Raw genomic sequence first — 115,343 nt, 5'->3', positions numbered from 1 at the left:
TTCAAAGCGATGCTGGTTCCGACAGGCCTTTTTTACACGCATCCAGTGGCGATCAATATCGTTGAAAACGACAAGATCGAACCCCTGGCGTTCAGCAAATCCAACTTTACCTACCCGACCACGGAAGTGGAGCAGCAGGTGCCAGCCGATTTGGGCTATGCCGGCTTCAAACTGACCTTTCCGTTAGCCGGAGAAGACATTCAGAACCAGTTTCTGGTGTTCGCCGGTGCCAGTTACTACCGTGCCGTCAGCCGAGATACGAATTTCGGTCTATCCGGCCGAGGTCTGGCTCTCAACACCGGGCTTCCGGGAGGCGAGGAATTTCCAGCCTTTACCGAATACTGGCTGGAGACGCCCAAGCCGGGTGACACCAGTTTCAGTTTTCATGCGCTACTGGATACCCGCAGCATGACCGGAGCCTATCGCTTCACGGTTACGCCCGGCGACGAGACCGAGCTCAAGGTCGAGTCAGTGGTGTTTCCCCGCAGCGAGGTTCAGTTGATGGGCGTGGCGCCCTTGACCAGCATGTTTTACTTCGGCCAGAACACCTTCAAGCCGCATGGCGAGTGGCGGCCGGAAGTGCATGATTCCGATGGTCTGCTGATCCACAACGGCGGCTCCGAAGAGTGGCTGTGGCGTCCGCTGCTCAATCCCACTTCACTGACCATGGACTATTTTGCCACCGAGAACATCCGCGGTTTTGGCCTGATCCAGCGCGATAACGAGTTCACGCATTATATGGACAAGGAGGCGCGCTACGATACGCGCCCAAGTGCCTGGATCAAGCCCGAGGGCGACTGGGGCAAGGGTGATGTGGTTCTGGTGCAACTGCCCACGCCGAATGAGACCAACGACAACATTGTGGCCTTCTGGCGTCCCCAGGCTGCCGTGACGCCGGGTGAACCCCAGTACTTTTCCTACAGCGCCATTTTTGGTGATCAACATGTCGCCAAAGAGCCGTTGGCACGCAGCATGGACACCTACGTCGGAGATGGTAACCGCGTGGGGGGTGGCTACCAGGAAGGGGCCGTCAGGGTGATCGTCGATTTCGCCGGTGGGCCGCTGGATGAACTGGCTGCCGATGCGCCAGTAGTGGCCTCGGTCACTGGACTGGAGGAGGGCGAGGTATTGGGCCATTACGTCGAATATATCGAGCCACTCAAACGCTGGAGATTGTCCATACTTGTCCGGCCCGCCACCGACAAGTCGCTCGCGCTGCGTGGGTATCTGCAACTGGAAGACACGCCGCTGACCGAAACCTGGACTTATCAATTGCCCAGTGACACCGGCGTCCTGAGTCCGCAGAAGTGATCATGCGCACGCCACAAAGCCAACTGGCATTGCAGCGTGTTCTCGATTACCTGCGATTGGCAGGGGTAGAGTTGACACCGGAGGTAGAGCAGCGCGCGTTGCTCCTGGTATCGGCGGCACTGGAGCGCGCACCTGAGGACCTGTTGGCCGAGTGCATGCGGCGCCTGCCCGAGGTCTTCGAGCTGCCTGGATACAAGCCAATACTGCAGGCGCCGGAGATTCACCGCGGTAGTCTCGTCTACGGTGCCTACTGATGGCCACGCCTGCTCATCGGGTCCAGGCCAGCGTGCCTCCTGCCCTTGCTGATACAGGGAAAATAGCATGGCGCCGTGCTGCTTATGCACGCCGCGCCCTGTTATTGCTGGCCGTGTTGCTGCAGACGGCAACCGCCACCTATTTCATGCTCTCGGTTCTACCTTACAACGGCGGCAACTGGATTGAGGTGGGGATGGCCGCGCTGTTCGCCATCCTGTTCTGTTGGATTTCAGTCGGATTCTGGATCGGCGTATTTGGCTATCTGATCAGACATACCGGCGGCGATCCGCACTCGCTGATGCGTCAGCAGGATGCTGCAACGCTGGCGGCCACACCCATGGCGCGCACGGCGATTATCATGCCCATTTATAATGAGCAGATAGGCGAATGCCTGGGTCGGCTCAAGGCGGTTTACCTTAGCCTGCAGGCCACCGGGCAACTCGAGCATTTTGATTTCTATATCCTCTCCGATACCCGCGAAGCGGACATCTGGCTTGACGAGCAGGCCGCCTGGGCGGCACTAGCGCGCGAACTGGGCGCCGAGGGGCGTTTGTATTACCGGCGCCGGCCGCTCAATCAGAATTACAAGAGCGGCAATGTGGGTGATTTCCTGCGCCGCTGGGGGAAGGATTACCCCTATATGGTGGTACTGGACGCCGACAGTTTGATGAGTGGCACCGCGCTGGTCATGATGGTCCAGCTGATGCAGCGCCACCCCAGGGTTGGCATTCTGCAAAGTAGCCCGAGTCTGTTGAACGGACAGTCGGTTTTTGCCCGGGTGCAGCAGTTTTCCAACCAATTATATGGTCCATTGTTTACCACCGGATTGGCAGCATTCCAGCTCGGTGAGGCAGCGTTCTGGGGGCACAATGCCATTCTGCGTACCCAGCCGTTCATGCGCTATTGCGGCCTGCGCAAGCTCCCCGGTTGGGGGCTGTTCCGCGGGCCGATCCTTAGCCACGACTTCGTTGAAGCGGCCTATATTGGCCGCGCCGGTCATGAGGTCTGGCTGGAGCCCGAACTGCCGCACAGTTATGAAGAATCGCCCCCGACGCTGGTTGAAGAGCTGACCCGAGACAAACGCTGGGCCAAAGGTAACCTGCAGCACCTGTGGTTGATGTTGCGCAGCCGGCGGCTGCGCCTGGCGCACCGCATGGCGTTTCTCAACGGCATCATGTCGTATGCAGCATCACCCTTGTGGCTCGCGTTTTTAATACTGGCGACGATTGCCGCGGCGCGCATGGTCATCTGGCCGATCGACTATTTCCCCAATCCTTACCAGTTACATCCGGTATGGCCAGAGTGGGAACCCTTGCGTGCGCTGGCGCTGATCCTGGTGACCTTTTCGCTGCTGTTTATTCCCAAATTCCTTGCCGTATTCGATACGATTTCGCATAACCGCTCGCGCTCCTTCGGTGGCTTGCTGCGCTTGCCTGTGAGCATGCTGTTGGAGATGCTGATTTCTGCGTTGCTTGCGCCTATCCGCATGCTTTCGCATAGCCGGTTTGTACTGGAAGCGTTATTCAATGTGCAATTGAAATGGGCCGGACAGAATCGCAGTGGTGAGAGCGGGTGGCTGGAAGCGATCATCAACCAGGCGTTTGGCACGCTGCTGGCGCTCAGCTGGATAGCCTTCGCCTACTGGATCGACCCGATGTTCTTTCTCTGGTCTTTGCCGGTCGCCATCCCGCTGATATTTGCTGCGCCGGTGTTCGTCATCTTGAGCCGGATTCAGGCTGGGCAAAGGCTCAGGCGCTGGGGCCTGCTGACGATTCCGGAAGAGGTTGACGGCTCTCAGTTGCTGCACGACGTCAATCACAATCCCATCCAGCATCGGCCGCATGACAAGCTCTCGGCGTTTGAAACAGCGATTATTGATCCTCGCCTTAATGCGCTGCATAGAGCTCAAGCTCGTCACCTGGCTGGCGACTTGCGGCGTCAGCGTTTGCAGGTGTTGGCCGAGCAGTGCTGGGCCAAGGGCGCGCAATCCCTGAGTGTCGGCGAGCGCAGTCTGTTGGCTAAAGATGCGCCTTCGCTGGCCTGGTTGCACCAGCAGGTGTGGCAGGCTTCGGCGGACTCACATTGGGGGCGCTTGCTGCGTCGGGCGTGACCGCCAGCGCCTCGCTACGGAACTATCGGGCCTTCAATTACTCCATTTTACTGTGCATTTCAGAGGGGAGCGTCTGCAATCTTGCCGACATCCCATCAGTAAAAAGGAGAATTACATGCAAAAAATTCAATTGATTCCTGCGTGTCTTGCGCTGGCCTGCAGCTTGGCTGCCGGAACGGTATTCGCGCAGGAAACCGGTTCCATGGGCGAGGAAAGAACTCAGACTACCGGACCCACTGGGACCCCAGGTACTACCGGGCAGGGTGGCAGCGCTGACCCTACCGGTGAGAGTCTTGAGCCCAGCCATGTGACAGGTATACCTGCAGAGCGTTTTGTAAACGAAGCGTCCGCCAAGAGCTATGCGCTGATCGAAATGAGCGAAGCGGCGCTGGAGCAGGGCACGGCGGAAGTGCAGCAATTCGCTCAGCGGGTGATTGATCAGCAGCGGGTAATCAACCAGCAACTGCGTTCCCTGGCCGAGGCTGATGAGCTGGATATCGCCGAAGACGCCAACCTGGTTGATCAGGGTAGAACAATGGTATTACAGCTGCGCGATGGCGAATCCTTCGACCAGGCGTATGCCGACAATCTGGCAGGTGTTGCCCGTGAGTTGGCCGACCTTTTCGAAAGCGCACAAGCCTCGAATCATGGTGAATTGAGCGAGTACGCAAAAGCGACGTTGCCTCAGCTACAATCCCAGCGTGATGCGGCGGTACAGATGGCTGCAGCAGACGCTGAGTGAATGAGGCTCAGAGCCGCTACCTGTGCAAACTCGACAACGTGTTAAAACAAGAGATGTTTATGAAATCCATACTGCAGTGTTTTTGTCTGTCGTCCGCAGTGTTGTTGCTGGCAGCCTGTGAAACCACTAAGCCTGGGCCAGCGCAGCTGACCTACACGCAGGTATATGCCAACACCGGCGCCGTGCAGTGTGAAGGGGGCGGCGCCAGCGTTCCGGATATGGCGCAGCAGATGCGTGACGAAGGAATAGCTGTAGAGATGGCGTCGTGTGGTGATGATGGCCTGGCCCGCACCGCCGTATGTGGTGCCCCCGACGGTAGTATCGGCGTGTTCGTGATACCCCAGGCGGACTACCAGGAAGCACTGCAGTTAGGTTACGAGTCCTTTGAGCGCCTGCCAGATGCCAGCGTGCATCCCTGTAAGGAGCAGCTGGAAAGAGAAGTAGGCCGCCCAGACCCCGCTGCCCAAAACTGATTTTCACCAGCTCCATTATTAATACAATCCAGGCCCCCGTCTTCCGCAAAGGAATCGGGGGTTTTTTATGTGTGGTATGTCCCTGAGCCACTCATCGCCTATCGTGGCGACCCAAGAAATACTTGCAATCTGCACTGAACGAATTTAGCTTCTTATTCAGAAGCTAAATTCCCGGTCTGGTACCGGGCATCAACACCCACAAGAGGCTATTGATTGTGAAAACGCGCATAACAGAACTGTTCGGCATTCAGCACCCGATTATCCAGGGCGGCATGCACTATGTTGGTTTTGCCGAGCTGGCAGCCGCAGTATCCAACGCGGGCGGGCTGGGGACCATTACCGGTCTGACGCAAAAGACCGCAGCGGACCTGGCTAACGAAATCGCCCGATGCCGGGATATGACCGACAAGCCTTTCGCAGTCAATCTGACTTTTCTGCCCACCGTCAGTTCGCCTGATTACCCAGGCTACATCAAAGCCATCATCGAAGGTGGGGTGAAGATCGTCGAAACCGCCGGTCGTAGTCCAGAGCAATACATGCCGTACCTGAAAGATGCCGGTATCAAGGTGATTCACAAGTGCACCTCGGTACGTCATTCGCTGAAGGCCCAATCCATCGGTTGTGACGCGGTATCCGTCGACGGCTTCGAGTGTGGTGGCCACCCGGGCGAAGATGATATTCCCAACATGATTCTGCTGCCGCGTGCTGCCGATGAACTGGAAATTCCTTTCGTCGCTTCCGGTGGTATGGCTGACGCTCGTTCACTGGTGGCCGCGATGGCCTTGGGCGCTGAAGGCATGAATATGGGCACGCGTTTTATCGCCACCCAGGAAGCGCCGGTGCACGAGAACGTCAAGAAGGCGATCGTTGCTGCGTCAGAACTGGACACCCGACTGGTCATGCGTCCGCTGCGCAATACCGAGCGCGTGCTGAACAATGCCGCCGTTGAGCGGATCATGGAGAAAGAGCAGCGCCTGGGCAAGGATCTGCAGTTCTCCGATATCGTTGATGAAGTGGCAGGGGTTTACCCGCGCATCATGAAGGAAGGCGATATGGAAATTGGCGCCTGGTCCTGCGGTATGGTCGCTGGCCTGATCAACGACATCCCCACCTGCCAGGATTTGATCGAGCGGATCATGCGCGAAGCTGACCAGTTGATTCGTCAACGTCTCAACGCCATGCTCTGATGACTGCGGCTCTGTCCGCCAAGGGCAGGGCCGTTTTGCTGTGAGGTTGCCATGTTGCGCGCTACGCCACACCACGACGACTGCAGTGTCACCAAAGCCCTGGATATCATCGGCGATTGGTGGGCGTTGCTGATCCTGCGCAATGCGTTTCACGGTATGCGTACGTTTGACGCTTTGCAGAAGCAGCTGGGTATCTCCACCAGCGTGCTGAGCAGTCGGCTGAAAACCATGACCGAAGCCGGTGTGCTGAAAAAGGTGCCGGCAACCGGTGATGGGCGCTCTTTTGAGTACCGTCTGACCCCATCGGGGCATGATCTTTACCCGGTGCTTGTAGCCCTTATGCAGTGGGGCGAGAAATGGCGGCCGAACGAGAAGGGCCAGCGCTTGCTGTTGATCGAAAAGGCGACAGGCTTGCCCGTGCAAGGGGTAGAGGTGTTGTCGGCTGCCGGTTTGCCGCTTAAACCCTGGGATGTGGTGCCGGTAGCGGGGCCGGGTGCCGATGAGCGGGTCCGCGAGTTGATAGGTTCCGCCGGATAGGCTCGGCCGGACGGCTTCGCCAGATTGGAAAAGCTGAGTCGGGACGTTCCAGTTATTTCGTTGTCATAGCGATGACTTGAGTGCGCAAGTATTTTTACCTGTGCAAAATTCCTCCGACAGCGGACTGCCATGAGCGAAGATGAAGATCACCCACAGAATCTCCAGCAACTGTTCGATTGTATAGATCAGGCGGCGGAGGAAAATGGCCGGGTATCCTGGTCGGCGATTATGGATGAAGTAGGGCGGCGCTCCTTTGGTCCGCTATTGTTACTTGCCGGGCTCACAGTGCTGGCGCCGATCATTGGTGATCTGCCGGGTGTACCCACGCTGATCGGTATGGTCGTGCTGCTGATAGCGGTTCAGTTGTTGCTCGGGCGGCATAATTTCTGGTTGCCGGGCTTTATGCTCAACCGCTCAGTACCCAAAGACAAGCTGCACAAGGCACTGACCTGGCTGAAGAAGCCGGCCCGGTTTATCGACAAACTGCTGAGTCCTAGACTCGCGGTGCTGACTCGAGGCCCGATGGTCAGGGTTATCGCCGTCGTTTGTCTGGGCATCGCACTGGCGATGCCGGTCATGGAAATTGTACCCTTCAGTGCCAATCTTGCAGGGATCGCGCTTACTGCCTTCGGGTTGGCATTGATTGCGCGGGATGGGTTACTGGCTTTGATCGCACTGGTGTTCACCGGGCTGATGATGGGCGTGGTGGTTTATAACCTGGTGTAGCTGGTCACCTGACGCCTTTGCAGTTACCGTTTGCCACTCTGACATCTGAATAACGGAAAAGACTTATGTACGAATGGCTGGACACCCTGCCTGCCAGCGTTGTGATTTCCGACTCTGTTGTCCGCCTGCTGCTGAGCACGGCGATTCTGATGGTCGTGACCCTGGTACTGCGTGCGCTGGTGTCGCGGCTTATTCGTCAGAAGGTCAATTCGGTCGAGCTGCGCCGCAAGTGGTTGATCAATTCTCGGAACGGCTTCCTGCTGTTGATGCTGCTTGGCCTGGTGATGATCTGGGGCGAGGAATTACGCACGCTGGCACTGTCGATCGTCGCGATTGCCGTAGCCTTTGTAGTGGCGACAAAGGAGCTGATCCTCTGCGTTATCGGCTCGATCATCAAGACCGGCTCGCGCTCGTTCAATCTGGGTGATCGCATCCAGGTGAAGGACTTTCGCGGTGATGTGATTGACCAGAGTCTGCTGACTACCACCATCCTTGAAGTCGGCCCCGGCAAGCACGTACATCAGCGTTCAGGCCGAGTGGTGGTGATCCCCAACGCCCTGTTTGTTTCCGAACCGGTCATCAACGAAAGCTTTACCCACGAATATGACTTCCACGTGTTCACCGTGCCTTTCAAACGCAGGGACGATTGGCGCGCAGCCCAGGCGGCGTTTCTGGAATCGGCCAATCGCCACTGTGCTCCCTATCTCGAAGCGGTGCGCCAGTACATGACGCGCATCGGTCGTAATCGTGGATTGGAGACACCGTCGGTCAATCCTCGGGTAACCATTCAAACACCGGTGTCGGACGAGATCCATCTGGTCATTCGCTTTCCGACCAAAGCCGGGCAGCGCGGTTATATGGAGCAAACGATTCTGACCGAGGTATTCGCGAATAACGATTTTCTTGCCGCGCATCCCGAGCCCGCCGCAGAAGTCCCCGCGCCTACCGAAACATCGCTCAGCTAAAGCTGGCCACGGTCCTGCTGCCGGATGCGCCGATATTGTTTGCGCAGCCATTTGGCCAGTGCGTGTATCAGCTCTGTGGGCGGCATCGCCGGCATGTAGAAATCATGCAGGGGTGGTTGAGTCGGAACTTCAGATTTTCTGATCCGTTTTTCGGTTGTGGTTTTCATCTCATCGGCCTCCTTGAGTGAACAGGCGACTAGACTCGCGCGTTGCTGTTGTTCAATCCAGCGAATTTAAATAACATGCCAGTTCAATTTTATTGAACTGGTTGTCGTGACGAACATTACCAACTCTCCCGCGGCACTGCCTCTGCTTGAGCTGGATGTATTGCGCAGTTTTATCGCCATCGCCGAGACCGGCAGCTTTACGCGAGCAGCGGCCCAGGTGCATCGCACTCCCTCCGCCATCAGCATGCAGATCAAGCGGTTGGAAGAGATGCTGGGCTACAGTCTGTTGCTCCGAGAGCCAAAGCGCGCGAGCGTCACGGCGGAAGGCGAAATGTTATTGGGCTTTGCCCGGCGCATGCTGGCCCTCAACGAAGAAGCCCTGAGCCGCTTCTACAGTCCGGCGCTGTCCGGTTATGTGCGGCTGGGAACCTCTGATGATGTAGGCACGCGCATATTGCCAGCGGTATTGAGCAGCTTCGCCCGCGCTTATCCGGGGGTGCAGGTAGATGTGGTGGTAGGCCGCAGCGCCGATATGTTCGCGCAGGTGGATAGTGCTGAGCTGGATCTGGCGCTGGTCACCTCCGGAAGCCAGGTGCCCAGAGGCGAGGTGGTGTATACAGAGCAACTGGTATGGGCGGAATGTGCAGGTGGTCATGCCTCGGCTCGCCGGCCCTTGCCTTTATCGCTGGCGGGATCGGGGTGCGTATGGCGGGAGGCGGCATTAGCGGCACTTGATCGCGCCGGCATTACCTATCGCGTCGCTTACGTCAGTGAACACTGCACTGGTCAGCGAGCGGCGATGCTGGCCGATCTTGCGATAGCGCCTTTCCCCCGAGGTCTGGTGCAAAAGCCGTTGAAAATGGTTGATGCTGAAGCCGGCCTGCCGTCATTGGGAAGCTACCAGATAATGCTGTTGCAGGGCAGCAACCGTGGACCGCTGATTGATGCCCTGCGCAGCTATGTGGTGCAGACGTTTGCAGCACTGTGAGCTATGCCCGACGCGGATGCGCCGGGCCTGGTAGCTCAGCGCAGGCTGATAACGCGATCCAGGGACAATCGACCTGCACCACTGATCAGCAGCGATACTGAAATGGCCAGCAGCGCCAACGCGAACTCGTAGCCGTTATTGCTCATGAACAGGCCGTTAGCCAGATGCACAGTGACGATGGCCACCAGCATGGTTAGCGCCAGCACCGCAGCGGCGGGGCGCACTAATAAGCCCAGCAGCAACGCCAGTCCGCCGAGAAACTCGGCCCCGCCCGCGCCAAGGGCCATAAGATACCCAGGTGCCAAACCAATCGACTCCATCCACTGGCCGGTGCCTTCCAGACCATAACCGCCGAACCAGCCAAACAGCTTCTGAGCGCCATGGGCGATAAAAATGATACCGGCGGGGATGCGCAGCGCGAGCGTGGCGTAACTGGCGTTTGTCTGGGTAATGCGGGTGATGTAGCTGCGGTTCATATTGATTCTCCAAAGGGTGGGTTGTGCTGATGGAGCTATAATAGTCCTGATAATTAAATTGAATAGCGCAAAAATACGGAAATTAATATCAGTAAATACGATAAGTTATTATTTCGCAATATATCCATGGAGCCAGCGGCTGAACCGACCCGAGCCAGGTCGCTCCAATTTGCATGGTTATCTTAGTCAAGTAGAGGTTTGATTGAATTTTTCCAGAGTAGGGTTTCTGAAGTGGGTATTGGTGATCCTGCTTGGCGTGGCGGCGGTGGTTTATAAGCCTTGGACGTATCTGCCGCCAGAGTGGAATCCCTGGGCCCCCTTGTCGATCACCGACGAAATGACCCAGGTCACCCGCTGGAAGCTCTCTCAATTGCAGCAGGCGCCGCAAAGCTGTGTCGCGGTGTTGGAGGAGGCACCAGAAGGCTGGGTAGATTATCTCGATCTGGAAGACTACACCCCGGTACAAGGCTGCCCGTTGACCAATGTTGTGCGGGTGCGAAGCAGCGGGCTCGACTTCAACTCGCCCTTTACCGTGACCTGCCCGATGTTGGTGGCCTGGGTCATGTTCGAGCGTCAGCAGTTACAGCCGCTGGCTTTGGAGCATCTGGATTCTGAGGTCAGCAGAGTTGATCATTTCGGCAGTTTCGCCTGCCGCAATATCTACAACCGTGAAAATGCCCGCCGCAGTCAGCATGCTTCGGCCAATGCCTTTGATGTGGCTGGGTTCCGCTTGAAGGACGGGGGCCAGGTCAGTGTGCTGCGCGATTGGGACAATACCCAGGCTCCGGAAAAAAGTACCTTCCTGAAGGCCGTACATGACTCTGCCTGCGCTTATTTCGGTACGGTGTTGGGGCCTGATTACAATCAGCCGCATGAAAACCACTTCCACCTCGACGCCAATGGCTTCGGTTTTTGCCGCTAGGCGCGCTTGCGCTTCTCTATCGCTGGGGCTATATACAATCTCGATACCAGCGGCATAGTGCTGCGCAGGATCATTCTGGAGCAGCCCTGATTGACAGTTGAACTCTATATCGCCAACAAGAATTACTCCTCCTGGTCGCTGCGCCCCTGGGTATTGATGCGCCAGCTGGGGATACCCTTCACCGAGCACCTGATGCCCTTTGCCGGAGCAGATACCGCGGCGTCTTTTCGCGCTTTTTCTCCCAGCGGCAAAGTGCCCTGTCTGGTAGACGGCGAAACCCGTGTATGGGATTCGCTGGCAATTGCCGAGTATCTGGCTGAAACCCATTCCGGCATCTGGCCGGAAGATCTGGCCGCGCGCACATGGGCGCGCTGCGCCGCGGCGGAAATGCATTCGGGATTCACTCAGTTACGCAATATCTGCACGATGAACTGCGGCTTGCGTATTCAGCTGCATGAAGTCACCCCGGCTCTGCAAGCCGAACTCACTCGCCTGGATGAACTCTGGTGCGAAGGCATAAGCCGTTTTGGTGGGCATTATCTGGCGGGTACAACCTTTACAGCCGTGGATGCTTTTTTCGCGCCGGTGGCTTTTCGCCTGCAGACCTACAATCTGCAGCTATCCGTTACAGCGATGGAATATGTGGCGCGCCTGCTGATGCTGGAGCCGATGCGCGAATGGTATGACGCGGCACTGAAGGAATCCTGGCGTGATGATCTGCACGAACAGGACGCCGGCCGCGTGGGCACCTGGCTGGACGATCTGCGCGGCTAGTCGTCGCGCTCTTCTGGGTTGGCCTTTGCCTCGAGAATGGTTTCCCGGGCATATTCCTTGTCGCCCTCTTCACGCTCGGGTTGGTCATTTTCGTCCGCGCGGGAGGGTCGGTAACAGAGGGTAGCGATTATCGGGAAATGATCCGATCCAATGTGCTTGAGACGCTGCATCCCGCCCAGGGTGAAATGTTCACTGGTAAATATGTGATCCAGCGGCCAGCGCAGAAACCAGTGGTCGGCATTGAAGGTACTGAACATGCCACGGCCGCGCCGCAGGTCGAGCATGCCGCTGACCCTGCAGAACATGCGCGTTGTGCGCGACCAGGCGACGTCATTCAGGTCGCCAAAAAGCAGGGTAGGGCCATCGTGTTCCGCTATCTGCCTGGAGACCAGGAGCAGCTCAGCGTCGCGCCATAGCGTTGACTCGCTTTCGTTCGGCGCGGGCGGCCGTGGATGAACAGCGTGGAAGCGGATCTTCTTGCCGTTCTTCAATTCAAAGCGTCCGTGAATTGACGGAATATCATCCTGGATCAGCCGTTTGACCTTGACATCATGCAGCGGCAGGCGCGAATAAAGATGCATGCCGTAGAGATTGTCCTGCGGGATCTTGACGGTGTTTGGCCAGTCCGCTTCCAGCGCCGCGTCCAGTTTTTCCTGCCACCAGTCATCGGACTCCAGCGTCAGTATCACATCGGGCTGATGTTCCAGAATCTGGCTGATCAGCGACTCTGACTGGTGGTTGGGAGTGAGCACATTGGAGATCAGCAGGGTAATGCAGTGATCTCCGTCATCCTGTTCCGCCTTTTGCATCTGCACAGGATAGAGCGGAGTCCAGGGCACGATGTGGCACCCCTGCACCAGGATGACTATCAGACAGATTCCCAGGGTAATGAGTTGCCAGGTTTCGTTGCTGAACGCTGTCAGTACCGCGCACAACAGCGCGAGACTGAGAATCTGAACGCGTGGAAACTCGCAGGCCCGTACCCACCAGTCGTGCAACGGCACCTTGCCCAGTATGGTGGCCGCCAGCAGGAGCAGGCTTAAGCCAAAGAGCACCACACTAAAGATCATGTATTCCCCTTCTGAAACCCGATTCGCGTCTGTTCAGAGCTCGGCGTTGTGATAAATATTCTGCACGTCGTCCAGCTCGTTAAGCATGTCGATAAATTTGTCAAACAGGGCTACGTCGTCACCTTCGATGGGTGTGCTGGTTTGCGGCAGGAACTGGATCTCGTCAACGATAAAATCGATCTCGCCAAAACTGTCAGTCAGCGCTTGCTTGGCCTTGAAGTATTCATTGTTGGGCGTAAATACCGTGATCTGGCCGTCTTCGTTCTCGATGTCGGTAACATCGACATCGGCCATCATCAAGGCTTCAAGCACCGCCTCTTCGTCGTCAGCCTTGAACGCCAAAATCGCACAATGGTCGAACATGTGGCTGACGCTGCCGGGCGTGCCCATCTTGCATTTGGTTTTGGTAAAACAATTGCGCACGTCGGAAATGGTGCGATTGGGGTTGTCGGTCAGGCAATCGACAATAACGATGCAGTTGCCAGGGCCGAAGCCTTCGTAGCGGGCAACGGAAAAATCTTCGCCACCACCACCCTTGGCTTTATCGATGGCCTTGTCGATCACGTGCCCGGGAACCTGGTCCTTCTTGGCCCGTTCGATCAGGCCACGCAGCGCCAGGTTACCAGTCGGGTCAACGCCGCCGGACTTGGCGGTAACGTATATCTCACGGGCGTACTTGCTGTACACCTTGGTTTTTGCGTCAGCCGTTTTGGCCATTGATTCTTTGCGGTTTTGATACGCGCGACCCATGTTGCCGTCCCATTAATTGTCGGAAGGTAATTGTCGTAAGCCGCCGATTTTACCCACAGAAACGGGACAGAGCCACGTTCTATTTCTTCGCTTTGGCCTTCTCTGCCTTGACCGCACGCTTTTCCAGCAGACTAAGCGCTGGCTTTTTCTTCGCGGCTTTCTTGCTATCCATTCCCTTACTCATGACGGGGTTTCCTCATCTGTTGGTGCGCTGGGTTCACCGGAGTCCTTGCGCGCAAGCTTTTCCTGGCGTTTTTCTTCCTGTTGCTTGCTTTTTTTCAGCTCGCGCTGACGCTTCTCGAAGGTGTAATTGGGTTTGGCCATGAAGGCTCCATTGGAAAAAGGGAGGAGGTGGTCGGAGTTAACGCCAGCCTTTAAGCAGTGTAGTGGAATTACGAACTCAGCAGTGAAAACCGGGTCAGTTTCTATGCAATGGTCGCAAGATATCCACGACCTATCGGGCCTTGTTCAGTCTTGTTTGCATCGGACGGCAAAGGCGCCTACCTTGAAAATGATGGGAATTTCCGCTCATGCAAACGAATAGGAGGACGAATGTCCCTGTCTCGATTGAAAACCCAGCGTCTGTTTCGTCAGCAATGTTATGTCAATGGCCAGTGGATCGACGCTGGCAACGGCAATACCGTAGACGTTGATAATCCCGCGGACGGCAAGGTATTCGGCACTGTCCCCTCGCTGAGTGAAGAGGAAATTCTTGGCGCGATAGACGCGGCGGAGCAAGGCTTTCAGGTCTGGCGCAAGAAGACGGCGCAGGAACGCGCCGACTTGTTGATGCGCTGGTATGACCTGATGCTGGAACACAAGGAAGATATCGCTACGCTGATGACCCTGGAGCAGGGTAAGCCGTTGGTGGAATCCCGGGGCGAGGTGGATTACGCCGCCTCCTTCATTCGCTGGTTTGCCGAAGAGGCGCGCCGGGTCTATGGCGAAACCATTCCGGGCGCCAAACCCGGGCAGCATATTGTGGTAACCCGTCAGCCGATTGGTGTAACTGCCGCGATTACGCCCTGGAATTTCCCGGCCGCGATGATTACCCGCAAGGCTGGCGCTGCGCTGGCGGCGGGCTGCTCGATGATCGTCAAACCCGCTAACGCGACGCCTTATACGGCGCTGGCGCTGGCCGAGCTGGCTGACGAAGCGGGTATTCCCGCCGGCGTGTTCAACGTAGTCACCGGTAAGTCGAGCATGATCGGTGAGACGCTTACCGGCAGTGCGATCGTGCGCAAGATGAGCTTTACTGGCTCGACCGAGGTCGGCAGCAAGTTGATGGCCCAATGCGCCGAGCATATCCAGAAGGTATCACTGGAATTGGGTGGCAACGCGCCTTTCATTGTATTTGACGACGCCGACGTGGAGCGTGCAGTTGAAGGCGCGATGATCTGCAAGTTTCGCAACACCGGCCAGACCTGTGTTTGCGCCAACCGCTTCCTGGTGCAATCCGGCATTCATGACAAGTTCATTTCACGCTTGGCCGAAGCCATGGGCAAACTCAAGGTCGGCGATGGCTTTGAAGAGGGCGTTACCCAATCGGCGTTGATCAACCATGCCGCTGTGGAAAAGGTGAAGCGCCATTACGACGATGCGATCGACAAGGGCGCTCGTCATGTAGCCGGGCCAGCACCTGACGGCAAACAGGGCAATTACGTCACGCCGGTACTGGTCACCGACGTCACTGCCGATATGGAAGTCTGTGCGGATGAGACTTTTGGTCCGCTGGCTGCCGTGATCAAGTTCGACACGGAAGAGCAGGCGCTGAAGATCGCCAACGACACCCCCTACGGACTGGCCGCGTATTTTTACAGCCGCGATATCCACCGGGTATGGCGCGTAGCCGATGCGTTGGAGGCCGGCATTATTGGCGTCAACGAGGGTGCGGTATCCAACCCCACGGCACCGTTTGGTGGCGTCAAGGCCTCGGGCCTGGGGCGGGAAGGTTCGCGCCATGGGCTGGATGAATACACCGAGCTGAAATACCTGTGCATGGGAGCGGAATAACCCATGGCCGAGCCTAACAAGCAGGCGAACATTGCGTTGATGCCGGGTGATGGGATCGGCGTTGAAGTCATGGCCGAGGCTGAGCGGGTGCTGACTTTCCTGCGCGACCAGGATGACCTGCCGCTGAGCTGGGAGGTGCTGGATTGGCCGAGCACAGCCTGGCATCAGCAGCACGGACAAATGATGCCGGATGATGCGATGGATCAGGTGCGCCGATATGACGCCCTGTTGCTTGGTGCCCTGGGTGATCCGGGGCCGCTGAGTGAGCCTGATCGCTACTGTCTACCCGACGGCATCTCGCTGGCACCCCTGCTGCGTTTTCGCAAAGGCCTGGATTTGTGGGCCTGCGAACGGCCGGCGCGATTGCTGCCGGGTGCACCACGGTACCTGGCCGACCCGCGCGCGGCCGACATCGACATGCTGGTGATCCGCGAGAATAGCGAAGGCGAATACGTCAATCAGGGCGGGCGCCTGGGCCAGGGTACGCCCCATGAAGTGGCAACGCAGCTGGAAGTCTTCACCCGGCGGGGCACCGAACGGCTGATTCGCCACGCCTTTCGGGCTGCGCGATTACGCCTGGAACACCATGATGAGAAACGCTCCTTTTACTGTTCCGAAAAAGGCCAGGCCCCGGCTCAGGTGTGTCTGATCACCAAGCGCAATGCCCAGCCGGCCTGGGGTGAGCTTTACACCGAGGTGTTCGCCGAGGTGGCCAAGGAATTTCCCGAAATAGGACTGCGGCATGAGTTGGTAGATGCTGCCTGCATGAAGTTCGTCCAGTGCCCGTGGGAGTTCGACGTAGTGGTGGCGAGCAACTTGCATGGCGATATTCTGACGGATCTGGCGGCGGTCTTGTCCGGTGGCCTGGGTCTGGCGCCCTCATGCAACATCAATCCGGATAGCCGCGAGTCGCCTGCGCTGTTCGAGCCGACCCACGGCAGTGCGCCGGATATCGCCGGCCAGGGCAAGGCCAATCCGGCAGCTATGCTGTTGACCGCGGCGATGATGCTGACCTATCTGGGTCATTCGTCTTCCGCTGAGCGGCTGCGTAACGCGGTTGCGGCGGATTTGCTGGCAAGTGAAGGGCAGGTGCGCAGTTGCCGAGAGGTAACAGCGGGAATATTGGAGCACATGCAGAATCAGGCATGAAGTTGTAGAAGAGTTTTAGCGTCGGTACCTGTACGTAGTGCTTGATGGTCCTCTGGACTAACGTTGTATGTTCGGGCGCGCCGGCCGGTTGTTAGGCTGGCGAAGCTTGATATCCCTAAAGCGCGCTGGAGCTTGCCTCCAGCCGAGTCACCTGCGGGACGCAGAGCCCGCCCAACAGTATGGGAGTTGCTTGTATGAGCCACCATCTATCTCCGCTTTTGAAGCAAGCCAGTCGTGTCTGTGTGGATCATGGCAAAGGCAGTTGGCTGTTTGATGTCGAGGGCAAGGCCTATCTGGATTTTACCTCTGGCATCGGCGTCACCAGCACTGGCCACTGTCATCCGCGAGTGGTCGCAGCCGCGCAGGAGCAGGCGGGCAAGGTGATTCACGCCCAATACACCACCGTCAGCCACGAACCGATGCTGCAACTCAGTGATCGGTTGGCCGGGCGGATGCCCGAAGGCCTCGATTCAGTCGCTTTCAGCAATTCCGGTTCTGAAGCGGTCGAAACCGCCATGCGTCTGGCTCGGCATGCGACGGGCCGCGCCAATATTGTCGTCTTCAATGGTGGCTTTCATGGTCGGACTTTGGGCGCAGCGTCACTGACGACCTCGGGCACCAAGGTACGCACTGGCTTTCACCCATTGATGGCTGGCGTCGTGGTGGCGCCTTTCCCTCATGCCTGGCGTTACGGCTGGAGCGAAGAGCAGACCACCGAATTCTGTCTTAACGAACTTGACCATATCCTCAAGACCCAATCCGCACCCAGCGATACCGCTGCGCTGCTCATTGAGCCGGTGCAGGGCGAGTATGGCTACTATCCGGCCAATGCTGCCTTTATGCGCGGGCTGGCCGAGCGTTGCCAGAAGCATGGCATTTTGCTGATCGCCGATGAAGTGCAGGCAGGCTACGGGCGTACCGGAAAATTCTGGAGCCTGGAGCATTTTGGCGTGCGACCCGATGTGGTGATCACCGCCAAGGGCCTGGCCAGCGGCTTTCCGCTGTCGGCCATCGGCGCCTCGGCCGAGCTGATGGCCAAGGGCATGCCCGGTTCCCAGGGCGGGACTTATGGCGCGAATGCGGTCGCGTGCGCCGCCGCGCTGGCCACCCTGGACGTGATCGAGCAGGAAAAACTGGTAGAGAACGCCGCTGTACGCGGTCAGCAGATGCTGGAGCAGTTGCAGGCAGTGCAGCGCGATTACGCCTGGATCGCCGACATCCGCGGCAAAGGCTTGATGTTGGGTATGGAGATAGCCGACTCGCCCACCCGTCCGCTGCCGGACCTGGCCGCGAAGATCACCGCGGCCTGTGAAGCCGAAGGCCTGTTGCTACTGCGGTGCGGCATCGATGGGCAGACAGTGCGCTTTCTCCCGCCGCTGGTGGTCAATGAAGCGGAGATCAACGATGCCATGTCCCGCTTGAGTCGGGCGTTGCAGAAGGTGGCAGCATGACACGAGTATTGGTGCTGGTAGCGCCAGGCGAAAGCGAGCTCGCAGGGTTGGATGGCCTGCCGGGGGAGGTCGAAGTGCAGACCGTCAGTGCCGAGGCCGATCTGCGCGAAGCGCTGCCGCACGCCGATGTGCTGGTGGTAACCGATTTTCGCACCGGTTTGCTCGAACGCTGCTGGCCGGCCAACCCGAAAATTAAATGGGTCCACGCTACCAGTGCTGGCGTGGATGCACTGCTGTTTCCAGCGCTGGCCGAGAGCGATATTCCGATCACCAACGCCAAAGGCATCTTCGATCGAGGTATTGCTGAGTATGTGCTCGGTGCGGTGTTGCTGTTTGCCAAGGACACCATGGGTAATCTGGCGCTGCAGAGCGAGCATCGCTGGCAGCATCGTGACACCGAAATGATCGACCAGCGCCGTGCACTGATTGTCGGCGCTGGATCGATTGGCGGTGAGGTGGCGCGTTTGCTCAAGGCGGTTGGCATGCAAGTGACCGGTATTGCCCGGCGCGCCCGCGAAGACGTCAATTTTGATGTGGTGTTGGGCAATGATTGCCTGTTCGACTGCCTCAGCGTGGCTGACTATGTGGTGATCACCGCGCCGCTGACCGAGGACACCCAGGGTCTGTTCGATGATCGCGCGTTTGCCGCGATGAAGTCAGGTGCACGTTTGATCAATGTCGGCCGGGGCCCCATCGTCCAGACCGAGGCCCTGCTGGCGGCGCTGCAGAGTGGACACCTGGCAGGTGCGGCACTGGATGTATTCGAGCAGGAACCTGTGCCCGAAGATCATCCGTTGTGGGAGCAACCCAACGTGATGATGTCCGCGCATATGGCGGGTGACTTTATCGGTTGGCAAACCGCGCTCGGCGAGCAGTTCGTCGCTAACTTCAAGGGCTGGCAACAAGGCCAGGCCCTATTCAATCAGGTGAAGAAGTAATTTCATCACCTTGTCGCTGGCCGGCCGTGTTCGACGGCCGTCGGGGTTGTCGAGCTAGTGCTCGGCATCAATAGCAAGACAGGAGAAAGCCATGTCCCAAGACATCCTCAAGATGACCGCTGTTGAACTGCTCGAGCATTATCGTGACAAGCGCCTGTCGCCAGTCGAGGTGGCCGGCGCCATGCTCGATCAGATTGAGCGGCTGGATAGCCACACTAACGGTTTCTGCCTGGTTGATCGTGATACCACGCTGAGTCTTGCGGCTGAGTCCGAGCAACGCTACCAGCGCGGCGAAGCCCACGGGCGCGTCGACGGCGTGCCGGTGGCGGTCAAGGATGTTTTTCTCACGCCGATGTGGCCGACGCTGCGCGGCTCGCATACGGTGGATCCAGCCAGCACGCTGAATAAATCGGCGCCGGCGACAGCTGCGCTGGCGCGCCACGGCTACGTGCCCATCGGCAAAACCACTACCCCCGAGCTGGGCTGGAAAGGCGTGACCGATAACCCGGTGAACGGGGTGACCAACAACCCCTGGAATCCGGACAAGACCGCTGGCGGCTCCAGCGGCGGCAGCGGTGTGGCGGTAGCCTTGGGCATGGCTCCGCTGGCGCTAGGTACCGATGCGGGTGGCTCGATCCGCATTCCGGCTGCGTTCTGCGGCATCGTCGGCCTCAAACCGTCCTTTGGTGAAATTCCCCATTGGCCCGCCAGCCCCTTCGGCACGCTGGCACACGCTGGCCCGATGACCTGGACGGTGGAAGATGCAGCGCTGATGATGAATGTGCTGACCGAAGCCGATCATCGCGACACCAACGCCGTACCCCGGCGCGGCATCGATTATCTTGCCAATCTGAAGAAGGGCGTCAAGGGCTTGAAGATTGCCTATAGCCCGAATCTGGGTTACGTCGACGTCAATCCGGAAGTGGATGCGGCGGTCGCCGAGGCGGCCCGATTGTTCGAAAGTCTGGGCGCTGAAGTGGTGCGCGTGGATCCAGGTTTCAGCGATCCGCTGGCGGCGTTTGGTCACCTGTTTTACGGCGGCGCAGCGAATGCCATGCGCGATCTAGGACCTAAGAAACGTGCGCTGATGGACCCCGAACTGGTCAAGGTCTCGGAGAAAGCCGCGCGGCTGAGCATGCTTGAATATATGGGTGCAGTGAATGAGTCCATGGCTCTGCGCGAGCGCATGGCCAACTTCCACCAGAAATACGATCTGCTCCTGACACCGAGCATTCCGATTACCGCATTCAAAACCGGACGTGAGGTGCCCGAGGATTGGCCCAGCACGCGCTGGCCGACCTGGACGCCCTTTACCTACCCCTTCAACATGACCGGCCAGCCGGGCCTCTCGGTGCCCTGCGGCTTTGATCAGGCCGGCTTGCCCATTAGCCTGCAATTGGTCGGCGCCCGTTTCAATGATGCGCTGGTGTTGCAGGCGGGCTATGCCTACCAGCAGGCTGCCCCGCTCACAGATCGCCGCCCGCCGCTGTTCACATCCTGAGGAGGGTAACTTATGTCATTGAGCACGTTGGATATCGATCTGTATGAATCGGAAGATCCGATCTGGAACCCGGCGATGATGGCCATACCGGTGCCGGGCATCCGCAAGATGGTCAACATGGCGGCGAGCATGCAGGATGTGATTCACCTGTCCATCGGCCAGCCTGATCTGCCTGCCCCGGAAAATGTGGTCAACGCCACTATTGAAGCGTTGCGCGCTGGCCAGACCGGCTACACCATGGATGCCGGTTTGCCTGAGCTACTGGAGTCACTGGCGGTGTATTACAGCGGACGCTCCCAGCGCAAACTGACCGCAGACAACATCATGATTACCACCGGCGCCACCGAGGCGATCTACCTGGCATTGACTGCGGTATCCGCGCCCGGGCGGCATTTTATTGTGCCGGATCCGGCATTCATGCTTTATGCACCGATGATCCGCATGAACGGCGGCGAGATCACCGAGATCACTACCCGCGCGGAGAAAAATCACCAGCTCGATCCCCAGGAAGTCATCGATGCCATCCAGCCCAATACCCATGCCATTGTGCTCAACTCGCCAAGTAATCCGACGGGCACCGTGTACCCTCGGGAAACCATCGAGGCGATCCTCCAGGAGGCCGCCTATCGCGGCATTCAGGTGATCAGCGACGAGGTATATGACCACCTCATTTATGACGGTAAAGAATATCCTTCTGCATTATCCTGCGGCACGGATATGGATAACCTGATGGTCGTCAGCAGCTTCTCCAAGACCTACAGCATGGCCGGCATGCGTATCGGCTGGATCATCGCCAGTCAGGCGGCGATCAAGCGGTTGCGGCGTTACCACATGTTCACTACTACCGTGGCCAATACACCTTGCCAGTGGGCCGGCGTGGCAGCGCTGCACGGCAGCAACGATTTTATTCAGAATATGTTGGTGGAATACACCAAGCGACGCGACCGGCTGGTCGAGTTGGTCGAGCAGACACCGCATTTGACCGGTTATAAACCGGAGGGGGCCTTCTATCTGTTTCCCGCTCTGCCGGAAGGCGTGAACGGGACTAACGTGGCGCTGCGCCTGCTCAAGGAAACTGGCGTGTGCACCATTCCGGGAGAGACCTTCGGCAACAGCTGTAGCAATGCCATTCGCCTCAGCTATTCCACTTCGCTGGGGAATATCGAGCGGGCGTTTGAGCGAATTATTCCGTGGATGGAGAAGCAGGATTTTGGGTAATAGCTCGATCTATATACTTTTTTGTGCGGATTATTTTAATAAATTCACACATAAAATCTAATCTTTTGCAGATTAGGCTGTCTTACGAGTGAGGCCGCAATTTGTAACAGGAATGCGGTGATTTCATCCACAGGAGGAAACCTGATGAACAATATCGTTTATATAGTTGGTGCCGTTGTTATCGTTCTAGCCATTCTTTCGTTTCTCGGCTTCCGGTAAGCTATTGTCTTGGCGGGCATTGCCCGCCCGGCGATATATGAGACGGGCGGTACGTCGTGGCTTCGCGACGTTACCTGCTTAATTTTATTTGCCAAGCCTGCTCGCCAAACAAGTTGGGCGTAAAGCTTTTTGGCCCAATACATTCACGTCGCTTCCTACTTCTTATCTATCCTCGCATTTACCTGAAATCAGCTATTCGACGTCCGTGTCAGATTGCTCCCTCTGCCCGCAAGCGCGCCAGTTCCTCGGTGTTATATCCCAGTTGCTTCAGCAGCTCATCGGTATGCTCTCCCAACGCAGGCCCTGTCCACTCGGTGGAACCAGGTGAAGCAGACAGTTTGGGCACAATGCCGGGCATCTTGAACTCCTTTCCATCGGGTAATTGCCCGGTGACAAACATATCCCGTGCGAGAAACTGCGGATCAGTAAACATGTCGGCGACCGAATAAATTCGGCTCGCAGGTACATCTGCCTGGCTGAGCGCGGCGAGCACCTGCTCCTGAGTCATTGTTCCCGTCCAGGCATCAATCAGCGCATAGATTTCATCACGCCGGGCATCACGACCCGCGTTGTCAGCCAGCTCGGGGTCTTCCGCCAGCTGTTCATGCCCCATGCTGCGCATCAGCCGTTGAAAGATGGCGTCGCCATTGGCGCCAATTTGCACCGCCTTTCCGTCCGCACAGGTATGGATGGAGGAGGGTGTAATCCCCGGCATGATATTGCCACTGCGTTCACGCACGAAGCCCATTACGTCGAATTCCGGCACCATGCTTTCCATCATTGCGAAGACGGCCTCATACAGCGCTACGTCGACTACCTGGCCAGGGCCATTACCCACTTCACGGTGCCGCAACGCCATCAGCGCGCCAATCACGCCCCATAGCGCGGCGATCGAATCACCGATGGAGATGCCGGTGCGCACCGGCGGGCGGTCCTCAAATCCGGTGATATAGCGCAAGCCGCCGACAGACTCACCCACCGCGCCAAACCCCGGCTGGTTTTTCAGCGGGCCGGTTTGACCAAAACCGGACAAGCGCACCATGATCAGTTTGGGATTGAGTTCATGCAGAACGTCCCAGCCCAGCCCGAGTTTTTCCAGGGTCCCGGGGCGAAAGTTCTCGATCAGAATGTCCGCGTCTGCCAATAGCTCTTTGAGAATACGCAGGCCGTCCGGATGTTTCAGGTTCAGCGTCAGTGAGCGTTTATTGCGCGCCTGCACAAACCACCAAAGTGATGTGCCCTCATACAGCTTGCGCCACTTGCGCAGCGGGTCACCGCCATCGGGAGACTCGATCTTGATTACTTCGGCGCCGAATTCGGCGCAAATACGGGCAGCGAAGGGCCCGGCAATAAGGGTGCCGAGCTCAATGACTTTCAGGCCAGAGAGGGGTTTGTTGCTCATGAGCGCTCCATCAGGAAATGGTGCGCCTAGTCTATTGCATTGGATCCGCCGCCCGGTAGCGCTGGGGTGGCTAACGGGCGGGAAGGACCTGTATTCAACCTGAGCGAGGCTTACTCGACATAGTCTTTGGCTGCCCGCGGCTCGCTCAATATTGCCGAGTTTTCGCGAGTGTCGCCGCCGATAGTCTGGGGCGTTGCACGGTTAGTCAGTACCGGCGGCTCGTTAAAGCGCTGCGCATTTTTATGTGCGCGGTAAGCTTTCGCGCCGCGGTAAATGGCTGCAGCGCCCAATACCAGGCTGACCGCGCCGATGACGCCTGGCCGGGTAATGCCTTTGCGCAACATCAACAAACCGCCGCCGAGCGATAACAGCTGATCGCGCGAGGTCAGATTCTGGTTCTTTGAGACGTTCATTAAATCTTTCAACATGACTGTTTACCTTGTTTTCAATGGATTTTAAGAGGCCTTTTTCAAGGCCTGGATCAACTCTTGCTTGCGCATGGTTGACCGTCCGGGAATATTGCGTGAGCGGGCTTTTTTCATAAGCTCATCCTTGGTTTCGCGCTCCAGCGAATCGGAGCGCGGTATACCTTGCCGGCTCGCGGCAGCGCGCTTGGCAGAACTGCTGCGAGATTGCGCTTTGGCCTGCTTCGATTTCTCCTGACCGGAACCACCTGAACGATTGCCACCGCCCGACTGCTTGTTCACCGTAGCCCAGGCTCGTGCTTCAGCCTCACTTTGCGGAACGCCCTTGCGTTCGTAGCTTCGCTCTATGCTTTCGGCTTGGTCTTTTTGCTTTTCGGTATATTTAGCTTTGCTTCCACGTGGCATGGGGCACCTACCTGTCGTTGTCAGCAGTTTGTTTCGCTTACCGCCTCTACTTGAGACTGACCTCTATCTCTGACTCGCGTTGAGCTTCCTGGTTCAGCTTTATTTGGTGCTCTGCCCATAGGCTGCTTGGTCTCGGTGGCTCTGCGCCTGTGCGTGGCGATAGCGAAAATATAGTTAGAACCATCTGCTCAGGGACTCGCTCACATATTCAGGCCCACAGAGGAGATACAACATGTCCAGCAAGCAGAAGCAGAGCGAATTGGCGGGTACTGACGCGCCAGATCGCCAGAACAACAGCAAGAAAATCGAGCAGCTTGAGGTCGCCCGTGAGGATGCTACCGGCGAAGCGCTGACTACCAACACCGGCACCCGGATTGCCGACAATCAAAACACCTTGAAAGCCGGCGAGCGCGGGCCGTCTTTGTTGGAAGACTTCATCATGCGCGAGAAAATCACGCATTTTGACCACGAGCGCATTCCCGAGCGGGTAGTGCACGCCCGCGGCGCGGCGGCCCATGGCTATTTCCAGGTTTATGAGCCACTCAGTGATCTGACCAAGGCCGATTTTCTGAATGATCCGGCGAAGAAAACACCCGTATTTGTGCGCTTTTCCACCGTCCAGGGCCCCAGAGGTTCTGCGGACACCGTGCGCGATGTACGCGGCTTTGCGGTCAAGCTCTATACCGATGAAGGCAACTTCGATCTGGTCGGCAACAATATGCCGGTGTTCTTCATTCAGGACGCGATCAAGTTTCCGGACTTCGTGCATGCGGTGAAACCTGAGCCGCATAACGAAATCCCCACTGGTCAATCGGCGCACGACACCTTCTGGGACTTCGTCTCTCTGACGCCCGAGTCTGCGCATATGGTGCTCTGGACCATGTCGGACCGCGCCATTCCTGTGCAATACCGCGCGATGCAAGGGTTCGGCGTACATACCTTTCGCATGATCAATGCCGAGGGTAAATCGGTATTCGTCAAATTCCATTGGCGTCCCGTTTCTGGGGTGTTTTCACTGGTATGGGACGAGGCGCAGAAGCTAGCGGGCAAGGACCCGGACTTCAATCGCAAAAACCTGTGGGAAGACATCGAGAACGGCGATTATCCGGAATGGGAACTGGGCTTACAGGTGATCCCGGAAGAGGACGAGCACAAATTCGATTTCGATCTGCTCGACCCGACCAAGCTTGTTCCAGAAGAGCTGGTGCCGGTGAAGATCGTCGGCAAGATGACGCTGAACCGCAACCCGGACAACTATTTTGCCGAAACCGAGCAGGCAGCTTTCCATATCGGCCATATCGTGCCGGGGATCGATTTCAGCAATGATCCGCTGCTGCAGGGTCGACTGTTTTCCTATACCGATACCCAGCTGTTGCGTTTGGGTGGTCCCAACTTTAACGAGCTGCCGATCAACCGCCCAGTGTGCCCGTTCCACAATAACCAGCGCGATGCGCTGCATCGGCAAACGATCAATAAGGGTCGAGCGTCCTACGAGCCCAACTCCATAGACGGTGGCTGGCCGAAGGAGACGCCTCCGGGTCCGAGCGGTGGTGGTTTCGAAAGCTATCCGGAAGCGATCTCTGCAACCAAGATTCGCAAACGTAGCGAATCCTTTGGTGATCATTTCTCCCAGGCGACTCTGTTCTGGAACAGCATGAGCGCTCCAGAGAAGGCGCATATTATCGCTGCGTATAGTTTCGAATTGGGCAAAGTTGACCGCATGTTCATTCGCGAGCGTGAGGTGAACGAGATTCTGGCCAATATCGATATGCAGTTGGCTACGGAGGTGGCGGCCAATATTGGCGTTAAACCGCCTTCGGCGCCAGTGAAGCCGGATGTGAAAGCCGCTGACGGAAAATCTCCGGACGCCAAAGCGCCTGATACGAAAGCAAGCGTCAAGCAGTCCCCGGCCTTGAGTCAGATGAACTTGCTTGCGGGCAATATCAAGTCACGCAAGGTTGCGATTCTGATTGCGCCTGGGGTCAAGGGTGCTGACGTTGATGCAATGAACGCGGCGCTGAAGCAAGAGGGTGCCATGGCGAAATTGATCGCACCTTCTGCAGCGCCGGTCAAAACCGCTGAAGGCAATATGTTGGAGCCCGATGGCTCTATGGAAGGGTTGCCTTCAATTGCTTTCGATGCCGTATTTGTGCCAGGTGATGAGGCCATGCTCAAGGCGTTTGAGGGTAATGGCGTAGCGCTGCATTATCTGCTCGAGGCTTATAAGCACCTGAAAGCCATAGCCCTGTGCGGCAAAGCGGCCGATCTGGCAGACAAGCTGTCTTTACAGCCGGATGAAGGCCTGCTCAAGGGCGCAGACGCAGGAGCCGTCACCAAGGGCTTCTTTGCCGCCATTGCCGATCACCGGGTATGGGCTCGAGAAGAAAAGGCCAAGGCTATTCCCGCCTGATCTGGTTACTTATGCTTTATTTCTCTCCCCTTTCACCCGTTGATCTTCGGATCAACGGGTGTTTTTTTATTCGCCATTGACCTGTACGTAAAACCTTTTATGCTCCGTTTGATCGCAACAGAATAATAATCGACCTGGAGCAGCGGTATGTCCACATGGGAGGTGATACTCGCTACCCTCACTAGCGAATTTTCCGATTTGTCCGATATAGAGCAAGCCACCCGAGTCACGCTTCGGCTTGTGCTCGCGGCATTTCTCGGCGGGCTTTTGGGCTATGAGCGCGAAAGCCAAGGTCATGCAGCCGGTATTCGTACCCATATGCTGGTTTCGTTGGGGGCGGCGCTTTTTGTCATGTCGCCGGATCAGGCCGGTGCCATGGACGATGCCATGAGTCGGGTGATTCAGGGCGTAGTGGCAGGCGTAGGCTTCCTCTGTGCTGGTACCATTCTCAAAAGCGACAACCTTACCGAGGTTAAGGGGCTGACGACAGCCGCTGGTATCTGGCTCACCGCGGCCATGGGCGTTTCGGTAGGATTAGGCCACGAGGCGACAGCCGTGTTGGCAACAATTCTCTCGCTGTTCATTTTACATGTGGTGCCGCTAGTGCTCGAAAGAGACAAGAAGCGCAGCAAGAGCTGACCGTTAACCAGGGCTTTTTGCGTTACACTGCGGCCATTCAGTATCAGGACAACACCCATGGCTCAGCAAGCAACACCCTACAAAGTCCATCTGAATCTCACTGATACCGACCGCAGTATCTATGAGAGTCTGCGCATGACCGTCGCCCGTCACCCCTCGGAGACAGGGCAACGCATGATCAGCCGCGTGCTGGCCTACGCTTTGTGGTATCAGGAGCGTCTGGCGTTTGGTCGCGGGCTATCAGATGTAGATGAACCTGCACTGTGGCACAAGAGCCTGGATGACCGCATCGAGCACTGGATCGAAGTCGGCCAGCCGGATTCTGACCGGCTGATCTGGTGTTCGCGCCGCGCCGAACGCGTCTCGTTACTGGCCTACGGCAATACCCGGGTCTGGGCCAGCCGGGTGTTGCCGGCGGTCGCCGGGTTGAAAAATCTGCACATCGCGGCACTGCCGCAGGAACCCCTGGACGCGCTGGCCGAGGCATTGCCGCGCAGCATCGACTGGGGAGTGATGATTACTGATGGGGTGATCTATGTCAGCGACGCCGACGTGCAGCAAGAGTTGCCGCTGGAGTGGCTGATGGGCGAGCGCTGAGCTGCTGATGCGTATTGAATCCCGTCCCGTCCCGTCCACATTGCCCGCGCTGGGCGATGTGCCGCCGCTGTTGACCCGTCTGTATGCCGCGCGCGGAGTCAGCTCCGCGGCTGAGCTGGACAAGCGGCTGCAGGCGCTGCTGCCGTTCGAGCTGTTCAAGGGCATGCCCGAAGCCGTCGCGGTACTGATTGAAGCCCTGGAAAAGCGCGAATCCATTCTGGTCGTGGGTGATTTCGATTGCGATGGAGCTACCGCCAGTAGTGTTGCGGTGCTGGCGCTGCGCGCGCTGGGCGCCGCTGCTGTTGATTATCTGGTACCCAACCGATTTGAATATGGCTATGGCCTGACCCCGGAAATTGTCGAAGTGGCGCTGACCCGCGCTCCCCAGGTCCTGGTCACCGTCGATAACGGTATTTCCAGCATCGAAGGCGTGGCCGCTGCCAAGGCCGCTGGCCTCAAGGTGGTAGTAACCGATCACCACCTGCCCGCCAACCAGTTGCCAGCCGCCGACGCCATCGTCAATCCAAGCCAGCCCGGCTGCCAGTTCCCGAGCAAGGCGGTCGCGGGCGTTGGGGTGATTTTTTACGTGATGCTGGCGCTGCGCGCGGCGTTACGCGAAAAAGGCTGGTTTACCGCGCAGCGCCCAGAGCCCAATCTGGGAGAGTTGTTGGATCTGGTAGCACTGGGTACCGTCGCGGACGTTGTGCCGCTGGACGCCAATAATCGCATTTTTGTTCATCAGGGCCTGGCGCGCATTCGCGCGGGGCGCTGCCGTCCAGGCATTCGCGCCTTGCTGGAAGTGGCTGGTCGGCCGGCCCAACGGCTGGTGTCGACCGATCTGGGCTTTATCGTGGGGCCGCGGTTGAATGCGGCCGGGCGCCTGGATGACATGAGTCTGGGCATTGAATGCCTGCTGACCGACAACGAAGATCTGGCGCGTGATATTGCCCGCGAGCTGGACAGCCTGAATCGCGACCGCAAATCCATCGAACGCGACATGCAGCAGCAGGCGTTGGCCACTCTGGCGGCGATGGACATGCAGGAGGGCGATCTACCCTTTGGCCTGTGCCTGTTCGACGCCGAATGGCATCAGGGGGTAATCGGTATTCTTGCCTCGCGTCTCAAGGACAAATACCACCGCCCGGTGATCGCCTTTGCCGACGCAGGCAATGGCGACATCAAAGGCTCTGCGCGCTCGGTGGTGGGCCTGCATATACGCGATGCGCTGGACGCGGTCGCGGCGCGGCAGCCGGGCTTGATTAGCAAGTTCGGTGGCCATGCCATGGCTGCGGGACTGTCTTTGCCCGCTACGCATTTCGAGGCTTTCAAGGCGGCCTTCGATGTTGAAGTCCGGCGCCAGTTGAATGCTGATGATCTGACCGGGCGGCTGCTCTCGGATGGCGAGTTGGTACAGTCCGAATTCAATCTGGAACTGGCCGGCCAACTGCGTGAAGCCGGGCCTTGGGGCCAGCATTTTCCCGAGCCGGGATTCCATGGCGAGTTCCATCTGATCCAGCAACGGCTGGTCGGTGAGCGGCATCTGAAAATGGTCCTGCAATTGCCCGGTAGCCCGGATGTGCTGGATGCCATTGCGTTTAATATCGATCCAAAAGTCTGGCCCAATCCGACCGTAGAGCGGGTATTGCTTGCTTATACCTTGGACATCAACGAGTTTCGCGGCCGCCAGACGCTGCAACTGATGGTCAAACATTTGCAGGCGCAATAGACCGCTCTAAAGCTAGCGGCAGCGCATCTCGACCTGTTGTCCCGGCAATTGATATGGCACCATCGACTCAAACAACAAGAGTACAGATGGATGCCCAAGCTGCTGTCCGAATACGATTACATCATCGTCGGTGCTGGTCCGGCTGGCTGTCTGTTGGCCAATCGATTATCTGCGGATCCAGAAGTCAGCGTGCTGCTGCTGGAAGCCGGCGGGCGCGACAATCATCTGTGGATTCATATTCCAGTTGGCTACCTGTTCTGTATTGGCAACCCGCGCACTGACTGGTGCTATAAAACCGAACCCGAACCCGGCCTGAATGGACGCTCGCTTGGCTATCCGCGGGGTAAGGTGCTGGGCGGCAGCTCTTCGATCAACGGCATGATCTATATGCGCGGCCAGGCCAGCGATTACGATGCCTGGGCCGCAGCGGGCAACCAAGGCTGGGCCTGGAAGGACGTGCTGCCGTTGTTTATCAAATCGGAAAATCACCATGGTGGTGCCAGTGAATACCACGGCCATCAGGGTGAATGGCGGGTGGAAACCCAGCGACTGCACTGGCCGCTGCTGGACGATTTTCGGCAGGCGGCGGCGCAGGCCGGCATCCCCACGGTCGATGATTTCAATACCGGTGATAACGAAGGCTGCAGCTACTTTCAGGTCAATCAGAAACGCGGCGTGCGCTGGAATGCGTCCAAAGCGTTCCTCGCACCGATTCGCAAACGTCCCAATCTCACCGTGCTGACCGGCGCCGAGGTGCAGACGCTGAATCTGCAGGAGCACAGGGTCACCGGTGTATGCCTGCGCTACAAAGGCGAGGTGCTGGATATTGCCGCGCGCCGTGAGGTGATTCTGTGCGCCGGTGCGATCGGCTCGCCGGCGTTACTGCAACGCTCCGGCATCGGACCGCGTGAACTGCTGGAATCCCACGGCGTGCCAGTGCGGCATGAACTCCCGGGAGTGGGTGAGAACCTTCAGGATCATCTGCAGTTGCGCTTGGTTTATCGGGTCAGCGGTGTCGAAACGCTGAACCAGATGGCCTCGACGCTGATGGGCAAGGCGCGCATGGCCTGGCGTTATGCATTGGACCGATCCGGCCCGCTGGCGATGGCGCCGAGTCAGCTCGGGGCCTTTGCCAAGTCCGATCCAAGTCAGACTTCAGCCAACCTGCAATACCACGTCCAGCCCCTGTCGTTGGAGCGCTTTGGTGAGCCCTTGCACGCCTTTCCGGCGTTTACCGCATCTGTGTGCAACCTGCGACCCAAGAGCCGTGGCCGTGTGCAGATCGCCAGCGATGATCCGCGCCAGCCACCGCTGATTCAGCCGAGCTATCTTAGTCATCCAGAGGATCTGGCCGTGGCAGCGGATGCGATCCGGCTGACCCGGCGCATAGCGGCTTCGCCGGCGTTGGCACAATACCAACCCGAGGAGTATCTACCCGGCGCAGCACTCACCAGCGAAGCGGATCTGGCCCAGGCTGCTGCGCAGATTGGCACTACCATCTTTCATCCGGTCGGTACCTGCGCGATGGGGCAGGGGCCGGACGCGGTGGTGGATGAGCAGTTGCGCGTGCACGGTTTGAGCGGTATCCGCGTGGCGGATGCGTCGATCATGCCGAGCATTACCTCGGGCAACACCTGCTCGCCGACACTGATGATTGCCGAAAAGCTCGCCAGTTTGCTGACTCAGTAGCGGTTAACTCGGCGCCTCATTTTCAGTGCCTGGACAGCCGTTCCAGGCACTGCCTGCCAATCTGGTTCTGGCCCCCCACAGCCCAGTCCTGAGCCTTGTCTACACCTTACCTAACCCGCGACTCGCCTCTTCAGCTATCAAACCGCCAACTGAACAAAATTTGATCTATGTCATCTGCCTCCTGCTGCACGTGGTGCAAGCTGCTGGCTGAGACTGGGGTCAGATCGTTCACTACCGCGGCCAATGCCTAGCTGCGACTACAAAGAGAAGCGCAAAATGAATGCACCGGAACCGTCTTTGAAGACTGAGCACAAGGATCTGGCCAGCCGCTTTCCTACGGCTTATACCATTTTGTTTTTATTGATCATTTTCGTCGCCGCGCTGACCTGGGTTATTCCAGCGGGCAAGTACGAGCGGGTCATGAACGAAAGCGTCGGCCGCGAAGTGGCGGTGCCCGGCACCTATCAGCAAGTGGAAGCCAACCCACAGGGTTTTGTTGACGTCATGCTGGCGCCCACCGCCGGCTTTTACGATCCTGACAGCTACGCCGCCAACGCCATTGACGTTGCCCTGTTCGTGCTTTTCCTTGGTGGTTTTCTCGGCGTAATGAATGCGACCGGGGCCATCGACACCGGCATCCGCAGCGCCATGCGTCACCTCAAGGGCCATGAAATCTGGATGATCCCCATTCTGATGACGCTGTTTGCGCTGGGGGGCACCACCTATGGCATGGCCGAGGAGACCCTGGCCTTTTACGCGATTCTGATTCCAGTGATGATCGCCGCCGGATATGACGCGATCACCGGTGTGGCGATCATCCTGATTGGCGCGGGCATTGGTGTTATCGGTTCGACCATCAACCCGTTCGCTACCGTCATCGCCGCCAATGCGGCGGATATTCCCTTTACCGACGGCCTGATGCTGCGCTTGGTGATGCTGGTTGGTGGGCTGATCATCTGCGCGGCCTATGTCATGCGCTATGCCAAGCGCGTACAGGCTGACCCCAGCCGTTCGGTCGTGGCCAAACAGCGCGAAGCCCATCGCCAGGTTTTTTTGCAAGGCCACGAAGACGACTTCAAGGATACGCGCCTGACCCGCACCCAGATGCTGGTGCTGGTGATCTTCGCTCTGACTTTTATCGTGATGATCTGGGGCGTCTCGTCCCAGGGTTGGTGGATGGCCAGCATGGGCGCGCTGTTTCTAGGTTCGGCGATTGTCATCGGCATTCTTGCCCGGCTGGGTGAAAAGCAGTTGACCGGCAGCTTTGTCGACGGCGCTCGCGATCTGCTAGGCGTGGCGTTGGTAGTCGGGCTGGCGCGTGGGATTGTGGTGATCATGGAGCAGGGGATGATTGCCGACACTATTTTGCACAGTGCGGAGAGTTCCCTCGGTGGCTTGCCGCAGCTGGCGTTTATTCATGTGATGTTCTGGATCGAGGCGGGCATGAGCCTGTTCGTGCCATCGTCTTCAGGGCTGGCGGTGCTGTCCATGCCGATCCTCGCACCGCTGGGCGATTTTGCCAGCGTCGGGCGTGATCTGGTGGTGACCGCTTACCAGGCAGCTAACGGACTGGTCAATCTGATCAACCCTACCTTTGCCGTAGTGATTGGCGGGCTGGCGATAGGGCGGGTGTCCTACGACCGCTGGCTGGTGTTCATCTGGCCCTTGCTGTTGATCCTCACCCTGTTCGTTTCCCTGATTCTCAGCATTGGCGTGTTCCTTTGAAGGCGCGCACACCCAGCATAAAAGGAATCATGTATGTCTAACGGCACCTTAGGTGTTCATTCCGAAACCGGTGTTCTGCGTCAGGTTATCGTTTGCCGACCCGGCCTGGCCCACCGGCGTCTGACTCCATCCAACTGCGACGCTCTGCTGTTTGACGACGTATTCTGGGTCAAACAGGCGCAGAAGGATCATGATGTTTTTACCAGTCTGATGCGCGGCCGTGGCATCGAGGTATTGGATGTCAACGATCTGCTGGCCGAGACCATGGATATTCCCGCAGCCCGCAAGTGGCTGCTGGACCTGCGCATCACCCGCAACGATATTGGCTTGGGCATGCTCTCCGATCTGCGCCAGTGGATGGATGAATTGCCCGGCGCGACCCTGGCGCAATATCTGATTGGCGGCCTTGAGGTGGGTGACTTGCCCTTTGATCCGGTGGGCTTGTTCGGCAGCCACCTGGGCCGCTTCGGCTTTATTCTGCCGCCGCTGCCGAACATGTTGTTTACCCGCGACAACAGCGCGTGGATTTATGGCGGGGTCACGTTGAATCCCATGTATTGGCCAGCAAGGCGGCCGGAAACACTGCTGATGGCAGCGGTGTATCAATTTCATCCGGTTTTCACCGGCAAGGTGTCGGTGCTCTGGGGAGATCCGAGCAAGGATCACGGTCTGGCGACCCTGGAGGGTGGCGACATCATGCCGGTGGGCAACGGCACGGTGTTGGTCGGCATGGGGGAGCGCTCTTCGCCCCAGGCTATTGGCCAACTGGCTGACGCATTGTTCAAACAGGGCGTGGCACAGCGGGTAATTGCCTGCCAGCTTCCCAAGTCCCGCGCTGCCATGCACCTGGATACGGTGTTCACTTTGTGCGGCGGCAATATCGTTACTACCTTCAAGGAAGTCGCGGACGAAGTGGTCTGCTACGACCTGCGCCCAGGTGAGGGCGGCAAGCACTTGAGCTTTCGTCGCGACCCACGGCCCTTGTTCGATGTGGTCGCCGAGGTGCTGGGCTATCCATCGCTGGAGCTGGTAACCACCGGCGGTGAAAACCCGGCCGAACGTGAACGCGAGCAGTGGAACGACGGCAACAACGTATTAGCGCTGAGCCCCGGCGTGGTGATTGGCTATGACCGCAACGATGACACCAATGCCAAGCTGGAAGCCGCCGGCATCGAGGTGCTGGCAATACCCGGTGCCGAGCTGGGGCGGGGTCGCGGTGGCGGCCATTGCATGAGCTGCCCAACCATCCGCGACGCGGTTTAATCTGACAGGACAACGACCATGGCTTTCAATCTGAAAAACCGGCACTTCCTTACCCTGCGCGACTTTACCCCACAGGAAATCAGCTTTTTGCTCAAGCTCTCCGCTGATCTGAAAACCGCCAAATATGCCGGCACCGAAGTGCCCCAGCTGCGCGGTAAGGATATTGCGCTGATCTTCGAAAAGGACTCGACCCGCACCCGTGTCGGCTTTGAGGTTGCGGCCTACGATCAGGGCGCCAGAGTCACCTATCTAGGGCCGACCGGCACGCATATCGGCCACAAGGAGTCGGTCAAGGATACGGCGCGGGTGCTGGGCCGGATCTATGACGCCATCGAGTATCGCGGCTTTGGCCAGAGCATTGTCGAAGAGCTGGCAGAGTACGCTGGGGTGCCGGTATATAACGGCCTGACCAACGAGTTTCACCCGACGCAGATACTCGCGGACTTTCTAACCATGCAGGAGCATGTGGAAAAACCGCTGCATGAGGTGGCCTTCGTGTTTATTGGCGATGCGGCGAACAATATGGGCGACAGCTTGCTGATCGGTGGCGCCAAGATGGGCATGGACGTGCGTCTCTGCGCGCCACGCGCCTGTTGGCCGGCGCAGGCAATCAAGGATGAGGCGCGCGCGATCGCCCAGGAAACCGGCGCGCGTATCGTGATTACCGAGCAGGTTGATGAAGCGGTCAAGGGCGTCGATTTCATCTATACCGATGTCTGGGTGTCGATGGGCGAAGCCAAGGAAAAGTGGGCCGAACGCATTGAGTTATTGATGCCCTATCAGGTTAACACGGCGCTGATGGAGAAGTCCGGGAATCCGCGGGTGAAGTTTATGCACTGCCTGCCTGCATTTCATAATACCGAGACGGTCGTGGGCAAAGATATTCAGGCGCAGTTCGGGATTGATGCGATGGAAGTAACCGACGAGGTGTTCGAGAGTTCCGCGTCCATTGTCTTCGACCAGGCGGAAAACCGTTTGCACACCATAAAGGCGGTGCTGGTCGCCACGTTGGGGTCCTGAGATGCTGGTAGTCGCGGCTTTAGGGGGTAATGCGCTGTTGATGCGTGGTCAGCCGTTGACGGCCGAAGCGCAGCGCAACAATGTGCAGATTGCTGCGCAGTCACTGGCGGCTCTCGTACGTGCTGGGCACAGCCTGGTGATCACCCATGGCAATGGACCTCAGGTGGGTTTGCTGGCGTTACAAGGCGCCGCCTACAACGCTGATGAAGCCTTTCCGCTGGATGTACTGGGGGCGCAGACCGAGGGGATGATCGGCTACATCATCGAGCAGGAGTTGGAAAACGCACTGGAGCACGATCGTCCGGTAGCGACCTTACTGACCCAGGTATTGGTAGAGCTGAACGATCCGGCTTTTCTCAAACCGGATAAATTTGTTGGGCCGGTTTATACCCAGGCTGAAGCTGAATCCCGCGCCGCCGCCGCTGGTTGGCATATCGCCGCTGATGGTCCGCATTGGCGCCGCGTAGTGCCGTCCCCACGACCTGTCGAAATCCCTGATCTGCGGGTACTCAAGCTGTTGCTGGATCGTGGCGTGGTGGTCATATGCGCCGGTGGCGGGGGCATACCCGTGGTGCGCCTGGAAGACGGCAGCTTGATGGGGGTGGAAGCAGTTATCGACAAGGACGCCTCTAGCGCTTTACTGGCCGCCCAGCTCGGTGCGGATGCTCTGCTGATGTTGACCGATGTCGAGGCTGTTTACGAAGATTTTGATAAGCCTTCCGCCCGGCCGCTGGCGGATATCAGTGTGGCTCAAGCGCGGCAGTTGGTCATGCCCGCCGGCTCCATGGGGCCAAAGGTAAAAGTGGCATGCGATTTCGCCGAGTCCGGCGGCTTTAGTGCCATTGGCCGGTTGCAGGACGCGCTGGCCATGCTCGAAAGGCAGGCGGGCACTCGCATTACTCTAGCCTGACGCTTTACTTCTAATACATCCCTCGACTACAGGATAGGCGCATGACTGAGCAACGGACGCAGTCTTCACATTGGCATGCACAAACCACTGAACAGGTACGCCTGACGCTGGAGGTGCCGACGAAGGGGCTGAATGCTGAACAGGTCAGCCTGCGGTTGAAGGAATATGGCCCCAATGTACTGACAGGTAGCAAACCGCGGCCGATCTGGTTGAGGTTGTTGGCTCAGTTCAACAATGTGCTGATCTATGTGTTGATGGTGGCCGTGCTGGTCACGGCGATACTGGGGCACTGGCTGGATTCAGGTGTCATTTTCGCCGTCGTCCTGTTTCAGGGAGTCATCGGCTTTGTTCAGGAAGGTCGAGCAGAGCAGGCACTGGTCGCGATTCGGCATTTGCTCGCGCCACGGGCGATGGTACTGCGTGAGGGTGAGCGCAAACATATCGATGCCAGCGAACTGGTGCCGGGCGATGTTCTTCTGCTCGAGCCGGGTGACCGAATTGCAGCCGATGTGCGGCTGGATCAGTTGCATGGCCTGATGGTCGACGAATCGATGCTGACCGGCGAATCGGTGCCGGTAGAAAAAAGTCTGGATCCGCAGGCGGCGAATGCGGCGCTGGGGGACCGATTCTGCCTCGCCTATTCGGGCACCCTGGTGAGCGCTGGAACTGGTCGGGGTGTGGTCGTAGCTACCGGTGAGCGCAGTGAAATAGGGCGTATATCCGGGCTACTTGAAACCGTCAATGTGTTGCAAACACCCTTGACGTTGCAAATGAACAAGTTTGCCCGCTTCCTATCATTGATCATCGTGCTGGCCGGGGCGCTAGTATTCCTGGTCGGCTGGCAGTTTGGTGACCGCCCGATCCCTGAGCTGTTTATGGCTGTGGTGGCGCTGACGGTATCGGCGATACCTGAGGGTTTACCGGCGATTCTGACGATTACTTTGGCCATCGGGGTACAGCGGATGGCCAACCGCAAAGCGGTGGTCAGGCGCATGCCGGTGATTGAAACACTGGGCGCGGTCTCGGTGATCTGTTCGGACAAGACCGGCACCCTGACCCGCAATGAAATGATGGTGGCGGCCGTGGTGCTGGATGCTCAGGTCTACCCGGTCAGTGGCGACGGCTATGCGGCTGAAGGACGTATCGGTGACGCCACCTCAGGCCCGCCGCCCGCCTCACTGCTGCAGGCTGTCGCCCAGGCAGCGCTCTTGTGCAACGACGCGCGGCTGGAGCATCGCGGTGAGCATGCAAAGGTGCTGGGCGACCCGATGGAAGGGGCGTTGCTGGTGCTGGCGGCCAAGGCAGGGCTGGAGGCCAGCAGCTATCTTGCGCAATGGGCCAGGCAAGACGAAGTGCCCTTTGATGCGGCGCTGCGCTATATGGCGACGCTCAATCATGATCATCACGGGCATGCACGCATCCTGGTCAAAGGCGCACCCGAACAGGTCATGGCCTTGTGCGGCTCGGCGCTCGATCACCAGGGCGCAGCGGTGCCGCTGGACCTTCAGCGCTGGCAACAGAACATTGATCAGTTGGCAGCGCAGGGACTGCGCGTGCTGGCACTGGCTGGCGCTAGCCCGGCAGACATGAGTGGTGTGCTAAATGTGGAACAGTTGGGCGATCAGCTACAACTGCTGGGTGTCGTAGGCTTGCTGGATCCGCCTAGGCAGGAGGCGATGGAGGCCATCGCCGAATGCCATCAGGCCGGGATTCAGGTGAAAATGATTACCGGTGATCACGCATTGACTGCCAGGGCCATTGCCGAACGCTTGGGTTTGCGCAATACCGGCGAAGTGGCGACCGGGCAGGATATCGACGCCCTGAACGACGAGCAATTGCTGGAGTTGGCTCAGCGTGTGGATGTGTTTGCGCGAACCAGCCCGGAACATAAATTGCGCCTGGTACAAGCTCTGCAGTCAGCGCACGGCGTGGTCGCCATGACCGGTGACGGGGTCAATGATGCGCCGGCATTGAAAAGGGCGGACGTGGGTATCGCGATGGGGCAGAAGGGCTCTGCCGCGGCCCGTGAGGCGTCCGACATTGTGCTGCTGGATGACAACTTCGCCACGCTGGCCGCCGCAGTGCGCGAAGGTCGTACGGTTTATACCAATTTGAAAAAAGCGATCAGTTTTCTGTTGCCGATCAATGGCGGCGAGGCCTCCAGTCTGATTGTCGCGCTGCTGTTGGGCCTGGCACTGCCGATTACCGCATTGCAAATTCTCTGGGTCAACCTGGTCGGGTCGGTCGTTCTGGCCATGGGGCTGGCGTTCGAACCGGCCGAGCCGGACGTGATGCACAAACCACCCAGACGCAGCGCCGAGAGCCTTCTGGATGCCTTTCTGGTATGGCGCATAGTACTGGTTTCAATGCTGTTTCTCGGCGGTATATTTGCCAGCTTCCAGTGGGCGCTGCAGGCGGGGCTGGGCGAAGCGGCAGCGCGCACGCTGGCGGTCAACACGCTGGTGGCCATGGAAGTTTTCTACCTGTTCTCCGTACGCTATCTGGACAGCGCCTCTCTGACGCTGCGCGGCATCTTGGGTACGCCCGCGGTATGGATTGTGATTGCACTTATAGTGCTGCTGCAGTGGTTGTTCACCTATACGAGCTTTATGCAGGCACTGTTTATGACCGCATCATTGAGCGCATCTGTACTGATGATCGCGCCGCTGGCGGGGGTGATGGTGTTGCTGATTCTGGAACTGGAAAAACGCATCCGTCGCGCATAGGGGGGATTGACGCAGCCGGATAAAATAGCGTTTTATGTCGAGCAGATCAAAAGCGTTAACTGCGTCACATTGCGTTTCGGGGTGAGCTTCGTGCAAACCGGCAGTGGGCAGCGCTATTGATGGTTGGGCATGGCGCATTTTGGATGAAAGATGGTCAGGGACAGAGCCGATTCGGCGCTTGACTGAGGGGAGTCAGGGTATTGCTGGATCTTAAAAAGCAGTTGCAGGAAATGCAGACGCACCTGGGACTCAATCCAGCCGGTATACGGCAGCGGATGCAGATTCTTGCCCTTGAAGATGAACACCTGGCGCACCTGACCGGCCATGCTGCCGTCATCGAAGAGCTGCATCTGGCTTGTGTGGAAGCGCTGCATCAGCACCTTCGTCAGTTTTCCGAGTTGACTTCCCAGTCCGAGTATCCGGGTCTGTTCACCCCATTGCCGTATCAACGGTTGCGCTATTGTCGGCAATTGTTGCGCGGACCCTATGATATGCAGCACATCCGTCTGCGCGTGTTATCCAATCTCGGCCACGAACGTGACCAGCTGGAATCCAAAACCTGTCTGGCGGCCTATCACTTCTACCTTCAATACATGCACGCCGCGCTCAGCGATCATTGGGCCGCTCGACCGGATATTGCTCAAAGGTTATACGGCTGCCTGCTTAAAGCCGTGTTTTTTGATATGAGTCTGGCGGTAGATATCCACGCGGCGGCCGGCCAGATGGCTCTGGAAGACAGTGAAGCCCGATATGTCCGGGCGGTATTGGGTGCCAATGACGGGCTCTGGGAATGGCAAGTAGACGACGATCGCATGCAGGTCTCCGAGCGCTGGCTATGCATGCTGGAGTTGGGTATTGCTGCCGCGCCGTGCAGTTTCGGCGATTGGCTGGCGCTGATGCCGCTCAGCCATCGCGATGCGTTTAATACTGCAGTGCAACGGCATTTATCCGGCGCCGAGCCTCATGTACATCTGGAATGTCAGTTGCGCAAGCGTAACGGTGAGCTGGTGTGGGTGTTGATTCGCGGGCTGTTGTGCGTTGATGCGCATGGCCAGCGGCTATTGGCCGGCTCACAGACCGATATCAGTCAACGCAAAGCGGCAGAGCGCGAGCTGGTTCATTCTTCTCTACACGATCCACTCACCGGTCTGCCTAATCGGCAGAGCATGAACGAACTCTTGCTACAGGCCTCGCAGCGTCAGTCAAGGCCCGGAGCCCGGCATGCGGCGGTACTGTTTATCGATCTGGACAGATTCAAACTGATCAACGACAGCCTGGGGCATCACACCGGCGATCTGGTGCTGATCCAGGTGGCCAATCGCATTGAGCGTTGCCTGCGACCAGGTGATCACCTGTGCCGATTCGGCGGTGATGAGTTTGTCGTGCTATTGGACGATATGGCTGCGGCGAGCGACGCCGAGATGGTCGCGAAACACATCATGAACGCGCTGCATCAGCCGATCATGGTCAGCAATCGGCGTCTGACACTCAGCGCCAGTATCGGCGTCGCAGGGCTCAAGGGGCATGATCGGGAGCAGGATGCCTTGCGTGAGGCGGACCTGGCGCTGGACCTGGCGAAGGCATCCGGCAAGGCGCAGATGGCGCTGTACAGCGATGCGCTGCAACGCGATGCGCACCATCGCCTGGAAATGGAAAATGCGTTAACCGATGCGTTAAGCCGTGACCAGTTTGAAATTCATTACCAGCCCATTGTAGAAGTGGCAGCTTCGCGTTCCAGGGTGGTGGGCGTCGAGGCGCTGCTGCGCTGGCGGCGGGGTGATCGGCTAGTACCACCGGATGAATTTATTTCGGTGCTGGAAGAAACCGGCGCTATCGTCGAAGTGGGTGAATGGGTGTTGCGTGAAGCCTGCCGCCAGGTGTTGCTTTGGCACGCCAACGGTCACAAGAAGCTGCGCTGCTCGGTCAATCTCTCCAGCCGCCAGTTGCAGGAAAGCGGTTTTGCCGATGTGGTCGCACGGGTGTTGGCGGAAACAGGCTTTCCGGCGACCAGCCTGGTGCTGGAAATAACCGAGAGCCTGTTGATGCAAGACGGTCCGGAAACCCTGGCGACGCTGCGCGAGCTGGAAAATAGCGGGGTACGCATTGCCCTGGACGATTTCGGCACGGGTTTCTCGTCGCTGGGTTATCTGCACCGTTACCCGCTGCATATCATCAAGGTGGATAAAAGCTTTATCACCAAAGCCGCCGGGGATGAACGCCTGAAGGCGATCAGCCGGGCGATCATCGGCCTGGGGCGCGGCCTGCGGATGGATATCATTGCCGAAGGGATCGAAACCCCCGAACAGATGGAGTTTCTGCATACCGAGGGCTGTCAGTTTGTTCAGGGCTACTGGTTCGGCCGTCCGCAACCAGCCGGTTTGATCAAGCCATTACTCGACAGCATGCTGGACCCGGATTTCGATCATCACAGCGCTGCACCGGCGCTGCTGCATTAGCCTCTAGCGCAGCAATGCTGGATTACCCTGGCCATTTACCGCCGACCATTCGTGTTCATCCATCCACACCTGCGGGTTGGCGCCTAGTACGTCAGCTGCGGCGACCAGCACGTGGGCCCAGCTGCAACGATTTGCGAACATCATTCCGGCTTCATCCAAAGTGCCGCCCTGATTGATATAGCCCAGAACCCGGCTGTGCGGAGCTGATGGCAGCAGGTTATGCAAATGCCCGCGCAGTATCTCGGGACGCATATGCGAGAGCAGAACGCGATGCTTCAGCGCTGCGGGAAACAGCTGTTCGTGTAGCTCTGCTGGCGCGACCCACTGGCCCTCCAGGCTGTCGCGCGGCACGCTGAAGCGGCCAGGCTCCTGCAGGTAGACCAGCCGCCAGCTTTGGTTATGGGCGGTCAGGCGCTGGCTGGCGCGGAGCATTTCCCCAAGTTGATAGCCGCCATTGGCAATCAGCAACAGTAGTTCGGTCGCCCCGCGGTGCTCGGCCAAGGTAATGGCGCCCTGGGTGGCCAGCAGGCGCGCCTGTGCCGGGTCCATCCTGACGGGGCAGTCGCGTTTGGCAATGACCATGCAGCTGATCTGGCCTCGGGCCTGATACACGCTGGGCAACAACGCCAGCGTGCTGTTGTAGTCTGCGGGGAAGAGCACGCGCACGCCATCATGCATCTCGCCGAGCAAGGCTTCGCAGAAGGTGGTGTCCTGGTGGGATTGCTCGTTCTTGCCGTTCTCCCAGGTATGCGACGTCGCAATCACGGGAAACCCGAGCCATTTTGCCGGGCGCCCTACAGTGCGCTGATGCCGGGCAAAAATCAGCTCCTGACGTATCGCCCCGAGCATCTTTACGCAAAAGGCTTCATAGCTGGCGACCAGGTTCAAGCCGCCCTTGTTGCCGAGGCAGGCAGAGACGACGGCTTCTTCGTTCAGTGCAGTAATGATCCGGCCTTCGACCGCCTCCAGCGCACTTTCCGGCTCACAGACCCGATGTTTCAATGCCTCCAGCACGCCGCCGAGACGGTTACTCGCCAGCTCGTCGGGATTGCCGACCCGAGTTCGTAAATCGGGATTGGCCTCGACCAAGGCAACAAAAAAGCGATCTACAGCCTGCATCGGCGAGCGTGCCTGATTGCTCCATTCAACCAACGGAATCACCGGATGCGGCGGGTTGCGCGTGGCCAGGGCGTGGTCGCGCTCCAGTGGCCGCGCAGTCTGCGCATGATTGTGCAATTGCGCGCGCGCATGGCTGAGGCTCTGCGGATCAATCCACAGCTGGGTTGCATGTTGATTAAATAATTCGCGCGAGGTGGCATCATGCCGCGGATTGCCGGGAAGGGGCAGGTTGTGGGCGGCATTCTGCCCGGCACCGTAGAACCCGAAACCCTTGGTGGTTTCAGCAATGGCATAGGGAATCGGTAGCGGGTAATGCAGGATGCCGCTGCGATACTCGGCGACCCTGTGCTCCAGGCGTCGCTCCATTTCCAGCAGGGTACAAACAACAGCGGCCGGATCCCGGCCGTCAAAACGGATCGGGTCAAAGCCGCAAGCCTTTAAGTGTGCGGCAAAGCCGTCCAGCCCTTTACTGGTGCCCAGTTCAGTGCGTTGTTCGATGCGTCGGCCATTGGCGATCATCACCGGCAAAGCCGTGCCGCAATCCTCTGCCCGCCACCAGCGGGGTATCCAGTCACTGCCGCGCTGCTCCTCAGCTGCGCCATCGGACAGGAAGGCAACGAGAGTTTCACCTGGCAGGGGCATATGCGCATATTGCAGCTCGGCAAAACCCAGGTAACCGCCCTCGATAATGCCGCCAGCGGTGTAGGGGTTTACATGACTACCCAGCGGCGCGGCGGGACGGCCGTCAGGAAGCTGTGCGTAACTGTAAAAATCTTTCAGCAACTGATCCAGCCCAGAACCGCCTGCATAGCGCTGGGCTTGCTCCGGATGCAGGTTACCGACCAGCACATTGAGCGCATCGATGGCCGCGACGCAGTGGCCTTGGCCCATCAACCAGCTGCGCGTGTGCCCGGTCAGGCTGTTCAGTGCCAGGTAGCCGGCGTAGGCGGGAACAATATTCAGAGCGCCGCCGGTGTGACCCTCGGGGCGGGATTTGAAATCTTCGGCAGCCAGTTCGCGGCCGTCGACATGGCAACGTTTGGCATAGGTCATATGCACCACCAGCCACATACCGGCGTTGGTGATCTGGTCCAGCGCGATCATCAGTTGATAAACCGCTGCCACATCCGGTTGATGGCCGCTCTGAACCAACTGGTGGGCAAGCCTGTATACCGCCGCCTGCGTGATGGCTGTGTGAGTGATGACGCCCAGGCCTTCGCACCAACGGGCAAAGTCCGGGCATTGCTCGGCGTGAGCGTCAAGGGTGCTTTGGTCGGGTAATAGCTGGCTCACGTCAAGGCTCCGGCATCATCTTGGTTAACGGGTTCGATCCAGTATAGAAGCCGGTTGCCCGGGCGCTGTGATCTGCATCAAGCCTTGCAACAGTAAGCAAGCATCGCGCCCGCTGATCCCTGCTATATTTGAGACGTTGCGCAGGTAATCAGCAGAGAGACCTGCCAGCAGTCGGGGTAATGAATAGCCAAAATCACAATAATAATGAGGTGTGAGCATGCAGCGTTGGATATGGGTGTTTGTTGCGGGATTTCTCGCGGTCTTCTGTTTTCATCAGGTCGCTCTGGGGCTTCTCCATGCCGCCGGGGTAGTGCCTTTTGCGCCGTTCAATCTGGCAGCTACCAAACCCTTGGGTGTGCCTTCGGTTATTTCCGGGGCGTTTTTCGGCGGGCTTTGGGCGCTGGTCATGATCGCGTTGCTGGATCGCATCGGTAATAGCATGGTCTGGCTCAAAGCTGCGCTGTTTGGCGGTATTGTGCTGACTTTGGTGGCACTGTTGGTGGTGTTCCCGCTCAAGGGCATGGGCTTTGATATGGCCCAGTTGCCGGGCCGCTTCGTTATCGGCTTTATCCTCAATGCGCTCTGGGGTATCGGCACCATCGTGTTTATCCGCGTCTTGCCGCGCTAGATCGCGCACTGGCGTTACTGCCTTCGGTACGGTAGTACTGCACCGAAGGCAGTAAATCCGCTACAATGGCGGCTTTTTCCTGACGGGATTTGTCACCATGGAAATCAATCCGATTCTGAATACCATCAAAGACCTGCGTGGCCGCTCCGAGACCATTCGGGGGTATCTTTGACTACGATCACAAACATGATCGTCTGACTGAAGTTGAGCGCGAGCTCGAAGACCCCTCCGTATGGAACGATCCCGAGCGCGCACAGGCGCTGGGCAAGGAGCGCGCGCAACTGGCGCAGATCGTCGAAACCCTGGATGAGATGAGCTCGGGTCTGGCAGATGCCGGTGAACTGCTGGAGATGGCTGCCGAAGAGGAAGATGAATCTGCGGTTGCAGACATCGTCACCGAACTCGCCCGCCTGCAGGCGAGCCTGGAAAAGCTCGAGTTCCGTCGCATGTTCAGCGGCGAGATGGACCCGAACAACTGCTACCTGGATATCCAGGCCGGTTCCGGCGGCACCGAGGCCCAGGATTGGGCCAACATGCTGCTGCGCATGTATCTGCGTTGGTGCGACCAGCGCGGCTTCGAAACCGAAATCGTCGAACTCTCCGCCGGTGAAGTCGCGGGCATCAAGAGTGCGACTGTCTTTATCAAAGGCGAGTACGCCTTTGGCTGGCTACGCACGGAAATTGGCGTGCACCGCCTGGTGCGCAAGAGCCCCTATGATTCCGGCAACCGCCGGCATACCTCCTTCTCTGCTGTATTCGTTTCGCCAGAGATTGACGACGATATTGAAATCGATATCAATCCGGCTGATCTGCGCGTGGATACCTATCGCTCCCAGGGCGCGGGTGGTCAGCACGTAAACACCACCGACTCGGCCGTGCGTATTACCCACGTACCGACCAACACCGTGGTCAGCTGTCAGAGCCAGCGTTCACAGCATGGCAACCGCGATACCGCGATGAAGATGCTGCGCGCTAAGCTCTACGAGCAGGAAATGATGAAGCGCAACGCGGCAGCGCAAGCGCTGGAAGATACCAAGTCCGATATTGGATGGGGTCATCAGATCCGCTCTTACGTGCTCGATCAATCGCGCATCAAAGACCTGCGCACCAATATCGAGAACAGCAACTGCAACGCGGTGCTGGATGGCGATCTGGATGAGTTTATTGAGGCGAGTCTGAAACAGGGCCTTTGAGGCCTGTTTCAGCCGCGGCGTCCCTGGCGCATCAAATCCCTTTGAATTGAACTGCAACTTCCGGAAGTACCGACATGACCGATCAGCAGAATGACCAGCAAGCCCTCCCCGAGGAAGAAAACCGCCTGATTTCCCTGCGCAAGGAAAAACTGGCGGCCGAGCGTGCCAAGGGCAACGCCTTCCCCAACCGCTTCCGTCGTGACAGTTATGCTGGTGATCTGCAGAAGACCTACGCCGACAAGACCAAGGAAGAGCTGGCCGAGACGTTGATTCCGGTCAAAGTCGCCGGGCGCATCATGCTCAATCGTGGCGCCTTTATGGTGATCCAGGACATGACTGGCCGTATTCAGGTCTACGTTGACCGCAAGACGCTGCAGGCCGAGACGCTGGAGGCGATCAAACACTGGGACATGGGCGATATCATTGCCGCAGAAGGCGTCATGGCGCGGTCCGGCAAGGGCGATCTGTATGTCAGCATGACTTCGGTTCAATTGCTGACCAAGTCCCTGCGGCCATTGCCGGACAAGCACCACGGCCTGACCGACACCGAGCAGCGCTATCGCCAACGTTATGTTGATCTGATCGTCAACGAGGACACCCGCGATACGTTCCTGGTGCGCTCGCGGGTGATTGCGCATATCCGCAAGTTTCTCGCCGAGCGCAACTTCCTCGAGGTGGAAACGCCGATGCTGCAGACCATCCCCGGTGGCGCCGCGGCCAAGCCGTTCGAGACGCACCACAATGCGCTGGATCTGCCGATGTTTCTGCGGATCGCGCCGGAGCTGTATCTCAAGCGCCTGGTAGTCGGTGGTTTCGAGCGGGTGTTCGAGATCAACCGCAACTTCCGTAACGAAGGGGTTTCAACCCGGCACAACCCTGAGTTCACCATGCTCGAGTTCTACCAGGCCTACGCCGATTACGAAGACAACATGGATCTGACCGAGGAGCTGTTCCGCGAGTTGGCCATGGATGTGTTGGGCAGCACCGATGTGCCCTATCAGGGCAAGGTGTTCCACTTCGGCGAACCCTTTGCACGCCTGTCGGTATTTGATTCGATCCTCAAGTTCTGCCCCGAGATCAGCGCTGCTGATTTGCAGGACTTGGACGCGGCCCGCGCTATTGCCAAGAAAGCCGGTGCTGATGTGAAGGGTTTCGAGGGTCTGGGCAAGTTGCAGGTGATGATCTTCGAGGAACGCGTAGAGCATCTTCTGGAGCAGCCGACCTTTATCACCCGCTATCCGTTTGAGGTGTCTCCGTTAGCGCGTCGTAGTGATGATGACCCGAGCGTGACCGATCGCTTCGAGCTGTTTATTGGCGGCCGCGAGATTGCCAACGCCTATTCGGAGCTTAACGATGCCGAAGATCAGGCCGAGCGCTTCCACGCTCAGGTCGCTGACAAGGATGCGGGTGACGATGAGGCCATGCATTATGACGCCGACTTTGTCCGTGCCCTGGAATACGGTATGCCGCCGACGGCGGGTGAGGGTATTGGTATTGATCGGCTGGTGATGTTGCTGACGGATGCGCCTTCGATTCGGGATGTGATCCTTTTTCCGCATATGCGGCCTGAGGCTTAAGTTTTTGAGTTTTTGTTGTTTGGTATCAGGAGGGTGCAGGGAAACCTGATCAGGTTGTTTTGGTGTGAGTACGAGGTTGACCAGCCCCGGTGACGGACACGCTGCAAGCCGTCCATGGGGCTCGTCGATGGCCATCCCTGGCCATCGACGGTCCGACACCGGGGCTGGCCAACCTCGCCTAACTTAGAAGGTGCGTCGATCAGGTTTCCGGCGAGTCAGAAGATAACTTGAGAGCCTGTCAGGTGAAGGTGGTTAGGTTTTGATGTTATCTCGGAAATGCCCATTCTTTACCGCGGTGCCGGGCAACCCCCAGGCTGGACCGTCAATGGCCAGGGATGGCCATTGATGAGCCCCATGGACGGCTCGTAGCGTGTCCAGCCTGGGGGTTGCCCGGCCGAGCGTTGCACTGCATCGTAGATCACCAAGCGTTGCACAAGACCGAAGATCACCAAGCGTTGCACTGCAGCACAGATCACAATAATGTCGAAGCAAGGCGCAAAGCCTCACCGATACCACCAGCAGCAGGAACAATATGACGGTAAAACAGAGCGAACAGTACCAATTGGTCATCCGCAGTCTGTCTGACCGCATTGTCGAGGCGCAGTCGCCGATTCGAATTCTGGATGCGATCAAGTGGGACGACAGCCTGCGTGAAGAATTCTTTCGCAAGCGCTGCAAAAGCCTGCCCGACGTCGGTCCTGACTATTACGCCCAGCGTCCCCTGGGTTTCGATCCGGGCGTGATGCGCCAGGTCTTTCAGGAAATAGAAAGGGATATCACTCGCCAACTGGGCACCTTTAATCCAGTCGGGCAGATCATGCGGCGCATGTGCAAGGAATACCGCATGGTTATCCGCATGCTCGAAGCGCGCGGCACACCGGATATGGGTTTTATCTCCCAAGAACTGTATGGCTCTGCCTCCGATGCCTTCCATGCCGGCGATCCAACCCTGACCGATCTGAGCATCATGCTCAGCGAGTCGCTGACCAATATTGGTTCGGATCTGGGGCGTGAGCCCAAGATTATCGCCGCGCCAGAAGCGGTGGCGATTCTGCAGGAGCGCATGAATCAAGCGTTTCCGGATGATCAGGCGGTGCGTGTGTTCGAGTCTGACGGCATTGTTGCCGACGCCGCAGCCGGCGCGGATTACATCAAGATCCGCAGCGATGCGATGTTTAACGAACGCGATCTGAAAATTCTCGCCGTGCATGAAGGCATGGTGCATGTGGCCACCAGCTTGAATGGACAGCACCAGCCTATCTGCACCTTCCTGGCCAAAGGGCCGCCGTCTTCGACTGTTACCCAGGAAGGCCTGGCGATCCTGATGGAAGTGATCACCTTCGCCTCCTATCCGGCGCGCCTGCGCAAGCTGACTGACCGCACGCGGGCAATTCAACTGGCTGAGTCGGGCGGCGACTTTCTCGATGTATTCCAGTTCTATCGTGAACAGGATTACTCCAAGGAAAACAGCTACACCAACGCCAGCCGCGTGTTCCGTGGATCCAGCAGTAACGGTCTGCCTTTTACCAAGGACCTGGCGTACCTCAAGGGCTTTATTCTTACCTACAACTATATCCAGTTGGCGGTACGCAAAGGCAAGTTGCAGCAGATTCCATTGCTGTTCTGCGGCAAGACCACGCTGGAAGATATGCGCACGCTGGGGCAGTTGGTAGAGGAGGGGCTGGTAGTACCGCCACGTTATCTGCCTGAGCCTTTTGCAGATCTGAACGCTTTGAGTGCCTGGATGTGTTTCTCCGGCTTTTTGAACAATCTCAGCCTCGATCGCATCGAAGCTGATTATGCGAATATCCTCTGAGGAAAAGAGTTGTGAGCGAGACTAAAGAGCTGAACAAGCTGCCGATTATTCTGACCTTCTTTGCCACGGTGTTTGCCACCGTCATGATCCTGTATGCCTATGGATATCTGAACTTTACCCGTGAAGAACAGGGCCTGCTGGTCGCCGAATTCAGCCTGGTTACTGTGGGTTCGGCCGAGGCCGGGCAAATGCGCAGTCGCGCTGCCAATCAGGTGGCTGAATGTGTCGACGGCATTCTGGTGCTGCATGATAACCGGCACAACGGCCTGTCTGGCTTGCTGGTGGATAACCGTGAGCGTGTGGTGCGTTGTAACGCCCAGTCGGTACCGGTAGCGGAGTGACTATGCCTGAGGGTAATGTGGCCGAACGCAACGTAGCCTTGGAGCCAGGCTGGAAAGCGGCTTTGGGGAATGAGTTCGAGACGCCGTACATGCAGCAACTGCGTGCCTTTCTGCTGGCAGAAAAGGCCGCAGGCAAGGTGATCTTTCCACCGGGGCCGCTGATATTCAATGCGCTCAACAGCACGCCGTTGGACCAGCTCAAGGTGGTGATCATCGGCCAGGATCCCTATCACGGGCCGGGTCAGGCTCACGGGTTGAGCTTTTCAGTACCGCCGGGTATACGTCCACCACCTTCGCTGCAGAATATCTTCAAGGAACTGCAACGCGACCTGCAGCTACCCATTCCCAGGCACGGCTGCCTGCAAAGCTGGGCCGAGCAGGGTGTGCTACTGCTCAATGCCGTGCTGACGGTCGAACAGGCCAACGCAGGCGCCCACGCGGGCCAGGGTTGGGAAACCTTTACCACCAGAGTGATCGAGATTGCGGCCAGGGAACATGAACATCTGGTATTCATGCTCTGGGGCAGCTACGCGCAGAAAAAAGCGGCGCAGGTGGATTTGTCGAGACATAAGGTGCTGACTTCTGTGCACCCATCTCCGCTCTCGGCGCACCGTGGATTTATCGGCAACGGGCATTTTTCTGCCGCCAACGCTTACCTGCAGGAGCACGGGCGGCAACCGATTGACTGGCGCTTACCGGATGGCGCAGTCTAGAAATTACCCTTTGTTTTACTGTTCTGGAGTGCTTTATGGATCATGCATTGCAACCCTATACCGCTCTGGTACCGCGCACTGACAAGCTGGTGGTGCAGAAGGTCGGGCATACCGCGCTGGTGACCATTGATAACGCGCCGGCCAATACATGGGATACCGATACCCTGCACGGCCTGGTCGAATTGGTTGCGCACCTGAGTGCAGACCCGGAGATCTATGCTCTGGTGATCACCGGGCGCGGCGAACGCTTCTTTTCTGCGGGCGCCGATCTAAAGTTATTCGCCGATGGCGACAAGGCCCGTGCGCGGCTGATGGCTCGCCTCTTTGGGCAGGCCTTTGAAGCCTTGCGGGATTTTTCCGGGGTTTCGATTGCTGCATTGAATGGCTACGCGATGGGCGGCGGCCTGGAGTGCGCTCTGGCCTGCGATATCCGTATTGCCGAGCGTCAGGTGCAGCTTGCATTGCCGGAAGCCAGCGTGGGCCTGTTGCCCTGTGCCGGCGGTACTCAGGCACTGTCCTGGTTAGTCGGTGAAGGCTGGGCGAAACGGATGATTCTTTGCGGTGAGCGCATTGATGGCGTCAAGGCCGAACGCATTGGTTTGGTAGAGGAAGTTGTGGAGCAGGGCCAGGCGCTCACTACTGCTCTAAGGTTGGCGGCTCAGGTCGGGCGGCAGAGCCCGTTGGCGGTCAAAGCCTGCAAGACCTTGATCCAGGGCGCGCGTCAGCAGCCGTTGAATAGTCTGCTGGCGCAGGAGCGAGAGCTTTTTGTTGATCTGTTCGATCACGAAGATACGCTGGAAGGGGTCAACGCCTTTTTTGAAAAGCGCCCACCCCAGTGGCGGAATCGCTAATCAGCCTCCACTGATTAGCCTAGCAGCGCCATAGCCGCTTCCATTTCCGCTGACAGGTCTTCTTCCTCGCCATCGCCATCCTGGCTGATGCCCAGTTTGGCGAAGGCGGGGATGGTGTTCCAGTCCAGCTGTGCCAGCGGATGTTCGCTACTCAGGCTTTGCAGCATTGCCACCTGGACAACGTCGGCGTAATCCACGGTGGGTGAATTACGGTTGAAATCCAGATGTTGCGTGGGTACATGACGCAGCGGAACCGGAAAATCCCAGGCTTCCAGAATGCGATCGCCAATAATTGGGTGGATGCGTTCGATAACCAGGTCCAGGCTCGCTGGATCAGCCAGGAGCTGATCGTTCTCTTCGGCATAACTGAGGATCGGCAGTACCCCGATCTGATGCACCAGACCGGCCAGCGTGGCCTGGTCGGGCTTGAGCTTGGTGTAGTGCCGGCAGAGCACGTGGCTGATGCCCGCTACCTCGGTACTGCGGCCCCAGACCTCGCGCATCTTGCGATCAATCACATCTGAAGTGGCCTGGAACATCTGCGCCATGGCCAGCCCGGTCGCCAGATTGGCGGTGTAGGTAATACCCATGCGGTTGACGGCCATGCTCAGATCGGTAATTTCCTGCCGGGTGCGCAGCAGCGGGCTGTTGACCACTTTGATCAGGCGCGCACTGAGCGCGGCATCGTTGCTGATCTCGCGCACCAGATGGGCAATATTGACGTCCGGATCTTCGGCCGCCTCACGCACCCGCAACGCCACTTCCGGCAGTGTGGGTAGAACCAGCTGGTCCTTTTCAATGGCTTGGATCAACTCATCCTGTACGCGCTGGGCCAGATCGGTCATGGGTTGTTTCCTTGTTCAGTTAACCGGGTCGTCTTCACTGGCGACCAGTTCAGTATCATAGGGCAGGTCGGCGACGGCCAATGATGGCCCATTGCTATCCCCTGCGGCTAATTGTAGCAATTGTGCCGCATCTTTTTGTAGTACGGCTAATATTTCTACCCGAGCGTTGCCTCGCGCACTGGAGACCACTTCCCCTAGCGTCTGGCCATTGTCACGGTTAACGATCAGCGTACCGGCTGGCAATGGCTGTTGTCCCTCCATCAGCAGCCGGAACATGCGTCGCTTGAGTTTACCCAGGTACTGCATCCTGGCGACGATTTCCTGGCCGGTGTAGCAACCCTTTCTGAAGCTGACAGCATCGAACAGCTGCATATTCAGCATCTGCGGGATAAAGCTTTCACGAGTAGCCGCACTGACTTCGCCCAGCCCGTTACGTATTTGTAGCAGTTGCCAGGCATTCAGTGCTGTGGGGGTCGCAAGCGTCTGCAGCTGGTCCAGTGTATTTACTGCCGATTCACTGGGTAGCCAGATCTCGAAACGGTGCAGCCCGGGCACGCGAACCACGCTGCCGGTGGCGCAGGAGGTGACCTCATCAATATTCTCTGGTGGAGTCAGGCCGGCTTTTTGCAACGCTGTCTCGGCTGCGTCGCCCCACAAGCCAACACGCACCCAGTCGTTACTGGCGTCTTTGATACTGGTTTTGAAGAACACCGCATATTTCCCCAGATCAGCGCTCTGGGCTTCCAGCACTTCTTTGTGCATGGCCAGCAGGTAAGCATCTGCGGCCAGGCGCACCAGTCTGAAACTCGATTGTATTCGGCCTTTGGGATTGCAGCGTGCGCCCAGCGTGCTGCCGGGGTCAGGCAGCACACTTACATCACAGGTCAATTGCCCCTGTAAAAAGCGGTTTGCATCAGCGCCGCTTACGGCCAGAATGCCCTCGTGAGAAAGCCAGGTGATTCCGGTGGCGGGTAGTTCATCGGCATCCGATACGGCAAAGCGTTCGGACAGGGTTTGTTCTAGCGAGTTGATTGCGGTCATAGGACTCGAATTGTCTGGTGTAGTCAGCTGTTACATCATAGGACTATGGTGCATGCTTGTCAGTGTTGCCTTGCGCCTATAATGATGTGTGTGCGCTACGGCGCGTTTTCAACCCATTGCGGAGATGTTTGATGTCGGCCGATATAGAAATGAAACGTTTGTTCTGGCATAGCCGCCGCGGCATGCTGGAACTGGATGTGCTGTTGCTACCTTTTCTTCAGGAAGCCTACAGCGATCTTGAGCCGGCGGATAAGGAACGTTTCAGCAAGTTGTTGACCTGTGAAGATCAGGATATGTTCGGCTGGTTCATGCAGCGCAGTGAACCGGATGACCCCGACTTGAAGCGCATGGTAAGGATGATATTAGACCGTGTTCAGCCAAACTGATTATCTGTTACTGCAACGCCAGCCCTCGCGCTTCCTCGGCGGAGCGCTGGTAATCTTTTCTTTGTTGGCGGCAGTGGCGCTGTATCGCAGTGCCATACCCGGCTTGCTGGCGGTTGGAATGATGTTGGTGGTGGTGGCTTACGGCCTTTGGGTCTGGCCGCGACAGGTCAGCCTGCGTCATGCCAGTTCGGTCACCGGTTTGCGGTTCGATAGCCATGGCTGGCACGTCTTGCGCCGTGATGGCTCTGAAGCTGGAGCCCGGCTGCTGGCAGACACCTTCGTTAGCGCATTCCTGACCGTGGTGCGCCTGCGCGAGCCAGGACGTTGGTGGCCGGTGTCGGTGGTGTTGCCTGCCGATGCAGCAGCAGAGGATGCCCTGCGCCGGCTGCGCCTGCGTTTGCGGTTCAGTCGCCAGCGTTGGATGGCTGCAGAATAGTGTCTTCGGCCTGAGGCAGCAGGTCAGGGTAGTCAAGAATGTAATGCAGGCCGCGGCTCTCGCGGCGCTGCATGGCTGATTGAATAATCAGATCGGCAACCAGCGCGAGGTTGCGCAACTCAAGCAGGTCGCGTGTTACCGTGTAATTGCTGTAAAACTCGTGAATCTCCGCCAGCAGCATATCCACCCGATGTTTGGCGCGCTGCAGACGTTTGTTGGTGCGTACTATCCCCACGTAATCCCACATGAAACGGCGAAGCTCATCCCAATTGTGCGAGATGATCACGTCCTCGTCCGAGTCGGTCACCTGGCTCTCATCCCAACTTGGCAGGTCGGTTGGCATTGGATAGCTGTCCAGGCTTTGCAGAATGTCCTGACTGGCCGAACGGCCGTAGACAATGCACTCCAGTAACGAGTTGCTGGCCATGCGGTTGGCGCCGTGCAGGCCGGTAAAGCTGGTTTCACCAATAGCGTAGAGCGCCTGCAGGTCGGTACGGCCGCTAGGCTCTACCACCACGCCACCGCAGGTATAGTGAGCGGCAGGTACTACTGGAATCGGCTCGCGGGTGATGTCGATGCCGAATGTCAGGCAGCGTTCATACACGGTAGGGAAGTGGCTGCGGATAAAATCGGCGGGCTTGTGGCTGATATCCAGAAACACGCAATCCAGCCCGAGCCGTTTCATCTCATGGTCAATTGCGCGGGCGACGATATCCCGGGGCGCGAGCTCAGCACGCCGATCGAAGCGCGGCATGAATCGAGTACCGTCCGGTAGCTTGAGTAATGCGCCTTCCCCGCGCAAGGCTTCAGTGATCAGAAAGCTCTTGGCTTTGGGATGGTACAGGCAGGTAGGGTGAAACTGATTGAATTCCATGTTGGCGACCCGGCAGCCGGCGCGCCAGGCCATGGCAATGCCGTCTCCGGAGGCGCTGTCCGGGTTGCTGGTATAGAGATAGACCTTGCTCGCTCCGCCTGTGGCCAGCACGGTGAAACGCGCAGCATAGGTTTCCACATGACCGCTGGTGCGGTTGAGAATATAGGCGCCAAGGCAGCGTTGACCCGGCAGGCCGAGCTTGCCACTGGTAATCAGATCCACCGCTACACGGTTTTCCAGCAAAACGATGTTGCTGTGTGTCTGTGCCTTGAGCAGCAAGGTGTTGAAAATAGCAGCGCCGGTAGCATCTGCGGCGTGGATAATACGGCGGTGGCTGTGGCCACCTTCCATGGTCAGATGAAAATCATCGCTTTCACTGCCATCTTCTCGCGTTTCCCGGGTGAAAGGGACGCCTTGCTCGATCAACCAGCCAATGGCCTCGCGACTGTTGCCTACGATCTGGCGCACCGCGTCTTCATGGCATAATCCGCCACCGGCTTCGAGGGTGTCCTGAACATGGGCATCGATGGTATCAGTGTCATCCAGCACAGCGGCAACGCCGCCCTGGGCCCAGAAGGTCGAACCTTCGGACAATTGACCCTTGCTGATGACGCCGACACGCATATGATCGGCGAGGTGCAGTGCCAGAGTGAGGCCGGCCGCACCACTGCCGATGACCAGTACGTCATATTCCTGTGTGTGTGTCATGACACTCCGGGCGCTCAATTCAGGCGTTCTGTGGACATTTGGCAGGCTAGTATATAGAAGCAACAGGTCGCGCAATACAGCAAGCATCACAAGAGGTTTCCGCAACAGGCCCGATAATTGCTATGATTTGCGCTGATAACGAATAAGGGCGTGGAACTTTTGACTGGCCGCCCGCTCATATAGCTGAACCTGACGAGGGGAGAACTTTTGCTTACATTGCGGGTCTATCACAACAAGGCAAGGCTGAGGCCGTTGCGCTGCTGGGAGCTGCTGAATGACTGAGCAGACCGATCAGCAGTTGGTCGAACGGGTTCAGCGTGGTGACAAACGAGCTTTTGATCTTCTGGTGCTGAAATATCAGCACAAGATTCTCGCTCTGGTTACCCGTTTTGTGCATGACAGTCACGAGGCCCAGGATGTAGCACAGGAAGCTTTTATTAAAGCCTACCGCGCTCTGGCCAATTTCCGTGGCGACAGTGCCTTTTACACATGGTTGTATCGCATAGCGATCAACACGGCAAAAAACTATCTGGTGGCCCGAGGACGACGCCCGCCAGATTCGGATATAGCGGCCGATGAGGCTGAGTACCATGATGGCGACAGCGCCCTCAAGGATATTCACTCGCCGGAGCGGGACATGTTGCGCAACGAGATTGAGCAGATGATCAATCGCACCTTGCAGCAATTGCCCGATGATTTGAGAACAGCCCTAACTTTGCGTGAGTTTGAGGGTCTGAGTTATGAAGACATTGCCGCTGTAATGAATTGCCCTGTGGGTACGGTGAGATCCCGCATCTTCAGAGCACGTGAGGCAATAGATAAGGCACTTAAGCCACTGATCGAAGACTGATCGCGGTAGGTGTTTGGTGCAAAAAGCCCTTTATGGGTCACTAGCAGAGGTAAAGCGATGAGCAATCAATCCTTGCAGGAATCTCTTTCCGCGTTGATGGATAACGAAGCGGATGAGCTTGAAATCCGTCGCGTGCTCCAATCCAGCGAAAGCGATCCAGCGCTGCGTAGCACCTGGGATCGTTATCAGATGGCGCGCGCCGTAATGCATAAGGAGCCCTGGCAGCCGAAGATCGACTTGTCTGCTGGTATTGCCGCTGTCATTGCGGGCGAACCAGAGCCAGTGGCGGCACCAAAAGCGCCACGCGTATGGCAGAACCTGAGTCGTCTTGCTGTGGCTGCTTCGGTAACGATGGCGGTTCTGGTGGGCGTCAACATGTTCAACCAGGACGGTGCTCCGGCTGATCCGGCCATGGTCGCTGACCTGCCTCCGGTAGTTGATGCTCCTGTGGCCGTCGCACCGGCCGTGGCTCCCGCCTCTCAGGGTGGTGCGGTTTTGGCTGGGTTTTCCCAGCAGCCGCAGATGAATGGCGACGCCGTTGCAGACCAGAAAGCACCATCCGCTTGGCAGGAACAGCGTATAGGCAGCTATCTGCGCCAGCACGCTGAGCACAGCTCGCGCTTTGAAGCGCCTCAGTTGCTCCCTTATGCACGGGCGGCCAGTCTGGAAAGCAAATAGGGTGCAGCCTATGTCAGTAACACGGCGATTGACGCTATGGGGTGCGCCCATAGCGGCCCTGTTTCTGACGCTTCCGGTGCTGGCTGAGGAGCCGCGCGATCTGCTCAAGCGGATGGTGGATGCGGCCCGTGAGCAAAGCTACTACGGGTCCTTTGTCTACGAGCGCACAGGTAGCTTCAGCACGCACCAGGTGTGGCGCCAGCGCCAAGGCGATCAGACCAGCGAACGTCTGTTGCAGGCAGATGGAGAGCCGCAGGAATGGTTGACGCGCAATGGAGATCTGGTTTGTACCAGTTCCGTTGGCCTGCGTTCTGCCTGGAAAGCCAGCGGCCAGTTGTCAGAGCAGCTCGAGTTGTTACACAACTGGTATACGTTGCAGATGCTCGGCTCGACGCGTGTAGCGAACCGCCCGGTATTCGTTCTTGCGGTTAAACCCCGCGACCCCTTCCGTTACGCCTATGAGCTGTATCTGGACCAGGAAACTGGTTTGCTGCTCAAATCCCTTCTTATTAACGAACGTGACGTCCTGTTGGAGCGCTTTCAATTTGCTTCGCTGAACGTCGGTGAACTGCCCGATCAAGCGCTTGAACCCAGCAGTATCTGTTTGCCGGTGCCAATGAGTACTGATGAACGCGCTGACGCGGGTGAAGCCTGGATGCCCGGCTGGTTACCACCAGGATTCGTTCTGGGGCACCGTGAAGTTCGCTCTCTCGACGATAGTGACGGGCAGGTGATTACTCAGGTATTCACTGATGGTTTGGCGCGTCTGACGGTTTTTGTCGAGCCCTTGGGAGCGGAAACATTGGCTGATGATTTACGCGCTCAGCTCGGGCCTACAGTGGCGATCAGCCGCCGATTGGCGCGTGCAGAAGGTGATTATCTGGCAACCGTGGTAGGTGAAGTGCCGGCCGCTGCTGCCGAGCGTGTGGCGGATTCGTTTACGGTTGAAGCTGAGAGCGTTCAGCCGTGATCGAAGAGCAGGGCAGGGTGGTCAGTTCTGAACCCGGCGCTGCCTGGGTGGAAACTGTTCGACAAAGCACCTGCGGTAGTTGCCAGGCAAAGGCCGGGTGCGGGCAGGCGCTGTTGCAGCGGCTCGGTGGCGGCGCTCGACAAGGTTACATCCGAGTGCTCACCGACAGATCCGTGCAAGTGGGCGATCAGGTAATGATAGGGCTGCCTGAAAATGCCGTTGTCAACGCTTCGCTGTATATGTATATCCTACCTCTGATCGGACTTTTCAGTGCCGCCTTGCTGGCAGATAATGCGGGTTTGTCCGAGCCCTGGATAATTCTTTGTGCTTTTTTTGGTCTGGCTTCAGGTTTCGCGGGCGTACGCTGGTACGCTTGGCGGCAACGCAGCAATCCGGATATGCAACCCCGTATCATGCGCGTTATGTCGCCTAGCGGCATCGTGACCAGCGACCGTACGCTGACGATGCCCTGAGGCCTTCATTTCATAGGAGATCAGGTGCACATGCTGTCAATGCAACGTTGGATGATCGTGGCGACTAGCTCGCTGCTGCTGGGTTGGTCCTCGCTGGGCATGGCCCAAGGTCTGCCAGATTTTACCGAGTTGGTTGAAGAAGTATCCCCCGCCGTCGTCAATATCAGCACCAGCCAGAAAGCCGTATCCCGGCCGTCTGGGATGGCGCCAGGTATGCCTGACCTGGAAGGTATGCCACCGCTGTTTCGCGAGTTTTTCGAGCGCGGCTTTCCGCAGCAAGGGCCACAGGCGCCCCGCGAGCGTGAAGCGCCGCAATCGCTGGGTTCAGGTTTCATCCTTTCCAAAGATGGTTACGTACTGACCAATAATCATGTGATAGCCGACGCGGACGAGATTTTCGTGCGGCTGTCTGATCGTCGTGAGCTTCAAGCCGAGCTGGTGGGGGCGGATCCACGCTCTGACCTTGCGCTGCTGAAAATTGAGGCCGGAGACGACCTTCCCGTGGTGCGCATGGGTAAATCCTCTGATCTCAAGGCGGGCGAATGGGTGTTGGCAATAGGCTCGCCGTTCGGTTTCGACTATTCGGTCACGGCCGGCATCGTTAGTGCCAAAGGTCGCAGTCTGCCGAATGAAAGTTACGTCCCTTTTATCCAAACCGACGTGGCCATCAATCCTGGTAACTCCGGTGGTCCGCTGCTGAATCTGGATGGCGAGGTGATTGGGATCAACTCACAGATCTTTACCCGGTCAGGTGGCTTTATGGGGCTGTCTTTTGCCATTCCGGTCGATGTGGCGATGGACGTCGTCCAGCAGTTGAAAGAAGACGGCAGCGTCCAGCGCGGTTGGCTGGGGGTGGTGATTCAGGAGGTCAACAAGGACCTGGCCGAATCTTTTGGTCTGCCCAAGCCAGCTGGCGCATTGGTAGCGCAGATTCAGCCAGATGGTCCGGCTGAAAAAGGCGGGCTGCAGGTTGGGGATGTGATTCTCAGCTTCAATGGCGAGGAGATCATCATGTCCTCCGACCTGCCGCATGCGGTAGGCCGCGTTCGCCCTGGTGAGGATGCCACCCTGGTCGTCATGCGTGATAAAAAACGCAAGACGCTTAAAATGGAGATCGGTGCTCTGCCGGAAGACGATAGCGTTGCTGCCGTTGCGCCCTCCACCAGTGCGCCGGCCAGTGCCGATAACCGCCTCGGTGTGGTGGTAGCCGAGCTGACCGAAGAGCAGAAAAGCAATCTGGATGTGCGTTCCGGGGTAATCATCCGTGAGGTGCGTCAGGGGCCTGGCGCGATGGTCGGCCTGCGTAACGGCGACATCATCACCAATCTGGACAATCAGCCTGTTGAGTCGGTGGATGCATTCGAAAAAATCACCGCCGATCTACCCACCAATCGTTCTGTATCCATGCGTGTCATACGTCAGGGCAGGGCGAGCTATATCACCTTCAGGCTGGCCAGTTAAGCGCCAGGCTTCCCGCCCGAGATGCTGGCCCTCATCACCATCGTGATGCGGGGTTGGCAGCCGGGCTCGCGATAGCGTAATAGCGCTTATTCGGGTACACTCGCGGGCTGTTTTCGGGGGAAGCTTTCCCCCTTTCATTGCTGACAGCCTTTATGGCTGGCAATCCTGCAATCAAGTCTGGAAGATCCCTGTAGTGAGTGACCTTAGCCTAATTCGTAATTTCTCGATCATTGCCCACATTGATCACGGTAAGTCGACCCTGGCTGATCGGTTTATCCAGATCTGCGGAGGCTTGGCTGATCGCGAAATGGCCGAACAGGTGCTCGACTCCATGGATCTCGAGCGTGAGCGCGGGATTACGATCAAGGCGCACAGCGTAACGCTGTATTACACGTCAAAAATCGACGGCAAGACCTACCAGCTGAATTTCATCGATACCCCTGGTCACGTGGACTTTCACTATGAAGTCAGCCGTTCGCTGGCTGCCTGTGAAGGCGCGCTGCTGGTCGTAGACGCAGCCCAGGGCGTGGAAGCGCAGTCGGTAGCCAACTGCTATACGGCTATCGAGCAGGGCCTGGAAGTCATGCCGGTATTGAACAAGATCGACCTGCCGCAGGCCGAGCCGGAGCGCGTCAAGGCTGAAATCGAGAGTGTGATCGGCATTGATGCCACCGATGCAGTGGTCTGCAGTGCCAAGAGCGGCCTGGGTGTAGAAGATGTGCTTGAGCGTCTGATTCAGGTCATTCCCGCGCCCGAGGGTGAGCTGGACGCACCGCTACAGGCGCTGATCATCGACTCCTGGTTTGATAACTATCTCGGTGTGGTCTCTCTGGTGCGCGTCAAGCACGGACGGATCAAGAAGGGCGCCAAGGTGCTGGTCAAATCTACTGGCAAGATCCATCAGGTTGACAGTGTGGGTGTGTTCAACCCCAAGCACAGCGAGACGGCTGATCTGAAAGCCGGCGAAGTGGGCTTTATCATTGCCGGCATCAAGGATATTCACGGCGCACCGGTCGGCGACACTCTGACCCTGTCCAGCACCCCCGATGTGGATATGCTGCCGGGCTTTCAGAAGGTCAAGCCGCAAGTCTTCGCCGGCTTGTTCCCGGTCAGCTCCGAGGATTTCGAGGATTTCCGTGAGGCGCTGTCCAAGCTCACACTGAATGACGCCTCGCTGCATTACGAGCCAGAAAGCTCTGAAGCGCTGGGCTTCGGTTTCCGCTGTGGTTTTCTCGGCATGCTGCATATGGAGATCATTCAGGAACGCCTGGAGCGCGAATATAATCTGGATCTGATTACCACAGCACCCACGGTGGTATTCGAGGTGGTCAAGAAGGATGGCAGCATCCTGTATGTCGACAATCCATCGCGCCTGCCCGATCCGTCGATGGTTGAAGAGATGCGCGAGCCGATCGTGCGGGCCAATATTCTGGTGCCGCAGGACCACCTGGGCGCCGTGATCACCTTGTGCGTCGAGAAACGCGGCGTGCAGCATGATATGTTGTTTCTCGGTACCCAGGTTCAGGTAATTTACGATCTGCCGATGAATGAAGTGGTACTGGATTTCTTTGACCGGTTGAAGTCGGCAAGCCGCGGTTATGCATCGCTGGACTATGCCTTTGAGCGCTTTCAGGCTGCGCGCCTGGTGCGTCTGGATGTATTGATCAACGCCGAGAAGGTCGATGCGCTGGCTTTGATCGTGCACCGTGACAACGCGGCCTATAAAGGCCGGCAGCTGGTCAGCAAGATGCAGGAGCTGATCCCGCGGCAGATGTTCGACGTGGCGATTCAAGCCGCCGTAGGCGGGCAGATTGTCGCGCGCTCCACGGTCAAGGCGCTGCGCAAGAACGTCATCGCCAAATGCTATGGTGGCGACGCCAGCCGGAAGAAGAAGCTGTTGGAAAAGCAGAAGGCCGGCAAAAAACGCATGAAACAGGTAGGCAACGTTGAAATTCCCCAGGAAGCCTTCCTGGCGGTATTGAAAGTAGACAACTAGGGATAGTTAAACGGGCTAGATTATGCATATCAATTTTCCGCTGCTGTTGGTATTGGCAGTTGCTGTTTCCGGTTTTCTGGCCCTCCTCGATCTGCTCTGGTTTGGCCCTCGCCGTCGTCGTGCGCTGGCTGCCTATGACCGTGCGGTGGACATTCCGGACCCGACGACTGTCGAGCGGATGGAAAAGGAGCCGCTGCTCATCGAGTACGGCAAATCTTTCTTTCCGGTACTGTTGGTCGTGCTGGTGCTGCGTTCTTTCCTGGTCGAACCCTTTCAAATTCCCTCTGGATCAATGAAGCCGACGCTGGAAGTCGGCGACTTTATTCTGGTCAACAAGTTTGCTTACGGTATTCGTCTGCCGGTGCTGGATACGAAGGTGATTCCGGTCAACGATCCGCAGCGCGGCGACGTGATGGTGTTTCGCTACCCGAATGATCCTCGCATCAACTACATCAAGCGAGTGGTGGGACTGCCGGGTGATACCGTGCGTTATGCCGGCAAACAACTGATTATCAATGGCGAGCGAGTGCCATTGAAACCAGTGCGTCTGGAGAAGGACGATGAGGTGCCAGCCGGTCATCCGCTGTATTCCCGCGCTGAAGCAGAAATATTTGAAGAGAAGCTGGGTGATATCGAACACCTGGTCAGGCAGAAGAGCCTGTCAGGCGCGCCGGCGGCGAAAGAGTGGAAAGTACCCGAAGGGCATTACTTCATGGTTGGCGACAATCGTGACAATTCCAATGACAGCCGTTACTGGAATTCCGAAGAAATGCCAAGGGAGTTGTGGGGAATGGTCCCGGACAACTATATTGTAGGCAAGGCATTCGCGGTCTGGATGCACTGGCCGGAGCCGAAGTTCAGCAACCTGCCGAGTTTCTCCAGGGTAGCCCTGATCCACTGAGGGCAGGGCCGGAAACAATAATATTAACAACGGACGTCTAGAGGTTATTCATGCGCCATTCGCAGAAAGGCATGTCATTTTTTGGCTGGTTAGCAGTTATTGCCCTGATCATATTCGGCTTGGTGATTGTAATGAAACTGGCTCCCATCTATATGGAGCATTTTACCCTGCGCAAGATCGTGACTGAGGTGAACGAGGACCCAACCATCAAGATTGGTTCGCTCCGCGATTTTCACAATCACATTGAAAAGGGTATGCAGATCAACAGCATCCGCGATATCAAAGCCAAAGATGCGATTGCCATTACCGCCAGCGGTACCGACGCTTACACGGTAGTGATCAAATATGAAGTTCGCTCGCCGATAATTCAAAACGTGGACGCGCTCGTTCACTTCGATGAAACCCATATAATCAGACCGCTGAAGTGATAAACAAGTTAGACCGGCTCGAACGTAACATTGGCTATTGCTTCAAGGACCCGGATCTACTGATTCTGGCCTTGAGCCATAGAAGTCTGGGTGGGCGCAATAACGAACGCCTGGAGTTTCTGGGTGACTCGGTGCTCAACTTTATTGCCGCCGAAGCCCTGTTTCAGCGCTTTCCCCAGGCCCGCGAAGGTCAGTTGTCCCGCCTGCGTGCGCGGTTGGTCAAAGGCGTTACTCTGGCGGAATTGGCCAAAGGTTTCGAGTTGGGTGAATACCTGCGCCTGGGTTCGGGGGAACTGAAAAGCGGCGGGTTCCGCCGCGAATCCATCCTCGCCGACGCCACCGAAGCCATCATCGGCGCCATTTATCTGGAAAGCGGCTTGGAAGCGGCGCGTGAGCGTGTGCTTTACTGGTTACGTGAGCATATTGCCACTCTGACGCTGGTGGACAATAACAAGGATCCAAAAACGCGATTGCAGGAATATCTGCAGTCGCGGCAATGTGAATTGCCCCGTTATGAAGTGACTGAAAGCAGTGGTGAAGCCCATTGTCGAACCTTTCGGGTTGAATGTCATGTCAGCCCATTGTCACAGCCCACCTTCGGCGTCGGTAATAGCCGGCGTCTGGCAGAACAAGTAGCAGCACAAAAAGCCCTGATTGATCTGGGTGTGGAGAAAGCAGATGAGTGACAGTAGTACCCCCCGTTGTGGCTATGTGGCCATTGTAGGCCGGCCAAATGTGGGCAAGTCGACCCTGCTCAATCACATTCTCGGTCAGAAGTTGGCTATTACCTCGCGCAAGCCCCAAACCACCCGGCATACCATGCTTGGCATCAAGACCGAAGACGCTGTTCAGGCGATCTATGTCGATACCCCGGGCCTGCACAAGGACAACGACAAGGCACTGAACCGCTTTATGAACAAAAGCGCCAGTCAGGCCCTGCGAGATGTGGATGTGGTGCTGTTTGTGGTCGACCGGGTGCGCTGGACCGACGAGGACCAGATGGTGCTGGAGAAGGTCCGTTTTGTCACCTGCCCGGTACTGCTGGTAGTCAACAAGCTCGACCGCATGGATGACAAGAAGGACATGTTGCCGCATCTGGAATGGCTGGCAACGCAATTGCCCGATGCCGAGATCGTGCCGGTTTCTGCGCTGCACGGTCGCAATATTGATCAGCTTGAGCAATTGATTGCCGAGCGCCTGCCCGAAGGTGAACACTTCTACCCGGACGATCAGATCACCGATCGCAGCTCCCGTTTTCTCGCCGCTGAACTGGTCCGCGAGAAAGTCATGCGCCAGTTGGGTGCAGAGATCCCCTACCAGGTCACGGTGGAAATCGAGCAGTTCAAGCAGGAAGGCAAAATTCTGCATATTCATGCCCTTATTCTGGTCGAGCGCGATGGGCAGAAAAAAATCATCATCGGTGACGGTGGCGAGCGTATGAAGAAAATTGGCCAGGAAGCCCGGCTGGACATGCAGAAGCTGTTCGGCAGCAAGGTCATGCTGAATTTGTGGGTCAAGGTCAAGCGCGGTTGGTCCGATGACGAGCGCGCCCTGAGTTCGCTTGGTTATAATTTCGACAGTTGATCTGTCGCCTCCCCGCTGTGTTGGAGATAAGGCGTGCAAGCACCCCTGAGTCCGGCCTATGTGCTGCACAGCCGTCCCTATCGTGACAGCAGCGCTTTGGTTGATCTGCTCAGCCTGCACCATGGCGTGCAACGGGTAGTTTGGCGCGGCGCGCGGGGGCAGCGCAAAGGTCTGACCCCCCAGGCCTTTATGCCACTGCTGGTGGGTTTGGTCGGGCGTGGCGAGTTGAAGACGCTGGCCCAGGCCGAAACGGCCGGACCCTACCGGTTGTTGCAGGGGCAGGCGCTGTTCAGCGGCATGTATCTAAACGAGTTATTGATACGCCTGATGCCGCCGGGTGATCCGCAGGCGCTGATTTTCGCCGCTTATCAACACGCGCTGGAACAATTGGCTGGTCCGGCTCTGGTAGAGCCGGTCTTGCGTCAGTTCGAGTGGCAGCTGCTGGAGGTTATGGGCTATGGTTTCAGTCTGACAGAAGATGCCCGCGGCGATCCGGTATTGCCGGATCAACAGTACGTATGGCATGCGGATAACGGTCTGTTACCGGTAAAGCAACTGACGTCTTCCGTTTCTGGCTTGCCAGGCGCGGGTCTGCTGGCGATGGCGCAAACCGACTGGACCGCGCCGCATGCGCTACGCACCGCCAAATTATTAATGCGTCAGGCTCTGGCAGCGCATCTGGGCGACCGTCCGCTGGTCAGCCGACAACTTTTTTCAACCCCGGGCACGGATTCCAAAGGAGACAGACTTTGACTCACCCGCAACGCGTGCTTTTAGGTGTGAATATCGATCATATCGCGACTCTGCGTCAGGCGCGGGGTACGCGTTATCCGGACCCGGTCCAGGCTGCTATCGAGGCTGAGCAAGCGGGCGCAGACGGCATTACCCTGCACTTGCGTGAAGATCGCCGGCATATCCAGGAGCGCGATGTACGCCTGATGGCCGAAGTGCTGCAGACCCGAATGAATCTGGAGATGGCCGTCACTGACCAGATGCTGGATTTTGCCGAGGAAATACGCCCGGCGAATATCTGTTTGGTACCCGAACGCCGGGAAGAGCTGACTACCGAGGGTGGATTGGACGTGGCCGGTAACGGCGCCCGCGTGCAGGAGGCAGTCGAACGTATGGCGGCGATCGGCAGCGAGGTGTCGCTATTTATTGATCCGGATCCGCGGCAGATCGAAGCAGCCAAACGCGCCGGTGCGCCGGTAATCGAGTTGCATACGGGTCATTACGCCGACACTCATGGGGCCGAGCAGGCTGAGGCGTTGGCGCGATTGCGCGAGGGCTGCATTTACGCACGCAAACTGGGCCTGGTGGTGAATGCCGGGCATGGCCTGCATTATCACAACGTCGAGCCCATTGCGGCGATCAGCGGCATGAACGAATTGAATATTGGCCACGCGATTATTGCCCGCGCGCTGTTCTCGGGTTTGGCTCAAGCGGTAAAAGACATGCGCGCACTGATCCTCGGCGCCTCGGTCGGCCGATGATTCGTGGCATTGGTACCGACATGGTGTTGGTCAGTCGTATCGAGGCGGTGTTAGGTCGCCAGGGCGAGCGCTTCGCCCGGCGCATCCTGACCGAGAGTGAATGGCAGCGCTTTGCTGCCCACAAGCAGCCAGCGCGTTACCTGGCCAAGCGTTATGCCGCCAAGGAAGCCATACTCAAGGCGCTGGGTACTGGATTGGCTCAAGGTATGTCGTGGCAGCATATCCAGATTGATAATGACAGTCTGGGAGCGCCGCTGGTGCGTCTCAGTGGCGTGGCCGCCAGTTATCTCGAACAGCGCGGTGGTGGCCGCATGCTGCTCAGCCTGAGTGACGAGCGTGAGCAGGCGTTGGCGTTTGCCATCTGGTCGCTAGCCTGACGGCGAAGGTTCGGCAGCGTAATAGGCCACGCGCACCTGCTCGATGGCCTCAATCAACTGGCTGATAGCCATCTGGCTTTTGTCACCCCGCTTCAACAGCGTCTCCGCTTGCAAACAACATTCCCGCAGCTGCGGTACTCCGCAGTAGCGAGTGGCGCCGTGCAGGCGATGCACCACGTCCAGCAGCGCCTCGTCGTCGCCCTGACTCATATGTTTTTCAATCAGTACGCGGTCGCCCGGCAACCCTTTGATCAGCATGGCCAGTATGTCCTGCGCCAGATCGGCCTTGCCGGCAGCCAGCTGTAGGCCTTCCTTGTAATCCAGTATCGGCAGCATCTTCGGGCCAACGGCCCGAGCGGGTATGGGTGCAGCCGACGGCGCAGCAGTATTGGGCATGCTCAGGTTGATGCCGGTCCAGCGAAAGATGCAGTGACTCAGCTGTTCCGGGCTGATGGGTTTGGTCAGGTAATCGTTCATGCCGCATTGAATCAACCGCCGCCGTTCCTCGGCCAGTGCGTGGGCGGTCAGGGCGATAATCGGGCGTGGCTCGCAATCGGCCAGCTCTTCTCTCAGGCGTAACTCAGTGGTGGTCGCGCGGCCGTCCATGCCCGGCATCTGCACGTCCATAAAGATCAACTGGATGGTTTCCCGATCAGCGATCTGCAATGCCTGCTCGCCACTGGTAGCGGTTAATACACGGGCTCCCATTTCGCTCAGGAAGGTCTCGACCAATCTGAGATTGGCTTCGTTGTCGTCAACGCAGAGCACGGTGATCTGCGGCTTGTCCGCGCGCCCCGGTATGACCGCAGGCATCACCGGCTCCGGGCGGAATAATTGATTGACCGCACGGTAGAGCTTGCGCGTACACAATGGTCGCGAGAGTACCTGGCAGTCAGTCGGGGGCAGTTGATCAAGCGAAGGGTAATGTTCGGTGGTATCGGTCAACAGAATGATCTTGCAACTATCGTCATTCATCCAGCGATTCAGCGCCTCGAACATCAGATCCGCTCGGGTGCCGGGCGAGCGCATGCTGGCCAGCACCAACTGGATAGGCTCATCGGGGTCTGGCTTTCTGAGCGCCATTTCCAGCGCCGGCAAGTTGTCGTATACGGTCACGTCCAGGCCCAGATCTTCCAGATTGTGCAGCAACGCCTGCCTGCTCAGGGTCAATGGCTCCATCACTGCAGCGCGTATGCCTTGCAGCGGCGTGGCAGGCAGGTCGTCCCCGGCCTGGCTGGATTTTTCCAGGCGCGCGGTGAGCCAGAATTCGGACCCTTCGCCCGGGCGGCTATCCAGGCCGATCTCGCCGTGCATCTGCTCGACCAGGCGCTTGGCAATGACCAGGCCAAGGCCGGTACCCCCGGCCTGCCGCGACATCGAGTTGTCCGCCTGGGTGAAGGCCTGAAACAGTGACTTCTGTTGCGTCGAGGTCAGGCCGATGCCGGTGTCAGTCACACTGATGCGCAGCAGCACATGGGTGTCGTCCTCCTGTTCGAGCATGGTGCGAATGCTCACCGAGCCTTCCTGGGTAAACTTGATCGCGTTGCTCACCAGGTTGGCGAGTATCTGTTTCAGCCGCAAGCCGTCGCCGCTCAGACCGATGGGCGTATCACGGTAGATGATGCTGACTAGTTCAAGGTTCTTCTGATGAGCGGCCGGGGCGAGCATGGTCAGGGTGTCTTGAATCAGGTCGCGCAGGTTGAACGGCTGATTTTCCAGAATCAGTTTGCCGGCCTCGATCTTGGAGAAGTCCAGGATCTCGTTGATGATCGCCAACAGGTTGTCTGCCGACTTCTCGATGGTGCCGAGGTATTCCTGCTGGCGATTGGTCAGTTCAGTGCGTTGCAACAGATTGCTGAAGCCGATGATGCCGTTCAGTGGGGTGCGCAGCTCGTGACTCATGTTGGCGAGGAATTCGGACTTGATCCGGCTGGCTTCCTGGGCGGTTTTACGCGCCATGTCCAGCTCGATGTTCTGGATCTCGATGGTCTCCAGGGTCTGGCGCAGATCTTCGGTGGCCTGATCGACGTTCTGCTGCAGCTCGCCTTGGGCGCTCTGCAGCGTCTGAGCCATGGTGTTGATACCCTGAGCCAGGTCGTCCAGCTCACGACTACCCTGCTGGTTAAGCCGCACATCCAGCTGGCCTTTGCTGATCTGGGCGATAGCGCGGTTGGACAGGCTGATGGGGTCGGTGATGCGTCTGCTCATCTGGCTGATGGTAAAGGTGGTCAGCAGCAAGCCGGCCAGTACCATGACCAGCGTGGTCAGCAGCATCTGGTAGCGGCGCAGCTGCGTGTTGGCATGGCTCAGCTCGACCTCCAGCCAGCCGAGTAGCGCGTCCGCTTCTATCTGGCTCTGCAACCCCTCCAGCAATTCCGGACTAGCCAACAGGGGCAGCAGAAATCGGCTGCTACCCACCGTTTCGCCCACTTGCAGGCCGCTGCCGGCGCCGATCGTATCGACCCCCAGCGTGCGCTGCGTTGGCATCATGGTCGGGCCGCTGTGTTCGAGCAGATTACGCTCGCTGTCGTACAGCGTGACAGCACGCACGTCAATGCGGTCTAGCGCGTTGGCCAGAGTGTCCCTGAACGCTTCTGGCTCGCCCTCGAGCAGCGCTTGTGCGGCGGGAATCTGCAGATGCTCTACGGTCTGGAATCCGCGCTCCAGCAATTGCTGCTGCAAGTCCTGAGAAGCATGCCAGATGAAATAGCTGCCCAGCGCCATGGCCAGAAGCCCGGTGGGTGCCAGCGTCATCAGCAGAATGCGCGCCTTCAGACCAATCTCGCTCATTGTATGTATCCCTTACTCTGTTGCCGGTATCATAGGCTGACTTAAGCAAAAGCACAGCATTCAACGCCCTACCGATTCGGGCCCAGGCCCCTTGAGTGAATGATGAATAACGACTTTCCGCGTGACCATGTATCCAGCACCGATTTCCCCACAATTGCCGATTTTGTTGGCAACACCCCTCTGGTTCGTCTGCAGCGCATGCCCGGCGAGACCAGCAATATTGTGCTGGCCAAACTGGAAGGTAATAACCCCGCAGGCTCGGTCAAGGATCGGCCGGCGCTGTCGATGATCGAGCGGGCAGAGCAGCGCGGCGAGATTAAGCCGGGTGATACGCTGATTGAGGCGACCTCGGGAAATACCGGCATCGCCTTGGCCATGGTGGCTGCGATCAAGGGTTACCGCATGGTGTTGATCATGCCGGACAATATGAGCTCCGAGCGCAAGGCGTCCATGAGCGCCTATGGCGCCACACTGATCCCGGTCAGCCGCGAAGAAGGTATGGAAGGCGCGCGCGACCTGGCGATGAGGATGCAGAGCGAAGGCAAGGGCAAGGTACTCGATCAATTCGGCAACTTTGATAATGCTGAAGCGCATTACCGGACCACAGGTCCCGAGCTCTGGCGCGATACTGGTGGGCGAATAACGCACTTCATCAGCTCAATGGGTACCACCGGAACCATCATGGGGACCTCGCGCTATCTCAAGGAACAGAATCCGCAGATTCAGATTATCGGCCTGCAACCGATAGAAGGTGCGTCCATCCCGGGTATCAGGCGCTGGCCACAAGCCTATCTGCCCGGCATTTTTCAGCCGGAACGGGTCGATCGGATCATCGATATGGGCCAGGAGGAGGCGGAAGTGACCATGCGCCGTCTGGCGACGGAGGAAGGGATCTTCTGTGGCGTCTCGTCTGGAGGTTCGATAGCGGCTGCGTTGCGCCTGTCTGCAGAGGTCGAGAACGCGATCATTGTCGCGGTCATCTGTGACCGGGGTGACCGTTACCTGTCCACGGGTGTGTACAACTCACCATTATGAGAGGCCATCGTGGACGTGCACGTCAGGCCCCGGACGCACCGGCGGCCATCGGCCAGCGCATAGAGCTGGATCTCGAGCGGCTGGCCCATGACGGTCGTGGTATCGGCCGCTGGCAGGGCAGAATTGTTTTTGTCGATGGCGGCCTGCCCGGCGAACGGGTTCAGGCGCGGGTGCTCAAGGCCCGCAGCAAGCTTATAGAAACCCGTCTGGACAAACTGCTGGTAGCCAGCCCAGAGCGCCAGACGCCCCGTTGTGCGCACATCGATCTATGCGGCGGTTGCAGTCTTCAGCACATGCCGGAAGCCACCCAGCTCCAGGTCAAACAGCAGGCTCTGGCCCAGCAATTGCAGCATTTTGCCGGCCTGGAACCGGAACGCTGGATGCCGGCATTAGTCGGCCCTACCTATGGCTATCGGCAGCGCACGCGGCTGGCAATGCGCTGGGATAAGCGCCTTGGTCTATTGGAAGTGGGCTACCGTCAGCGCAGCAGCAGTGACCTGGTTGAAGTGCAGGAATGCCCTGTACTGGTGCCGGCGCTGGAGGCATTGGTGCAGGATCTCGTGCCGCTGCTGAAATCGCTGGATGGCCGCGCCGGGCTTGGCCATGTCGAACTGATAGGTGATGAAGCACCGGTGTTGTTGGTGCGGCATATGCAGGAGCTGTCAGAGGCGGATTTGCAAGCGTTGAAGGTGTTGGCCGACCAGCATGGGGCGAGCTGCTGGTTGCAGCCAGGTGAGCCGAGCACGCTGCATGGGCCAATTGGATCTGCCCCTGGACTGAATCAGGACCTGCCGGCCTATCACTTGCCGGACCAGGGGCTGCGATTCGAGTTCATGCCGGGTGACTTTATTCAGGTCAACGCGAGGATCAACCAGATGATGGTCAACCAGGCATTGGAATGGTTGGCGATACAGCCCGGCGAGCAGGTGCTTGATCTGTTCTGTGGCGTCGGCAATTTTGCCCTGCCGCTGGCGTATGCAGGAGCCCAGGTAACAGCGGTGGAGGGCAGCGTCGAGATGGTCCAGCGAGCGCAAAAAAATGCGCAGAATAATCAGCTGGAATCGCTGCACTTTTCATCAGCGGACCTGTCCAAACTCCAGGATGCAAATTGGCTAACCCAACCCTGCGACGCCGCGTTGCTGGACCCGCCCCGTGATGGCGCAGAGCAATTGGTGCAGCAGCTGGCGGACAAGGCTGTAGGTCGAATTTTGTACGTTTCATGCAACCCGGCCACGCTGGCGCGGGATGCAGGGCTGCTTGCCGCCCGAGGCTATCGCCTGGTGCAGGCAGGTATTATGGATATGTTCCCGCAGACGGCGCACGTCGAAGCCATGGCGTTGTTCGTTGCCGGGAACAAGGTCAAACCGGTATAGCGGTTTTGCTACAGCGGCATCGTCAGAGCCGGTTTCAGTAAAGGAAGATTGTCGTGTTCAGTATATTGCAGCACAGTCGGGCCCGGTTCTAATGGTCCAGGTCAGAGCACTGCATCCGACCAATCGCGATGGCAGCGTCAACATTGACGCCTGGATTGCGCGCATGCAGCAGCGCGTGCCGCTGACGGCTCCCGCCGTCCTTAAGGAAGCTTGTGAGTGGGCGCTGGAACTTGAACGCGCCGCCATTGCGGCCGAGAACATCTGGGCCGACGGCGCGAGCAGCTATCTTACCGGCTTGGAAATGGCCGAAATCCTCGCTGAATTGAAGCTCGATCAGGATTCTCTGGTCGCGGCAGTGGTCTATCGTGCGGTGCGTGAACGCAAAACCGATCTCGCCGAGGTAGAGCGCCGCTTTGGTGCCACGGTGGCAGGTCTGGTTGACGGTGTGCAACGCATGGCGGCCATCAGCGTGTCGCAGAATCCGGGTAAGACGATGGCCTTCTGCGCCCAGACGCAAGTGGAAAACCTGCGCAAGATGCTGGTGACCATGGTCGATGATGTGCGTGTGGCGCTGATCAAGCTTGCCGAGCGTACTTGTGCTATTCGGGCGGTCAAGGATGCACCTGAGGAGAAACGCTACCGCGTTGCCCGCGAGGTATTCGACATCTATGCACCGCTGGCTCACCGTCTGGGTATCGGGCATATCAAGTGGGAGCTAGAGGATCTGTCCTTTCGCTACCTGGAGCCAACTCAGTACAAGCAGATTGCCAAGCTGCTGGATGAGCGGCGCCTCGACCGTCAGGAATATATCGACGACGTCATGAACCAGTTGCGCCAGGAACTGGAAGAGACCGGGATCCATGCAGAGATCAGCGGCCGGGCCAAACATATCTATTCGATCTGGCGCAAGATGCACCGCAAGGGCATCGACTTCAGTCAGGTATACGACGTCCGTGCGGTGCGGGTTCTGGTGCCACAGGTACGCGACTGCTATACCGCGTTGGGCATAGTGCATGGCCTGTGGCGGCACATCCCCAACGAATTCGACGATTACATCGCCAACCCCAAGGAAAATGGCTATCGCTCGCTGCACACCGCGGTGGTCGGGCCGAGCGGCAAGGTACTGGAAGTGCAGATTCGTACCCAGGCCATGCATGAGGAAGCCGAGCTGGGCGTGTGCGCGCATTGGCGCTACAAGGGCACCGATGCCAGCAGCCATTCCTCCAATGCCTATGAAGACAAGATTGCCTGGTTGCGGCAGGTGCTGGAATGGCACGAGGAAATGGGTGATATCGGCGGTTTGGCCGATCAGCTTCGGGTGGATTTCGAGCCGGATCGGATTTACCTGTTCACACCTGATGGCCATGTACTGGACGTGCCCAAGGGCGCCACGCCACTGGACTTTGCCTATCGCATTCATACCGAGATCGGTCACAGTTGCCGAGGGGCCAAGGTCAACGGCCGCATAGTCCCGCTCAACTATATTCTGCAAACCGGTGAGCAGGTCGAGATCATCACCGGCAAGCACAGCAGCCCCAGCCGCGATTGGTTGAATGCCAACCTGGGTTACGTCAATACCTCGCGCGCCCGGGCCAAGGTGCAGCACTGGTTCAAACAGCAGGCGCGCGAGCAGAACGTGCAGGCTGGCAAGTTGATGCTGGATCGTGAGTTGACCCGCCTGGCGCTCAATGGTGCGGATTATGCGCATCTGATCGACAAGCTGGGCATCCGCAGTCAGGAGGACCTGTTTGCGGCTGTCGGTTCCGGCGATGTGCGGCTGATGCATGTAGTCAACGTCGCCCAGCAACTGGTCGAACCTGACAGCCATAGCGAACAGCTGGAACTGATTCCGCGCCGGGCCACCAAACCGGCGCGCCGTGGCGATGTGTTTATCCAGGGCGTCGGCAACCTGTTGACGCAACTGGCCGGCTGCTGCCAGCCGGTACCAGGCGATCCAATTATCGGCTATATCACTCTGGGCCGCGGCGTGACCGTGCATCGCGCCGATTGTGCAACGGCAATGCAGTTGCAGGATCGTGATTCCGACCGCCTGATCGAGGTGAGCTGGGGTGGAGAGCCAATCCAGACCTATCCAGTGGAAATCTTTATCAAGGCCTATGATCGATCGGGGCTGTTGCGTGATGTATCGCAGATGCTCGCCAACGACAAGATCAACGTACTGGAAGTCAGTACCCGTACCAACAAGGATGACAATTACGCGGCCATGTTGCTGACCGTGGAGGTGCCGAATATCAATATGCTCGGCCGCCTGCTGGCGCGCATCAATCAGTTGCCGAATGTGATTGAGGCCCGTCGCAACCGTAAGGAAGCCAGCGCGTGAGTTATCAGTTGGATGATCTGCTGTACCTGATGCAACGCCTGCGCGACCCCGAGCATGGCTGTCCCTGGGATCTGGAGCAGTCATTCGACAGTATAGTGCCGCATACGCTGGAGGAGGCCTACGAGGTCGCCGATGCCATTGCCGAACGGGATTTTCCGCAGCTCGCTGGCGAGCTCGGAGATCTGCTGTTTCAGGTGGTCTATTACGCCCAGCTGGGCCAGGAAGCCGGGCACTTCGTCTGGGCCGATGTGGTTGATGGCATTACTCGCAAACTGGTCCGCAGGCATCCGCATGTATTTCCCGATGGGAAGCTGCGTACGCCTGCCGGCAGCATCAAGATAGAGCCAGAGCAGGTCAAGCAGCGTTGGGAAGCGATCAAGGCGGAGGAGCGGGCAGAGAAGGCCGAGCGCCCGCATCAGCTGTCTTTGCTCGATGACGTGCCGCGTGCGTTGCCCGCCCTGAGTCGCGCGCAAAAACTGCAGAAGCGGGCTTCTCAAGCCGGTTTCGACTGGAACGAAGCGGCTCCGGTGATCGACAAAATCGCCGAAGAGCTGGACGAAGTTAGGGAGGCTGTGGCCTCAGGCGACGCCAATGCGGTAGCCGAGGAAATGGGCGATCTGATGTTCGCCATGGTAAACCTGGCCCGCCACCTGCAGGTGGACGCCGAAACCGCATTGCGTCAGGGCAACGAAAAATTCGAACGGCGCTTTCGTTTTATCGAGCAGAGACTTGCAGATGACGGGGAATCCGTCCAGGAAGCCGGGCTGGAGCGTCTCGACCAGCTCTGGGAGCGAGCCAAGACCCAGGGTTTATAGCAAGCCCATTGCCCTCAGTGTTGCGGTTCTTTTTGCTGCTCAATCAACTGCTGCAAATGCATGCGGCTCAGTTCCAGGTACCGTGGGGTAGGGCCAGCATCGCCATACAGCGGGTCCCCTAGCTCATCAACGGCAATGACTTCTTCACCAGCCTGATAGGGCAGGCTGGCCTCATACTCCTCAAGCGCAGCGCTGAGCAGATCGGTAATCAGGTCCTCGACACACATCTTGGGATACATTTCATGCAACGCGGCAAGTCGCGCTGCGTCTTCCAGCGGTAGTTTGACCTGATAGCTATTGTGCGTAATCCGCCCTTTGGCGCTGTGTTCCCACTCCTGGGTCAACTCACGAATCTTCATACTGCCCCCTTTACCTATAGTCGTATCGCCTGTAGCCCTATCTGAATTCTAGTTCTGATTCGGGCTACTTGTACTGGTTCGACCGATAAACCTTGAGGTCGGTTCCTAGTGTAGAGCCAGGGGTTGTCAGATACGCGCATGCACCGCATTCTGTTGGGCCTGCGATGTTAGTTATGCTGGCCAGCTTATAGATGAAGGAGAGCACCATGACCGAGATCGATGCGCGCTTGCGAGAGGATGTACACGAACTGGGCGAACTCTTGGGTGAAACCATTCGTGTCCATCTTGGCGATGAGTTTTTACAGCGGGTTGAACGTATCCGTCTGGGCGCCAAGCAGGGCCGCAAAACCGATCAGGCTGCTCACGATACCCTGCTGGCGGCGTTACATGACCTGCCTGATGACCAACTGCTGCCGGTATGCAGAGCTTTCAACCAGTTTCTCAACCTAGCCAACATTGCCGAGCAATACCATCGCATACGCCGGCGCCGCGCCGATGAGCCGCTGTCCTTCGAGGAGCGCTGCATCAGCGAATTACTGCAGCGCCTCAAGGACGCTGGCCACGATGCTGACAGCATCGTTCGCCACGTCGGCGAGCTGGATATCGAGTTGGTGCTTACCGCACATCCGACCGAAGTAACCAGGCGCACGCTGATCCAGAAATACGATGCCATCGCCATGGCGTTGGCCCGCCGCGATCACGATGACCTCAGCCAGTTGGAACGTGATGAGGTGCGCGCTGATCTTGCACGACTGATCAGCGAAGCCTGGTACACCGACGAAATCCGCCGGACTCGGCCGACGCCCGTCGACGAGGCCAAGTGGGGCTTTGCGGTCATTGAGCACTCTCTCTGGCAGGCACTGCCGCGGTTTCTGCGTCGGCTGGACGATGATCTCTATAACGCTACCGGCCAACGTCTGGATAGCCGCGCGGTGCCGGTGAGTATCGCCTCGTGGATGGGCGGCGATCGGGATGGCAATCCGAATGTCACTCACACCGTTACCCGTGAAGTGCTGTTGCTGGGCCGCTGGATGGCCGCTGATCTATATCTGCGCGATATTGAAGGTCTGGCCAATCAACTGTCCATGCAAAGTGCCAGTGATGCCATTATCGAGCTGACCGGTCCGGTGGATGAACCCTACAGAGCCTTGCTGAAACAGCTGCGCGAGCGCCTGCAGGCGACCCGTGAATGGGCAGCAGCGGCGGTTAAGCAGGACACCCAGCCTTCCGCCGCGGTGCTGCAGCATATCGATGAGCTGCGCCAACCACTGGAGCTGTGCCGCGACTCCCTGCTTGAGCAGGGCATGACGCTGACGGCCAACGGTCCGTTGCTGGATACCCTGCGACGCGTCAATGCTTTCGGCCTGGGCCTGGTCCGTCTGGATATTCGTCAGGATGCGCAGCGGCATTGCGACGCCCTGAGTGAACTGACCAAGCATCTGAAATTGGGTGACTACGCACAGTGGGATGAGCGCGAGCGCTGCGATTTTCTGCTGACCGAATTGCATAATCCCAGACCGCTGTTGCCGCCGAACTGGCAACCCAGCAGCGAGGTTGCGGAAGTGCTGGATACTTGCCGGGTGGTGGCGACGCAGCCGCGGGAAATGCTCGGCTCTTACGTGATTTCCATGGCCTCGAGCCCGTCGGACGTGCTGGCAGTCAAGCTGCTGCTCAAGGAAGTGGGCGTGGCCTGGCCGATGCGCGTGGCACCCCTGTTCGAGACCCTGGATGATCTGAACAATGCTGCGCCTGCGATCGATGCCCTGCTGGCGCTGGAGGCCTATCGCAGTCTGGTCGGAGATGAGCAGGAAGTGATGATCGGCTACTCCGACTCGGCCAAGGACGCCGGTACGCTGGCGGCTGGCTGGGCGCAGTATCGCGCGCAGGAGGCCCTGGTGGCGGTGTGCCGCGAGCGCGGTGTGCGTCTGCGGTTGTTCCACGGCCGCGGCGGCACGGTTGGTCGCGGCGGCGCACCGGCGCATATGGCGATACTCTCACAGCCACCGGGTTCGGTTCAGGGCCAGTTCCGGGTCACGGAGCAGGGCGAGATGATCCGCTTCAAATATGGTCTGCCGGACATCGCCGTGCAAAGTCTGCAGCTCTACGTCAGTGCCGTGTTGGAGGCCACACTGCTGCCCCCACCGGCGCCGGAGCCGGCGTGGCGCGACCTGATGGAAAGCCTCGCGGCACGCTCGGTTGAGGTGTACCGCGGCGTAGTGCGCGACGAGCCGCAGTTTGTTGAGTATTTTCGCCAGGCCACTCCAGAGCAGGAGCTGGCCCGCCTGCCGCTCGGCAGCAGGCCTGCAAAGCGACGTAGCCAGGGCGGTATTGAGACCCTGCGAGCGATTCCATGGATTTTTGCCTGGACGCAAACGCGGTTGATGTTGCCGGCATGGCTCGGCGCTGGCCAAGCCCTGCGTGAATCGATGGACGCCGGCGAGCAGGATCAATTGCGTGCAATGATGCGCGATTGGCCGTTCTTTCTCGCGCGCGTGGAAATGCTTGAGATGGTCTTGGCTAAAGCCGACGGCGGAATTGCCCGGTTCTATGAAGAGCGCCTGGCAGATCCGACGCTGTGGCCGCTGGGTGAGCAATTGCGCAATTCGCTCGAGCAAGCGATGGATGTGATCCTGGCACTGCGCCAGACGGATCGATTGCTGGCGCATAACCCGGCACTCGGGGAGTCAGTGGCGATCCGTAACCCCTATACTGACCCGCTGCACCTGCTTCAGGCGGAGTTGTTGGGCAGAACCCGAGCGCAAGGGGAGAGCATAGACCCCGACCTTGAGCGGGCATTACTGGTCACCGTGGCTGGAATTGCCGCAGGGATGCGTAATACGGGTTAATAATCCTGATAAGGAACATGGCTAGTCAGCATGGCCTATGCTGTTCAGGCCGCGCCAGCCGGGCTTCTACTTTGGTCCGGCTTGTGTGTGCCTGCTTGTAAGTGTATGTTGAACGCCCTTTTCGCATACCCCAAGAATGCGACAGTTTTTTGCGCCGACGTGACAGTTGGCACTGCCAGCCTGCGAGCCTATTCGTCAGGCGGCCCGGTTTCGGTATTATTTTAGGAGTCTATCTATGCGAGTTATCCTGTTGGGCGCGCCTGGCGCAGGCAAGGGCACACAGTCCCAATTCATCTGCAAGCACTACGGTATTCCGCAGATTTCCACTGGCGACATGCTGCGTGCAGCGGTCAAGGCGGGCACTGAAATGGGTCAGCAGGTCAAGCAGGTGATGGATACCGGTAGCCTGGTGTCCGATGACCTGATCATCGGCCTGATCAAAGAGCGCATCGCGCAGGATGACTGCAAGAACGGTTTCCTTTTTGACGGCTTCCCGCGCACCATTCCTCAAGCCGAAGCGCTGAAGGAATCGGGCGTCAAGATTGACCACGTGTTGGAAATTGCCGTGGACGATGAAGAGATCGTCGAGCGTTTGTCCGGTCGCCGTGTACACCCGGGCTCCGGGCGGATTTATCACATCAGCCACCAGCCGCCCAAGGTTGAAGGCAAGGACGACCAGACTGGCGAAGATCTGGTGCAGCGCGATGATGATGTTGAAGCCACTGTACGTAACCGCCTGAAGATCTATCACCAGCAGACCAAGCCGCTGGTGGCCTTCTATCAGCAGTTGTCCGACGAACATGGCACGCCCAAGTGCAGCAAGGTCGAAGGTGTGGGTACTGTTGATCAGATCACCAGCAAGGTAATGCAGGCGCTGAGCTGAGCGCTCATCACCCGGTGGGGTGAGTCAGCAGCTGTAACGACAAAGACCCGTGTTGACGATTAGTCGCACGGGTCTTTTGCATTGGCTACAATGCAGCCCCTTTTCTCGAGTACGGCCACGAGCAGACCATGACTACGCTACTTGCCCTGGATACCGCGACCGAAGCCTGTTCAGCTGCGCTGCTGCATGAAGGCCAGGTGATTCATCGCTTCGAGGTGATACCACGGTTGCACGCCGTGCGCTTGCTACCCATGCTCGAAGAGTTGCTGACCGAAGCAGACCTGAGGTTGAAGCAGGTCGATGCGCTGGTCTTCGGCCGTGGCCCCGGCGCCTTTACCGGCGTACGTATTGCTACGGGGATGGTGCAGGGGTTGGCATTTGCCACCGGCAAGCCAGTGATCCCGGTGTCCAACCTGGCCGCGCTGGCGCAGCGCGCCTGGCGTGAGCACCAGGCCAAGACAGTCTGTGCGGCGATTGATGCGCGTATGGACGAGGTGTATTGGGGTTGTTACCGCCTGGAGCAGGGCGTGATGCAGTTGCACGGCGAGGAGTGCGTCTGCGCGCCTGAAGCCGTGATGACTCCAGCAGGCTTTGGCTCAGCCCAGGGTGCCGGTACCGGTTGGCAGTATGCGGATCGCCTCGCCGTCAAGGTTGATGCGGCCTGGACCGAGATGCTACCCGATGCTCGCGATCTGCTGAGCCTGGCCTTGCCGCGGTGGCTGGCGGGCGAGGTGCTGGATGCGGCTGATGCCCAGCCAGTGTACCTGCGCGACAAGGTCGCCACGCCCAAGCAACAGGCTTAGTTCATTCAGTTCGTCGGCTGGGTTTTGCCTTTTAACTGACGTCAGGCTAATCTGCAGGCCTGATTCCCTGGAGTGCGTCGATGCGTCTGGATGGCTATATTCCATTCACTGCGCTGCCTGAGCGCAGTACTCGCCCTGTTGTCCCTGCGGCCAACAGTGAGCCTGTGCGCGCGGGACAGACGGCTTCAGCCGCACCAGTAGAGCCGGTTCGTTCGCTGGTGCCGCGTGCCGTCAGTGCCGCCAGTGCCAACGCCGAATACATTCCCGCCCGCCGGGAGAGTCAGGAGCCGGTCTATGGTCGGTCCAATCAGGCGTTGTCCAGCTACCAATTTACCGCCAATATTCCCGTCAACGACGAATCCGAAGGTATTTTCGGTATCGACCTGTTTGCTTGATCCTCTTCTTTTTGCTGAGCTTTTCTTTGCTGACCATAGCTAATGTCTGAACCTTTATCCGCTAACGCCATCGGCGTGACCTGGCTGCAAGATGCTTATGCTCCGGCGGCCGAATCCCTGGCCAGGCAACTGGGTTTGCCCTGCGATCAGGCGGATTCAACGACCTGTTCGCTGTGGTTGCAAGTAGGCGAGCAGGGTTTGAGTCTCCAGGCCAGCGGACCTGATGCTCCAGGAGCGGTCAGGGTCGATTTTGTCGAAGGTGCAATGGCGCATCGGCGTCAGTTCGGCGGAGGCGCCGGGCAGATGGTGGCCAAAGCGGTGGGCTTGCGCGGTGCGATTCGGCCGAGCGTGCTGGATGCCACCGCAGGATTGGGGCGTGACGCCTTTGTGCTAGCGGCGCTGGGTTGTCAGGTGACGCTGATCGAGCGTCAGCCGGTGATTGCTGCGCTGTTGGACGACGGGCTGCAACGTGCCCGCGCGGCCGGTGGTGAGGTGGCCGAGATCGCCGCGCGCATGCAGCTGATTCACGCGGATGCCATTGAGGCGATGGGCGCCTGGCAAGGGCAGATACCTCAGGTTGTTCACCTGGATCCGATGTTCCCACACCGGGAAAAGTCGGCGCTGGTAAAAAAGGAAATGCGTCTGTTTCGGCCTTTGGCGGGGGATGACCTGGATGCACCAGCGTTGCTGGCTGCAGCATTGCAATTGGCCAGCCATCGCGTTGCAGTCAAACGCCCACGCAAGGCGCCCGCCATTGAGGGAGCTTTACCGAGCGCCCAGCTCAATGGCCAGTCCAGCCGTTATGACATCTACGGTAAAAAGAAGCTCGAAGCCTGAACTTATGCCGGCTCCACAGGTGCGATGGGGGCGGTATTGGACGACCTTGCGACCTGCCGGATGGAAAGCCTGATCTCTGCGCTCAATACCCGTTTCGCTGTGTTCTCGGCAATGTCCTCGAGCCCCGGCAGGTATTGCAGGCGGCCTTCGCTATCGGTCCTGATCACCTGCATATCATTAAGCCGCTGGATAAACTGACGAAACAGCGTCTTGTCGAAGAATTCGGGCGCGTTTAGCCCGTGCAGAATTGACAGGCGCTGGGCCATGACCGTGCAGAGTGCTTCCAGCTCCTCGGCGGTGAGGCTGCCGTTGGGATTGTTCAGTAGCAGTGCTGCGGCCATGTAGAAGCGTTCCAGCATTTGCAGAATACTGCGGGCCAGCAGGCTGAGCAGTACGAACTCGCTGGAGCTGGGGTCCGGGCGCTTGATCTGGCCCGCCTCTTCGCGCAACAGTCCTTCGGCGATCAGGCCGTCTATCCAGGTAGTGATGACTCCGGGCAGTTCGGCGTCCTGCCATTGCAGAAAGAGTTCGCCTTGCAAATAGGGGTAGATGGCGCTGACCAGCTTGTCGATCTGTTCGCGACTCATGCGTGGATTGTTCAGAAACAGGCAGGCAATCAACGCCGGCAGTGCTACCAGGTGCAAGACGTTGTTGCGATAGTAGGTCATCAGCACCGCCTGTGGCTCATCCAGAAACAGGATCTCGCCCAAGGCGTCGGATTGGCGACCCATAAACTGCATCCCTTCGACGTATTCAATCATCGCCTGACCGGCCATGTCCGGCAGGGTCATGCTCGGGCTGTAGGGGACCCGGCTCAGCAACGACTTGTAGGTATTCAGCACCCGCTTCAAGGCCGGCTCGTCCAGCGCCAATCGGCTGGTGGACAGCATAGCCAGTGCGACCATATTTACCGGATTGGCATCGGCGGCGGCATTGATGGCGTTGGCCAGACTGCGCGCCAGTTGCTTGGTGGTTTCCGAGAGCCATTCCGGGCGGTAGTCAGGGCCATAGTCGCGCTGCCGCCAGCCGGGCTGCTGCTGTTCAAGAAATCCGTTCAGGGACACCGGTTCACCAAAGTTGACCGCGACCTTGCCAAAACGCAATTTCAAAGCGGACAGCACACGGAAAATATCAAAGAAGGATTCCTTCTTTTTCTCCTGGCCGCGTAGCTCGCCCAGATAGGTGCGGCCTTCCAATACCCGTTCGTAACCGACATAGACTGGAACGAAAACGATAGGCCGGCGTGAGGAACGCAGATAACTGCGCAGGGTAATCGCCAGCATGCCGGTCTTGGGGTTCAGCGTCCGGCCAGTGCGCGAGCGTCCGCCTTCGATAAAGTATTCAACCGGAAAGCCGCGGCTGAACAGGGTATGCAGGTATTCATTGAACACGGCTGTATAGAGCTCGTTGCCTTTGAAGGTGCGGCGCATGAAAAAAGCCCCGCCACGGCGCAATATTCCGCCGATCACCGGCATGTTCAAGTTGATACCGGCGGCGATATGCGGCGGCGTCAGGCTGTTTTGAAAAAGGATGTAGGACAGCAGTAAATAATCGATGTGGCTGCGGTGGCAGGGTACGTAAATGATTTCGTTACCCCGGGCAATGCGTTGCACCCGTTCGATATGATTGATGCGGATGCCGTCGTAGAGCTTGTTCCAGAACCACGACAGCACCACTTCCATAAAGCGAATGATGCTGTAGGTGAAATCCGAGGCGATCTCATTGGCGTAGCGCGCCGCGTCCTTGCGCGCCTTGGCCGGATCAATGCCTTTCTCCTGTGCCTCTTTTTCGATGGCTGCGCGCACCATCGGCGACTGCAACAGCCCTTTCAGCAAGGTGCGGCGGTGGGACAGGTCGGGGCCGACCACAGCGCCGCGCTGCTGGCGAAAGTACACCCGCAGGAGCCGTCCAGTGCGGCGTAGATGGCGCTCGTGACCCAATTGCTCAGCGACCAGATCTTTGAGCGACAGGGCGTCACCGAAGCGCACACGGATCTTGCGGCCGTGCAACAGTATCGCCACCAGCTTGCGCATCCGCCCGCCGACCGCCCAGTTATAGGCAAACAGCAGCTTGATTGGCGAGGACTCCACATCGGGGGACTGGCCCCAGAACACGCTGACGGGAACTAGCTGTACTTCTTCGCATTGGCGTTGCTCCACTGCGCTGATCGCGCGCAGCAAACGCGGGGACTGCCCACGCGGATCGGGGCGCCCGACCCAGGCCTGCTCTTTGCTGAGGAAGGCGTAAGACTCCTGCTCCTCCAGTCCGCCAACGGGGGCTCTTACCGGGCGCGGCAGGCCGGCTTTGCGGCATTCGCGGTCCAGAACGATCAGATCGGACAAGGATCGGTAGGGCAGCACGTAGATGATCGGTGTGTCTCTATCCAGATGCAGGTCAAAGGCAGCGTTGCCGATACTCTCTGAGCGTGCCCAGAGGTAGAGCAGGCGGTGCAGGAAACCGAAACGTAAGCGGCCGAAAAACGAAGAATAGACTGCGGGCATGGGGCTCTCTGGACGATGTGCTGATGCGTGGCTGGTGCAACCAGACCTATGTAATGGAAGGATTCTAGCGCTTTTAACATCCGGTTACAGCTCATGCCATCATCAGGCTTGGTGATCCCTTGCCACAAGGCTTGAAATCCCCCTCACGCGTTCATATAGTCACTGCCTTGAGCGCTGATACATGCCTCGCTGTCACTGTGGGACAGGCCGAGGACGCTGCCTCGGCGATCCGACCCCTAGGGTGTTTGAACGTCCGCGTCCGGTTTATTTCTATCCCCCCACGCTGCAGCAATCAATGTATCCTTGCGCGTTACATTGCCCGCCCGTACGCGGTGCAATCGACTATCTGGGGGAATCGGAAGAGGCCAATGATAAACATAAATAGCCTGACCAAACGCTTTGGCGAGCACGTCGCTGTGGACAATCTGTCCTTTGCTGTGAGTCCGGGGGAAGTGCTCGGCTTTCTTGGCCCTAACGGTGCCGGTAAATCCACCACCATGAAGATGCTCACCGGTTTTCTTACGCCGGACGGTGGCTCCGCTTCCGTCTGCGGCTTTGATATTCAAACGCAGACCTTGCAGGCCCAGCAGCAGATGGGCTATCTGCCGGAAGGCGCCCCCTGCTATGGCGACATGCGTGTTAAGCGCTTTCTCGAGTTTATCGCTGAAATCCGTGGTTACAGCGGTGCTGAAAAGCATAAGCGGGTCGCCTGGGCTGCCGAGCAGCTGGAGCTACAAGCGGTGATGGGGCAGAGCATCGAGACCCTGTCCAAGGGCTTCAAGCGCCGCGTTGGCCTGGCCCAAGCGATCCTGCATGATCCCAAGGTGTTGATCCTCGATGAGCCTACCGATGGGCTGGATCCCAACCAGAAATTCCAGGTGCGCAAGCTGATCCAGCAACTGGCTGAGGGCAGCAACAAGATCGTGGTCATCTCCACACATATTCTCGAAGAAGTCAGCGCAGTCTGCAGCCGTGCGGTGGTGATTGCCCACGGGCGCCTGCTCGCCGATGGCACCCCGGACGAGCTGGAAGCGCGCTCGCGCTACCACCAGGCAGTCACTGTGGATCTTGCGCAACCGGTTGATAGCCTGCCATTGCTGGCCTTGCCAGGCGTTCTGGAAGTTGAAAGTCAGCGGGATGGGCAACTGCTTACCGTGCTGGCCAAGCCAGGCGAAGTGATCTTCCCGGCGGTGGGGCAATATGCCCGTGAGCATAACTGGCCGGTTCGCGAGCTCTCGGTAGAGCGCGGTCGTCTGGATGAAGTCTTCCGTCGTCTGACTGCGGAGGAGGCGGCATGAAAAATCTCGGTGTGATTTTCAAACGCGAGCTTGGCAGCTATTTCTCTACACCCCTGGCGTATATTTTTATCGTCATTTTTCTGGTCCTGTCGGCAGTCTTCACCTTTTATCTGGGTGGCTTCTACGAGAGCGGTCAGGCTGATCTGAATGCCTTCTTCAACTTCCATCCCTGGTTGTACCTGTTCCTGGTGCCGGCTGTGGCCATGCGTCTGTGGGCTGAGGAGCGCAAGTCAGGCACCATCGAGTTGCTGATGACCTTGCCGGTATCGCGTTCCGACATGGTGCTGGGCAAGTTTCTTGCGGCCTGGGTGTTTATCGGCATCGCCTTGCTGCTGACCTTCCCCATCATCATCACGGTCAACTATCTCGGCGCCCCTGATAATGGTGCGATCTTCACCGGTTACCTGGGCAGTTGGTTGCTGGCTGGTGGATACTTGGCGATCGGCTCGTGCATGTCGGCGCTGACCAAGAATCAGGTCATCGCCTTTATTGTCAGCGTGGTGGCCTGCTTTATCTTTATCGTCAGCGGCTTTTCGCTATGGCTGGACCTGTTTACCGGTTGGGCGCCCCAGTGGTTGCTCGACGCCATTGCCTCACTCAGCTTCCTGATTCGTTTTGATGCCATCAGTAAAGGCGTCCTGGATCTGCGTGACTTGCTGTATTTCGTATCGCTCATGGCTGTGTGGTTGCTGGCTACGGCGATTGTCATCGACCTGAAAAAGGCCGATTGAGGCGAAGGGGACATAAGAATGAAACGTTTAATGTATTCGGGTACCGGTTTGCTGGTACTGCTGTTGGCCTTTGTTGCCTTCAATATGGCCTCCAACGTGCTGCTGCCTGGCGCACGGCTGGATCTGACCGAACAGAAATTGTTCACCATTTCCGATGGCACGCGGGAGATCCTCACCGAGCTGGAAGAGCCGATCACCCTGTATTTCTTTTTCTCCGACCGGGCCAGCAAGGATATGGTCATTCTGCGCAACTATGCACGGCGCGTGGAGGAGCTGCTCCAGGAGTACGAGCGGGTAGCCGACGGCAAGATCAAACTGCAGATCATCGATCCACAACCTTTTTCCGAGGCGGAAGATCGGGCAGCAGAGTTTGGCTTGCAGGCTATTCCGTTGCCGCAAAGCGGTGAGCAGCTGTATTTCGGTCTGGCGGGTACCAATCCGGTGGCTGAACGCGAGGTCATCCCGTTCTTTTCTCTGGAGCAGGAGGGCTTGCTGGAGTACGAGCTGAGCCGTTTGATCACCAGTCTTTCACAGGCGGAAAAGCCGCAGATCGGCTTGCTCAGCGGGTTGCCCATGAGCGGTGGTACCAATCCGATGACCGGGCAAGCGTCAGCACCTTGGGTGGCACTTGAGCAAGTCCGTCAGCTGTTCAGCATTCAAAACCTGGAGCACGACATGGACCAGGTGCCGGAGGATGTTGATGTGCTGCTTCTGGTTCACCCCAAAGCCATGACCGAAACGGCCTTGAACGCGGTGGACCAGTTTGTGCTGCGCGGCGGCAAGTTGCTTGCCTTTATTGACCCGCTGGCCGAGTCGGACCAGAGTCGTGAGGCGATGATGGAAGGTATGGCCGATGGCAAGTCGTCCGATCTTTCCCCTTTGCTGAAAAACTGGGGTGTGGATTTCAATCCTGAGCGGGTGGTGCTGGATGCGCGGCTGGGTATGTCGGTTGGCCGTGGCGAAGGCCAACTACCGGCCCGCCATATCGGTTGGCTGGAGGTCGAGCCTGAGCAGTTGAACAATGAAGACACGGTCACCGCGCCCCTGAGCCTGGTCACTGTGGCGACAGCTGGCGCTTTGAAGCAAGTGGAAGGGGCGCAAACGACCTTTACTCCGCTGCTCTCGAGTACGGCCAACAGCGCTTTGGTAGCGAGCAGCGCCTTCTCGGGCATGGAAGATCCGGAAGTGCTGCTGGACGGCTTTCAAGCGGATGACCAGATCTACCATTTCGCCGCACGTATTCAGGGTCCGGCCACATCCGCCTACCCTGGAGGGCTGGAAGGAATTGAGCCGGGTGTTCAATCTGCCGACAACATCAACGTCATGGTGGTCGCGGATACGGATCTGCTGACCGACCGGATGTGGGTGCAAGTGCAGGATTTCTTCGGTCAACGTGTTCCCCAGCCTTGGGCGGACAACGGTGGGCTGCTGATTAATGCGCTGGATAACCTGTCTGGCTCAGAGGCGCTGATCAGTGTGCGTTCGCGCGGCAACTTCAGCCGTCCGTTCACCGTGGTAGAAGATCTGCAGCGTGCGGCAGAGCGTCGCTATCGTGCCAGCGAGCAGCGCCTGCAGCGTCAACTGGCGGAGACTGAACAGCAGTTGGCTCAGTTGCAGCAGGGCCAGGACCCAACCCAGATGCTGGAGATGACGGCTGAGCAAGAGCAGGCCGTGCAGCGCTTCCTGGATGAGAAGTTGCAGATTCGCAAGCAGTTGCGCGATGTTCGCTTTCAGTTGAACGCCGATATCGAGCGCCTTGGTACTTGGTTGAAGGTGATCAATATTGCCCTGGTGCCAGCGTTATTGACTCTGGGTGTCCTGATCTGGTGGGTGGTCGCACGGATTCGCCGCCGCCGGTCGGTATAAGGAGTCGCTGCCATGAAAGTGAAACTGATTGCCGTTCTGGCGGTGATATCCGTATTGCTGATCGCTGTCGCGTTGCAACAGCAGAACGATGACCGGGTGGATGATCTGCAAAGCCGTCAGTTGCTCTCAGAGGAACAACTGACTGTCGTTAATCAGATGGATAACCTGGTAGTAGCCAAGGCCGGCGTCGAAGTCGAGGTGGTGCGTGACGGCGGTCGCTGGGGCGTAGTCAGTAAAAATATGTTCCCGGCTCAGCCGGAACGTATTGCGGCTCTGCTCCATGCGGTGCGTGGCGCGCGGGTGACCGCGGCGCAGACGGATAATCCCGAGTACCACGCGCGCTTGGGGCTGGATACCAGCGCGCCGCAAAACGCGACTCTGCGAGTGACCATGGGCGCGGGTGAAGAATCGGTTGGCATCATCTATGGCAATCCTGTCGGCAGTGGTCAGGTGGTGCGCTTTGCCGATGAAAATCAGGTATGGCTGATCAACCGGCCCTTTGGGATGACTGTCAACGATGTGGAGTGGCTGGATCTGCAGGTAACGCAGATCCCGATGACGCAGGCAGCATCGGCACGCTGGACTCATGCCGATGGCGAGGTGTTGGAGGTAGAAAAGGCCAAGGAAGGGGATTACAACTTCCGTCTGGCCGGGGTTGAGCAAGCTGACCAGCAGGGCAATGAGCGCTGGACCAACAGCATGGTGCTGGCGCTTATCGATCTGCGCGCTCAGGATGTGAAGCTGCGCTCCGAGCTGGAGCTGGAGCTCGACGAGCCGATGCTGCAGATGCAGGTGAGGACCTGGAGCGGCGCTGAATTGGAGGCCAGCCTGTATGACATCGATGGAAAGTACTGGTTGTTGGTGGACCATTTCGAGCAGCCGGAGGACAGCAATCTGGGCGTGAATGCCGATGAGCGCTGGGCCTTTCAGCTGGGCATTGGGCAGGTGGAAAACCTGAACAAGCGCCAGTCCGATATTGTTCGGGGTGGCGAGTCCGACTAGTGTTCTATTCGTTGTGACAAAAGCCCGCGTGTTTTTAACTGCGGGCTTTTTGCATTTTGGGATGGTCGGTTATTGATTGGCGTTGGTTCCGTGTGGGTAGGCCGATGGCCCTGGACCGCTGCACGACACGCTACTAGCCATCCATGGGGCTCGGCGTCGGCGGTGCACATCCCTGTGCACCGACGGTCATGCAGCGGTCCAGGGCAACCGGCCTCTCGTGGAGTCGGTGCCGCCTTCTTCTTTGTTTTTCTATCCCAGCTGTTGGTAGACCCACTTCATAAATTCGCCCGGCGGCAGTGCGCCGTTGATGCGAGTCACTTCCTGGCCGCCGCGTAATACCATCAAGGTCGGGATGCTGCGGATGCTGTAGCGCGCGGCCAGCGCCTGCTCTTCTTCGGTGTTGATCTTGAGGAACTGGGCTTTCGGGCCTGCGGCTGCGGCGGCTTTTTCAAAGGTCGGTGCGAACTGCAGGCAGGGGCCGCACCAGGGTGCCCAGAAGTCCAGGATCAGCGGCAGGTCGGATGAGGCATGAGCATTGAACTGGGCACTGTTGACCGGTATCGGCTGATCCGTCAACAAGGGCTGCTTGCAGGCGCCGCAGTTGGGCGACTCCGCAAGCCGGCTCTCATCAATGCGGTTTTTGCGATGGCAGTGGGCGCAGGCAATGATCATGGGTAGGCTCTCTTTTGCTGTTGGCTAATCCGCTGACTCAGGGTTTCATCGCCCAGATAAACTCACTTTCGCCTTCACTGGTGACCTTCAGCCACCGATCAGGGTCGTCATCACTCTGCTCTTCGGACCAGCCGCCTACGGAGCAACGGACTTCCTGGCCAAGACCCGCATTGATGGCGCGGGCACAATCCCGGTCGGTTTCCCAGGGCGTATTGTCGCTGTCGAACCAGACACTGGCCCATTTGCCCGCGGCCTTGCGCACGATCATCAACGGGATGGTTTGACCGTCCAGTGTCAAGGCGCCACGACGGGTCAGCTCGTTCCAGGGCTTGAGCTGCAGCGGGCCTATCTGGCTGTTCAGCCATTCGGTCAACGCGTCCAGGTGCTCTTCGCGCAGGTAAATCTCGATATCAGGTTGGCGCACGGGCAGTCCTCTCAGGAGCGTTGCAGCAATACCAGCCGCATGGCGACTTCCAGCGACGGCAGCCCGGTTTCCAGCAGAGCCTGCTGACGTTCGGGGCGGCTGCGGAAGCCATGCGGTGTCATGCCGATCAGGTTGGCCAGGTCGGCCGGGTTCAGGTTCAAAGCATAGCGCAGGGTCTGATCATTGACGATCTGCATACCCTCAGGTAATGCCTTGATCAGTTCCGGGGTCGGGTGAATGCTGTCATACAGGTTTTCGCGCAGGCTCATCAGATGATCGGCATCCGGGCCGACCAGCAGCACATGACCACCGGGTTTGAGTGTGCGCAGGCACTCGTCCCAGCTCCAGGGACTGAAAACGCACAGCGCGGCATCCAGACTGGCATCTGGCACCGGTAAGCGGGCACTGGAGGCAACTAGCCACTGAATATCTCGGCTGCGTCGACAGGCCTTGAGGATGGCATCCTTGCTGATATCCAGCCCGGCGACCTTACATTGTGGTAGTGCGGCGGCCAGGCGCGCACTGTAGTAGCCTTCGCCACAGCCCATGTCCAGCAAGGTCTCGGGTGTATGCTCGGTAAAGATCTGATTGATACGGTCGCTGACCGGCTGATAATGGCCGCCATCCAGAAACGCCTGGCGGCAGGCTAGCATGGCCGGTGTGTCACCGGGTTGGCGGCTGTTCTTGTGCTGCACCAGCAGCAGATTTAGGTAGCCCTGACGCGCCTGATCGTAGCCATGGCCGTTTTCGCAGTGCCAGTGTTTATCCTGCGCAGTCAGTGGTGCCTGGCAGTGGGGGCAAATCAGTCTGAGCATCAGGTCAGCAGCCGCTCAAGCGTCGCTTCATAGATATCCGTCAGCGTATCCAGGTCCGCCGCGCTGATGTGTTCATCGAGCTGGTGGATGGTTGCATTGACCGGGCCCAGCTCGACCACCTGGGTGCCCATGGTCGCGATAAAACGTCCGTCCGAGGTGCCGCCCGAGGTGGAGGGTTGGGTTTCGCGGCCGGTCACCTGACGGATGGCTGCACGCACGCCGTCGAGCAGAGCACCGGGCTCGGTGAGGAACGGCAGGCCGGACAGGGTCCAGTTCAACTCGTAATCCAGGCCCTGCTGGTCGAGCAGCGCGGTAACCCGGGTCTTGAGGCTTTCGACTGTGGATTCGGTGGAAAAGCGAAAGTTGATCAGCGCGACCAGATCGCCGGGGATGACGTTGGTCGCGCCGGTACCTGAATTGATATTGGATATCTGGAAGCTGGTGGGCGGGAAGAACTCGTTGCCCATGTCCCAGCTTTCAGCGGCCAGTGCTGCCAACGCCGGTGCCGCCAGATGGATCGGGTTGCGCGCCAGGTGCGGGTAAGCCACGTGCCCCTGCTTGCCCTTGATCGTCAGTTCGGCGTTGAGTGAACCGCGACGGCCGTTCTTGACCACATCACCGACCAGCTCGGTACTCGAGGGTTCACCGACGATACACCAGTCCACAAACTCTTCGCGCTCGACCAAGGTTTCGACCACCTTGACCGTGCCTTCGGTAGCCGGGCCTTCCTCGTCACTGGTGATCAAAAACGCGATTGAGCCGTGGTGGTCGGGGAAGGCGGCAACAAAGCGCTCCACGGCGACCACCATGGCCGCCAGGCTGCCTTTCATGTCCGCGGCACCGCGGCCATAGAGCATACCGTTCTTGATCATAGGTTCGAAGGGCGGCTGTACCCAGCGCTCAGCAGGGCCGGTGGGCACTACGTCGGTGTGACCGGCGAAGCAGAGTACGGGGCCGTCAATGCCGCGCCGGGCCCAAAGGTTATCGACCTCGCCAAAGCGCAGAGATTCGAGACGGAAGCCGCAGGCGGCAAGGCGTTCGCCCACCAGCTGCTGACAACCGGCGTCGTCCGGAGTGGTGGAGTTGCGGCTGATCAGCTCGCAGGCCAGGGTCAGGGTCGGAGAGAGGTCGGTCATATTCGCTTCGCTGCTAGGTCTGTGTTTCGCCATAATAGCAGACTCGACCCTGATCGCTCAGGGCTGGGCCTACTGGTTTAGAGCATGTCAGGCTTTCGGCGCGCTCGGCCAGCGGGCCTTGCGCCAGGCGCGTCGCTGTTTCTTGTCGAGGAAGGTCCAGGCCAGCAAACGGCTCTGTTTCTGGCCCTGGGCGAGGCTGACCACGCGGATATCGGTAGCGCCAAGCGTCTTCAGTTGGCGTTCCAGATCAGCCAGCAGAGCGGATTTGGACACCAGCGTGGTGAACCAGAAAACTTGCCCGGGAATGTCAGCACTTTCCGTGATCATGCGCTGCAGAAAACCGGCTTCGCCGCCCTGGGTGATCAGCTCGTTGGGCTGGCCGCCAAAATTCAGCTTGGGTCCGTCGACGATTTTGTCTTTGCCGAGGTTGCGCCATTTGCGCTCGGTGGCGGCATTGGCTTCGCCCTTGTTGGCATGGAAGGGCGGGTTGCAGAGGCTGAAATCGAACTGCTCTTGCGGTCCGACGATGCCCTTGAATATCGCCGTGGGATCGGCTTGCAGGCGCAGGCTGATCGGGCCCTGGAGTTTGGCATTGGCGGCCAGGATACGTTCGGCGTTGTCCAGCGCTGCCCGATCGATATCGCTGCCAATAAATTGCCATTGATACTCATGCTGGCCGATCAGCGGATACACCAGGTTTGCGCCGGTGCCGATGTCCAGCCCGGTCAGGCCAGGGCCGGTGGGGATGTGGCCGTCGTGGCTTTCACCCAGCAGATCGGCAAGCGCGTGGATAAGATCGGCCCGGCCGGGTATCGGCGGGCACAGATAACCTTCGGGGATGTCCCAATCGGTGACCGAGTACTGCAACTGCAGGAGCGCGCGGTTGAGCTCCTTGACCGAGACCGGATCGGTAAAGTCGAGGGTTTTTTCACCATCCTTGTTGCGGATGATCAGCGCCTTGAGTGCCGGGTTGGCGGCGGTCAGCGCGCCAAAGTTGTAGTGCCCCTGGTGCTTGTTGCGGGGATGAAACGGCATCAGGCTTTGACTCCGACATAGATGGTATTAGTGGCTTCACCGTTCTGAAACGGATTGAAGAAGGGAATGATATGCGCCGCAGTGTTGATGAATACCGCGTCCATGACCTGCATGAACTCGGCATCGGGCGGGTCCTGTGACCAGAGCGCAAAGGCGCCACCCCGGCGCAGCTGGCGGGCCATGCGGCCGAGGTTCTCAACCGTATAAAAGCTGGCATTGCCATGATGCAATAGCGCCCGGGGCGAATGGTCGATATCCAGCAGAATGGCATCGAACAGGCGGCCGGGTTGCTGCGGGTCGAAACCGCCAGGGTCTGCAACGGCCATATCGAAGAAGCTGCCATGTACGTAGCGGCTGCGCGGGTCGGCATTCAGCTCCTTGCCCAGCGGCACCTTTTCCTGCTGATGCCAGCGAATCACCGTTTGCAGATAATCAACGATCAGCAGCTCGCCCAGGCGCTGATCTTTCAGTGCCGCAACGGCGGTATAGCCGAGCCCCAGCCCACCGACGACGACCGCCAGCGCTTCGCCTTCGACAGCGGCCAGGCCGAGATCAGCCAGGGCGATCTCGGCATCGTAAAACATGCTCGACATCAGGAATTCTTCGCCGAGCTTGACCTCGTAGATGTCGCGATCGCCGAGCGCGGGGATACGCCGCCGGCGCAAGGAGATATCGCCAATGGGAGATGGCTGATTATCGATTTCTTCAAATAACAGGCCCATGGGGGCTCCAGGCAGCGGGGCGATTGATAGGCGGCATGGTAACACCCGCTAGCGCGCTGGTCTGTGCCGGCATCACGGGTATAATGCGCAGCATCGCGAATTGAGGTGTGCATGAGTACAGATGATCCCCGCTTCGGCGGCATTGCTCGCTTGTATGGCCAGTCGGGCCTGGCCCGCTTACAGGCCAGCCACGTGGCGGTGGTCGGTATTGGTGGCGTGGGCAGTTGGGTCGCCGAGGCGCTTGGGCGCACCGGGGTTGGACGTATTTCCCTGTTCGATATGGACGAGATCTGTGTGACCAACACCAACCGGCAACTGCCGGCCATGACCGGCCAGATCGGTCGTGCCAAGGTGGAGGCAATGGCCGAGCGGCTGCGCGCAATCAACCCGGGGTGCGATGTGCGGCCAGTCATGGACTTCGTTACCGAGAATAATCTGGCCGAGCATATTACCGAGGAGTTCGACTGCGTTATCGATTGCATCGACAGCGTGGCCTCCAAGGTCGCGCTGATCGCCTGGTGCCGACGCCGCAGAATTCCGGTGATCACCACCGGTGGAGCGGGCGGGCAGATTGATCCGACCCAGATCAAGGTCTCCGACCTGTCAAAGACCGTGAATGACCCGCTCGCGGCCAAGGCCCGCTCGATGCTGCGCCGCGACCATAATTTCCCGCGCTCCGGAAGCAAACGCAGTTTCGGCGTGCCCTGCGTGTATTCCACCGAACAACTGCGCTATCCCCAGCCAGACGGTAGTGTTTGCCAGCAGAAGGCCTTTGTTGGTGACGGCGTCAAGCTCGACTGCGCCGGTGGCTTCGGCTCGGTCACTATGGTCACCGCCGCCTTTGGCATGGTCGCCGCCGCGCAGGCGGTTCAGCGCATTCTGCGCTGAGCGGTAAGCTACAAGCAAAAAAGCCCGCGCCGAAACATCGGAGCGGGCTTTTTGTTTTGTGCTGACAGTAAGCTTGATCAGTCTAAAGCTCAGTTATGCGCGTGCAGGATCTCGTTGAGCTGAATCGCACTCTTGTTGGTCTTGCACTCGATCGAGCCGGTCTGCGAGTTACGGCGGAACAGCAGGTCGGTTTGATTGGCCAGGTCGCGGGCCTTGACCACTTCGACCAGGTTGTCCGCATCATCCAGCAGGGCAACCTTGATACCGGCGGTGATATACAAGCCAGCCTCGATGGTGCAGCGGTCGCCGAGCGGAATACCGATACCCGCGTTGGCGCCGATCAGGCAGCCTTCACCAATGGAAATCACGATGTTGCCGCCACCGGACAGGGTACCCATGGTCGAGCAGCCGCCGCCCAGATCCGAGCCCTTGCCCACGAATACACCGGCCGAGATACGCCCTTCGACCATGCTGGTACCGGCGGTGCCGGCGTTGAAGTTGATAAAGCCTTCGTGCATGACGGTCGTGCCTTCACCCACATAGGCACCCAGACGCACACGGGCGGTATTGGCGATGCGGACACCGGAGGGCACAACGTAGTCGGTCATGCACGGGAATTTATCCACACTCAGCACGTTCAGCGCCTGGCCCTGCAGACGCGCGTCCAGCTGACGCTGCGGCAGTTCATTGATGTCGATGGCGCCCTGATTGGTCCAGGCCACGTTCGGCAGCAATGGGAAGATACCGGCCAGCACAACGCCGTGAGGCTTGACCAGCCGATGGGAGAGTAGATGCAGTTTCAGATAGGCCTCAGGCGTGGAGACCGGCGCTTCGTCGGTCGCCAGTACGGTGACAACCAAAGGGCGGGAGCCGCCTTGTAGGGATGTTACCAACGCGGCGGCATCAGCAAACCCGCCGGCATTCAACGCCTCGGCCAGCGCAGCGCACTGACCGGCAGCCAGTTCGATGGCCTGATTGCCGCCGCTGTAGCCCAGTTGATCGCTGATGACCTTGACCAGTTCCTCTTCGGGATTCAGCAGGGGCTGAGGGTAATAAACCTCCAGCCAGTCACCTGCGGTATTTTGCGTGCCGACGCCAATGGCCAGGCTGAAACATTCGCTCATGGGGTGGTTCCTTGGATGCAATTGGTGCTGTTGTCAGTCAAAGGCGGCGGCGTATTCATCGGGTTTGAACCCCACCAGCCGTTGTGAGCCAGTATCCAGTACCGGTCTTTTGATCATCGACGGATTGGCCTGCATCAGAGCAATGGCCTTGCCGGTATCGATGTCTTTCTTGTCGCTGTCTTCGAGCTTGCGAAAGGTTGTGCCCTGGCGGTTGAGGACTTTTTCCCAGCCGTGCTCGCTGCACCAGGCGTTCAGCTTGTCAGCGCTGATACCTTCCTTCTTGTAGTCATGGAACTGATAATCGACGCCATGCTCGTCCAGCCAGGTTCGGACCTTTTTCATGGTATCGCAGGCTTTGATGCCGTACAGAGTAATCATTTTTCAGAGGCTCCCGATAAAGCTGCGAATACGCTGGGCTGCTTCGATACAGTCTTCCAGCGGCGCGACCAGAGCCATGCGCACGCGCCCGGCGCCGGGATTATAACCATCAACCTCGCGCGACAGGAAACTCCCAGGTACAACGGCAACATTCTGCTCGGCCAGCAAACGCAGGGTGAAGGTCTGATCATCCAGCGGTGTACGCGGCCAGAGATAGAAGCCGGCATCGGGGCGCTCGACGTCCATGACGCCATCGAGAATATCCAGCACCGCATCGAATTTGGCCTGGTATTGCGCGCGGTTGTCTTCCACGTGGCGCTCATCCTGCCATGCTGCGAGGCTGGCGTGCTGGGTTTGTACCGGCATCGCACAGCCATGGTAAGTGCGGTAGGTCAGGAACGGCTGCAACAGACTGGCGTCACCTGCGACGAAGCCGGAGCGCAGGCCCGGCAGGTTGGAACGCTTGGAGAGACTGTGAAACACCACGCAGCGGGCATAATCGAAACGGCCCATGGCCGCGCAGGCCTCCAGCAAACCTACCGGCGCCTGACCCTGGGGTGCGTAAATCTCGCTATAGCATTCGTCAGAGGCAATGACGAAATCGTACTGGTCAGCCAGAGCGATCAGTTGCTGCAGCTTGTCCAACGGCATGACTGCGCCAGTCGGATTGCCCGGGGTGCAGATAAACAGCACTTGGCAGCGCTCCCAGATGCTGGAAGGCACGTCATCAAAGTCGGGAATAAAACCATTGCTCGCGTCGCAGGGCAGGTAGTGCGGCTCCACGCCTGCCAGAAAGGCGGCGCCCTCGTAGATTTGATAGAAGGGGTTGGGGCTGACCACCAGGCCGTTCGGGTCACGCCGGACCATGGTCTGGGTAAAGGAAAACAGCGCTTCGCGGGTACCGTTGACGGGTATCACCTGGGTGGCCGCGTCAACGTTGCCGGCGCCGAGTTGAAAGCGCTGCTCCAGCCAGCGGGCAATGCCTTCACGCAGGGCTGGAATGCCTGCTGTGGTGGGGTAGACCGCCGCCTGATCCAGATGTCGAGTGAGTGTCTCCAGGACAAAAGGGGGCGAGGGGTGCTTCGGCTCACCAATGGACAGTGATATGGGCCGCAATGCCGGACTCGGCACTACGTCCTTGAGTAACGCGCGGAGCTTTTCAAAGGGATAGGGCTGCAAGCGTTGCAGGTCTGTATTCATGCGGGCGCGGTCCTCAGATGATGATCTGCTTGGGCTGGCTGGTGTCGGATTGCTGGGCGCTGTTACCCAGGGTATCGATAATGGTGTTCTGGAGCCGGCTGCACAGCTCAGGATCGGACAGTGCATGGTTGTTGGCATCCGTGAGCACGAATACGTCGTCCACGCGCTCGCCCAAAGTGACGATCTTGGCGTTCTGCACGCTGATATCGAAATCCAGCAGAATGCGGCCCATGCGTGCCAGCAAGCCCGGTCGGTCAGGCGCGCTGAGCTCGAGGATCGTGTGCTGACCTTCCGGCGAATTGAAGATGGTCACCTCCGGGGCAAAGGAAAAGTGCTTGAGCTGGCGTGGCACCCGGCGTTGAATGATCGACGGGTAGGCGTCTGGATCAGACAGCGCTTCAATCAGGTCATGCTTGATCTGGCGGATGCGGTCCGGGTTTTCACCAATCGAGCTACCGTCGGCATCCAGTACGATATAGGTGTCCAGACTGAAACGGTTGGTCGAGGTGATGATTCGCGCATCCTGAATGCTCAGGTTTAGCTGGTCCATCGCCGCCACGGTCACCGCGAACAGGTCATGCTGCTCGGGCGTGTAGATAAAGATCTGCGTGGCGCCCTCGAATTCGCGCTGGGCGGTTTCCTTGATCAGCACCAACGGGCCTTCGTGGTCCGGGTGCTCGATGATTGCTTCGGTGTGCCAGGCGACATCGCTGGCGGTATGGCGCAGGAAGTAATCTTCGCCCAGCTGCTCCCAGAGCGCTTCGGCGTCCTCTTCATCTATGCCGCTGCGCACAACGATATCCAAAGCTGCGCGCTGGGTCTGATGCACCTGTTCTTCGCGGTCGGGCGGGTTGTCCAGGCCGCGGCGCAGTGCGCGCTTGGTCTCGGTGTAGAGCTGGCGCAGCAGCGAAGCGCGCCAGGAATTCCACAGCGTCGGATTGGTCGCGTTGATATCGGCGATGGTCAGCACATAGAGGTAGTCCAGGCGTACCTGGTTGCCCATCTGCACGGCAAAATCATGAATCACCTGCGGGTCGGAAATGTCCTTGCGCTGCGCGGTGGTGGACATGATCAGGTGGCTCTCGACCAGCCAACTGACCAGATGGGTGTCCCAGGCAGGCAACTGGTGACGCTGGCAGAATTGCGTGGCGTCCACCGCGCCGAGCTCGGAATGATCGCCACCACGGCCCTTGGCGATGTCGTGATACAGGCCGGCCATATACAGCAGGTCAGGCTTTGGTAGCCGGCAGAAAATGCGCCAGGCCAGCGGAAACTTTTCCTGATACTCAGGCTGATTGAGTTTGCGCAGATGCTTGATCAGATTCAGCGTGTGCGCGTCCACGGTGTAGATGTGGAACAGGTCATGTTGCATCTGCCCGACGATCTTGCCGAACTCCGGCAGGTAGCGGCCGAGGATGCCGTAACGGTTCATGCGCCGCAGGTTGCGGTGAATGCCTTCCCGGCAGCGGAACAGCTCGACGAACAGGCTGGTATTGCGTATGTCGGCGCGAAAATCGTCATCAATCAGATGGCGGTGGTCGCGTAGCAGCCGGATAGTGTCGGCACGCACACCGCGAATCTCCGGATGCTGGGCCATCAACAGGAAGATCTCCAGCAGGGCAAAGGGGGAGCGTTTGAAGACCTGTTGGTGGGTCACTTCGATATAGTGGTTGCGCACCTGAAAGCGGCTGTTGATTGGCTCGATTTCAGTCGTTTCCGCGTTACGCAGCAGGATTTCTTCGAAATGCTGCATCAGCAGATCGTTAAGCTCGGAGAGCGACATCACCACCCGGTAGTACTTCTGCATGAAGCGCTCTACCGCGAGTTTACTGTCGTTGTCCTCGTAGCCCATCATCTGCGCGATGGTGCGCTGGTGGTCGAACAGCAGGCGATCTTCGGCGCGCTTGGCGAGAATGTGCAGGGCAAACCGGACTTGCCATAAAAAGGCTCTACCGGAGGCGAGAATGTTGTATTCGGCCTCGTTCAGAAAGCCGCGTTCGACCAGTTCGCGCAGATCGTTGGTGCCGAAGTGGCGCAGCGCGACCCAGCCAATGGTCTGAATGTCACGCAGGCCACCCGGCGAGCTTTTGACGTTGGGCTCAAGGTTGTACTCGGTGTCGTTGTACTTGGCGTGACGCTTTTGCTGCTCGGCGCGCTTGGCGCGGAAGAACTGGGCGTCATCCCACATTTGGTCGGCGCTGATGGCGCTGATCATGTCCTGACGTAACTGCTCATCGCCGGACAGCGTGCGTGATTCCATCAGGTTGGTAATCACCGTGATGTCAGCGCGTGCCTCTTCCTGGCACTCACTGATGGAACGCACGCTCTGGCCCACTTCCAGGCCGATATCCCAGAGCAGCATCAAGAACTGTTCGATGGAGCCGTTATGCGCGTCCTGATCGCTGTCGCGCAGCAGGATCAGCAGGTCGATATCCGAGTGCGGGTGCAGCTCGCCCCGGCCATAGCCACCGACTGCGAGCAGGGCAATGTCGGCGGCGTCGGTGCTGGCCTGTATCGACCAGGCTTTGCACAGGATCTGATCGGTAAACCAGGCCCGGTCGTGAATCAGCTTGTGGATGTTGCGGCCGCCCTCGAAGCGCGCGCGCAATACCGAATCCGCCTGGCGAATTGCTTTCTTGAATGCAGCCACAGGGCTGCTTTTCAGTGCCAGCTCAGCCTGGAACTGGCCTGGATCGAACAGTTCATTATCCACAACGGACCCCGGACAGCGGTTTATTGAAAGCTTTCTTCGTGACGGCGTGTCAGTACTTCATAGCCATCAGCAGTCACCAGAATGGTGTGTTCCCATTGTGCGGAAAGCTTGCGGTCCTTGGTGATGGCAGTCCAGCCGTCGCCCAACAGGCGAGTTTCATGCCGGCCCTGGTTGATCATTGGCTCGATGGTGAAGGTCATGCCTTCTTTCAGCTCCATGCCGGTGCCGGCGCGGCCGTAATGCAAGATTTGCGGCTCCTCGTGAAACACCTTGCCGATGCCGTGGCCACAGTATTCGCGAACGACACTATAGTGATTGGCGTGGGCGTGATCCTGGATCACCTGGCCGATATCGCCCAGGCGTGCTCCCGGGCGCACGACCTCAATACCTTTATACATGCACTCCTGAGTGACTCGCGCCAGGCGCTGAGCCCACTCTGGCACATCGCCGACCAGAAACATCTTGCTAGTGTCGCCGTGGTAACCATCCTTGATAACGGTGACGTCGATGTTCAGGCAGTCGCCGTTCTTCAGTGGTTTGTCATTGGGGATGCCGTGGCAGACCACATGGTTCAATGACGTGCAGATCGACTTGGGAAAGCCTGGACGGCCTGGCGCTGCACCATAATTGAGAGGCGCGGGGATGGCCTTCTGCACGTTGACGATGTGTTCGTGGCAAAGCCGGTTGAGTTCGTCGGTGGTGATGCCTACGCGAACATGTTCGCCGATCATTTCCAGGACCTCGGCGGCCAGGCGCCCGGCAATACGCATGCCGGCAATATCTTCCGGGGTTTTGATGGTCACGGTCATGAAAGGTCTCTCTTGGTTGCGGCGAACAGTAATAAAGTCGATCAGTTTAACAGACTAGCGGGGTGCTGTTGAGCGCCCCGTGCCATGACCGCTGGGCACCTGCGACTTTATTCGTTTCCAGTTGTATGATATAAAGCGCCGCGCCTGAATAAACGTCTGTTGCAGACGCCAGGCTTAAACTGAAACCGCACACGTATCGTCGCACTGTCTTGGGTGCCCTCCGGGGTTGGACATTGGGATACGTGGAGGCCCAACCCGAACTATATTGGAGCTGTCATGACTCAAGTATCTATGCGCGATATGCTGAAGGCCGGTGCGCACTTCGGCCACCAAACCCGTTACTGGAACCCGAAGATGGGCAAGTTCATCTTCGGTGCTCGCAACAAGATTCACATCATCAACCTTGAAAAGACCATGCCGATGTTCCATGACGCCTTGAGCTTCGTGGAAAAGCTGGCCTCCGGCAAGAACAAGCTGCTGTTCGTTGGCACCAAGCGTGCTGCCAGCAAGATCATTGCTGAAGAAGCTACCCGCGCCGGCATGCCCTATGTGGATCACCGTTGGTTGGGCGGCATGCTCACCAACTACAAGACCATCCGCGCTTCCATCAAGCGTCTGCGTGATCTTGAAATTCAGGCTGAAGACGGCACTTTCACCAAGCTGACCAAGAAAGAGGCGCTGATGCGTACTCGCGACCTGGAGAAGCTGGATCGCAGCCTCGGTGGTATCAAGGACATGGGCGGCCTGCCTGATGCCCTGTTCGTTATCGACGTTGAGCACGAGCGCATTGCCATCACTGAAGCCAACAAGCTGGGTATCCCGGTTATCGGTATCGTTGATACCAACAGCAGCCCGGACGGCGTCGATTACGTCATCCCCGGCAACGATGACGCCATTCGCGCCATCAAGCTGTACGCCGCGGCCATGGCCGATGCGGTACTGAATGGCAAGAACCACAATGGTGGCGCTGACGAGTTTGTTGAAGAAGCAGCTCCTGCCGCTGAGGCTTCAGAAGGCTGATCGGTACTTCGTATCGTTTTATGCCGATGTGAAAAGGGGGCTATGCCCCCTTTTTGCAATATCTTGAACGCAACATGATACGGCTGCCCACATATCTGCAGGGCGGTCCAACATCAAGCAAGTTAGAGGAACAATTCATGTCACAGATTTCTGCAGCCATGGTCAAAGAACTGCGCGAGCGCACTGGCCAAGGCATGATGGATTGCAAAAAAGCATTGACCGCAGCCGGTGGCGATATCGAAAAAGCCATCGATGACATGCGTGCCGCAGGCTCGATCAAAGCCGCCAAGAAGGCCGGCAACATCGCCGCTGAAGGCGCTATCGGCGTCAAGCTGGCAGATGACAGCAAGTCAGCGGTCATCATTGAAGTCAACTCCCAGACCGATTTCCTGGCTCTGCAGGAAGACTTTAAAGGTTTTGTCAGCGACAGCCTGGATAAGGCCTTTGCCGCCGGTTACAGCGAAGCAGCTCCGCTGATCGCCGAGCAGGAAACTGCCCGTGAAGCACTGGTTGCCAAGTGTGGCGAGAACGTCAACATCCGTCGCCTGACCCGCGTTGAAGGCGACGTAGTCGGCGCCTACCTGCACGGTCACCGTATCGGTGTGGTTGTCACCCTCAAAGGTGGCGATGCCGAGCTGGCCAAGGATATCGCCATGCACGTGGCTGCCAGCAACCCACAGTTCCTGGATGCCTCTCAGGTTTCCGAGGAAGCGGTTGCCAAGGAAAAGGAAATTTTCCTCGCGCTGAATGCCGAGAAAATCGCCGGCAAGCCGGACAACATTGTTGAAAACATGGTCAAGGGCCGGATCAACAAGTTCCTGTCCGAAGCCAGCTTGGTTGAACAGGCCTTCATCAAGGATCCGGAAGTCAAAGTCGGTGAGCTGGCGAAGAAAGCCGGTGCTGAAATTCTCTCCTTCGTGCGTTACGAAGTGGGTGAAGGCATCGAGCGCGCCGAAGTTGATTTTGCTGCCGAGGTTGCCGCCCAGATTGCCGCTACCAAGCAGTGATCATGCGGATTGAACCACGCATGCCAGGTCGCCCTCGAGGCGGCCTGTAGTCAGAGTTACCGAGAGGCTTCCCGCGCAGGCGGGAAGCCTCTTTTTTAAGGAAACACTGAACAAGTGGCAGGCCGGATTGTCGGTTGTAACTCGTTGAGTGTTTCGCCATCCCCGAGCAGGAGAGTCAATATGGCCCAGGTACCCAGCAGCCGTCAGCCCAAGTACAAGCGTATTCTACTCAAACTCAGTGGCGAGGCCCTGATGGGCACTGAGGGTTTCGGTATTGATCCCAAGGTGCTGGATCGGATGTCCCTGGAAATTGGTCAGTTGATCGGCATTGGCGTGCAGATCGGTCTGGTAATTGGTGGTGGCAACCTGTTCCGCGGTGCCGCGTTGCATGCCGCTGGCATGGACCGGGTGACCGGTGATCATATGGGCATGTTGGCCACCGTGATGAACGCGCTGGCCATGCGCGATTCGCTGGAGCGCTCGAATATCCAGACCCGCGTCATGTCGGCGATTACCATGGAAGGCGTGACCGAGCATTACGATCGTCGCAAAGCCATGCGCTACCTTGGCAGTGGCGACGTGGTAATATTCTCTGCTGGAACCGGTAACCCTTTCTTCACTACTGATACAGCTGCGTGCCTGCGCGGTATCGAAGTTGACGCCGACCTGGTGCTGAAGGCGACCAAGGTTGACGGGGTTTATAATGCCGATCCCATGAAGGATCCGAATGCCGAGCGGTTTGATACTCTGACCTATGATCAGGTGTTGGATTTGAAGCTAGGGGTCATGGATCTGACGGCTATCTGCCTGATTCGTGATCATAAGATGCCATTGCGCGTATTTAACATGAACAAACCTGGCGCGCTGCTCAATGCGGTAGTAGGTAGCGCCGAAGGTACATTGATCGAGGGTTGAGAATGATCAACGATATTAAGAAAGAAACCCAGGAGCGGATGAAGAAGTCTGTCGAGTCCCTGGATCATGCCTTCGCCAAAATTCGTACCGGCCGAGCGCACCCGAGCATTCTGGACAGCGTCATGGTCTCCTATTACGGTGCCAACACCCCCCTGCGCCAGGTCGCCAACGTTAACGTTGAAGACTCCCGCACGCTGGCCCTGACTGTGTTTGATCGCAGCATGATCCAGGCTGTCGAGAAGGCCATCATGACGTCCGATCTCGGCCTGAATCCGGCCACGGCAGGTACTACTATCCGTATTCCCATGCCCGCTCTGACCGAAGAGACGCGCAAGGGCTTTACCAAGACCGCTCGCGGTGAAGCGGAAAACGCCCGTGTGGCAGTGCGTAATATCCGTCGCGACGCGCTGAGCCAGATCAAGGACCTGCAGAAAGAAAAAGAGATCAGCGAGGACGATGAGCATCGCGCCGCTGATGAAATACAGAAACTGACCGACAAGTATGTTGCCGAGATCGACAAGGCGCTGGAAGCCAAGGAAGCGGATCTGATGGCCATTTGATGGTCCATTCCGAGTGTTGAACGGATGAGCAAAGATATGCCAGTAACTCCAGCAGGATCGGTAGCAGGATCGGTGCCGAGGCACGTGGCGATTATCATGGATGGTAATAATCGCTGGGCGCGCAAGCGTCTGCTACCCGGTGTTGCTGGCCACAAGGCCGGGGTTGATGCGGTAAAGGCAATGATCGAAGTCTGCGCCGAAGACGGTGTGGAAGTGCTGACCTTGTTTGCTTTTTCCAGCGAGAACTGGCGCCGCCCTGATGAAGAAGTCGGCGCTCTGATGGAGCTGTTTCTGAGCGCGCTGCGCCGCGAGGTCAAGCGTTTGCGTGAAAACGGCATTCGGCTTTGTATTATCGGTGATCGTAGTCGTTTTGCCCCGGAGCTGCGCAAGGCCATGAGTGACGCCGAAGCGCTTACCGCTGAGGGCCGGCGCCTCACTCTGGTGGTGGCTGCCAACTATGGCGGTCAATGGGATATCGCCGAGGCGGCAAAAAAACTCGCTGGTCAGGTCGTAGAAGGCCAGTTGGCCATTGATCAGATCACCGAACAACATGTTGAGGCGGCTCTCAGTACTTCCAGTTGGCCGCTGCCAGATCTATGCATTCGTACTGGCGGCGAGCATCGTATCAGCAACTTCCTGCTATGGCAGTTGGCCTATGCCGAACTGTACTTTTCCGATCTTTATTGGCCCGACTTCAAAAAAGAAGCCTTGCGTGAAGCCTTTGCAGACTTCGCCCGGCGCCAGCGCCGATTTGGCAAAACCAGCGAACAAATAGCGGCGGACTCCTGATGCTCAAGCAGCGAATCATTACAGCGGTCATTCTGGCCCCCCTGGCTATTGCCGGTTTTGTACTGCTGGAAGGTCCCTGGTTCGCTCTGTTTGTTGGTGCAGTCGTGGTGCTGGGCGCCTGGGAGTGGGCGCGGTTGGCAGGCGAAACAGCCCAGAAAGGTCGTGTGCTGTACGCGCTGGTCGTGGCGCTGATGATGTTTGCTCTGTATCGCCTTGGTTTGCCGGCGCAATACCTGCTTGTTCCGGCTGCTGTCTGGTGGGCCTTGGCGGCGGTCATGGTGGTGCGCTATCCGCGTGACAAGGGGCTGTGGGCCAGCTCCATGGTTGCCCAGCTAATGGGTCTGCTGATTCTGTTGCCGGCCTGGGCTGGCCTGGTTTGGCTGCGTGAGGTGCCCCATGGCCTGTGGTTGATCGTGGCTCTGCTGGTGCTGGTCTGGGCCGCGGATATCGGCGCTTATTTTGCTGGCAAGACCTGGGGTCGCCGCAAGTTGATGCCCAATGTCAGCCCCGGCAAGACCATCGAAGGCTTCCTTGGCGGTCTGGTTTTCACTCAGTTGCTGACACTGGTGGCGCTGCTTTATCTCGGTTGGTCCCTGCCTTCTTTGCTTGTTGGGTTGCTTGGCGCTGCACTGGTCGTGATCTTTTCTGTGGTGGGCGATCTGACCGAAAGCCTGTTCAAGCGCGACCAAGGTCTCAAGGACAGCAGCAATTTGCTGCCTGGTCACGGCGGCGTGCTGGACCGGATTGATAGCCTTACAGCCGCCATTCCGGTTTTTGCACTGTTCTGGCTGTTGATCGGGAGTCAGTTAGGGTGAGCAAAACCTGGATAACGGTGCTGGGCGCGACTGGCTCTATCGGTGTCAGTACGCTGGATGTTATTGCACGCCATAGTGAGCAATATGCGGTTTATGCCCTCACCGGGTTCAGCCGCATGGCGGAGCTCCAGGCTCAGTGCCTAGAGCATCGGCCGATATTTGCGGTGGTCGCCGAAGAGCAGCAGGCGAAAAGCCTGCAACAGGCTCTGCGGGCGGCGGGCTGCACAACAGAGGTGCTGTGGGGCAGCAATGCTCTTGCTCAGGTAGCTGAGGATCCCCAGGTCGACGCTGTAATGGCAGCCATTGTTGGCGCCGCCGGGCTTGCCCCTACGTTGGCTGCGGTCCAGGCCGGCAAGCGCGTGCTGCTGGCCAACAAGGAAGCGCTGGTAATGTCCGGTGCACTCTTTATGCAGGCGGTACGCCATTCGGGCGCGGTGCTGTTGCCGATCGACAGTGAACACAACGCCATATTCCAGTGTATGCCGGCCAATTACGCCGCAGGCCTCGGGCAGGTTGGGGTACGGCGTATCCTGCTTACCGCATCCGGCGGGCCTTTTCGGGATATGTGCGCCCAGGACCTGAAAAACGTCACCCCGCAGCAGGCCTGCGCGCACCCAAACTGGTCCATGGGGCAGAAAATTTCTGTCGATTCGGCAAGCATGATGAACAAGGGGCTGGAGCTGATCGAAGCCTGTTGGCTGTTCGACGCTCGCCCGGAACAGATTGAAGTGGTGGTGCACCCGCAGAGCGTGGTGCACTCATTGGTCGACTATGTGGACGGATCGGTCATCGCGCAATTGGGCAACCCAGATATGCGCACACCTATCGCCCACGCGTTAGCCTGGCCTGAGCGGATTGACTCGGGTGTAAACGCTCTGGACCTGTTGGCCATAGGACGTCTGGACTTCCGGGCGCCTGATCGGGAGCTTTTTCCCTGTCTGGAGCTGGCGCGCCAGGCAGCAGAAGCCGGTGGCACGGCCTGCGCGCAGCTCAACGCTGCCAATGAAGTCGCCGTGGAGGCTTTTCTGGCGGGGCGCATTGGATTTACGGATATCCCTGTTATCATCGAAGCGACACTGAACCGTATGGCCCCCGAGCCAGTCCAAGACCTGAATCACATCATGGCCGCTGATGCTCTGGCTCGCGAGCATGCCCATCGCTGGCTTGCCAACCGGCACTGAACCTCTCGGGTTCGGGTCTCCGTCATTTACCTTCCAGATGAGGCGTTGAATGGATCTGTTATTCACCCTGCTGGCCACTGTTGTGGCGCTGGGACTGCTGGTGACCATTCACGAGTATGGCCATTTTTGGGTGGCACGGCGTTGTGGCGTCAAGGTTTTACGCTTTTCCATCGGGTTTGGCTCGGCGCTATGCCGCTGGCATGACAAACGCGGTACCGAATTTGTGATCGCAGCCATCCCGCTGGGCGGCTACGTGAAAATGCTGGATGAACGCGAGGGCCCAGTCGACGAAGCGGAGCTGGATCAGGCGTTCAATCGCAAGGACGTCAAGAAGCGTATCGCCATCGTCGCTGCTGGCCCCATCGCCAATTTCCTGCTGGCTATTCTGGCCTTTTGGTTGGTTGCTGTTATCGGCATAACCACGCTGGCGCCGGTACTGGGGCCTGTTGAGCCGGGTAGCGTCGCTGCTCGCGCCGGATTGGTCCAAGGTCTTGAAGTCGTTGAGGTTGATGGTGCCGAGACGCGAAGCTGGCACGACGTCAATCTGCAGCTTATCCGGCGTCTCGGCGAAACCGGGCAGATGCAGGTCATGGCCATCGATGGCCCCGGCGCTACGCCACAATCCTATACCCTGGTATTGAACGACTGGCTGCGCGGAGCGGACCAGCCGGACCCTATTGCCGCGCTTGGCTTGACCAGCTGGAGGCCTGAGGTGCCGCCACTGTTGGGTGAGATCAGTCCAGATGGCGCGGCCGAGGCTGCCGGGCTGCGCTCCGGGGACTTGATTGTCAGCATCGACGGTGAGCCGGTGGATAACTGGCTGGATCAGGTGGTGCCGGCGATTCAAGCCAGTCCGGGTGAACCGCTCGAAATAGGTATTGAGCGTGACGGTCAACTCATGCTGCTGACTGTGACGCCGCAAAGCCGGGAGCAGGATGGTGAAATCTCTGGATTTGTTGGGGCTGGAGTCGCTGCCTTCGAATGGCCAGAGCATATGGTTCGATCAATTGATTACAACCCTCTGGTGGCCATTCCTTTCGCCGCGGCGAAGACCTGGGACATGACTGTTCTGACCCTGGACTCGTTGAAAAAGATGTTGACCGGGCTTGTCTCGGCAAAAAACTTGAGTGGTCCGATAACCATTGCTAAAGTGGCGGGCGCTTCGGCCAAGTCAGGTCCTGAGAGTTTTCTGAACTTCATTGCCTACTTGAGTATCAGTCTGGGTGTGCTTAATCTGCTGCCTATTCCGGTATTGGATGGCGGTCATCTGGTCTATTACACGGCTGAATGGATACGGGGCAAGCCGCTGTCAGAACGCATTCAGGCCTGGGGGTTGCAGATAGGTCTGACGCTGATTGTCGGCGTGATGCTATTTGCTATCTACAACGACATAAGCCGCCTGGGTTGAACAAGCTCGGGCACGCAAGAACACGCTCTGCCGGTTGCGGCGGAAACGAATTTAACCAGTCAGCCAGAACGGATTTCATGAAACGTTACCTATTGCCTGCGCTATTGCTGATACTCCTGGCGCCAGGAGCTTTTGCCGACGCCTTCCAGATCTCCGACATCCGCATCAATGGGTTGCAGCGTGTTTCCGCTGGCAGCGTGTTCGGTGCCTTGCCGTTGGATATCGGTGAGCAAGTGGATGACCAGAAGCTGGTTGAAGCTACTCGCTCACTCTTCCGCACCGGCTTCTTCGAAGATATTCAGCTCGGTCGTGATGGCAGTGTGCTGGTCATTACCGTGGTCGAGAGACCCTCCATTGCTGCCATCGAACTGGAAGGCAACAAGGCTATTGAAAGTGAAGACCTGCTCAGCGGTCTGACTGCAGCGGGCCTGGCGGAAGGGGAGATATTCCAGCAAGCCACACTTGACGGTGTACGTAACGAATTGCTGCGCCAGTATGTCGCCCAGGGTCGCTATTCGGCTGGTATCGAAACCGAAGTGATTGCTGAGCCGCGTAATCGGGTAACGCTGAAAATTGATATCAATGAAGGCGAAGTCGCCTCCATCAAGAACGTCAACGTCGTAGGTAACACGGTCTTTACCAACGACGAGTTGACCAATCTGTTTGAGCTCAAGAGTTCCAACCTGCTGTCGTTCTTCCGCAATGACGACAAATATTCCCGTGAGAAGCTCTCTGGTGACCTGGAGCGTCTGCGTTCCTGGTATCTGGATCGCGGCTATATCAACATGGATATCGCCTCGACTCAGGTGTCCATCACGCCAGACAAGAAGAACGTCTATGTGACCGTAAACGTCAATGAAGGTGAGCTGTACACCGTCAGCGACGTCAAGCTGTCCGGCGATCTGGTTGTTGAAGAGTCTGCACTCGATGGGCTTTTGCTGATCGAGCCGGGTCAAGTGTTCTCTCGTCAGGTCATGACCTCAACTTCCGATTTGATCAGCCGTCGCCTGGGTAACGAGGGCTACACCTTCGCCAACGTCAACGGCATCCCTGAGATCAATGAAGAAGATCGTACGGTTGCCGTGACCTTCTTCGTCGATCCGGGTAAGCGTGCTTACGTCAACCGCATCAACTTCCGTGGCAATACCAAGACCGATGACGAAGTGTTGCGTCGGGAAATGCGCCAGATGGAAGGCGGTTGGGCTTCTACCTACCTGATCGATCAGTCCAAGGTGCGGCTGGAGCGGTTGGGTTTCTTCAAGGAAGTGGACGTTGAGACCGTACAGGTTCCTGGCGCCGACGATCTGATCGACGTGAATTACACCGTGGAAGAGCAGCCTTCTGGTTCGATCACCGCGAGCCTGGGTTTTGCCCAGGGCACCGGTTTGATCCTCGGTGGCTCGATCAGCCAGAACAACTTCTTCGGTTCGGGTAATCGGGTCAGCATCAGCGCTAACCGGTCCGAGTACCAGACAGCCTTGTCTTTTGGCTTCCTTAACCCGTACTTCACCGTTGACGGTGTCAGCCTGGGTTACAACGCCTTCTATCGCACCACCGATTACGATGAGCTGAACGTTGATATCTCCAGCTATGCAGTCGACTCTTACGGCGCCGGTTTCAATATCGGTTATCCGATCAGTGATACCTCGCGGCTATCCTTCGGTCTGACTGCGCAGCAGGATGAAATCAAAGAGGGTGTTTATACGGTTCAGGAAATCCGCGACTTCCTCGAGACCGAGGGCGATACCTTTACCAACTTCAAGTTCAACTCGACCTGGTCGCAGTCCACGCTCAACCGCGGCGTGTTCCCGGACCGAGGCTTTTCGCAGTCGGCCAGCTTTGAAACCACCTTGCCGGGCAGTGATCTGTATTTCTACAAGCTTGATTACCGTGCTCAACGGTTCTTCCCGGTCTCGGAAGACCTGACATTGCGCATGCATACCAATCTTGGCTTTGCCCGCCGCTTTGGCTCTACGCAGTCAGTACCTTTCTATGAACATTACTATGCTGGTGGTATTGGTTCGGTACGTGGCTTCCGTGACAGTACGCTGGGACCCAAGAGCACGCCGAGTGACAATGATCCGGACCGCGATGAGCTGCCGTTCGGCGGTAACATCAAAGTGACCGGCGGCGCGGAATTGATCTTCCCAGTACCCTTCATTCAGGACCAGAGCGCGCTGCGTACGGTGTTGTTCCTGGACGTGGGTAACGTGTATGACACTTACTGCACAAGCACTACGCTGCCCAGTGGCGACAATAATCCCGGCTGTGGCAAGGTAGATGTAGGCGATTTGCGCTACAGTGCCGGTGTTGGTTTGTCATGGATCACGGCTCTGGGCCCATTGGGCTTCAGTTTGGCCGCACCGTTGAACAGCGAGTCGGCGGATGACACACAAGTATTCCAGTTTACCCTGGGTCAGACATTCTGAAGCCAGACCCCCAAAGACGATTAACAGGAGCTGTAGAGTGCGCAAGATTATAGGTGTTGCAATCATGTCGGTACTGGTTCTTGCCAGCTTCCCGGCAGCCGCCCAGATGAAAATTGCCGTTCTGGATTATCAGATGGCGCTGCTGGAGTCGGATGCAGCCAAGAAATATTCAGTCGATGCCGAAAAGAAATTTGGCACCCAGCTGCAGCGTTTGCGCAATCTGGAAGCCGAAGCCAAGCGTCTGCAGGAACGTATGCAACGTGAAGGCGAGAAGCTGAATCAGACCGAGCTGGAAAAGTTGGAGCTTGAGTTCCGTCAGAAAGCCCGCGAGTTCCAGGCGCAGTCCAAGGAGCTGAATGAAGCTAAAGCTGGATCAGACCGCGAAATGCTTGAAACACTCAAGCCGCGTCTTGATCAAGCTGTGGAAGCTGCCATTCAGGCTGGTGGATTTGACTTGGTTCTGGACCGCAGTGCCGTTGTCGATGTGAAGGCTGAGTATGACATCACTCGCCAGGTCATCGAGCGCCTGAACAGCATTCGTTGAGGCGGCAGGTGAGTAATACGGCCTCATGGACGCTCGCTTCTCTCGCTGCGATGGTGGACGCACGGCTGGTCGGCAACCCCGATCAACTCGTGCGTGGCCTGGCTACGCTGCAGGAGGCCAACGCAGAACAGTTAAGCTTTCTCGCTAACAGCCAATATCGCAAATACCTTGCCGACACCCACGCGGCCGCGGTGTTGCTGACTGAAGCAGATGCGGAAGGCTTCAAGGGCAACGCTCTTGTGGTTGCCAATCCCTATCTGATGTACGCGCGCTTATCCCATCTGTTCGACCCTAAACCGAAGCCCTCAGCAGGGGTTCATCCCACGGCAGTGATTGCCGACGATGCCGTAGTCGACCCCACGGCAAGCATCGCTGCAGGTGTGGTTGTCGAAGCGGGCGCGCATATTGGCCCGAATGTAACGCTTGGGGCGCAATGCTTTGTCGGTGCGCGTTGCGTTATTGGCGCCGGCGGCTGGTTAGCGGCCCGCGTTACGCTTTATCACGACGTGACGATCGGTGAGCGGGTAGTTATCCAGTCCGGTGCCGTTATCGGCTCAGAAGGTTTCGGTTTTGCTGCGGAACAGGGCCGGTGGCAGAAAATCGCCCAGATCGGTGGCGTGCGTATTGGTGATGATGTCGAGATCGGCGCGAACACCACTATCGATCGTGGCGCGCTATCCGATACGCGGATTGGCGATGGCGTAAAGCTGGATAACCAGATTCAGATTGCGCACAACGTGCAGATCGGCGATCACACGGCGATGGCCGCTTGTGTGGGCATCTCCGGCAGCACGCGGATTGGCAAGCACTGCACCATTGCTGGCGGTGTTGGCATGGTTGGGCATATTGAAATCTGCGACAACGTCTTTGTCAGCGGTATGACCATGGTCACCCGTTCCATCACTGAGCCGGGTGCCTATTCCTCGGGGACGGCGATGCAGCCGGCAGCCGACTGGAAAAAGAGCGCCGCACGCATACGTCAACTCGATACAATGGCGAAAAGGGTTCAGCAGCTGGAAAAGCAACTGCTGATCGTGACTCAGGGAACTCAGGGCTCATCTGAGTCCTGAACTGCGCCTTACCCCGGCGCCTACAATTTTAGTGCAAGGCCTGCGAATACATGGATATCAAGGAAATAAAAGAATACCTGCCCCACCGCTACCCGTTTCTACTGGTGGACAGGGTCCTCGAGCTGGATCTGGAGGCTCGCCATATTCGCGCCTACAAGAACGTATCGGTGAATGAGCCTTTCTTTAATGGCCATTTCCCCGAGCACCCGATCATGCCAGGTGTACTGATCATCGAAGCGATGGCCCAGGCCGCTGGGTTGTTGGGCTTCAAGATGATGAATCTCAAGCCCGCCGACGGCACCCTGTACTACTTTGTCGGCACCGACAAGCTGCGCTTCCGCCAGCCGGTAGTGCCAGGTGACCAACTGCACCTGGAAGCTCAGCATCTGAGCAATCGTCGTGGAATATGGAAGTTTGCCTGTCGCGCTATGGTGGATGGCAAAGAGGCCTGTTCGGGCGAAATCATCTGTGCGGAACACAAAATATGAGTCGAATTCATCCCCAGGCGATCGTTGATCCGTCCGCCCGGCTGGCTGAAGACGTTGAAGTTGGGCCATGGACATTGATCGGACCGGACGTTGAAATAGGCGCCGGTACGGTTGTCGGGCCGCATGTGGTTATTCGCGGGCCGACCACTATTGGCCAGCACAATCGTATCTTTCAGTTTTCTTCTGTCGGGGAAGATTGTCAGGACAAGAAATACAACGGTGAGGCCACCCGTCTGGTGATTGGTGACCACAATGTGATTCGTGAAGGCTGCACGCTGCACCGCGGCACTGTCCAGGATCGCGGCGTCACGACCATCGGCAGCCACAACCTGCTGATGGCTTATGTGCACGTGGCGCATGACTGCGTCGTCGGCGATCACATCATCATGGCTAACAATGCCACTATCGCAGGACATGTGCGTGTCGGTGATGGTGCGATTCTCGGTGGGTACACCACCGTCCACCAGTTTTGTCATCTCGGTGCCTGGTCCATGAGTGCCGCCAACAGTGCAGTGTTCAAGGATATTCCGGCTTATGTGATGGTCGGCGGCAACCCGGCCAGCGCCCACGGCATGAATTTCGAAGGCATGCGCCGCCGTGGGTTCAGTCCCGAATTAGTGGCGGCACTGCGCCGAGCCTACAAGGTCGTCTATCGTCAGGGTCTGACGCTGCAAGACGCACTCAAGGCGTTGGAAGAGCCTGCTCAGCAGTTTACTGAAATTGCGCTTTACCGCGACTCGATTGTCGCTTCTACCCGCGGTATTACCCGCTAGTCATGTCCGTGCCCGCCGACTCGGCCGCTACACCCCCTCTTTGTATTGCGCTGGTTGCCGGTGAAGCGTCCGGCGACACCCTGGGCGCTGGACTGATCCGTGCACTCAAGCGTCAATATCCAGATGCCCGCTTTATCGGCATTGGCGGTCCGCGGATGCTTGCGCAGGGTATGCAGAGTCAGGTGCCGATGGAGCGCTTGTCGGTGATGGGCCTGGTTGAAGTGCTGGGTCGTCTTCGCGAGCTTTTGCGCATTCGCAAGTCCCTGGTCAGCTATCTCAAAGCGCAGCAACCAGACGTATTTATCGGAATCGATGCGCCTGACTTCACCCTGAATGTCGAGAAGCAGCTACGCGAAGTCGGTATCCCCACCGTTCACTATGTCAGCCCCTCGGTTTGGGCCTGGCGCGAAAAGCGCGTGCTGGGTATCCGCGAATCTACCGATCTGATGCTTACGCTGTTTCCTTTCGAGGACGCGGTTTATCAGAAACATGGTGTGGCGGTGCGCTGCGTGGGTCACACCCTGGCCGATCAAATCGCCCTTGAGCCAGACCGCGAGGCAGCACGAGCGGCCTTGGGCTTGGCAGCAGATTCCCGCGTGGTAGCGCTGATGCCGGGGAGTCGCAATGGCGAACTGCGGAAACTGGGTCTGCTGTTTCTGCAAACCGCTGCTTGGTGCCTTGAACGCCAGCCACAGTTGCAGTTTGTGATGCCCTGCGCCAACGCTGAGCGCCGAGTGCAGATCGAAGCCATACTGGCCGAGAGCGGATTATCATTACCACTGACGTTGCTTGACGGCCAGGCCCATGAGGCACTGGCTGCTTGTGATGCGGTCTTGATCGCCTCGGGTACGGCTACACTGGAAGCCATGTTGTTTAAACGGCCGATGGTCGTTGCTTACCGTATGGCTAGCCTGACGTTCAAGATTCTCAAACGTCTGGTCAAGGTTGGGCATGTATCCTTGCCCAATCTGTTGGCCGGTCGCGAGGTCGTGCCAGAATTTCTGCAGGATGCAGCCACACCGGACGCGATGGGTCAGGCGCTGTTGGAGCGTCTTGGTCCTACTGAGGAAGCTGAGGCGACGCAGGCGACCTTCATGCAGTTGCATGAACTGTTGCGCCGCAATGCCGATGAGTCGGCTGCTGAAGCGGTAATTGAATTGATGCGCAAGAAGGGTAGGTTGGTATGACCCAGATGATGATCGATTGGTACGCGCCGGTGGGTGACGAGCTGGTTGCCGGCGTAGACGAAGTCGGCCGCGGCCCGCTCTGCGGTGCGGTGGTTACTGCTGCGGTGATACTCGATCCACTGCGCCCCATCGAGGGTCTGAATGATTCCAAGAAGCTGACGGCTGCGCGCCGGGAAGCCTTGTTTCCTATTATTCAGGAGCGCGCTCTGGCCTGGTGTATCGCGCGGGCGGAAGTCGAAGAAATCGATCAGCTCAATATCCTGCATGCGACCATGTTGGCGATGCAGCGCGCGGTCGCAGGGTTGTCTGTTCGCCCGGACCGGGTGCTGGTGGATGGTAATCGCTGCCCGATCTTGCCGATGCCCAGTGAACCGGTGATCAAGGGCGACTCCCGGGTCCCGGCCATTGCGGCGGCTTCGATTCTGGCCAAGGTCTCGCGTGATCGGGAGATGCAGGAGCTGGAACTGCTCTATCCGGGCTACGGCATCGCCCAGCACAAGGGTTATCCCACTCCGGTGCATCTGTCGGCGCTGCGGGAGCTGGGGGCTACTGCGATCCATCGGCGCTCGTTTTCTCCAGTGCGGGATGCTTTGGATTCTGCTGGTCTTGGTTCGGGTCCGGGTTTTGACCAGATTCAGGTTGGCGCGGTGCGCCGACACGCCGTGGATACATCCCTGTAGGCTCATCACCGGCATCCATGCCGGAGACGGTCGGCGCACCGCGCCAACCTGAACCTGATCCCATATCTCCGTGCATCCTTCTGGTTTTTAAAGCGTAATAACGATAACGCTGTGTCCCATAACTACTGCGGGGATCCAGTCTCGATATTTTGTTCCAGGCAGATTTGCCTTTTGATTTCCCAAAATTCAGCAAGCGGATTACACGGAGTCGGTTGGCGTGCGTAAGGCGGCAGGGGTAAGCCGACCGTCTCCGGCATGGATGCCGGTGATGAGCCTACAGGGATGTATTCACGGCGGGTCGGCGTGCCCTGCCGCCTTA

107 protein-coding genes (1 of these 107 running past the window's edge) are annotated in these 115,343 nt (G+C 58.2%); 80 read left to right on the top strand and 27 right to left on the bottom strand.

The window, feature by feature from the left end; all coding sequences use genetic code 11:
- The 9 genes from DT594_RS15120 to DT594_RS15080 all read left to right on the top strand — a co-directional run.
- On the top strand, positions 1-1,311 hold the 3' portion of the coding sequence (locus DT594_RS15120) for an OpgD/OpgG family glucan biosynthesis protein (RefSeq protein ID WP_218574538.1). The gene continues 240 nt to the left of window position 1, outside the view; only the last 1,311 of its 1,551 coding nucleotides appear in the window; its start codon lies off the left edge, out of view; it ends in the stop codon at positions 1,309-1,311.
- Between the two features lie 2 nt (positions 1,312-1,313).
- Entirely contained in the window at positions 1,314-1,565 is a 252-nt protein-coding gene (locus tag DT594_RS15115; protein ID WP_149333482.1) for a hypothetical protein, read from the top strand.
- Positions 1,565-3,676 (top strand): glucans biosynthesis glucosyltransferase MdoH, encoded by a 2,112-nt coding sequence (gene mdoH / locus DT594_RS15110; RefSeq protein WP_149333480.1) that lies wholly within the window; start codon positions 1,565-1,567, stop codon positions 3,674-3,676. The genes DT594_RS15115 and mdoH overlap by 1 nt, the downstream gene beginning before the upstream one ends.
- A gap of 115 nt (positions 3,677-3,791) precedes the next feature.
- Positions 3,792-4,418 carry a DUF4142 domain-containing protein gene (locus DT594_RS15105; RefSeq protein ID WP_178091536.1) on the top strand — a complete coding sequence of 209 codons (627 nt, stop codon included), beginning with the start codon at positions 3,792-3,794 and terminating at the stop codon, positions 4,416-4,418.
- A 59-nt stretch (positions 4,419-4,477) separates the two neighbouring features.
- Positions 4,478-4,891 (top strand): hypothetical protein, encoded by a 414-nt coding sequence (locus DT594_RS15100; protein ID WP_149333477.1) that lies wholly within the window; start codon positions 4,478-4,480, stop codon positions 4,889-4,891.
- 215 nt (positions 4,892-5,106) lie between these two features.
- The gene (locus tag DT594_RS15095) at positions 5,107-6,078 is read left to right on the top strand and encodes an NAD(P)H-dependent flavin oxidoreductase (RefSeq protein ID WP_096347992.1); all 972 of its coding nucleotides are present in this window, start codon (positions 5,107-5,109) and stop codon (positions 6,076-6,078) included.
- A 51-nt stretch (positions 6,079-6,129) separates the two neighbouring features.
- Entirely contained in the window at positions 6,130-6,615 is a 486-nt protein-coding gene (locus DT594_RS15090; RefSeq protein WP_149333475.1) for a winged helix-turn-helix transcriptional regulator, read from the top strand.
- Positions 6,616-6,744: 129 nt separating this feature from the next.
- Positions 6,745-7,341, top strand: coding sequence for an exopolysaccharide biosynthesis protein (locus tag DT594_RS15085; RefSeq protein ID WP_149333473.1), 597 nt, complete (start codon positions 6,745-6,747; stop codon positions 7,339-7,341).
- Positions 7,342-7,406: 65 nt separating this feature from the next.
- A complete protein-coding gene (locus DT594_RS15080; protein ID WP_149333471.1) occupies positions 7,407-8,306 on the top strand; it encodes a mechanosensitive ion channel domain-containing protein in 900 nt (299 codons plus the stop codon).
- Here DT594_RS15080 and DT594_RS18975 read toward each other — a convergent pair.
- Positions 8,303-8,473 (bottom strand): hypothetical protein, encoded by a 171-nt coding sequence (locus DT594_RS18975; protein ID WP_178091535.1) that lies wholly within the window; start codon positions 8,471-8,473, stop codon positions 8,303-8,305. The genes DT594_RS15080 and DT594_RS18975 overlap by 4 nt on opposite strands.
- Positions 8,474-8,579: 106 nt before the next feature.
- On the opposite strand from DT594_RS18975, the gene DT594_RS15075 reads away from it, so the two are divergent.
- Positions 8,580-9,461, top strand: a complete 882-nt coding sequence (locus tag DT594_RS15075; protein WP_149333469.1) for a LysR substrate-binding domain-containing protein — start codon at positions 8,580-8,582, stop codon at positions 9,459-9,461.
- Positions 9,462-9,496: 35 nt separating this feature from the next.
- Here the strand turns inward: DT594_RS15075 and DT594_RS15070 are convergent, their stop codons facing one another.
- Positions 9,497-9,937 (bottom strand): DoxX family protein, encoded by a 441-nt coding sequence (locus tag DT594_RS15070; protein ID WP_149333467.1) that lies wholly within the window; start codon positions 9,935-9,937, stop codon positions 9,497-9,499.
- A gap of 202 nt (positions 9,938-10,139) precedes the next feature.
- Here DT594_RS15070 and DT594_RS15065 point away from each other — a divergent pair, with 202 nt between their 5' ends.
- Positions 10,140-10,859, top strand: coding sequence for an extensin-like domain-containing protein (locus DT594_RS15065; protein WP_149333465.1), 720 nt, complete (start codon positions 10,140-10,142; stop codon positions 10,857-10,859).
- A 90-nt stretch (positions 10,860-10,949) separates the two neighbouring features.
- Positions 10,950-11,633 (top strand): glutathione S-transferase family protein, encoded by a 684-nt coding sequence (locus tag DT594_RS15060; RefSeq protein WP_246164654.1) that lies wholly within the window; start codon positions 10,950-10,952, stop codon positions 11,631-11,633.
- On the opposite strand, the gene DT594_RS15055 is transcribed toward DT594_RS15060, so the two are convergent.
- The 3 genes from DT594_RS15055 to DT594_RS18970 form a co-directional block, all read right to left on the bottom strand.
- Positions 11,630-12,703: an endonuclease/exonuclease/phosphatase family protein gene (locus DT594_RS15055; RefSeq protein ID WP_149333464.1), complete on the bottom strand. Its 1,074-nt coding sequence runs from the start codon at positions 12,701-12,703 to the stop codon at positions 11,630-11,632. The genes DT594_RS15060 and DT594_RS15055 overlap by 4 nt on opposite strands.
- A 33-nt stretch (positions 12,704-12,736) precedes the next feature.
- Positions 12,737-13,453, bottom strand: coding sequence for a YebC/PmpR family DNA-binding transcriptional regulator (locus tag DT594_RS15050; RefSeq protein WP_149333462.1), 717 nt, complete (start codon positions 13,451-13,453; stop codon positions 12,737-12,739).
- A gap of 180 nt (positions 13,454-13,633) precedes the next feature.
- Positions 13,634-13,777 carry a hypothetical protein gene (locus tag DT594_RS18970; protein ID WP_174958744.1) on the bottom strand — a complete coding sequence of 48 codons (144 nt, stop codon included), beginning with the start codon at positions 13,775-13,777 and terminating at the stop codon, positions 13,634-13,636.
- A 228-nt stretch (positions 13,778-14,005) separates the two neighbouring features.
- Here DT594_RS18970 and DT594_RS15045 point away from each other — a divergent pair, with 228 nt between their 5' ends.
- From DT594_RS15045 to DT594_RS15020, 6 genes are all read left to right on the top strand, one after another.
- A complete protein-coding gene (locus DT594_RS15045; RefSeq protein ID WP_149333460.1) occupies positions 14,006-15,466 on the top strand; it encodes an NAD-dependent succinate-semialdehyde dehydrogenase in 1,461 nt (486 codons plus the stop codon).
- Positions 15,467-15,469: 3 nt separating this feature from the next.
- Complete coding sequence (locus DT594_RS15040) at positions 15,470-16,615, top strand: isocitrate/isopropylmalate dehydrogenase family protein (protein ID WP_149333458.1); 1,146 nt, start codon at positions 15,470-15,472, stop codon at positions 16,613-16,615.
- 194 nt (positions 16,616-16,809) lie between these two features.
- Positions 16,810-18,066: an aspartate aminotransferase family protein gene (locus DT594_RS15035; RefSeq protein ID WP_149333456.1), complete on the top strand. Its 1,257-nt coding sequence runs from the start codon at positions 16,810-16,812 to the stop codon at positions 18,064-18,066.
- Complete coding sequence (locus DT594_RS15030) at positions 18,063-19,004, top strand: D-2-hydroxyacid dehydrogenase (protein ID WP_149333455.1); 942 nt, start codon at positions 18,063-18,065, stop codon at positions 19,002-19,004. Before DT594_RS15035 ends, DT594_RS15030 begins: the two co-directional genes overlap by 4 nt.
- 91 nt (positions 19,005-19,095) lie before the next feature.
- Positions 19,096-20,505, top strand: coding sequence for an amidase (locus DT594_RS15025; protein ID WP_149333453.1), 1,410 nt, complete (start codon positions 19,096-19,098; stop codon positions 20,503-20,505).
- A gap of 12 nt (positions 20,506-20,517) precedes the next feature.
- Positions 20,518-21,723 (top strand): pyridoxal phosphate-dependent aminotransferase, encoded by a 1,206-nt coding sequence (locus DT594_RS15020; protein WP_149333451.1) that lies wholly within the window; start codon positions 20,518-20,520, stop codon positions 21,721-21,723.
- A gap of 427 nt (positions 21,724-22,150) precedes the next feature.
- Here DT594_RS15020 and DT594_RS15015 read toward each other — a convergent pair whose 3' ends face one another.
- From DT594_RS15015 to DT594_RS15005, 3 genes are all read right to left on the bottom strand, one after another.
- Positions 22,151-23,344 (bottom strand): CaiB/BaiF CoA transferase family protein, encoded by a 1,194-nt coding sequence (locus tag DT594_RS15015; RefSeq protein ID WP_149333449.1) that lies wholly within the window; start codon positions 23,342-23,344, stop codon positions 22,151-22,153.
- Positions 23,345-23,454: 110 nt separating this feature from the next.
- A complete protein-coding gene (locus DT594_RS15010; protein ID WP_149333448.1) occupies positions 23,455-23,772 on the bottom strand; it encodes a hypothetical protein in 318 nt (105 codons plus the stop codon).
- 27 nt (positions 23,773-23,799) lie between these two features.
- Entirely contained in the window at positions 23,800-24,174 is a 375-nt protein-coding gene (locus DT594_RS15005) for a Rho termination factor N-terminal domain-containing protein (protein ID WP_149333446.1), read from the bottom strand.
- A 232-nt stretch (positions 24,175-24,406) separates the two neighbouring features.
- On the opposite strand from DT594_RS15005, the gene katE reads away from it, so the two are divergent.
- From katE to DT594_RS14950, 11 genes are all read left to right on the top strand, one after another.
- The gene (katE, locus tag DT594_RS15000; protein ID WP_149333444.1) at positions 24,407-26,584 is read left to right on the top strand and encodes a catalase HPII; all 2,178 of its coding nucleotides are present in this window, start codon (positions 24,407-24,409) and stop codon (positions 26,582-26,584) included.
- A gap of 147 nt (positions 26,585-26,731) precedes the next feature.
- Complete coding sequence (locus DT594_RS14995) at positions 26,732-27,223, top strand: MgtC/SapB family protein (protein WP_096348055.1); 492 nt, start codon at positions 26,732-26,734, stop codon at positions 27,221-27,223.
- 57 nt (positions 27,224-27,280) lie between these two features.
- Positions 27,281-27,820: a YaeQ family protein gene (locus DT594_RS14990; protein ID WP_149333442.1), complete on the top strand. Its 540-nt coding sequence runs from the start codon at positions 27,281-27,283 to the stop codon at positions 27,818-27,820.
- A 7-nt stretch (positions 27,821-27,827) separates the two neighbouring features.
- Positions 27,828-29,546, top strand: coding sequence for a single-stranded-DNA-specific exonuclease RecJ (gene recJ, locus DT594_RS14985; RefSeq protein ID WP_149333440.1), 1,719 nt, complete (start codon positions 27,828-27,830; stop codon positions 29,544-29,546).
- 90 nt (positions 29,547-29,636) lie between these two features.
- Positions 29,637-31,235 carry a GMC family oxidoreductase gene (locus DT594_RS14980; protein ID WP_149333438.1) on the top strand — a complete coding sequence of 533 codons (1,599 nt, stop codon included), beginning with the start codon at positions 29,637-29,639 and terminating at the stop codon, positions 31,233-31,235.
- A 276-nt stretch (positions 31,236-31,511) separates the two neighbouring features.
- On the top strand, positions 31,512-32,960 hold the full coding sequence (locus DT594_RS14975) for a YfcC family protein (protein WP_149333436.1): 1,449 nt from the start codon (positions 31,512-31,514) through the stop codon (positions 32,958-32,960).
- A gap of 33 nt (positions 32,961-32,993) precedes the next feature.
- On the top strand, positions 32,994-34,223 hold the full coding sequence (locus tag DT594_RS14970; protein WP_149333434.1) for an arginine deiminase: 1,230 nt from the start codon (positions 32,994-32,996) through the stop codon (positions 34,221-34,223).
- An 18-nt stretch (positions 34,224-34,241) separates the two neighbouring features.
- Entirely contained in the window at positions 34,242-35,243 is a 1,002-nt protein-coding gene (gene argF, locus DT594_RS14965; RefSeq protein WP_149333432.1) for an ornithine carbamoyltransferase, read from the top strand.
- A 1-nt stretch (position 35,244) separates the two neighbouring features.
- Entirely contained in the window at positions 35,245-36,153 is a 909-nt protein-coding gene (gene arcC, locus DT594_RS14960) for a carbamate kinase (protein ID WP_149333430.1), read from the top strand.
- A gap of 41 nt (positions 36,154-36,194) precedes the next feature.
- Entirely contained in the window at positions 36,195-38,879 is a 2,685-nt protein-coding gene (locus tag DT594_RS14955; RefSeq protein ID WP_149333429.1) for a cation-translocating P-type ATPase, read from the top strand.
- 200 nt (positions 38,880-39,079) lie between these two features.
- Complete coding sequence (locus DT594_RS14950; RefSeq protein WP_246164653.1) at positions 39,080-41,335, top strand: putative bifunctional diguanylate cyclase/phosphodiesterase; 2,256 nt, start codon at positions 39,080-39,082, stop codon at positions 41,333-41,335.
- A 3-nt stretch (positions 41,336-41,338) separates the two neighbouring features.
- On the opposite strand, the gene DT594_RS14945 is transcribed toward DT594_RS14950, so the two are convergent.
- Positions 41,339-43,747 carry a phosphoketolase family protein gene (locus tag DT594_RS14945; RefSeq protein WP_149333427.1) on the bottom strand — a complete coding sequence of 803 codons (2,409 nt, stop codon included), beginning with the start codon at positions 43,745-43,747 and terminating at the stop codon, positions 41,339-41,341.
- Between the two features lie 217 nt (positions 43,748-43,964).
- On the opposite strand from DT594_RS14945, the gene DT594_RS14940 reads away from it, so the two are divergent.
- The 7 genes from DT594_RS14940 to DT594_RS14910 all read left to right on the top strand — a co-directional run bounded on the left by DT594_RS14940 (position 43,965) and on the right by DT594_RS14910 (position 50,866).
- Positions 43,965-44,375 carry a hypothetical protein gene (locus DT594_RS14940; RefSeq protein WP_149333425.1) on the top strand — a complete coding sequence of 137 codons (411 nt, stop codon included), beginning with the start codon at positions 43,965-43,967 and terminating at the stop codon, positions 44,373-44,375.
- A gap of 97 nt (positions 44,376-44,472) precedes the next feature.
- Positions 44,473-45,568, top strand: a protein-coding gene (gene prfB, locus DT594_RS14935; protein WP_096348066.1) for a peptide chain release factor 2 whose coding sequence is annotated in 2 segments (ribosomal slippage) — positions 44,473-44,544 and positions 44,546-45,568 — 1,095 coding nt in all. Because the reading frame shifts where the segments join, the coding sequence is not laid out codon by codon here.
- Between the two features lie 74 nt (positions 45,569-45,642).
- Positions 45,643-47,145 carry a lysine--tRNA ligase gene (gene lysS / locus DT594_RS14930; protein ID WP_149333423.1) on the top strand — a complete coding sequence of 501 codons (1,503 nt, stop codon included), beginning with the start codon at positions 45,643-45,645 and terminating at the stop codon, positions 47,143-47,145.
- 532 nt (positions 47,146-47,677) lie between these two features.
- Entirely contained in the window at positions 47,678-48,961 is a 1,284-nt protein-coding gene (locus tag DT594_RS14925) for a flavohemoglobin expression-modulating QEGLA motif protein (protein WP_149333421.1), read from the top strand.
- Positions 48,962-48,972: 11 nt separating this feature from the next.
- Positions 48,973-49,302, top strand: coding sequence for a PA3694 family proteiin (locus tag DT594_RS14920; protein ID WP_149333419.1), 330 nt, complete (start codon positions 48,973-48,975; stop codon positions 49,300-49,302).
- 2 nt (positions 49,303-49,304) lie between these two features.
- Positions 49,305-50,015 (top strand): uracil-DNA glycosylase, encoded by a 711-nt coding sequence (ung, locus tag DT594_RS14915; protein ID WP_149333417.1) that lies wholly within the window; start codon positions 49,305-49,307, stop codon positions 50,013-50,015.
- A 35-nt stretch (positions 50,016-50,050) separates the two neighbouring features.
- Positions 50,051-50,866: an enoyl-CoA hydratase gene (locus DT594_RS14910; protein WP_149333416.1), complete on the top strand. Its 816-nt coding sequence runs from the start codon at positions 50,051-50,053 to the stop codon at positions 50,864-50,866.
- Positions 50,867-50,880: 14 nt separating this feature from the next.
- Here DT594_RS14910 and DT594_RS14905 read toward each other — a convergent pair whose 3' ends face one another.
- The gene (locus DT594_RS14905; RefSeq protein WP_149333415.1) at positions 50,881-51,711 is read right to left on the bottom strand and encodes an HDOD domain-containing protein; all 831 of its coding nucleotides are present in this window, start codon (positions 51,709-51,711) and stop codon (positions 50,881-50,883) included.
- Positions 51,712-51,726: 15 nt separating this feature from the next.
- The gene (gene ygfZ, locus DT594_RS14900) at positions 51,727-52,752 is read right to left on the bottom strand and encodes a CAF17-like 4Fe-4S cluster assembly/insertion protein YgfZ (protein ID WP_149333414.1); all 1,026 of its coding nucleotides are present in this window, start codon (positions 52,750-52,752) and stop codon (positions 51,727-51,729) included.
- 131 nt (positions 52,753-52,883) lie between these two features.
- On the opposite strand from ygfZ, the gene DT594_RS14895 reads away from it, so the two are divergent.
- Positions 52,884-53,138: an FAD assembly factor SdhE gene (locus tag DT594_RS14895; protein WP_096346526.1), complete on the top strand. Its 255-nt coding sequence runs from the start codon at positions 52,884-52,886 to the stop codon at positions 53,136-53,138.
- On the top strand, positions 53,122-53,574 hold the full coding sequence (locus DT594_RS14890) for a hypothetical protein (protein ID WP_149333413.1): 453 nt from the start codon (positions 53,122-53,124) through the stop codon (positions 53,572-53,574). The genes DT594_RS14895 and DT594_RS14890 overlap by 17 nt, the downstream gene beginning before the upstream one ends.
- Here DT594_RS14890 and nadB read toward each other — a convergent pair.
- A complete protein-coding gene (gene nadB, locus DT594_RS14885) occupies positions 53,543-55,156 on the bottom strand; it encodes an L-aspartate oxidase (RefSeq protein ID WP_149333412.1) in 1,614 nt (537 codons plus the stop codon). The genes DT594_RS14890 and nadB overlap by 32 nt on opposite strands.
- A 274-nt stretch (positions 55,157-55,430) precedes the next feature.
- Between nadB and rpoE the strand changes: the two genes are divergently transcribed.
- The 13 genes from rpoE to acpS all read left to right on the top strand — a co-directional run bounded on the left by rpoE (position 55,431) and on the right by acpS (position 66,367).
- Positions 55,431-56,006, top strand: a complete 576-nt coding sequence (rpoE, locus tag DT594_RS14880) for an RNA polymerase sigma factor RpoE (RefSeq protein ID WP_096346523.1) — start codon at positions 55,431-55,433, stop codon at positions 56,004-56,006.
- A 57-nt stretch (positions 56,007-56,063) separates the two neighbouring features.
- Positions 56,064-56,684: a sigma-E factor negative regulatory protein gene (locus DT594_RS14875; RefSeq protein WP_149333411.1), complete on the top strand. Its 621-nt coding sequence runs from the start codon at positions 56,064-56,066 to the stop codon at positions 56,682-56,684.
- Between the two features lie 10 nt (positions 56,685-56,694).
- The gene (locus DT594_RS14870) at positions 56,695-57,654 is read left to right on the top strand and encodes a MucB/RseB C-terminal domain-containing protein (protein ID WP_149333410.1); all 960 of its coding nucleotides are present in this window, start codon (positions 56,695-56,697) and stop codon (positions 57,652-57,654) included.
- Positions 57,651-58,127 (top strand): SoxR reducing system RseC family protein, encoded by a 477-nt coding sequence (locus DT594_RS14865; protein WP_149333409.1) that lies wholly within the window; start codon positions 57,651-57,653, stop codon positions 58,125-58,127. The genes DT594_RS14870 and DT594_RS14865 overlap by 4 nt, the downstream gene beginning before the upstream one ends.
- 24 nt (positions 58,128-58,151) lie before the next feature.
- Complete coding sequence (locus DT594_RS14860) at positions 58,152-59,588, top strand: DegQ family serine endoprotease (RefSeq protein WP_425460566.1); 1,437 nt, start codon at positions 58,152-58,154, stop codon at positions 59,586-59,588.
- A gap of 193 nt (positions 59,589-59,781) precedes the next feature.
- Positions 59,782-61,584, top strand: a complete 1,803-nt coding sequence (gene lepA / locus DT594_RS14855; protein ID WP_096346518.1) for a translation elongation factor 4 — start codon at positions 59,782-59,784, stop codon at positions 61,582-61,584.
- 22 nt (positions 61,585-61,606) lie between these two features.
- On the top strand, positions 61,607-62,485 hold the full coding sequence (lepB, locus tag DT594_RS14850) for a signal peptidase I (RefSeq protein ID WP_149333407.1): 879 nt from the start codon (positions 61,607-61,609) through the stop codon (positions 62,483-62,485).
- Positions 62,486-62,535: 50 nt separating this feature from the next.
- Positions 62,536-62,913, top strand: a complete 378-nt coding sequence (locus DT594_RS14845) for a DUF4845 domain-containing protein (RefSeq protein WP_096346516.1) — start codon at positions 62,536-62,538, stop codon at positions 62,911-62,913.
- On the top strand, positions 62,910-63,599 hold the full coding sequence (gene rnc, locus DT594_RS14840; protein WP_096346515.1) for a ribonuclease III: 690 nt from the start codon (positions 62,910-62,912) through the stop codon (positions 63,597-63,599). The genes DT594_RS14845 and rnc overlap by 4 nt, the downstream gene beginning before the upstream one ends.
- Complete coding sequence (gene era, locus DT594_RS14835; protein WP_149333406.1) at positions 63,592-64,497, top strand: GTPase Era; 906 nt, start codon at positions 63,592-63,594, stop codon at positions 64,495-64,497. The genes rnc and era overlap by 8 nt, the downstream gene beginning before the upstream one ends.
- A 33-nt stretch (positions 64,498-64,530) precedes the next feature.
- Positions 64,531-65,250, top strand: a complete 720-nt coding sequence (gene recO / locus DT594_RS14830) for a DNA repair protein RecO (protein ID WP_149333405.1) — start codon at positions 64,531-64,533, stop codon at positions 65,248-65,250.
- The gene (gene pdxJ, locus DT594_RS14825; protein WP_149333404.1) at positions 65,247-65,990 is read left to right on the top strand and encodes a pyridoxine 5'-phosphate synthase; all 744 of its coding nucleotides are present in this window, start codon (positions 65,247-65,249) and stop codon (positions 65,988-65,990) included. The genes recO and pdxJ overlap by 4 nt, the downstream gene beginning before the upstream one ends.
- Complete coding sequence (gene acpS, locus DT594_RS14820) at positions 65,987-66,367, top strand: holo-ACP synthase (RefSeq protein WP_149333403.1); 381 nt, start codon at positions 65,987-65,989, stop codon at positions 66,365-66,367. The genes pdxJ and acpS overlap by 4 nt, the downstream gene beginning before the upstream one ends.
- Here acpS and DT594_RS14815 read toward each other — a convergent pair.
- Positions 66,359-69,157 (bottom strand): response regulator, encoded by a 2,799-nt coding sequence (locus DT594_RS14815; protein ID WP_149333402.1) that lies wholly within the window; start codon positions 69,155-69,157, stop codon positions 66,359-66,361. The genes acpS and DT594_RS14815 overlap by 9 nt on opposite strands.
- 102 nt (positions 69,158-69,259) lie before the next feature.
- On the opposite strand from DT594_RS14815, the gene cysM reads away from it, so the two are divergent.
- The 4 genes from cysM (at position 69,260) to mazG (ending at position 74,721) form a co-directional block, all read left to right on the top strand.
- Entirely contained in the window at positions 69,260-70,192 is a 933-nt protein-coding gene (gene cysM / locus DT594_RS14810; protein ID WP_178091534.1) for a cysteine synthase CysM, read from the top strand.
- Complete coding sequence (gene rlmD / locus DT594_RS14805; RefSeq protein ID WP_149333400.1) at positions 70,189-71,565, top strand: 23S rRNA (uracil(1939)-C(5))-methyltransferase RlmD; 1,377 nt, start codon at positions 70,189-70,191, stop codon at positions 71,563-71,565. The genes cysM and rlmD overlap by 4 nt, the downstream gene beginning before the upstream one ends.
- 91 nt (positions 71,566-71,656) lie before the next feature.
- Positions 71,657-73,906, top strand: coding sequence for a GTP diphosphokinase (relA, locus tag DT594_RS14800; RefSeq protein WP_149333399.1), 2,250 nt, complete (start codon positions 71,657-71,659; stop codon positions 73,904-73,906).
- The gene (gene mazG, locus DT594_RS14795) at positions 73,903-74,721 is read left to right on the top strand and encodes a nucleoside triphosphate pyrophosphohydrolase (protein ID WP_281290914.1); all 819 of its coding nucleotides are present in this window, start codon (positions 73,903-73,905) and stop codon (positions 74,719-74,721) included. Before relA ends, mazG begins: the two co-directional genes overlap by 4 nt.
- 14 nt (positions 74,722-74,735) lie before the next feature.
- Here the strand turns inward: mazG and DT594_RS14790 are convergent, their stop codons facing one another.
- Positions 74,736-75,080, bottom strand: coding sequence for a pilin assembly protein (locus DT594_RS14790; RefSeq protein WP_149333398.1), 345 nt, complete (start codon positions 75,078-75,080; stop codon positions 74,736-74,738).
- A gap of 206 nt (positions 75,081-75,286) precedes the next feature.
- On the opposite strand from DT594_RS14790, the gene ppc reads away from it, so the two are divergent.
- From ppc to DT594_RS14765, 5 genes are all read left to right on the top strand, one after another.
- Positions 75,287-77,926, top strand: coding sequence for a phosphoenolpyruvate carboxylase (gene ppc / locus DT594_RS14785; protein WP_149333397.1), 2,640 nt, complete (start codon positions 75,287-75,289; stop codon positions 77,924-77,926).
- Positions 77,927-78,161: 235 nt separating this feature from the next.
- Positions 78,162-78,809: an adenylate kinase gene (gene adk, locus DT594_RS14780; protein WP_149333396.1), complete on the top strand. Its 648-nt coding sequence runs from the start codon at positions 78,162-78,164 to the stop codon at positions 78,807-78,809.
- 128 nt (positions 78,810-78,937) lie between these two features.
- Complete coding sequence (gene tsaB / locus DT594_RS14775; protein WP_149333395.1) at positions 78,938-79,612, top strand: tRNA (adenosine(37)-N6)-threonylcarbamoyltransferase complex dimerization subunit type 1 TsaB; 675 nt, start codon at positions 78,938-78,940, stop codon at positions 79,610-79,612.
- An 80-nt stretch (positions 79,613-79,692) separates the two neighbouring features.
- Entirely contained in the window at positions 79,693-80,007 is a 315-nt protein-coding gene (locus DT594_RS14770; protein WP_096347835.1) for a hypothetical protein, read from the top strand.
- A 42-nt stretch (positions 80,008-80,049) separates the two neighbouring features.
- Positions 80,050-80,844: a class I SAM-dependent methyltransferase gene (locus DT594_RS14765; protein ID WP_149333394.1), complete on the top strand. Its 795-nt coding sequence runs from the start codon at positions 80,050-80,052 to the stop codon at positions 80,842-80,844.
- A 2-nt stretch (positions 80,845-80,846) separates the two neighbouring features.
- Here DT594_RS14765 and plsB read toward each other — a convergent pair whose 3' ends face one another.
- Positions 80,847-83,345, bottom strand: a complete 2,499-nt coding sequence (gene plsB, locus DT594_RS14760; RefSeq protein ID WP_149333393.1) for a glycerol-3-phosphate 1-O-acyltransferase PlsB — start codon at positions 83,343-83,345, stop codon at positions 80,847-80,849.
- Positions 83,346-83,713: 368 nt separating this feature from the next.
- Here plsB and DT594_RS14755 point away from each other — a divergent pair, with 368 nt between their 5' ends.
- From DT594_RS14755 to DT594_RS14740, 4 genes are read left to right on the top strand one after another with little or no spacing between them, the layout of a single operon-like run.
- Entirely contained in the window at positions 83,714-84,643 is a 930-nt protein-coding gene (locus DT594_RS14755) for an ABC transporter ATP-binding protein (protein WP_149333392.1), read from the top strand.
- Positions 84,640-85,374, top strand: coding sequence for an ABC transporter permease (locus tag DT594_RS14750; protein WP_022960973.1), 735 nt, complete (start codon positions 84,640-84,642; stop codon positions 85,372-85,374). The genes DT594_RS14755 and DT594_RS14750 overlap by 4 nt, the downstream gene beginning before the upstream one ends.
- An 18-nt stretch (positions 85,375-85,392) precedes the next feature.
- On the top strand, positions 85,393-87,240 hold the full coding sequence (locus DT594_RS14745; protein WP_149333391.1) for a GldG family protein: 1,848 nt from the start codon (positions 85,393-85,395) through the stop codon (positions 87,238-87,240).
- Positions 87,241-87,252: 12 nt separating this feature from the next.
- Positions 87,253-88,242: a DUF4340 domain-containing protein gene (locus DT594_RS14740; RefSeq protein WP_149333390.1), complete on the top strand. Its 990-nt coding sequence runs from the start codon at positions 87,253-87,255 to the stop codon at positions 88,240-88,242.
- A 249-nt stretch (positions 88,243-88,491) separates the two neighbouring features.
- Here the strand turns inward: DT594_RS14740 and trxC are convergent, their stop codons facing one another.
- The 6 genes from trxC to DT594_RS14710 all read right to left on the bottom strand — a co-directional run bounded on the left by trxC (position 88,492) and on the right by DT594_RS14710 (position 93,046).
- A complete protein-coding gene (gene trxC, locus DT594_RS14735) occupies positions 88,492-88,914 on the bottom strand; it encodes a thioredoxin TrxC (RefSeq protein ID WP_149333389.1) in 423 nt (140 codons plus the stop codon).
- Positions 88,915-88,951: 37 nt separating this feature from the next.
- Positions 88,952-89,338 carry a hypothetical protein gene (locus DT594_RS14730; protein ID WP_149333388.1) on the bottom strand — a complete coding sequence of 129 codons (387 nt, stop codon included), beginning with the start codon at positions 89,336-89,338 and terminating at the stop codon, positions 88,952-88,954.
- Positions 89,339-89,349: 11 nt separating this feature from the next.
- Positions 89,350-90,153 (bottom strand): putative RNA methyltransferase, encoded by an 804-nt coding sequence (locus DT594_RS14725; RefSeq protein WP_149333387.1) that lies wholly within the window; start codon positions 90,151-90,153, stop codon positions 89,350-89,352.
- The gene (dapE, locus tag DT594_RS14720; RefSeq protein ID WP_149333386.1) at positions 90,153-91,289 is read right to left on the bottom strand and encodes a succinyl-diaminopimelate desuccinylase; all 1,137 of its coding nucleotides are present in this window, start codon (positions 91,287-91,289) and stop codon (positions 90,153-90,155) included. The genes DT594_RS14725 and dapE overlap by 1 nt, the downstream gene beginning before the upstream one ends.
- Before the next feature lie 87 nt (positions 91,290-91,376).
- Complete coding sequence (gene rlmF, locus DT594_RS14715; RefSeq protein ID WP_149333385.1) at positions 91,377-92,324, bottom strand: 23S rRNA (adenine(1618)-N(6))-methyltransferase RlmF; 948 nt, start codon at positions 92,322-92,324, stop codon at positions 91,377-91,379.
- Positions 92,324-93,046, bottom strand: coding sequence for a spermidine synthase (locus tag DT594_RS14710; protein ID WP_149333384.1), 723 nt, complete (start codon positions 93,044-93,046; stop codon positions 92,324-92,326). The genes rlmF and DT594_RS14710 overlap by 1 nt, the downstream gene beginning before the upstream one ends.
- A gap of 111 nt (positions 93,047-93,157) precedes the next feature.
- Here DT594_RS14710 and tcdA point away from each other — a divergent pair, with 111 nt between their 5' ends.
- Positions 93,158-93,934 (top strand): tRNA cyclic N6-threonylcarbamoyladenosine(37) synthase TcdA, encoded by a 777-nt coding sequence (gene tcdA, locus DT594_RS14705; RefSeq protein ID WP_149333383.1) that lies wholly within the window; start codon positions 93,158-93,160, stop codon positions 93,932-93,934.
- An 89-nt stretch (positions 93,935-94,023) separates the two neighbouring features.
- On the opposite strand, the gene dapD is transcribed toward tcdA, so the two are convergent.
- Genes dapD through map form a run of 5 tightly spaced genes read right to left on the bottom strand, consistent with a single transcriptional unit; the run spans position 94,024 to position 100,158 of the window.
- Complete coding sequence (dapD, locus tag DT594_RS14700) at positions 94,024-95,058, bottom strand: 2,3,4,5-tetrahydropyridine-2,6-dicarboxylate N-succinyltransferase (RefSeq protein WP_149333382.1); 1,035 nt, start codon at positions 95,056-95,058, stop codon at positions 94,024-94,026.
- A 33-nt stretch (positions 95,059-95,091) separates the two neighbouring features.
- Positions 95,092-95,436: an ArsC family reductase gene (locus tag DT594_RS14695; RefSeq protein WP_149333381.1), complete on the bottom strand. Its 345-nt coding sequence runs from the start codon at positions 95,434-95,436 to the stop codon at positions 95,092-95,094.
- Positions 95,437-95,439: 3 nt separating this feature from the next.
- On the bottom strand, positions 95,440-96,636 hold the full coding sequence (gene dapC, locus DT594_RS14690; RefSeq protein WP_149333380.1) for a succinyldiaminopimelate transaminase: 1,197 nt from the start codon (positions 96,634-96,636) through the stop codon (positions 95,440-95,442).
- Positions 96,637-96,649: 13 nt separating this feature from the next.
- On the bottom strand, positions 96,650-99,349 hold the full coding sequence (locus DT594_RS14685) for a [protein-PII] uridylyltransferase (RefSeq protein WP_149333379.1): 2,700 nt from the start codon (positions 99,347-99,349) through the stop codon (positions 96,650-96,652).
- Positions 99,350-99,369: 20 nt separating this feature from the next.
- A complete protein-coding gene (gene map / locus DT594_RS14680; protein WP_149333378.1) occupies positions 99,370-100,158 on the bottom strand; it encodes a type I methionyl aminopeptidase in 789 nt (262 codons plus the stop codon).
- A gap of 276 nt (positions 100,159-100,434) precedes the next feature.
- On the opposite strand from map, the gene rpsB reads away from it, so the two are divergent.
- From rpsB to rnhB, 15 genes are all read left to right on the top strand, one after another.
- Positions 100,435-101,178, top strand: a complete 744-nt coding sequence (rpsB, locus tag DT594_RS14675) for a 30S ribosomal protein S2 (protein WP_096347817.1) — start codon at positions 100,435-100,437, stop codon at positions 101,176-101,178.
- Between the two features lie 137 nt (positions 101,179-101,315).
- Positions 101,316-102,185 carry a translation elongation factor Ts gene (tsf, locus tag DT594_RS14670; protein ID WP_149333377.1) on the top strand — a complete coding sequence of 290 codons (870 nt, stop codon included), beginning with the start codon at positions 101,316-101,318 and terminating at the stop codon, positions 102,183-102,185.
- Positions 102,186-102,365: 180 nt separating this feature from the next.
- A complete protein-coding gene (pyrH, locus tag DT594_RS14665; RefSeq protein WP_096347815.1) occupies positions 102,366-103,100 on the top strand; it encodes a UMP kinase in 735 nt (244 codons plus the stop codon).
- Between the two features lie 2 nt (positions 103,101-103,102).
- Positions 103,103-103,660 carry a ribosome recycling factor gene (gene frr, locus DT594_RS14660; protein ID WP_096347814.1) on the top strand — a complete coding sequence of 186 codons (558 nt, stop codon included), beginning with the start codon at positions 103,103-103,105 and terminating at the stop codon, positions 103,658-103,660.
- Between the two features lie 36 nt (positions 103,661-103,696).
- Positions 103,697-104,449 (top strand): polyprenyl diphosphate synthase, encoded by a 753-nt coding sequence (gene uppS, locus DT594_RS14655; RefSeq protein ID WP_149333376.1) that lies wholly within the window; start codon positions 103,697-103,699, stop codon positions 104,447-104,449.
- The gene (locus DT594_RS14650) at positions 104,449-105,264 is read left to right on the top strand and encodes a phosphatidate cytidylyltransferase (protein WP_149333375.1); all 816 of its coding nucleotides are present in this window, start codon (positions 104,449-104,451) and stop codon (positions 105,262-105,264) included. The genes uppS and DT594_RS14650 overlap by 1 nt, the downstream gene beginning before the upstream one ends.
- On the top strand, positions 105,261-106,445 hold the full coding sequence (gene ispC, locus DT594_RS14645; protein WP_149333374.1) for a 1-deoxy-D-xylulose-5-phosphate reductoisomerase: 1,185 nt from the start codon (positions 105,261-105,263) through the stop codon (positions 106,443-106,445). Before DT594_RS14650 ends, ispC begins: the two co-directional genes overlap by 4 nt.
- Positions 106,446-106,494: 49 nt before the next feature.
- The gene (gene rseP / locus DT594_RS14640; RefSeq protein WP_149333373.1) at positions 106,495-107,853 is read left to right on the top strand and encodes a sigma E protease regulator RseP; all 1,359 of its coding nucleotides are present in this window, start codon (positions 106,495-106,497) and stop codon (positions 107,851-107,853) included.
- Between the two features lie 77 nt (positions 107,854-107,930).
- Positions 107,931-110,282: an outer membrane protein assembly factor BamA gene (bamA, locus tag DT594_RS14635; protein WP_149333372.1), complete on the top strand. Its 2,352-nt coding sequence runs from the start codon at positions 107,931-107,933 to the stop codon at positions 110,280-110,282.
- A 64-nt stretch (positions 110,283-110,346) separates the two neighbouring features.
- Positions 110,347-110,826 carry an OmpH/Skp family outer membrane protein gene (locus tag DT594_RS14630; RefSeq protein WP_425460568.1) on the top strand — a complete coding sequence of 160 codons (480 nt, stop codon included), beginning with the start codon at positions 110,347-110,349 and terminating at the stop codon, positions 110,824-110,826.
- A gap of 8 nt (positions 110,827-110,834) precedes the next feature.
- Positions 110,835-111,896 carry a UDP-3-O-(3-hydroxymyristoyl)glucosamine N-acyltransferase gene (gene lpxD, locus DT594_RS14625; protein WP_149333370.1) on the top strand — a complete coding sequence of 354 codons (1,062 nt, stop codon included), beginning with the start codon at positions 110,835-110,837 and terminating at the stop codon, positions 111,894-111,896.
- 50 nt (positions 111,897-111,946) lie between these two features.
- Complete coding sequence (fabZ, locus tag DT594_RS14620) at positions 111,947-112,384, top strand: 3-hydroxyacyl-ACP dehydratase FabZ (RefSeq protein WP_096347807.1); 438 nt, start codon at positions 111,947-111,949, stop codon at positions 112,382-112,384.
- A complete protein-coding gene (gene lpxA, locus DT594_RS14615; protein ID WP_096347806.1) occupies positions 112,381-113,157 on the top strand; it encodes an acyl-ACP--UDP-N-acetylglucosamine O-acyltransferase in 777 nt (258 codons plus the stop codon). The genes fabZ and lpxA overlap by 4 nt, the downstream gene beginning before the upstream one ends.
- Positions 113,158-113,159: 2 nt before the next feature.
- Positions 113,160-114,344, top strand: a complete 1,185-nt coding sequence (gene lpxB / locus DT594_RS14610; RefSeq protein ID WP_149333369.1) for a lipid-A-disaccharide synthase — start codon at positions 113,160-113,162, stop codon at positions 114,342-114,344.
- Positions 114,345-114,349: 5 nt separating this feature from the next.
- A complete protein-coding gene (gene rnhB / locus DT594_RS14605; RefSeq protein ID WP_425460567.1) occupies positions 114,350-115,024 on the top strand; it encodes a ribonuclease HII in 675 nt (224 codons plus the stop codon).
- A gap of 122 nt (positions 115,025-115,146) precedes the next feature.
- Here rnhB and DT594_RS19025 read toward each other — a convergent pair.
- A partial coding sequence (locus tag DT594_RS19025) for a hypothetical protein (RefSeq protein WP_218574536.1) occupies positions 115,147-115,343 on the bottom strand: 197 nt, incomplete at its 5' end.

It is taken from the genome of Halopseudomonas laoshanensis, assembly GCF_008365385.1.
GTDB lineage: Bacteria > Pseudomonadota > Gammaproteobacteria > Pseudomonadales > Pseudomonadaceae > Halopseudomonas > Halopseudomonas laoshanensis.
This window is presented reverse-complemented; position numbering and strand designations above follow the sequence as displayed.

What these genes read in the sequence shown, in the direction of transcription:
- DT594_RS15055 (WP_149333464.1), bottom strand. Translation starts at nt 12,703, where the DNA reads ATGATCTTTAGTGTGGTGCTCTTTGGCTTAAGCCTGCTCCTGCTGGCG.
- acpS (WP_149333403.1), top strand. Translation starts at nt 65,987, where the DNA reads ATGATTCGTGGCATTGGTACCGACATGGTGTTGGTCAGTCGTATCGAG.
- relA (WP_149333399.1), top strand. Translation starts at nt 71,657, where the DNA reads ATGGTCCAGGTCAGAGCACTGCATCCGACCAATCGCGATGGCAGCGTC.
- arcC (WP_149333430.1), top strand. Translation starts at nt 35,245, where the DNA reads ATGCTGGTAGTCGCGGCTTTAGGGGGTAATGCGCTGTTGATGCGTGGT.
- DT594_RS15030 (WP_149333455.1), top strand. Translation starts at nt 18,063, where the DNA reads ATGACACGAGTATTGGTGCTGGTAGCGCCAGGCGAAAGCGAGCTCGCA.
- katE (WP_149333444.1), top strand. Translation starts at nt 24,407, where the DNA reads ATGTCCAGCAAGCAGAAGCAGAGCGAATTGGCGGGTACTGACGCGCCA.
- tsaB (WP_149333395.1), top strand. Translation starts at nt 78,938, where the DNA reads ATGACTACGCTACTTGCCCTGGATACCGCGACCGAAGCCTGTTCAGCT.
- DT594_RS14895 (WP_096346526.1), top strand. Translation starts at nt 52,884, where the DNA reads ATGTCGGCCGATATAGAAATGAAACGTTTGTTCTGGCATAGCCGCCGC.
- mdoH (WP_149333480.1), top strand. Translation starts at nt 1,565, where the DNA reads ATGGCCACGCCTGCTCATCGGGTCCAGGCCAGCGTGCCTCCTGCCCTT.
- DT594_RS15040 (WP_149333458.1), top strand. Translation starts at nt 15,470, where the DNA reads ATGGCCGAGCCTAACAAGCAGGCGAACATTGCGTTGATGCCGGGTGAT.
- DT594_RS14905 (WP_149333415.1), bottom strand. Translation starts at nt 51,711, where the DNA reads ATGACCGATCTGGCCCAGCGCGTACAGGATGAGTTGATCCAAGCCATT.
- rnhB (WP_425460567.1), top strand. Translation starts at nt 114,350, where the DNA reads ATGATGATCGATTGGTACGCGCCGGTGGGTGACGAGCTGGTTGCCGGC.
- DT594_RS14695 (WP_149333381.1), bottom strand. Translation starts at nt 95,436, where the DNA reads ATGATTACTCTGTACGGCATCAAAGCCTGCGATACCATGAAAAAGGTC.
- DT594_RS15105 (WP_178091536.1), top strand. Translation starts at nt 3,792, where the DNA reads ATGCAAAAAATTCAATTGATTCCTGCGTGTCTTGCGCTGGCCTGCAGC.
- rlmF (WP_149333385.1), bottom strand. Translation starts at nt 92,324, where the DNA reads ATGCCGTTTCATCCCCGCAACAAGCACCAGGGGCACTACAACTTTGGC.
- map (WP_149333378.1), bottom strand. Translation starts at nt 100,158, where the DNA reads ATGACCGTGACCATCAAAACCCCGGAAGATATTGCCGGCATGCGTATT.
- DT594_RS14745 (WP_149333391.1), top strand. Translation starts at nt 85,393, where the DNA reads ATGAAACGTTTAATGTATTCGGGTACCGGTTTGCTGGTACTGCTGTTG.
- DT594_RS15035 (WP_149333456.1), top strand. Translation starts at nt 16,810, where the DNA reads ATGAGCCACCATCTATCTCCGCTTTTGAAGCAAGCCAGTCGTGTCTGT.
- DT594_RS15050 (WP_149333462.1), bottom strand. Translation starts at nt 13,453, where the DNA reads ATGGGTCGCGCGTATCAAAACCGCAAAGAATCAATGGCCAAAACGGCT.
- DT594_RS15015 (WP_149333449.1), bottom strand. Translation starts at nt 23,344, where the DNA reads ATGAGCAACAAACCCCTCTCTGGCCTGAAAGTCATTGAGCTCGGCACC.
- DT594_RS14990 (WP_149333442.1), top strand. Translation starts at nt 27,281, where the DNA reads ATGGCTCAGCAAGCAACACCCTACAAAGTCCATCTGAATCTCACTGAT.
- DT594_RS15045 (WP_149333460.1), top strand. Translation starts at nt 14,006, where the DNA reads ATGTCCCTGTCTCGATTGAAAACCCAGCGTCTGTTTCGTCAGCAATGT.
- DT594_RS14875 (WP_149333411.1), top strand. Translation starts at nt 56,064, where the DNA reads ATGAGCAATCAATCCTTGCAGGAATCTCTTTCCGCGTTGATGGATAAC.
- nadB (WP_149333412.1), bottom strand. Translation starts at nt 55,156, where the DNA reads ATGACACACACACAGGAATATGACGTACTGGTCATCGGCAGTGGTGCG.
- DT594_RS15070 (WP_149333467.1), bottom strand. Translation starts at nt 9,937, where the DNA reads ATGAACCGCAGCTACATCACCCGCATTACCCAGACAAACGCCAGTTAC.
- ung (WP_149333417.1), top strand. Translation starts at nt 49,305, where the DNA reads ATGCCTGAGGGTAATGTGGCCGAACGCAACGTAGCCTTGGAGCCAGGC.
- tsf (WP_149333377.1), top strand. Translation starts at nt 101,316, where the DNA reads ATGTCACAGATTTCTGCAGCCATGGTCAAAGAACTGCGCGAGCGCACT.
- dapE (WP_149333386.1), bottom strand. Translation starts at nt 91,289, where the DNA reads ATGACCGACCTCTCTCCGACCCTGACCCTGGCCTGCGAGCTGATCAGC.
- DT594_RS14755 (WP_149333392.1), top strand. Translation starts at nt 83,714, where the DNA reads ATGATAAACATAAATAGCCTGACCAAACGCTTTGGCGAGCACGTCGCT.
- era (WP_149333406.1), top strand. Translation starts at nt 63,592, where the DNA reads ATGAGTGACAGTAGTACCCCCCGTTGTGGCTATGTGGCCATTGTAGGC.
- plsB (WP_149333393.1), bottom strand. Translation starts at nt 83,345, where the DNA reads ATGCCCGCAGTCTATTCTTCGTTTTTCGGCCGCTTACGTTTCGGTTTC.
- DT594_RS14910 (WP_149333416.1), top strand. Translation starts at nt 50,051, where the DNA reads ATGGATCATGCATTGCAACCCTATACCGCTCTGGTACCGCGCACTGAC.
- DT594_RS15090 (WP_149333475.1), top strand. Translation starts at nt 6,130, where the DNA reads ATGTTGCGCGCTACGCCACACCACGACGACTGCAGTGTCACCAAAGCC.
- cysM (WP_178091534.1), top strand. Translation starts at nt 69,260, where the DNA reads ATGAATAACGACTTTCCGCGTGACCATGTATCCAGCACCGATTTCCCC.
- lpxB (WP_149333369.1), top strand. Translation starts at nt 113,160, where the DNA reads ATGTCCGTGCCCGCCGACTCGGCCGCTACACCCCCTCTTTGTATTGCG.
- lepB (WP_149333407.1), top strand. Translation starts at nt 61,607, where the DNA reads ATGCATATCAATTTTCCGCTGCTGTTGGTATTGGCAGTTGCTGTTTCC.
- DT594_RS14975 (WP_149333436.1), top strand. Translation starts at nt 31,512, where the DNA reads ATGAATGCACCGGAACCGTCTTTGAAGACTGAGCACAAGGATCTGGCC.
- adk (WP_149333396.1), top strand. Translation starts at nt 78,162, where the DNA reads ATGCGAGTTATCCTGTTGGGCGCGCCTGGCGCAGGCAAGGGCACACAG.
- DT594_RS15025 (WP_149333453.1), top strand. Translation starts at nt 19,096, where the DNA reads ATGTCCCAAGACATCCTCAAGATGACCGCTGTTGAACTGCTCGAGCAT.
- DT594_RS14870 (WP_149333410.1), top strand. Translation starts at nt 56,695, where the DNA reads ATGTCAGTAACACGGCGATTGACGCTATGGGGTGCGCCCATAGCGGCC.
- DT594_RS14980 (WP_149333438.1), top strand. Translation starts at nt 29,637, where the DNA reads ATGCCCAAGCTGCTGTCCGAATACGATTACATCATCGTCGGTGCTGGT.
- DT594_RS14940 (WP_149333425.1), top strand. Translation starts at nt 43,965, where the DNA reads ATGCAGCGTTGGATATGGGTGTTTGTTGCGGGATTTCTCGCGGTCTTC.
- DT594_RS15005 (WP_149333446.1), bottom strand. Translation starts at nt 24,174, where the DNA reads ATGCCACGTGGAAGCAAAGCTAAATATACCGAAAAGCAAAAAGACCAA.
- DT594_RS14650 (WP_149333375.1), top strand. Translation starts at nt 104,449, where the DNA reads ATGCTCAAGCAGCGAATCATTACAGCGGTCATTCTGGCCCCCCTGGCT.
- DT594_RS14765 (WP_149333394.1), top strand. Translation starts at nt 80,050, where the DNA reads ATGTCTGAACCTTTATCCGCTAACGCCATCGGCGTGACCTGGCTGCAA.
- rpoE (WP_096346523.1), top strand. Translation starts at nt 55,431, where the DNA reads ATGACTGAGCAGACCGATCAGCAGTTGGTCGAACGGGTTCAGCGTGGT.
- DT594_RS15080 (WP_149333471.1), top strand. Translation starts at nt 7,407, where the DNA reads ATGTACGAATGGCTGGACACCCTGCCTGCCAGCGTTGTGATTTCCGAC.
- DT594_RS14790 (WP_149333398.1), bottom strand. Translation starts at nt 75,080, where the DNA reads ATGAAGATTCGTGAGTTGACCCAGGAGTGGGAACACAGCGCCAAAGGG.
- recJ (WP_149333440.1), top strand. Translation starts at nt 27,828, where the DNA reads ATGCGTATTGAATCCCGTCCCGTCCCGTCCACATTGCCCGCGCTGGGC.
- DT594_RS14770 (WP_096347835.1), top strand. Translation starts at nt 79,693, where the DNA reads ATGCGTCTGGATGGCTATATTCCATTCACTGCGCTGCCTGAGCGCAGT.
- argF (WP_149333432.1), top strand. Translation starts at nt 34,242, where the DNA reads ATGGCTTTCAATCTGAAAAACCGGCACTTCCTTACCCTGCGCGACTTT.
- DT594_RS14970 (WP_149333434.1), top strand. Translation starts at nt 32,994, where the DNA reads ATGTCTAACGGCACCTTAGGTGTTCATTCCGAAACCGGTGTTCTGCGT.
- tcdA (WP_149333383.1), top strand. Translation starts at nt 93,158, where the DNA reads ATGAGTACAGATGATCCCCGCTTCGGCGGCATTGCTCGCTTGTATGGC.
- DT594_RS14955 (WP_149333429.1), top strand. Translation starts at nt 36,195, where the DNA reads ATGACTGAGCAACGGACGCAGTCTTCACATTGGCATGCACAAACCACT.
- lysS (WP_149333423.1), top strand. Translation starts at nt 45,643, where the DNA reads ATGACCGATCAGCAGAATGACCAGCAAGCCCTCCCCGAGGAAGAAAAC.
- rlmD (WP_149333400.1), top strand. Translation starts at nt 70,189, where the DNA reads ATGAGAGGCCATCGTGGACGTGCACGTCAGGCCCCGGACGCACCGGCG.
- rseP (WP_149333373.1), top strand. Translation starts at nt 106,495, where the DNA reads ATGGATCTGTTATTCACCCTGCTGGCCACTGTTGTGGCGCTGGGACTG.
- trxC (WP_149333389.1), bottom strand. Translation starts at nt 88,914, where the DNA reads ATGATCATTGCCTGCGCCCACTGCCATCGCAAAAACCGCATTGATGAG.
- DT594_RS14750 (WP_022960973.1), top strand. Translation starts at nt 84,640, where the DNA reads ATGAAAAATCTCGGTGTGATTTTCAAACGCGAGCTTGGCAGCTATTTC.
- DT594_RS18975 (WP_178091535.1), bottom strand. Translation starts at nt 8,473, where the DNA reads ATGAAAACCACAACCGAAAAACGGATCAGAAAATCTGAAGTTCCGACT.
- DT594_RS14925 (WP_149333421.1), top strand. Translation starts at nt 47,678, where the DNA reads ATGACGGTAAAACAGAGCGAACAGTACCAATTGGTCATCCGCAGTCTG.
- dapC (WP_149333380.1), bottom strand. Translation starts at nt 96,636, where the DNA reads ATGAATACAGACCTGCAACGCTTGCAGCCCTATCCCTTTGAAAAGCTC.
- lpxA (WP_096347806.1), top strand. Translation starts at nt 112,381, where the DNA reads ATGAGTCGAATTCATCCCCAGGCGATCGTTGATCCGTCCGCCCGGCTG.
- DT594_RS15010 (WP_149333448.1), bottom strand. Translation starts at nt 23,772, where the DNA reads ATGTTGAAAGATTTAATGAACGTCTCAAAGAACCAGAATCTGACCTCG.
- pyrH (WP_096347815.1), top strand. Translation starts at nt 102,366, where the DNA reads ATGGCCCAGGTACCCAGCAGCCGTCAGCCCAAGTACAAGCGTATTCTA.
- ygfZ (WP_149333414.1), bottom strand. Translation starts at nt 52,752, where the DNA reads ATGACCGCAATCAACTCGCTAGAACAAACCCTGTCCGAACGCTTTGCC.
- DT594_RS15020 (WP_149333451.1), top strand. Translation starts at nt 20,518, where the DNA reads ATGTCATTGAGCACGTTGGATATCGATCTGTATGAATCGGAAGATCCG.
- frr (WP_096347814.1), top strand. Translation starts at nt 103,103, where the DNA reads ATGATCAACGATATTAAGAAAGAAACCCAGGAGCGGATGAAGAAGTCT.
- ppc (WP_149333397.1), top strand. Translation starts at nt 75,287, where the DNA reads ATGACCGAGATCGATGCGCGCTTGCGAGAGGATGTACACGAACTGGGC.
- DT594_RS15100 (WP_149333477.1), top strand. Translation starts at nt 4,478, where the DNA reads ATGAAATCCATACTGCAGTGTTTTTGTCTGTCGTCCGCAGTGTTGTTG.
- DT594_RS15085 (WP_149333473.1), top strand. Translation starts at nt 6,745, where the DNA reads ATGAGCGAAGATGAAGATCACCCACAGAATCTCCAGCAACTGTTCGAT.
- dapD (WP_149333382.1), bottom strand. Translation starts at nt 95,058, where the DNA reads ATGAGCGAATGTTTCAGCCTGGCCATTGGCGTCGGCACGCAAAATACC.
- DT594_RS14995 (WP_096348055.1), top strand. Translation starts at nt 26,732, where the DNA reads ATGTCCACATGGGAGGTGATACTCGCTACCCTCACTAGCGAATTTTCC.
- fabZ (WP_096347807.1), top strand. Translation starts at nt 111,947, where the DNA reads ATGGATATCAAGGAAATAAAAGAATACCTGCCCCACCGCTACCCGTTT.
- bamA (WP_149333372.1), top strand. Translation starts at nt 107,931, where the DNA reads ATGAAACGTTACCTATTGCCTGCGCTATTGCTGATACTCCTGGCGCCA.
- uppS (WP_149333376.1), top strand. Translation starts at nt 103,697, where the DNA reads ATGCCAGTAACTCCAGCAGGATCGGTAGCAGGATCGGTGCCGAGGCAC.
- DT594_RS14815 (WP_149333402.1), bottom strand. Translation starts at nt 69,157, where the DNA reads ATGAGCGAGATTGGTCTGAAGGCGCGCATTCTGCTGATGACGCTGGCA.
- DT594_RS14740 (WP_149333390.1), top strand. Translation starts at nt 87,253, where the DNA reads ATGAAAGTGAAACTGATTGCCGTTCTGGCGGTGATATCCGTATTGCTG.
- DT594_RS14845 (WP_096346516.1), top strand. Translation starts at nt 62,536, where the DNA reads ATGCGCCATTCGCAGAAAGGCATGTCATTTTTTGGCTGGTTAGCAGTT.
- DT594_RS15115 (WP_149333482.1), top strand. Translation starts at nt 1,314, where the DNA reads ATGCGCACGCCACAAAGCCAACTGGCATTGCAGCGTGTTCTCGATTAC.
- DT594_RS14710 (WP_149333384.1), bottom strand. Translation starts at nt 93,046, where the DNA reads ATGGGCCTGTTATTTGAAGAAATCGATAATCAGCCATCTCCCATTGGC.
- DT594_RS14725 (WP_149333387.1), bottom strand. Translation starts at nt 90,153, where the DNA reads ATGCTCAGACTGATTTGCCCCCACTGCCAGGCACCACTGACTGCGCAG.
- DT594_RS18970 (WP_174958744.1), bottom strand. Translation starts at nt 13,777, where the DNA reads ATGGCCAAACCCAATTACACCTTCGAGAAGCGTCAGCGCGAGCTGAAA.
- rpsB (WP_096347817.1), top strand. Translation starts at nt 100,435, where the DNA reads ATGACTCAAGTATCTATGCGCGATATGCTGAAGGCCGGTGCGCACTTC.
- DT594_RS14630 (WP_425460568.1), top strand. Translation starts at nt 110,347, where the DNA reads ATGTCGGTACTGGTTCTTGCCAGCTTCCCGGCAGCCGCCCAGATGAAA.